Here is a 96,321-nt window from a genome sequence, read left to right as displayed (position 1 = left end):
TTCCCGAGGATGCGCGCGGGCGTGTGCTCGGCCGGTTCGTCCGCCTGGAGGAGGCGCGTTCCCTGCCGGGCTTCGGTCTCGGGCTCAGTCTCATCAACGCGGTGGTGCGCCTTCACCAGGGCACGCTCGCCCTGGAAGACAATCGGCCGGGACTTCGCGTCGTGATGACCCTCCCGGCCTGAGACTGTTCGCAAAACTCTCGGTGACGGCCCGTTCCCGCTCACGGCACGACGGCGCAGCTGAGACTTTTTGAGAGATACGAAGCAGGCTCGCGTTGGCGAGCCCATGCTCCATCTGTTGGTTGAAATCTGACGGATGGAACCGACGGCCTCGGTCCGCTCCCGACCCCTTGCAGACGTTCAGCCAAGGCTTTACGCGCTAGAGTTCCGCCACTATCCGAGATGGACGCCGCAATCCCGGGCTGATCTGGTTGGCGGAGAGGGGAATTTTGTGGACTGGCTGCCAGCGGAAACATTGGCTTTCGCATTCGTACGACATTTTGGACTGATGCTGCTCTGCGCTTGGATGGCGATACGATACGCTTGGCGACGCGAACTATGGACGGCATTACTTTGTGCCGTCGTGGCCCTAGAACTCTTTATATCGGTACCGAACCGACTCGTTCATACGACCTACGAGTTGGACAGCACGGTCCAGCCGATGCGCTAACCTCTTCCCTGTGTTTTATGAATCTTCAAACGAGCGTTCGAGCCATACCATTGCGGAAGGCAAACACCGGTGCCAACCTTGGCACGCTATCCAAATTGCTCTCTTACCCTTAGAGTTGCGAATGCGTGTAACAGGACTTAATTTTAGGGGAGACCTCGCCAAGCTCACGGATGAGGAAATTGAGAAACAATTCGAACAGTTAATCGCCCAACGTCGCGCTCTCGGGGCGATGATTGACAATTTTGATAACGTTGGAAATAGATGGCTATACGATCAAGGACTAGGTGTTCCGTTTGGGCGCGGCCCTGTTCGCTCACCCGCCATATATAGGCTCATTGCCTTTTTCTACGCCTGTTCTTTCAAGAAGGGGCTTGGCCGTCTGTACATGATCGACTGTGAACTCAAAGACATCATGGATGAGTGCAGGAGAAGGATAGCGGCAAGGTCCCGCCATCGGGGCGAAGTCCGCTAATTACCCTTAAACGACGGAAGCCTCCGATAATGTCCATTACCTGATTGTGAACTTACGGTAGAACGGCTTGTTGAGCAAACAGGGTTTGTTCGCGCAACTTGGGAGTAAGCCATTGATCTTCGCCGTAATTGGAGTGTCACTAGCGCTTACTATGACATTAACTACTAAGCGCTTTTTGCTTTTATCTGCGGTCCTGATTGCTCTCATAGATGCGCTGGCGATATTAATATTGTTTGGATTAAATCCGATAAACTTTCTTATCGTTTACCCCCTGATTGCTGTTTTGGTGGTAAGTATTGGAGCGCTTTTCGGAATTGGTGCAAAAACTATTAGTATTAAGCTTTCATTGTCGCGAAAGCACCCGCTCAATTACATTCTTCTAGTAGTGGCCGCTTTTTCTGCAGCTTGCATGTTAGTATGGCTTGTAACTAAAATGTACTAGCTTGGTCGTTGGTGGAGTTGCGCCATAAGGCAGTAGGTCGGCTATCCACCCATCGCGGACGCTCAAGGCGGGTACCATCCGTCAGATTTCCACCACGAGCTTGGGCTTTTGAGGTGTCGAGCGTTTTCTGACGTAAAACCAGTGCCCGCTTTTGCTGAACCCGTTGAGCCGGGAAAGGACTACCCGTGACCGAGGAAGCGCCCTTGACCCAGCGCCTGACGAGGGCGCCCGTCCTGATGGATCCCGAGCGTGCGGCGGCGCGGCTCGAGGAGGTCGAGGCCTCGTTCGCCCATCTCGACGAGGCGGGACGAGCGCTGCTTCTCGGCCTCGCCGACCATTCCCCCTTCCTGTGGCGCTGCGTGGTGCGAAACCCCGAGCGCGTCGCCACGATGCTGGAGAGCCCGCCCGAACGCGTGGTGGCCGACCTCATCGCCCGGCAACGATCCGCCGCACGCGAGGAATCCGGAGAGGTCCGCGATCTCGATGCCGTCGCCGTGGAGTTGCGACGCAACCGCGGTGACCATGCCCTTCTCGTGGCCCTGGCCGATATCGGCGGGTTGTGGCCCCTGGCGACGGTGACCAAGGCGCTCTCCGACTTCGCCGATGCCTCCGTCCATGCCGCGGCGGACGCCCTGTTGCTGCAGGCGGCCGAGGCCGGGCGGTTCTACCCCCGGGACGCCGCCGATCCGCAGGTCGGATCCGGCCTCGTCATCCTCGGTCTCGGCAAGCTCGGGGCCGGAGAACTCAACTATTCGAGCGATATCGACCTCGTCGTGTTCTTCGATCCCGATATCGCCAAGCTGAAGGAGGGGCTGGCTCCGACGCCGTTCTTCTCCAAGCTCGCGCAGGGGATCGCCAAGCTGCTGCAGGAGCGCACCGCCGATGGCTATGTGCACCGCGTCGATTACCGCCTGCGCCCCGATCCCGGATCGACGCCGACGGCCATCTCGCTGAATTCCGCCTATCTCTATTACGAGAATCTCGGCCAGAACTGGGAGCGCGCCGCCTATATCAAGGCGCGCGCGATCGCCGGGGACATCGCGGCGGGCGAGCAGTTCCTGGCGGGCTTGCGGCCCTTCGTCTGGCGCAAGTATTTCGACTTCGCCTCCATCGCCGATGTCCATGCCATGAAGCGCCAGATTCATGCCGTTCGTGGACACGACACGATCGCCGTCGCCGGTCACGACATCAAGCTCGGGCGTGGCGGCATCCGGGAGATCGAGTTCTTCGTCCAGACCCAGCAGCTCGTCTTCGGCGGGAGACGGCCGGACCTGCGCGGCCGCCGCACCATCGAGATGCTGGCAGCTCTGACCCAGGAAGGCTGGATCGACGGCACCGCGCGCGACGAACTGGGGCAGGCCTACGATTTCCTGCGCACCATCGAGCATCGCCTGCAGATGGTGAACGACGAGCAGACCCAGCGCCTGCCGATGGACGCGGCCGGGATCGCGGCGTTCGCGCGCTTTGCCGGTTTTGCCGATGCGGAGGCGTTCGAGGCGGACCTGATGCGCCACGCCCGGCGGGTGCAGGCGCATTACGCGCTGCTGTTCGAGGCCGAACCGGACCTGTCCTCATCGGTGGGGAATCTCGTCTTCAGCGGGACGGACGACGATCCCGCGACCCTCGCCACCCTGCGGACCCTGGGCTTTGCCGATCCCGAGCGCGTGGCCGAGACGGTGCGCGGCTGGCATTTCGGACGTCGCCCGGCCGTCCGCACGGCGCGGGCCCGCGAAGTTCTCACCGAACTCGTCCCGGCCCTGATGCAGGCGCTCGGCGGAACACCGAACCCGGATGTGGCCCTGGACACCCTCGACCGGGCCTTCGCTCGGATGCCGGCGGCGGTGGAACTCCTCACCATCCTGCGTTCGAACGACCGGCTGCGCCTGCTCTTCGCCGACTTGCTCGGGAGCGCGCCGCGCCTGGCCGAGACCGTCGCCTTCAGCCCCCATGTCCTCGATACGGTGATCGACCCCGCCTTCGTGGCACCGACGGTGGATGCCGCCGATATCGCCGCGCAATATCGTGGGCTGGTCGGCAAGCCGGCAGCCTACGAGGATTTCCTCGACCGCAGCCGGGATGCGGCGCGGCAGTTGCGCTTCGTCACCGGCGCGCGACTGCTCACGGGTATCCTGTCGCCGCAGGCGGCGGGGCAGGCCTATGCCGGCATCGCCGATGCCGTGGTGGAGGCAAGCCTCGACGCGGTGTCGCGCCAGTTCTTCATCGAGCATGGGGAGGTGCCCGGGGGGCGTTGTGTCGTCCTCGGCCTCGGTCGGCTCGGCGCCAACCAGATGACGGCGGAATCCGACATCGACCTCGTGGTGCTCTACGATTTCGATTCGGAAAACCGGACGAGTCTCGGGCCGAAGGCCATCGACGCGGTCATGGCTTACAACCGCCTGACTCAACGCCTCGTGGCGGCGCTGACGGCGCTGACCCGGCGCGGCGGTCTCTACGAGGTCGACCTGCGCCTTCGGCCGGGCGGCGGGCAGGGGCCCGTGGCGGTGCAGGTGCGGAGTTTCCTTCCCTATCAGCAGGAGGAGGCCGATCTGTGGGAGCACATGGCGCTCACCCGTGCCCGGGTCATCGCCGGGGATCGGAGTCTCGGCGACGACGTGATGGCGCAGATCCGGACCATCGTCGGTTTGAAGCGCGACACGGCGGAGGTCTACCGCGCGGTGCGCGAGATGCGCCAGGTCGTGGCCGGCGAGAAAGGGTTTGCGGGACCGCTCGATCTCAAGCTGGCCCCGGGCGGATTGCTCGATCTCGACTTCATGGCCCAGGCCCTGACCCTGGCCCATGCCGAACGCCATCCCGGTCTCGTCGGTCTGGATGCATCGTCCGTCTTCGCCGAGGCCGGCGATCTGGGCCTTCTACCGGTGAACGAGGCCCGTCGACTCGGCGAGGCCTATCGCATTGTCGACGACGCGCTCCATTGGCAGCGGCTGATGGGCGAGGCGGAGTCGAAGGCCGGCGAGTCGGTGGCGCTGACGCGACTCGCCATAGCCATGGGCCTGCCGGATGCCGCGACCCTGGCGGCGGAACTCGACGAACGCCGCGCCGAAGTCAGATTGCTGTTCGAGCGCCTGCTCGGCTGAGGATCGCTGGCCCACTCTCGCGGGTCCGCCGTACCGGAATCGGACCCATCCGCCGCTTCGTCGGAAATTGTGGCCGATGGCGGTCGAACGGGGGGTGCGATGGCGGTGATTTCAGAGAAGATCACGCGCCTTGGCCAGGGCCACGAGGTCGTGCTGCGGCCGGGCGCCGATATGCTGGATCACCTCCGCCGCCGCCAGGGCGCCGAGCCGGGCGCTCGACACATAATCGAGTCCGCGAGCGTGGCCGGCGAGGAAACCCGCCGCGAACAGATCGCCGGCGCCGGTCGTATCCACCACCTCGTTCACCGGCGCGGCCTCGATGGAGCGGATCTCACCGCCCTTCACCACCATCGCGCCCTCGGCGGACCGGGTGACGAGGCCGAGGAGATGCATGCCGCGCTGGTTGCGCTCGTCGCGCAGGGCCTTGATCGCGGCCTCGTCGTCCTCCGTCTCGTAGAGGCTCTTCAACTCACTGATATTGGCGAACAAAATGTCGATGCTGCCGTCACGGATGAGGCCGAGAAATTCCTCGCGGTAGCGGCCGACGCAGAACGCGTCGGACAGGGTGAGCGCGACGGCGTTGCCGGCATTGTGGGCGATCTTGGCGGCCTTGCGGAAGGCATCCTTGGCCGCCGGCGGGTCCCAGAGGTAGCCCTCGAGATAGACGGTGCGGGCGCTTGCCACGGTGGCCTCGTCGACATCGGCCGGCGACAGGCCCTGGCAGGCGCCGAGATAGGTGTTCATGGTGCGCTCGCCGTCCGGCGTCACCAGGATGAAGCAGCGGGCCGTGGCCGGTCCTTCCGATGCGGCCGGTACAGCGAAGGAGACGCCGGTCGCCTTGAGATCGTGAGCGAAAAGACCGCCGAGCTCGTCGTCGCGGACCTTGCCGATGAAGCCGGTCTTCGCGCCGAGGAGAGCCGCGCCCACCGCGGTGTTCGCACCCGAGCCGCCGGAAACGATGGTGGCCGGTCCCATCACCGAGAACAGGCTCTCCGCCCGGTCCTCGTCGATGAGCTGCATGGCGCCCTTGGGGACGCCCTGCTGTTCGAGAAACCTCTCATCCGTCCGCGCGATCAGGTCGACAATGGCATTGCCGAGGACGAGAAGGTCGAGGGGAGCGGTCATCGGGCATCCTGTCTGGCGCTGGCGATGCTGCAGGCTGTGGCATCGCACCCAAGGAGGGTCAAGCGAGGGTCGGGTGGCTTAGGTCCGCGAAGACGGCGCCTATTGCAGCGCCTTCACCTCGCACTGCGCGTAGTCGCTACTCGCCTTCACATAGGCGTTCAGTGCCTTCACATAGGCCTCGGCCAGGGGGCGATAGGCCGCGATCTGCAGGTTGTAGGCCTTCACCGTGTCGTTGAACGTGTAGGCCTCCCAGCCGGGGCATCCGCCCTTGGCGTCGAGGCAGGCCGGCTTGGCGGGAGCGGGCGGCTTCGTCGGGCGCGTCGCCGGGTCCGGCGGCACGGCCTTCGTACATTCCGCCATAGCGAAGGACGGCAGAAGCGCTGTCAGGACGAAAGCCGTTCCGAGAAGCCTGACACGCATCGCTGGAATTCCCTCACGTTCGAGACGCCCGCTCACCAGGACGGCGCTGAGCTTGTGCGTGAGGGATTGGCCTGTCGCAAGCGCTCAGCTCGCCTGGACCGCTTCCTGCGCGGACCGGTGAGGGGCGGGTCTACCCTTTCCGCCGCCATTCATGGCCGGACGCATGATGTTCAGCAGCGGCAGAGCGATGCCGGTGACGAGCACCCACCAGGCCGGACGCAGGCCATCATAGAACTCGAGGTTGGCTCCGAGCACCGCGCTAGCCGGCACGCCGCTCTTGAACCCGTACCACGCCGCTTCCACCAGCGCAGTCACGAGCGCCGCCGCGATGGCGAGGCCGAGCAGGGTGATCGCGTTCATTGGAAGACGGTAGCGCTGCATTGCCCGCCATCCCATCAGCAGAAGGAACAGGCCGGTCCAGTAGACCGGCGCCGACACGTCGATCTTGGCCTGAAGGAAGTAGTGGAACAGGCCGAGCACTGCGATGGCATAGACGGCCTTGTGCAGGCGCGGCCAGGCCTTGCCGAGACGGCGGATCATCCCGTCCGTGGAGGTGATCCCCAACATGGCGAGGCCGACAAGGGCCACGAAGCCGATGGTGAGGTAGAACCGCGAGACGATCTCGCTCACTACCTTCGACAGGATGAAATTCTGGTCGACGATGTAGAGGCCGAGATGGACGACGCCATAGGCGAGGACGGTCAGCCCGAGCATGCGCCGGACCAGGATCAGTTTCGGATAGTTCGCGACCCGGCGCAGCGGCGTCACCGCCAGTGAAAGCAGCAGGAATCGCACGGCCCATTCTCCCGTCCCGTGAATAAGGGCGGTGATCGGCTTCGGCCCGAGGGCGTCGAACCCATAGGCAGCGGCGAGCCAGAGCCCTGGCGCTAGTGCGAACAGGAATGTCGCGAGTTTCAGGCCCGAGACGCGGCCGGCGCGATCGCGCCAGGGTGCGGAGAGAGCAGGTTTGGCCGGCATGAAGATCCGTCAGCGAAAAGTCTTCGCCCTCAGATAGGCGAACGTGGGGAGGATAGGGGGTGGCTCGGTCACACGTTCGCGCGAGACCGCCTCCTCCATTCGCATGCCGTCGACAGAAGGTTACCTCTCCGCCGTGCCGCTGCGGCGCATCCGCGGGGCCTCCCGTCGCCGTGTCCGGATGTGATAAACCCCGCGATGCCCCAGCCAAAGCCGTGAATCGTGTTCATGTCAGCATCCGCCTTGCCCGACCCGATCGATGCCATGAGCGCCGAGGAGGCTCGCGCCGAGCACGCCGCTTTGTCCGAACAGATCGCTGAGGCGGACGGGCTCTATCACGGAGAGGATGCGCCCGAGATCACGGATGCGGAGTACGACGCCCTCCGACGTCGCCTCGAGACCATTGAGACCCGCTTCCCGGATCTCGCCGGCACCGGACAGGCGAGCGCTTCCGTGGGCGCGCAGGCTTCTGAGAAATTCGCCAAGGTCCGGCACGCGGTGCCGATGCTGTCGCTGGGCAATGCCTTCGCAGACGAAGAGGTCCACGATTTCGTGGCCCGGGTCCGTCGCTTCCTCAACCTGCCCGATGAGCCGCTCGCCTTCACCGCCGAGCCGAAGATCGACGGCTTGTCCCTCTCCCTACGCTATGTGGAGGGTAAGCTTGTCACGGCGGCTACGCGCGGCGACGGCGAGGTCGGCGAGGATGTGACCGCCAATGCCCGAACCGTTTCGGGCATCCCGGAGACGCTGGCGGGGACTGACTGGCCGGAGATCTGCGAAGTGCGCGGCGAGGTCTATCTGTCGCACGCGGATTTCGCCGCCATCAACGCCCGTCAGGAAGCCGCGGGAAAGGCGCTCTTCGCCAATCCGCGCAATGCGGCGGCCGGGTCCCTGCGCCAGCTCGATTCCCAGATCACCCGCTCGCGGCCGTTGAAATTCTTTGCCTATGCCTGGGGCGAGATGTCGGCGATGCCGGAGGCGACGCAGCACGGGATGATCGCGGCCTTCGCTTCCTGGGGATTCGCGGTGAATGACCGCACGGTGCTCTGCCCTGACGTTGAGGCCATGCTGACGCATTACCGTACCATTGAGGAGGATCGCAGCGGCCTCGGCTACGACATCGACGGCATAGTCTACAAGGTCGACGATCTGGCACTTCAGCGTCGCCTCGGCTTCGTCTCGCGCAGCCCGCGCTGGGCGCTGGCGCATAAGTTTGCCGCACAGAAGGCCTTCACGATTCTGGAGGCCATCGAGATCAATGTCGGCCGGACCGGGTCGCTGAATCCTTTGGCGCGCTTGAAGCCGGTGACGGTGGGGGGCGTCGTCGTCTCGAACGCAACGCTCCATAATGAGGGCTACGTCCAGGGCGTAGGCGGCGACGGTGAGCCGATCCGTGACGGCCGCGATATTCGCGTCGGTGATACGGTCATCGTCCAGCGCGCTGGCGACGTGATCCCGAAGGTAATGGATGTCGATCTCGCCAGGCGGCTGGCTGATGCGAAACCTTACGTCTTCCCAGAGCGCTGTCCCGCCTGCGGCAGCCGCGCCGTCCGCGAGGTCAATCCGCGTACTGGTCAGCGAGACGCGATACGCCGCTGCACCGGTGGTCTCATTTGCCCCGCGCAGGGGCTAGAGCGCCTGAAACATTTCGTCTCGCGCAACGCCTTCGATCTCGAAGGCTTCGGCCAGACCTACATCGAGGTGTTGTTCGAGGCCGGCCTCATCAAACAGCCCGCCGACCTGTTCCGCCTTGAGTTCGCATCGCTGAAGGAGGCCATCGTCGCTCGCCGCGAAGCGCTTTCGGCCGAGCGCCGCGCCGAGGGTGAACCGCCGCCGAAGAAGGCGAAGAAGAAGGGTGACGACGAGGACAAGGCGATCAAGAACCTCTTGGCCTCCATCGATGAGCGCCGCAGACTGCCCCTCAACCGGTTCCTATTCGCTCTAGGCATCCGCCATATCGGCGAGTCCACCGCCAAGGCACTCGCCAAACGCTTTCTGGATATGCCCGGCCTGATGCAGGCCATCGCCGCCGCTGCTGCCGCTCAGGCTGGACCGGATTGGCTCGAACTCTCGGCGGTGCCGAGGGTCGGACCGACGACTCGGGACCGGTTGCTCGAATGCGGCTTCCCGGGCGAGGCGGAAGGCGGTGAGGCCGCGACGGGCCGGCGTCCGACCACGGCGCAGCGGGTGAACCTGATCGCCCATTACGGCGACGAGGCCGCAGTGGGAGCGGCCGTCGCCCGAGCCCGTAATCAGCGTCCCGGGGATCCCTACCGGGTCTTCGCTGACGATGGCGAGATTGGCCCCGTGGCGACAGATTCTCTCATCGCGTTCTTTGCCGAACCGCACAATGCCGATGCGGTCCATGCGCTCCTCGATGAGGTAAAGACCGAGCCGATGGCAGCGTCTGCCACGGCGACTGCTTTCGCTGGAAAGACCGTGGTCTTCACCGGCTCTCTGGAGCGCATGACCCGTAGCGAGGCCAAGGCAACAGCCGAGCGACTCGGCGCCAAGGTCTCGGGCTCGGTTTCGGCCAAGACCGATCTCGTCGTCGCCGGGCCGGGAGCGGGCTCCAAACTTAAGGATGCCGAGAAGCACGGGGTCAAGGTGGTGAGCGAGGAGGATTGGCTCACCATGGTAGAGACGGCGTGACGACGCTCGCTATCGATTTCGAGACGGCCAACGAGCGGCGCGACAGCGCCTGCGCGGTCGGCCTCGCCTGGATAGAGTGCGGGGCGGTGGTACGGCGTGAATCCCGGTTGATCCGCCCCCGTGAAGTACGCTTCTCGCCCGGCAACATTCGTGTGCACGGCATCCTGCCGGCGGATGTCCGCCAGAAACCAGAATTCCCGGAGGTGATGGCGGAGTTTCTGCCGGATCTCTCGTCCGGGCTGGTTCTCGCTCACAATGCTGGCTTCGACATGGGCGTGCTCCGCGCCTCGCTCCACGCCTATGGCATGACCGTTCCGGCCTTCGCTTCGCTCTGCACCCTCCAGATCGCCCGGAAGGTCTTTCCCGCACCGGAGGGATGCGGCCTTGGCAAGGTCGCCGCCCGGCTTGGCATCCGTTTCGAGCATCACGATGCGGGCGAGGACGCCTACGCTTGCGCGGAGATCGCCCTGGCGGCGGCGAGGGAGCATGGCACGCCCGACATTTCTGCCCTGGCGAGGGCAATCCACCTGCCGATCACGCGGCTGCCGGCCGGTTATGCCGAGCGGGAAACGCGCTCGTTCGAGGCGCCCGGCCCGCAGAGCGCGGCGATGCGGTTTTCCGTACGTGGGAGCCGCGGTAATCTCTACGCAGTGACCGTGGAGGATCACCCGGGCGGCCCGCGCCTTCGCTGCACCTGTATGGCGGGACGCTACGGCGTCGCCTGTCGCCACGCCAAGGCACTTCTCGTCGGCGATATCACCGATCTCGTGTCCGGCAACCACGCGGACGTGGTCGCCCTCAGCCGGATGTTCGACGAGGCCACTATGTTGCGGCCTCGTGCACCCGAGGCGTTTAAATCACCTTGAGCAGGGCGTCGACGCCTGAAATTTCGGTCTTGGCCGGGGATTCCTCGACGTTGAGAACACGTACGACGCCGTCATCCACCAGCATGGAGTAGCGCTTCGAGCGCGGCCCGAGGCCGAAGCCGGCCCCGTCCATGTCCAGGCCGATGGCCTTGGCGAACTCGGCATTGCCGTCGGCGAGAAACTCGATCCCATCAGCGTTGCTGGCCTTCTGCCAGGCTTCGAGCACGAACACGTCGTTGACCGAGGTGACGGCCACGGCATCGACGCCGCGTGCCTTGATCTCTTCCTGCTTCTCGACGAAGCCGGGGAGGTGGTTGCGGTGACAGCTCGGCGTGAACGCGCCGGGCACGCCAATCAGAGCGATGCGGCGCCCCTTGAAGATGTCGTCGGTGGTCTTCGCCTCGGGGCCCCCGGCGCCGCTCACACGAAATGTCACCTGGGGAAGGTGGTCGCCAACCTGGATCGTCATCCGTCGTCGTCTCCTCGGATCGCCTGGAGCCCATGCCCGGTCTTGTGGACCGATTCTGACACCACGTGGTGCGCGAGCCCATGGGCCAACGGCACCATGATGGCCCTTCTATGGGCGAGAAGGGTCTAGCCTGTGCCCATGAGCGTGTCGAGGCGGCCCTCGGGGAGGCCGGCCCCGTCCACATTCCAGCGACGGATCGCGACCGTATCCAACGAGAAGGGGGAGGATACGGCGCACAGCTTCGCCGAGTCGATGTCAGAAGCGGGATGCGAAAAGCCGTTCCAGTTCCTCAAGCCCAGGGAAGGCCGAGAAGGGATGAAGAAGTGAGATGACGTAGTCCGCTCGACGCCGCCGGTTTAGGCTTCGTGGGGACTGTTCCTCGCCGTGTTCACAAAGCGGGGAACGACGATCGTCGGGTCGATGCCAATCCGGAAAGGCATCTGTCACCTGAGTTTCGATTCTGCCCGGCTATCGCTCATCGGGAACCCTGAGCATGCCACAAGGCTAAGGACCACCGGACCCGCTTCGATGCTTGAACCATCGAAACTCAGGAACCTCGGAAGGCCCTGAGAAAAATTCCTCACTTCCCGTCGCCTGAGCGGTGAGAGTAAGGTCGCCGTTCTTATCATCCCGAGGGACCGGATAGCATCCCCGCTGGACAAGCCATTTGGCCCAGGTAGCATGATGCGATGCGATATGATCCGGTTTCCGCCTATCTCGACGGTCAGTTCCTGGTGGCAATGCCCGGCCTCACGGACGAGCGCTTTGCAAGGTCGGTGATCTATCTTTGTGCCCATTCAGCCGATGGGGCGATGGGGATCATCCTGAACAAGCCAGCCAGCGACCTGAACATGCCCGACCTCTTGGTCCAATTGGACATCGCAAGTGAGGACGACGCGATCCGCCTGCGCGAGAAGGTCGGCCACATTCCGGTGCTCATGGGCGGTCCAGTAGATGCCAAGCGCGGCTTCGTGCTTCACACCGACGACTTCCACATCGACCAATCGACACTCATTATCGATGACGGGATCTGCCTGACGGCGACAGTGGAAATTCTGCGAGCCATCGCGAATGGAGCGGGGCCGGCCAGCGCAGTGCTGGCTCTCGGCTATGCCGGATGGCAGGCAGGGCAGCTTGAGAGCGAGATTCTTGCCAATGGCTGGCTCAACTGCCCGGCAGACCCGGAGATGATCTTCAATGCCGCGCTTGAGACGAAATACGAGCGGACCCTGCGCAGCAATGGCATCGACCCGGCGATGCTGTCCTCCAGCGCAGGCCGGGCTTGAACGGCATAGGCTCGGCTCGCATCACTCTCCGAACGGTGAACCGTCGCCGTCAGGGTTCATCCCTTCTACTGCCGGCTTCGCCTTGCGCGGCCTGGGCGTCGTGCTCGCCGTCGGTGTGCTCGTATTGGCACCAAGCCTCGCCGCGAGGGAAAGGGCTCGGGCTTCGGTGAAGCGCACGTTGCAGAAGCCGTGGGCGCCCTCGCGAGCGTAGGTCCGGCAAGTCTGCTCCCGGTCTGAAGAGAAAGCCGCCTGTTCGGTGACGATAGTGCGGACGTCCTGCCCGCGGGCACGCTGGGTCATCACCTTAAAATTGTCGCGCACCGCCTTGTCGGCGACGCCTCGTCCGGAATCGAATTCGGCGGAGCGAGGGATCAGCGTCGCGGCAGCGGGCCCCCACAGGCCGACCGGAGTGGTGGCGCAATCGGCGGCTGCGAAACTGCAGACTCGGTTGCTGCCCAGCGGCGTCACCAGCACGCTGCCTTCCAGGATCTCGAACCGGAGCGGGCATTCACCGCCCGCGATCTCGTAGCGCGCCACGCCCTGAGGGCGTCCCTCTGAGGAAAGGGAGATCGGCGATCCGCCCGAGAGCGGAACCTTGCAGGTCTCGTTCGGCTGCGAAACCTTGGTGCCGGGCAGCGTGATCCGCGCCGTTGCCGCGCCGCCGGCTCTGTCGATCTTGAGGCTGCCGGTCAGGCCGTTCAGCATGAGTTCCTGGCCGAGAATGTTGTCATCGCTCGGCGTCTTGAGAACGACGGGGCGCAGGGGAGCGGGAGCGGCCTTCGGAGCCTCCGATGCCGTTTCTCCCGCCGTGCCCGGCGGCAGCAGTGTCCCCGGCTGAGGCGCCCCGGCTGGAGGTACTCCACGGGGCGGCACAGGAGGCTTGGCCGCCTTGCCGATGCCGAACAGCTCCTCGAAGAAGTTCTGCGCGCTAGCTTCGTTAGCCGGGAGGGCGACGAGGGGTAGTACGAGGAGAGAGGGGAGCAAACGGAAGGCTCGGGATGGACGCATCAGGTCTTTCATGCCTCTGAAGCTCGCAGCACCGGACCGGTAGACGGTAAAGGAGCGACGGGCTCTCGTTCTTGCATCAGCTATTTCGAAACCCGGGGTCACATATGGGGCTGACGCTTACGACGGCAGACCGATTCCGCTCCGCATTGACGGCCCGGAAGCCGGTCTTCCATCATCGAGACTAGCACGCGATCGATGGCGCGGACGTGGCGTCCCTGCAACATTTTTTGGGTCCATGCCGCTAAAAATCGGTCATCCCCTGTACGAACGTCCTGATCCGTAATGGAGATAGGGGGGCGTGGCAGTTCGGAGCGTGTCGCCTTGCGGCCCCGCATCACCCTTCTTATATCCGGCGGGACGCGGGATTAAGACCTGGATGAGCGCGTTTCAGGCGCTTTGGCTGGTTCGAATTCCGCTCTCACAATCTTTCGTTCTTCACCGCCATGGGCCGGGCCGCTTCGGGGCTCGGCGGTCTGCTTGACCAAATGACATGAGAGGGATCCCGCCATGGGTAAAGTAATCGGCATCGATCTGGGCACCACCAATTCCTGCGTGGCCGTCATGGAAGGCACGCAGCCCAAGGTCATCGAAAATGCGGAAGGCGCGCGCACCACGCCGTCCATCGTCGCTTTCCTCGACGACGGCGAGCGTCTCGTCGGCCAGCCGGCCAAGCGCCAGGCGGTCACCAATCCTGAACACACGTTCTTCGCCATCAAGCGTCTCGTGGGCCGCACCTACGACGACCCGATGACGCAGAAGGACAAGGGTCTCGTGCCCTACAAGATCGTTCGCGGCGATAACGGTGATGCCTGGGTCGAGGCCGACGGCAAGAAGTATTCCCCCTCGCAGATTTCGGCCTTCACGCTTCAGAAGATGAAGGAGACCGCTGAGGCGCATCTCGGCCAGCCGGTGACGCAGGCCGTTATCACGGTCCCCGCCTACTTCAACGATGCTCAGCGTCAGGCCACCAAAGACGCTGGCAAGATCGCCGGCCTCGAAGTGCTGCGCATCATCAACGAGCCGACGGCGGCCGCTCTGGCCTACGGCCTCGACAAGAAGAAGACCGGTACGATCGCAGTCTACGATCTCGGCGGCGGCACCTTCGACGTGTCGATATTGGAGATCGGTGACGGCGTCTTTGAGGTGAAGTCCACTAACGGCGACACCTTCCTCGGCGGCGAGGATTTCGACAACCGTGTCGTCGAGTACCTGACCTCCGAGTTCAAGAAGGAGCAGGGCATCGACTTGACTAAGGACAAGCTCGCCCTCCAGCGCCTCAAGGAGGCCGCCGAGAAGGCGAAGATCGAGCTGTCCTCGGCGACGCAGACCGAGATCAACCTGCCCTACATCACGGCCGATGCGACGGGGCCGAAGCACTTGGCGCTGAAGCTCTCTCGCGCCAAGTTCGAGAGCCTCGTGGACGACCTCGTCCAGCGCACCATCGAGCCCTGCCGCAAGGCGCTCAAGGATGCCGGCGTTTCGGCTTCCGAGATCGACGAGGTGGTTCTGGTCGGCGGCATGATCCGCATGCCGAAGATCCAGGAAGTGGTGAAGTCCTTCTTCGGTAAGGAACCCCACAAGGGCGTCAACCCGGATGAGGTCGTGGCCATCGGCGCGGCGGTCCAGGCCGGCGTACTCCAGGGCGACGTGAAAGACGTGCTGCTCCTCGATGTGACCCCGCTCTCGCTCGGTATCGAGACCTTGGGCGGTGTATTCACCCGCCTCATCGACCGCAATACCACCATCCCGACGAAGAAGAGCCAGACCTTCTCGACAGCCGAGGACAACCAGAACGCGGTCACCATCCGGGTCTTCCAGGGTGAGCGTGAAATGGCGGCCGACAACAAGATGCTCGGTCAATTCGACCTGATGGGTATCCCGCCGGCCCCGCGTGGCATGCCGCAGATCGAGGTGACCTTCGACATCGATGCCAACGGCATCGTCAATGTGACGGCCAAGGACAAGGCGACGAACAAGGAGCACCAAATCCGAATCCAGGCCTCGGGTGGCCTCTCGGATGCCGATATCGACCGGATGGTGAAGGATGCCGAGGCCAATGCCGAGGCGGATAAGAAGCGTCGTGAATTAGTCGAGGTAAAGAACCAGGGTGAGAGCCTGATCCACGCCACCGAGAAGTCGGTGAAGGAGTATGGCGACAAGGTCACGGCCGATGACAAGGGCGCGATCGAAACCGCCATGACCGCCCTTCGCACGGCCCTTGAGGGTGACGATGTCGAGGTCATCAAGTCTCGCACCACGGACCTGATGCAGTCGTCGATGAAGCTCGGTGAGGCGATGTATGCCGCCAGCCAGACTTCCGAAGGCGGGGCCGAGGGCGCCGACGGCCAGGAGCCCAAGAAAGACGACGTCATCGACGCCGACTTCCAAGAAGTCGATGACAAGGACCAGAAGAAGCGGGCATAAGGCCCACGCTGCATGCGGGGCTGGAGTGATCCGGCCCCGCATCATGTCTGGTCGGCGACAATGGCGTGATCCCGAGACGATCAGTGCGATCCGCCAGGGACTTTTGAGGACGGGGAATGTCGAAGCGGGACTACTACGAGATTCTTGGGGTCTCAAAGACCGCGACCGACGGCGAGATGAAGGTCGCCTTCCGCAAGCTGGCTATGACTTATCACCCCGATCGCAATCCAGGGAATGCGGAAGCGGAACTCAAGTTCAAGGAAATTAACGAGGCGTACCAGACGCTTACCGATGGGCAGAAGCGTGCGGCTTATGACCGATTCGGCCATGCCGCCTTCCAGCAAGGCGGAGCGGGTGGTCCCGGATTCGGCAACGAGTTCGGTGACTTCATGTCGGACATCTTCGACAATTTTTTCGGTGATGGACGAGGCGGCGCTGCGGCGGGTGGTGCGCGCGGAGGTCGCGGTGGCGCGACTCGCGAGCGCGGCGCCGACCTACGCTACAACCTTGAAATCTCCCTTGAGGATGCGTTCGCTGGCAAGACCGAAACCATCACAATGGCGACCGCAGTCACCTGCGAGGTCTGCTCCGGCAGCGGTGCGAAGGCCGGTTCCAAGCCCAAGCCCTGCCAAACCTGCGGTGGCTACGGCCGCGTGCGGGCGGCGCAAGGTTTCTTTGCCATCGAGCGCACTTGTCCGGCCTGTCACGGACGCGGTGAGATCATCGACAATCCGTGCGGCAATTGCTCCGGCGCGGGTCGTGTGACACGGGAGCGCACGCTCTCCATCAACGTCCCGGCCGGGGTTGATGACGGTCTGCGCATTCGTCTGGCCGGCGAGGGCGAGACGGGCCTGCGCGGCGGCCCTGCCGGCGACCTCTACGTCTTCCTCTCGATCAAGCCGCACACTTTCTTTCAGCGGGATGGTGCCGATCTATTTTGCCGGGTGCCGATCTCAATGGTCACTGCCGCCCTGTCGGGGGAGATCACTGTGCCGGTCATCGATGGGTCGCAGACCGAGGTCCGTATTCCCGCGGGCACGCAGACGGCCAAGCAGTTCCGGATCAAGGGCAAGGGAATGCCGGTCCTACGGTCCCGCGATGTCGGCGATCTCTATATTCAGGTTTTCGTCGAGACACCGCAGAACCTGTCGAAGCGCCAACGCGAACTACTCCAAGAATTTACCAGTACGGCCTCGGACGAGAACCATCCTGAAAGTGCAGGGTTTTTCTCCAAGGTCCGCGATTTTTTTGATGGTTTGAGTGGCGTCGCGCGGTCGTGACGGTTCGTGATGTGAGGGATGGCGGATCGAAACGGCTTGGCCCTCGTCTTGGCTGTGGCGGCGCTGCATCGTCGCCAACAGCACGATGCGCTGGTACCGTCCTCTGCCGAGCTTCGACCTTGACGGGCCCTGGCTTTCGTCGTCTAGCCTTAACTTCCCATGCGTGATCTGAGGACATTGGATCTTGCCGCCGCTCCATCGACCCAGCGCTAAAACCTATGCCGCCACCGGTTCGGTCCGTGAACGGCGGGAGCCGCTGGAAGATGAGGCGCGTTTTCTGCGGTCATGGTTCGAGCGGCCCCTCGTCACGGGCTCGGTAACGCCATCCGGCAAGATGCTTGCCCGCATGATGGCGTCCTACGTCGACCCCCGCGTACCCGGCCCCGTCATCGAGCTCGGTCCCGGTACCGGTCCCGTCACCGAGGCCCTGATACGCCGTGGCATCGAGCAGGAGCGGCTCGTCCTGGTCGAGTACAATCCGGATTTCTGCAAGCTGCTGCAGAAGCGATTTCCACGCGCCACGATCCTGCGCGGCGACGCCTACAATATCCGCGAGACCATTGGCGAACTTCTCACCGAGAAGGCCGCCGCCACCGTTTCCAGCCTGCCTCTATTTACGAAGCCACTGGAACAACGCCTCGATCTCCTGAACGCCACGCATACGCTCATGCATCCGGGCTCCCCCTTCGTGCAGTTCACCTATGCGGTGGTTCCTCCCATCCCCGAGCGCTGCAATGCTGGTAGCTATACGGCCAGTCGATCGAGCCGGGTATGGCTCAACCTCCCGCCGGCGCGGGTCTGGGTCTACCGTCGTCCCTGAGGGACAGCCGAACGTCACCTGAAGACGCGGCTCATCCACGGTTCAGCCCATCGCCCCTACTGTCCGATCACAGCGTCGGGATCGCCCCGGCGTCGCAATCGACGGAGGCTGACATGGCGTTTCGCGCATTCGCACATCGGACGAGAGGGTGGCTCGCAGCCGCGGCACTCGCTTTTGGCGTGATCGGCATCGTGCCGGGTATCGTTCAGGCGGCACCGCTTGCTCCGGCTGTTGCCCTGGCTGATCCGGCGCAGACGGGCATCGTTCCGGTCCAGTACGGCTGGGGCGGTCACCACCACCACCACCATCGCCGGCACCATGGCTGGGGTGGCCACCACCGGCATGGCTGGGGAGGGCACCGGGGGTACGGCTGGGGCGGTCATGGTCATCACGGATGGCGTCCGCGCCATCACGGGTGGGGCCACCACCATCATCATCACGGGCACCGCCACGGCGGCTACTACCGCTTTTAGTCAAAAGGTCCCGGCGGTGTCGTCCGTCGGGGCCTCCTTCTTTGGCCTACCGTCGCAATTCATCCAATGGCTAGCGGTAGAGGGGATCGTCTTCGCATCTGCTCCATGAAAAAAGATCCCTATTCATCCTCGCACCCACGTCACACTCCGCCGATGATGAAGCTCGCATCGGTCAGTGCGGCGGCGAGGACGTCGTGCACGATGATCTTGTGCGTCGGGTCGGTGTCGCCGACGAAGGTGACGAGAACGTTCCCATTGTTCAGGTCGGTGATGGTGATGTCGTCACGGTTCTCGACAAAGTCCGAGACGTCGATCAGGTCGGTCCCGACGGTGAACCGATAGACATTGTCCCGGCCCGAATCCGCCTCGAAGACGAAGGTGTCGATACCGATGCCGCCGAAGAGCTTGTCGCTCCCGGAGCCGCCGAAGATCGAATTGTCGCCCGAACCGGCCACTATCCGGTCGTCCCCTGCACCACCCGCGAGGCCGTCGCTTCCTTTGCCGCCGGATATGCGGTCGGCGTCCTGGCTACCCACGATTAGGATGGAATGACCGACCGTGCTTTGGGAGACGATAACCGAACCCGTCAGGTCTTCGTCGCCGCCCACAGCCGACATGTCGAGGAAGGTGCCGTTGCGGACGTAAGTCTTCTCGATGTCGATGACACTTGCGTCGGAGAGCGCAATGATGCCGCTCTCCTCGCTGCCCTGGACAAAAAGCAGATCGGTTCCCTCCCCGCCGTCGATGTTGCTCGGCGTCGCGCCGATCACGAGGCGGTCGTCGCCACCAAAGCCCATGAGAGCGTCAGCGCCGCCATTGCCGTTAAGGGTGTTGTCGCTGCCGTCGCCTGTCAGGCTATCGTCGAAGGCGCTGCCGAGGAGGTTGACGATGCCGCTGAGTCTGTCGCCCGCCCCATCGCCGAGGGAGCCGAATTGTATCGAATCACCGAGGTCGATCGTCACTCCAGCGCCGGAATGGGCATAGCTCGCCGTGTCGTTGCCGCCCCCACCACTGATGATGTCCGCGCCGGAGCCGCCTTCGATGACGTTGTTGCGGGAATTGCCGGTGATCGTGTCGTCATGGTCCGAACCACGGACATTCTCGATGCCAGAAAAGGATTCGCTTATGGTCGCATCGAGATTGCTAGCTTCGGAACGCGACAAGTTGACCGTTACCGAGTCGTCGCCATGCTCGTAGCTCACGGTATCGACACCAGCGCCCCCGGATATCCAATTGATGCCCTTGCCGCCTTCGAGGAGGTCGTTTCCAGAGCCGCCAAAAAGGTAATCGCCGAAGGCGCCTCCAGTTAGGTTCACCCGGCCCGTATTGTCCGCGAAGTCCGCGTACATGCCGTAACTCGCCGCGGTGATCGGCGCTGGCGTGAGGTCCATGCCGAGACTGCGCTGGGCATCCCGGAACATCGAACCGTCACTGGTAATGCCCCAGCCCTCATTCATAACGAAACGGCCCTCGGCATCAGGCCCCAAGCTATAAATTTTGCTTCGATCTCCGTAAATATCTAAAGGATTATTACTAATAGAAACAGGAAATTCTATATCGTAAAAACTATTAAACGAGAAGCCAACAGCAGTCATCACTCTATATCCTTTAACCGAACGCCCAGTCACGTTCTTGTAGTGCTAGTATCATCGCGTAGGGCTTGTACGTCTTGGCTCAGATTGAGTAGGCTCAACATCACACAAGACTCCTTAAGTTTAGGTGTTCGGCTCGTCTGGACTACGCCTTTTTCCAACAGGTGAGGTGGGTATCGAGCAATCTGCTGCTCCCACGGTTAGCGGTATTTTGCATTGGACACGCGCGTTAATGCCGGTCCCCACCGCAGCATCAGTCGGTGATGCCGGCCGATTCCTGGAATGGACGCGCGGCGTCGTTCCCCTGTGCGTACCGGCTACCGTGCCCGTCAGGCGATCCGCTGGATGATGTCAGGTCGCGGCAGAGGGATGTCGGGCGCGAGCCGGTAGGCGGCCCGCAAGGTCGCTTCGGCGGCATCGGCCTGGCTTTCGGTGCGGGCATGGACGATGCCGAGTAAGTCGGTGGCATCCCCCGGACGGGCCAGAGCCGAGAAACCCACCGCCGGGTCGATGTCGTCCTGGGGGCGGGTACGCCCGCCGCCCAGCGCGATGACGGCGAGCCCGATCGCGCGGGTCTCGATTTGCGATACGACGCCCGTCGTGAGAGATCTCACCGCCCGGATCACCGGTGCGACGGGGCGATACCGGTCGGCCTTCTCGATGAAATCGGCAGGGCCACCCAATGCGGATACCATGCGCCCGAAGATCTCGGCAGCCCGTCCGGAATCGCGGGCGTCTTCGATCCTTCGCGCCGCAGCGGCGATGTCCGCGGCGAGACCGCCCAGCACCAGCATCTCGGCGCAGAGCGCCACGGTGACGGCGTGGAAGGCTGGTTCACCGGAGCGACCGGTGAGGTAATCCACGGCATAGGCCACTTCGAGGGCGTTGCCCGCGGCGGAGGCAAGAGGCGCGTCCATATCGGTGATGAGCGCGACGGTCTTCAGGCCGGCACGGTTGGCAACGGCGACGATGCTCTCAGCCAAAGCCCGCGCCTCGTCGGTCCCCGCCATGAAGGCGCCGGAGCCGGTCTTCACATCCATCACCAGGCCGCCGAGACCGGCCGCGAGCTTCTTCGAGAGGATAGACGCCGTGATCAGGTCGAGGGATTCCACCGTGCCGGTCACGTCGCGGATGGCGTAGAGGCGCCGATCCGCCGGGGCGAGATCGGCCGTCTGTCCGATGATGGCGCAACCGATGGAGCGGGTTACGGTTCGGAAACGGTCGAGACCGGGCGTGGCGTCGTAGCCGGGAATGCTCGCGAGCTTGTCGAGGGTGCCGCCGGTATGGCCGAGGCCCCGGCCGGAGATCATCGGCACGTAACCACCGCAGGCGGCGACCATCGGCGCCAGGGCGAGACTCACCGTATCGCCGACGCCCCCGGTCGAGTGCTTGTCGAGGACGGGGCCGGGCAAATCCCAATCGAGCACCGTTCCCGAATGGGTCATCGCCCGCGTCAGGGCCACGCGCTCGGGCAGCGACATGCCGCGGAAGAACACTGCCATGGCAAAGGCGGCGGCCTGCCCCTCGGTCACCCGCCCGTCGCTTAGTCCGCAAACGAAGTCGGCGATCTCGGCATCCGTAAGGACGCGTCCGTCCCGCTTGGCCCGGATCAGCTCCTGCGGCAGCATCATGCATGACCACCTAGGCTGGCGGTCAGAGCATCGCACAGGCTGCTCGCCCCGATGCGGAAGGTCTTCGGTTCGACCCAGCCCTGTCCCATGATCCTGTCGGCTATAGCGAGATACAGGCCGGCATCGGCCACGGTTCGTAATCCCCCCGAGACCTTGAATCCGACAGGTCGCCCGCTTTCCCGGATGGCGGCGAGCATCGCTTCGGCGGCTTCCGGCGTTGCTGAGACGGCGCTCTTGCCCGTGGAGGTCTTGAGGAAATCCGCTCCCGCTGCGATGGCGAGACGGCTCGCCCGCGTGATTTGGCCCCTCTCCGGCATGGTTCCGGATTCGAGGATCACCTTAAGGATCGCGCGCCCGGCGATCTCCCGCACAGCCTCGATCATCCCTGCCGCGATCCTCGCGTCGCCAGCGAGGAACGCACGATAGGGCATGACGAGGTCGATCTCATGCGCTCCGTCGTCCAAAGCCTCGGCGGTATCTTCGACCGCGCGCTCGATATCCGTGCCGCCGACGGGGAAATTGATCACCGTAGCAATGCGGACGGGACTTCCAGCCAGTAGCTCCGCGCATCGGTGGATATGCTGGGGCCAGACACAGACCGCGGCGACTCGGCTCGCGCGGGCCTTGCCGCAGAGTGTGTCGATAGCCTGATCCGAGCAGGCATCGCCAAGATCGGTGAGATCGAGGAGGGGCAGGGCGCGCCGGGCAATGGCAGTGTCCGGATGATGGGGATCGACGATCATGCCCATGTCCTACAGCCGTGCGACGAACGCGTCGATGAGACGGGTGAGGTCGAACGCGGCAGCAGCGGCTGCACGCTTGGTCTCGCCGTGATGCGGATCGCCGTCTCCGATTCCAGCAGCGAGGTTTGTGACCACCGAGATCGCCGCGACCCTTAGTCCGAAGAACCGCGCCAGGATCACCTCCGGCACTGTCGACATGCCAACGAGGTCGGCGCCAAGGCGCTTCGCCATGCGGATCTCGGCCGGAGTCTCGAAGCTTGGGCCTGAGAACCACGCATAGACGCCCTCATGCAGCGGAATCGCACAAGAGCTCGCGGCCTCGTAGAGAATCCTGCGCGCCACCGCATCGTAGGCTCCGACCATGGGGGCGAAGCGGCCATCGCCCGTTTCGCCGATCAGCGGATTGAGGCCTGAAAGGTTGATGTGGTCGGTAATGGCCACGAGGCTGCCCGGCCCTGCCTGTGGCAGCATCGATCCGGCCGCATTGGTAAGGAGAAGGAGCGGAGCTTCGAGCGCCTTGGCGACGCCCAGGGGCACCTTCATGACGGCCGCGTCGCCGGTCTCGTAGGCGTGAATTCGCCCTTCGAAGACCAGCACCCGCCGCCCGGCGAGTCGCCCATCATGGAGGGTGCCGCCATGACCGGTCACGCCAGGGGAGGGAAAGCCCGGGATTGCGGAGTAAGCAAGGGAGAGGCGGTCTTCGAGCTTTCCGGCGACGAGTCCGAGGCCCGTGCCGGTAACGATCGCGGCATTGTAGGGACCGTCGAAACCACGGCTCCGAACGAATTCGGCGGCGAGGGAAATGGCGGCGTCAAACATCGGCGCACGGATTCTCGCGGTGCAGATTGTCGGGGCCGAAGGACTCGGGGAGCAGCGCCTCCAAGGTGAAACTGCTGCGGATGCCTTCCGGTCCTGCGATGTAGATCGGAGTTCCGGGTTCGGCGAACTCCCTGATGCGCTGGCGGCAGGCGCCGCATGGCGTCACCAGAACTGGGCCGTTGCCGATGATGAGGAGGGTGGCGATGGCGCGTCCGCCGGCTGCGATCATCGCGGCGATGGCGCCTGCCTCGGCGCAGGTGCCGACGGGGTAGGCGGCGTTCTCGACATTGCAGCCGGCGTGCAGGCGGCCGTGCTCGTCCCTCAGGGCGGCGCCGACGGGAAAGTGCGAATAAGGCGCGTAGGCCAGGGACTTAGCCGCGCCGGCCGCCTCGAACAGGGCCGCGAGATCCGCGCTGATCGTGTCCGTCATCGCATCGGTCCGGTGGGAGGATTCGACGACTGTTAGAACAGGAACGCGACCCCCCTGTCGAGCGCCATCGGACGCCCTCTCGAGCACCATCGAACGTCATCGACATGGCGCCGTCACGATCCTAGAACGATCCTCCGATGGTCTGAGTTGGGAAGCGGGCGAGACATGCTGGGTCGGTTCGAACGCAAGGCCTCCGGCGAGGCGACGGTGGAGTATGGCGACGGCACCATGCGCATCGTGAAGCCAGGCAGTTTCGTGCGCTGCGCGGTGACCGGCGAGCCGATCGCCCTCGACAGCCTGCGCTACTGGAGCGCCGAGCGGCAGGAGGCCTACATCACGCCCGAGGCGGTGATGAAGCGTCTGGCCGAACTGGGACGGTCGCCGGGCTGAACGCCTCGCCCGCCCGGCTCAGCTGGGCGAGGAGGCTCCGCTCGTCGTCGAACCGAAGGGTCACGCCAAGTGCCGTAACTCCGGCCGCGAAATCCGCCGGCAGGCGCACCATGTCCTTCTCCGTCGTCACCAGCATCGCGCCCAGGGCATCGGCCCATGCCGCGAGGCCGGCGAGATCCGCTGCACGATAGGGATGGTGATCCGGAAAGGTCCGGGTCTCGATGACGCTCGCTCCGGCTTCAGCCAGGGTCTCGAAGAATTTCTGCGGTCGACCGATCCCGGCGAAAGCCAGCACGGGCTTTCCCGCGACGGCTGTCGGCGCTGTCGGAACCAGCCTGCCCCAATGGACCGGCAGCCCCCGCGACGCCGCCTCCACCGCCAATGCTTCGCCCTGGGCGCCCTCGCCGATGACGACGAGGCCGTGGACGTGGCGCCATTGCCGCGCGAGCGGTGCCCGCAGAGGGCCGGCCGGGAAGGCCAGGCCGTTGCCGCTGCCGCTGCCGGCATCGACCACCGCGAGGGACAGATCCTTGGCGAGGCTCGGGTTCTGGAGCCCGTCATCCATCACCACCACATCGGCACCGAGAGCCCGGCACAGCCTCGCCCCTTCGGGCCGGTCGCGGGCGAGGATCGTGCGGGCGCCGCGTGCGAGGAGGAGCGGTTCGTCGCCCACGTCCAGGGACGTGTGCCGGGTTGGATCCACCGCCACAGGGCCGGACAGACGCCCGCCATAGCCACGGGTCAGGAAGGCGGGCTCCGCTCCGATCCTCCTCAGCAACGCCGCCACCGCGAGGGCGGTGGGGGTCTTGCCCGCCCCACCGAGGGTGAAGTTGCCGATGCAGACGACGGGGCATGCCGCCCGCTCGCCCGCGCGGTCCATGCGGGCGGCGACGCGCGAGCCATAGAGATGCCCGAGGGGCGCCAGAAACCGACCCAGGGAATGACCGGGGATATCCCAGAACGCCGGGGGGCGCATCAGGAGCCGGCCATGGCCGTGAGCTTCATCTGGGCGATGAAGGGGTCGAGGATCGCGAGGGTGCGCTCCACCGCCCCTTCGAACGGCCGCAGGGCGGCGTTGCCGGCAGCGGCCATGGCGCGGGATCGCGGGTTATCGAGGAGGAGGTCGCCCACGGCGGCTGCCAGTTCCCCGGCATCCGCCACCATCATTGCCCCACCGGCCTCGTCGAGGGCGCGATAGACCTGGGCGAAGTTCTGGACGTTCGGCCCGTGCAGGATCGCCGCGTCGAGGCGGGTGGGCTCGATGGGGTTCTGGCCCCCGCGCCGCGTCATCGAGCCCCCGAGGAACACCAGCGGCGCGAGGCGGTAGAACAGGCCCAGTTCCCCGAGCGTATCGGCGACGTAGAGATCGACGCCGCCATGGGGGCGGCCGCCGCGCGAGCGCAGGGCGCTCCGCAGGCCGACGGCGGCGGCGCATTCCGCGACCTCCCCGCCGCGCTGGGGATGGCGCGGCACCACCACGGTCAGGAGGTTCGGCAGTCTCACCTTCAGCGTCGCGTGGGCCTCGGCCACCATGGCATCCTCGCCCGGATGCGTGCTGGCAGCGACCCAGACCGGACGGCCGCCGACGACGTCGCGCAGATATGCGAGCTGCTGGTCGTCCGCCGGGGGGACGGCCGAATCGTATTTCAGGTTTCCTGCGACGCTCACGCGGGGCGCGCCGAGCCGTTCGAAGCGCTCGGCATCGTCCTTGGTCTGCGCGAGGCAGATGGCGATGCGCGAGAGCAGGGCCTCGGCCGTGCGCGGCGAGCGCGCCCAGCCCTTGAACGAGCGTTCCGACATCCGGCCGTTGACGAGGAGGAGGGGGATGCCGCGCTGATGCAGGGCGATGACCGTGTTCGGCCAGATCTCGGATTCCGCCACCAGCGCCAGATCCGGCTGCCAATGGTCGATGAAGCGCTCGATCCAGCGCGGCGCGTCGAGGGGCATGTATTGATGCACCGCGCCCGCCGGCAGGCGCTGGCCGATCAGTTCGGCGGCGCTGCGTGTCCCCGTGGTGACGAGGACGCTGAAACCCCGGGCGATCATCCCGTCGATCAATCCGACGAGGGAGAGCACCTCGCCGACGCTGGCGCCGTGCATCCAGGCCAGGGGACCGATGGGGCGAGCCCGCCCGGGAAGGCCGCGGCGCTCGGGCAGGCGGCCGGGGTCTTCCTTGCCCTTGCGCGAACGCCAGGCCAGGAGGCCGGCCACCGCCGGCTCACCCACATAGAGCCCGTAGCGATAGGCCTGGAGGGCGAGGGTGAGGGGGGGAGTCTTCACGCGAACGGCCCGAGGGCGAGGGAGCCGGCCACCGGATCGACGACCCGGTCGAGGCGCCCGACGAGGGTGTAGGCGCGATCGTGGACCCGGTTCATCTCGTGCTCCAGCCGCTGGCGCAAACGCTCCAGTTCCTCGGGTTCGACGTCGCGCGGGACGAGGACCGGCTCGCCGAAGACCATGGCGCCCCTGCCAAAGGGTAGCCCGAAACAGGCCTTGTCCCAGCTGTTGAAGCGCAGGTGGCGGCTCGTCACCACAGCGACGGGAATGATCGGTCGGCCGGAGAAGCGCGCCAGGGTGAGGATGCCGACATCGCATCGGCGCGACACCTTGGGCACATCGGCGCTGAAGGCGACGCTCTCGCCGTCCTTCAGGGCGCGGATCATGGCGCGCAGGCCTTCCGCCCCGCCCTTCGCCCGGATGTCCCGCACGGCGCGGCCACGAGCGCCGGAGGCCCGGATGACGCGAACCCCCATCCGGGTGAGGGCGATGGTGTTGATGTTGCCGTCCGCCGAGCGCGAGATGATCGTGGCGATCCGATCCTGCGGCCGGCGCATGAACGAGATCATCGTATGCTGGCCGTGCCACATCCCGGCGATGAATGGCGACAGCCCGTCGAGCCACCGGTGTGGCCCGGCCGGTTCCACCGTGAAGCGGTTCGTGGCGCGCACGAGGCGCAGGTAGTGATAGGCGGCAAAGCCGAGGCTGTTCTGAACCGGTGGAGACCGGCCGACGCGTTTGAGAAGGCTCATTCACTCAATTCCACGGGCCGCCGAATCGGCCGTCCGTTCAGTGCCCGAGACGTCAACGCCTGGTTGCTTCGTCGGCGCCTCCGCCGGCCGTCGCCCCCTCGGGAGCCATGCCGGTCCCGCTGGGTCTAACGCCGTTCGAATTGCCCGCGCAACCATGCCGGGACCGCTTCGCCCCGTCCAATCCGGTCGCCCGATGGTCACATACGTGAGAGCGTCGCGGCGGGAGCGACGGCGCTTCAAGCAGAGCGAGTCCCTCTTCCCACGAGGGCTACGGCATTCATACATCTGGCGGGCGGCACGGGTCCCCTCTCCTGGAAGGAGAGGGAGCACGTCGCGCCTTTTGTCGAACCCGTTTGGATTGAGCGAACAGGATTCGAGCAGATTTGTGAATCCAGTAGCTTGTGGGGAGGAGGGCAGGGCGGTGCATCCTGCGAGACGTGTGAACATCGTAGGGAATGACGGCGTGAGTGTCGAAACCGGCGTGAACGGTCCCGCAGATCAGATGGCATCAACCCGAATTCGAAGTCTCGCCGGAAAAGTATCGAGGCTTGACGGGGCAGCCGGGAGTGACGAAGGCGGGCTCCTGTTTCGAAACGGAGACCGATGTTCCGCCTCGCTCACCTCACCGATCCCCATGTCGGCCCCATCGCCCGTCCGCGCCTGCGCCAGCTTCTGAGCAAGCGGGCCACCGGCTACGTGAACTGGCGGCGCGGGCGCAGCCGGCACCACGACATGGAGATCCTCGCGGCGCTGGTGGCCGATCTGCGGACGCAGCCGCACGATCACGTCGCCTGCACGGGGGACCTGTGCAACATCGGCCTGCCGAGCGAGTGGTCGACGGCCAAGGTGTTCCTCGAAGCGCTCGGCTCCCCAGACGCGGTGAGCTTCGTTCCGGGCAATCACGACGCCTATGTGCGCGGTTCGCTCGAAGGTCTGTTGAAGGCCTGCCATGCATGGACCTCGGGAGACGACGGCACCGATGGGGTGTTCCCATATCTCAGGCGGCGCGGTCCGCTCGCGCTCATCGGAGTGTCGTCGGCCATTCCGACGAAGCCCTTCGTCGCGAGCGGCCGGCTCGGCCCCCCTCAGATCGAGACCGTCGAGGCAATTCTGACAGGCTTGGGCCGCGAGCCCGAACCGCCGTTTCGCGTGATCATGATCCACCATCCACCCCAGCCCGGGGGCGCGTCGCCTGGGCGCGAATTGAAGGATGCGGACAAGTTCACGGCGATGATCGGTCGCGCCGGCGCGGACCTGATCCTGCACGGACACAACCATGTGGGAAGCATCAGCTTCGTCGAGGGGCCGGGAGACACCAGCGTCCCGGTGGTCGGCGCTCCCTCGGCCTCGGCGGTGTCGCATGGCGGCGCGTTGCACCGCCGTGCGAGCTATCATGTCTATGGGGTGACCAGAGCGGACGACCGTTATGTCATCGAGGCCAAGGAACGCGGCCTGACGGAGGCCGGGACGATCGCCGACCTCCGGGTGTTGAGGTTGACGCGGCGATGATCCCTCATCCGCGGGTCGCGCCGGATCAGGCCGTCAAGGCCACGTGGGGGCGCTGCGCCTGACGGGTGATGCTGGCCTGATACAGTTCGGCCTGAAGCCGGGTGAGGCCGCTCACGAGGGCCGTCGGCCCGCGATAGACCGTGTAGGTGCCGTCATGGGTCGGTTTGACGTGAATCGTCTGGGACATGGCGTGTCTCCCGGCCTCAACGAATCAGTCGATTCGTTCTTTCGGAGTAGGTAGTGTTAATCGGGCGTTCATCAGCCGCAAGGGCAGCGGCTGCTTGTCCCGCCAACATTCGTCATTGCGCCGCACGTCGACCATATGAGCCGGCCCGAGACGTCCGTCCTGAAAACCGCGCCCGTTCAAAGGGTAACCGACCGGCGCGTGCGGCGCACAACGATCCATCGGACGTTTCCTCGCGAGGAGCCTCGGGCGGGCCGGCGACGCTCTTTCGAATGAGGAGCCATGCCGGTGCCTGCCGACACGCGACACGCGGCGCCGATGTCGACGGCGACGGTACCCCGAGAGTCCACCGAAGGATCGCTGACTTTTAAGGAAGTGGAAGCGCCTCCTGACGCCATCATGCCGAAACAGAGGGTCTGCGACGGAGAGCCGAGGACGGCGTTCAGGGCATGACCGGAGCGACCAGGGCGGACCATGATGGCAGGCCACGAGCGATCGCCTGAGCGACCGGGGAGGCTCCTCGAACTCGACGCCTTGCGAGGGATCGCCGCCGTCCTCGTCGTCGTCTTCCACTTCACGGCCGCTTACGGCAATGAAATCGGGTGGATTGGCACTCAGCCTCTGTTCCGATTCACATCGGGCCAAGCTGGGGTGGCGCTGTTCTTCGTCATCAGCGGATTCGTGATCGCGATGACGCTCGAGCGGTCGCGGACGGCCCTCGATTTTATCGTCAGCCGCTTCGCCAGGCTTTATCCGGCCTTCTGGTTCAGCGCCCTGCTCACCACCGGTCTGATCGTCGCCACCGGGTTCAACCCGTTCCATCTGACGATCCAGGGCTTCCTGGCTTCGCTGACCATGGCGAACGGCCTGACCGACATGCCCTTCATCGATCCGGCCTATTGGACGCTGACGCGGGAAATCCTGTTCTACGCTTTCTTCGCCGCTGCCTATTTCGGGCTCGGGGCCCGTCACACCACGCGCGTGCTCCTGGCGTGGATCGTCGTGACCTCGCTCTACAACGTGTTCGTGGCCGATACGAACGTATATGCGTGCCGGACGGCGGCGAGCTGCGGCGCCATCCTCCTCAACGCCACCTTCGCCCATCTGTTTGCCGCCGGCGCTCTCGGCTACAAGCTCCATCGCGGCGAGCGCACGCCCCTGGTCCTGGCGAGCCTGTTCCTGGCGATCGCGGCGGCAAGCGTCTCCTTCTGGCCGGAGTACGGGTTCCAGCCGGCATCGTCACTGAAGGCGGCGTTCTTCGTCGGCCTCGTGATGGCCGCCGCGGCGGGATATCTGACGATCCTGCGGTCCCCGGTGCTGATCTTCCTCGGAGCGATCTCCTACTCGCTCTACCTCCTGCATCAGGTGATCGGCTATTTCCTCATCGGTGGGCTCGTCCGGTGGGGGCTCAGCGCCGATCTGGCGATCCTGACGGCGTTCTGTCTCGTCACGATCCTGGGGAGCGCCGTCTGCTACGGTGTCGAGCGTCCCTCGCAGCGCGCCATTCTCCGGCTCTATGCGCCGTATCGGGAGCGGCGGCGCGTCGATACCGTCCCCTCGGTCTGACGTCACATCGGGTCAACGCCTCATCAACTGACGGATGCGCGCGTCGATGGCGCCCCCGAGAATGGCGTAGCCCAGGCTCGTCGGGTGAAGTCGATCGGCCATGACCTGGGGTGAGAGATGGCCCGCTGCATCGACCATGGCGCGTCCGGGATCGAGGTAGATCACGCGCTTGTCGTCGTGGCAGCGGCGGATGAGCTCGTTCACCCGCGCATTCACCACGCGCTCCGGCGCCGTGGCGTCCTCGCCCCGTGGCAGGATGCCGAGGAGAAGGATCCGGGTGTCCGGCGAGCGTGCTTGGAGGACGCGGATGATCTCCGCGATGCCCAGGGCCGTGTCTTCGGGCCGGCTGCCCGTGCCGGCATTGTTGGTGCCGATCAGGAGCACCACGAGATCGGGCTTCAGGGATGGCGGCCATTGTCCGTGGTCGAGGCGCCAGAGCACATCCTGCGTGCGATCGCCCCAGAGCCCCAGATTGAGCGGCGACCATTCCCCCCAGAACATGCCCCAGAGGCCGGGGTCCCACCCTTGCGTGATGGAATCCCCCAGAAAGACGAGGCGGTTCGCGCTGAGATCCTGTCCGCTCACCTGCGCGGAAAGCGGAGCGCTGCGCTCGCGCAGTTCGGCCACGGATACCGACTGGGGGATTGCCTCGAGCGGCATCGGCTGACGCGGCGCAAGCGCCGGACAGCCGGGCGAAGCGATCCCCGGTCCTGCAGCGCAGAGGAGGGCGAGACCGAAGATTGAATGGAGAAGGGTGCGGTACATCACCGGCCTCGAGCCGATCCGGGGGAAGGGGCGAGGCTGTTTCGTCAGGATGACTGACTTGAAAGAACCGCTGGCGCTCCCAAGGGGAATCGAACCCCTGTTTTCGCCGTGAGAGGGCGACGTCCTAGACCGCTAGACGATGGGAGCTTTCCGGCCGGTTGGCGATCGTATAGCGACGGTCGGGCGGGGGAGCAAGACCTCCCGCGCGCTTAAATTCCATCGGCATCGAAAGTGATCACATCGTGCAAGAACCGCAGGACCGCCGCGTCGTCCTCGACCTGGACGCGCAGGCGGAGCGCATCGACAGGGCGCTCGCCCGCGCGCTGCCGGACGTGTCGCGCTCGCGGCTGCAGGAGCTGATCCGCACCGGTCAGGTGAGCAAGGACGGGATCGTCGTCCTCGACCTGTCGCTGAAGGTCGGTGCGGGTGCCGTCCTCGACGTGATCATTCCCGCACCGGTGGATGCGACGCCGCTGGCGGAGACCCTCGATCTCGTCATCGTTCACGAGGACGACGACCTGATCGTCATCGACAAGCCGGCGGGGCTGGTGGTCCACCCGGCACCCGGACACGATGCCGGAACCCTGGTGAACGGCCTCATCGCCCATTGCGGGGAGAGTTTGTCGGGCATCGGTGGCGTGCGGAGACCGGGGATCGTGCATCGGCTCGACAAGGACACGAGCGGTCTCCTCGTCGTCGCCAAGAACGATCTCGCCCATAAGGGGCTCACCGCGCAGTTCGCCGACCATGGCCGCAATGGACCCCTGGAGCGTGCCTATCTCGCCCTGACCTGGGGAGCGCCGGAGCCGCGGCTCGGCACGATCGACGTCGAGCTCGCGCGCAGCCAGCGCAACCGCGAGAAGATCGCCGTCACGCGTCCCGGCGAGGGGCGCACGGCGATCACGCATTATGTCGTCGAGGATATCCTGGATGCCGGGGTCGAGGTCGCCCTGGTCCGGTGCCGGCTCGAAACCGGGCGGACCCACCAGATCCGCGTCCATCTGAGCCATCGCGGCCACCCGCTTCTCGGCGATGCGGTCTATGGCAACGCCTTCAAGACCAAGGCCGCACGCCTCGGATCGGCGGCGCGGGCCAAGCTGGAAGCCTTGGGCCGGCAGGCCCTCCATGCCGCCATTCTCGGGTTCGAACATCCCCGCACCGGCGAGGTCCTGCGCTTCGAGAGTCCGATCCCGCCGGACATGGCTTCCCTCATTGCCGCGCTGAGGGCGAACGATCGATCCTGAGGAAGCGGGAGCGCGCGTGGTCGCGGCCCTGTGACCGGGCGGGGGGAACCCTCGACCCCCGGTCCTGTTGCACGGGGGTCGCTGTCAAGGGTCGCCGGCAAACAGGTGTGCCGGCGCACCCCGGGCCGCGGCCTTTCGTGTCACCTTCGGTCGATCGACTCGCTGGCGCGTTGATGGCGATGGTCGAGTCACGGACCGCTACCGCACCGTTTCCTTTCCGAGTAAGCTCGGGGAGTGGGGCGGTCGGCTCGAAGAGCGGCGGTTCGTTTCTGGTCTGCCCGTTCGGGGGACCTTTCAAGGAGAGATGACTATGGCAGGCGCACTACCCGTGCTCGCCACCGAGGGTGGCCTTTCGCGCTACCTCGATGAAATCCGCAAGTTTCCGATGCTCGAGCCGAACGAGGAGTTCACGCTGGCCAAGAGTTGGCGTGAGCAGGGCGACCGCGATGCAGCGCACCGGCTCGTCACCTCGCATCTGCGGCTCGTGGCGAAGATCGCCATGGGCTACCGTGGCTATGGCCTGCCGATCGGCGAGGTCGTGTCCGAGGGCAATGTCGGCCTGATGCAGGCCGTCAAGCGCTTCGAGCCCGATAAAGGCTTTCGGCTTGCCACCTACGCCATGTGGTGGATCAAGGCCGCGATCCAGGAATACATCCTGCGCTCGTGGTCGCTGGTGAAGATGGGCACCACCGCCAACCAGAAGAAGCTGTTTTTCAATCTCCGGAAGGCCAAGGGCAAGATTTCCGCCCTCGACGAGGGTGACCTCAAGCCGGATCAGGTGGCTCAGATCGCGGTCAAGCTCGGCGTGCCCGAGCAGGACGTGATCGACATGAACCGCCGTCTCTCGGGCGATACCTCCCTCAACGCTCCACTGCGTGAGGAAGGGGAGGGCGAGTGGCAGGATTGGCTGGTGGACAACAGCCCGAGCCAAGAAACCGTGCTTGCTCGCGAAGAAGAGGGCCAGAACCGTCTGACCGCCCTGCGCGATGCGCTGTCGGTCCTCAATCCACGCGAGCGTCGCATCTTCGAGGCGCGCCGTCTCGCCGATGACCCGATCACCCTCGAAGACCTCTCGGGTGAGTTCGGGGTGTCGCGCGAGCGCGTCCGCCAGATCGAGGTTCGGGCGTTCGAGAAGATCCAGGAAGCGGTCAAGCGCAACCTCGCCACCCGTGAGGCACCACGGGCCGCCGCGCACGCCTGAGACGCTTCGTCGGGGGCAGATGATGGATGAGCCGGTTCCGCTGATGCGGCACCGGCTTTCTTTTTGTCGCCCCTATCGACGCCACTGCTCGAAGGCGGAGCGGATGACCTGATTGCCCGACGAGCCTTTCTCGAAGGTCAGCACGCCGCGAGGCCCGGCGGCGAACTTCATCGGCAGGTCGAACCAGTTGCGGTGCTCCAAGAGGTCGGTGTTGCGGTCCACGTCGGCCTGCAGCGACGACAGGCCGATCAGGAACAGGTTCTCTTTTACGCGCACCGGCAGGCCCGACACCGGCGACCCGCGGCCTCCCTCTTCATCCTTCGCACTCAGCAGGCCGACATCCTGCACGGAATGCGTGTCTCCGGCCGGACTCGTCGTGGTGAAGGCCAGTTCGATGGTGTGGGAGGCAGGGAAGGTCGGGTCGAGATTCCGCCGGATGGTCATGACCAGCGACAGGCCGGCCTCGGCAAAGGTCAGACGTCCCCGGATGACGGTTTCCAGCGGCTGGCCCTGTTCGCCATTCATCGCCTCCAGGCGCCACACCACCATACCCTGGAAGGTGATCGGCTGGGCGTTTCCTCCCGCCGTGTTTTCCTCGAAGAGAACGGCGCGCTGCGCAACCGCCACATCGGGTTGGGCCGGCGGCTTCGTCGGATCGGCCGGCGCCGTGGCTGGCTGCCGGGCGGGCGCTTGGCGGGCGGAGGGATCGCGGCGTTCCGAGGAGGCGGGCGCCTCCCCGCCGATCCGGTCGGCATATTTCGAGGCCCCGGAATCGGTGGCTTCCCCCTGAGCTTCCGTGTTGCTGGGCTGGAGGTCCGAAGGTTTGTCGCGCAGCATGAAGGCCGCTACCGCGATCAGCCCGACGACAATGAGCAGGACGCTTCCCACGAAGATGTTACGGATCAGGCGAGGACGGCCCTTGCGCGGGGCGACCACGTCGATGCGCGGGCGATTGCGCGCATTGGCGCCATCCGCCGCGGCGGGCATCGTCTCGCGTTCGGTAAGGAGCGGCTCGGGCGTCGGCTCGGCGGCCGGTTCCGGCTCGGTGGCTTCGCTCGCGGCCTCGCCGTTCGATGCCTTCCGCGCGGCTTCCCGGGCGGCTTTCCTGTCGGCAACCCTGTCCGCGGATTTCGCCTTGCGGGGCTTGATCGGCAGGACCGGCGCGGGCTCCTGGGAGACCGGAGCCGGTCCGTCCCCCACCGGCGGCAGCGGCTCGGGCCCCGACGCATCGGGCAGCCCGCCAGGCTGGCGATCCGGCCGGGAAGGGCGGATCCCGAGATTCGGCTCCGGGGCCGGCGGCAGGCCGGGCTCGGTAATGCGACCTCTGGCGGTGTCGGCGGATCGGTCGGGCGCCTCCGCTTCCGGCAGCGCGTCGCGCTCCTCCGGCACGGCGAAGACCGGTGGTGCGACATCGTTGGCAACGGCGGCGGGCGGCCCGCCATGCTCACTCTCGACCCTGCTGATCGCGGTTTCGAGGGCTTTGCTCTCGAGGTCGATATCGGCTTCGGACAGGGGTGGTTCGAGCGAGCGAAGCTGCCCGATCAGGGCACCGCGGGCCCGGTCGTAGACCGCCTTGCGCAAGGCCGGAGAACGATCCGGCATCGCTTGGAGCGCTCGTGCCAGCAAGGGGTAATAGTCGGCCATCGAACCTCGGTCCGCCCTATACGGGCCGGCCGGCAGGCCGCCCTCTTCTCACTGCAGGGATGGAACACCCTTGGGCGAGGCACGTCGGCATCATCCGCGATGTCCGCCCTTCGGACGAGGCATCATCCACCCGCACGGCGCTTCATCCCCTGTCATTCGTCCACCGGTTGCCCTGGAGGAACCGGTGGGCATCGCCTTGGCCGGACGCTCAATCCTCGAAGGGATTGTGCATCAGGATGGTGTCGTTGCGCTCCGGTGACGTGGAGAGCAGCACCACCGGCGCTCCGATCAGTTCCTCGATCCGGCGCACGTACTTGATCGCCTGAGCGGGAAGGTCGGCCCAGGAGCGTGCTCCGGCGGTGGTGCCGGACCAGCCCTCGATGGTCTCGTAGATCGGCTCGACCTTGGCCTGGGCGGCCTGATTGGCGGGGAGGTGATCGAGCACCTGTCCGTCGAGCCGGTAGCCGGTGCAGACCTTGATCTCGTCGAACCCGTCGAGGATGTCGAGCTTGGTCAGGGCGATCCCGTCGATACCGGAGGTCCGAACGGTCTGGCGCACCAGCACGGCGTCGAACCAGCCGCAGCGGCGCTTGCGCCCGGTATTGACGCCGAACTCGCGCCCCTTGGCGCCGATCGTCTCGCCGATCTCGTCGAAGAGCTCCGTGGGGAACGGACCCTCGCCGACGCGGGTCGTATAGGCCTTGGCGATGCCGAGGACGTAACCGATCGCCGACGGCCCCATGCCGGAGCCGGTGGCGGCCTGGGCGGCCACAATGTTCGAGGAGGTCACGAACGGGTAGGTGCCGTGATCGACGTCGAGAAGGGCGCCCTGCGCGCCCTCGAACAAGATGCGCTTGCCCGCCCGGCGCTCGTCGTCGAGGAGCTTCCACACGGTGGTGGCGTAGGGGAGGATCGTCGGCGCGATCGCCTTCAACTCCGCGAGCAGCGCGCCGGCATCGACTTCGTCGATCCCGAGGCCCCGGCGCAGGGCGTTGTGGTGGGTGAGCACCCGCTCGATCTTCGATTCCAGCGTGCTCTCGTCGGCCAGATCCACCACACGGATGGCGCGGCGGCCGACCTTGTCCTCGTAGGCGGGGCCGATGCCGCGCTTCGTCGTGCCGATCTTGAGACCGGCATTGGAGGTTTCTCGGAAATGGTCGAGTTCGCGGTGAAGCGGCAAGATCAGCGTCGCGTTGTCGGCGATGCGGAGGCTCTTGGGCGAAATCTCGACGCCCTGCGCCTGAAGCCGGGCAATCTCGTCCACGAGGTGCCACGGATCGACGACGACGCCGTTGCCGATCACCGACAGCTTTCCGCCTCGGACGACGCCGGAAGGGAGCAGAGCCAGCTTGTAGGTCACGCCATCGATGACCAGCGTATGCCCGGCATTGTGGCCGCCCTGGAAGCGGACAACCACGTCGGCCTGCTCGGAGAGCCAGTCGACGATCTTACCCTTGCCTTCGTCGCCCCATTGGGCGCCTACGACGACGACGTTCGCCATTCACTTCAACCTGTCCGGTGCCCGCGTGGAAACGCCCCGCCGCAAGGGCGGGCCGACACGCATCTCCGGGGTCTTTCCGCGATCCCTCGCAGGAAATCAAGCAAACCGGGCTCGAACGGTTGGGAGCATCCGAGCCTTACCGTGCTTCGGTTCCCGGTTCGCGGCCCGGCAACTGGCCCGGATTGATCACCGGCATGCCGCTGTTCCCGGTCTCTGGAGGCTTGACCACCATGCCCGGGGCGGAATTGCCCGGCGGCGTGATGACGCCGTCGTTCTTCTCGAGTTTGTCACTCAGGGTCGAGCCTCCGGTTCCATCCTCGGACGGGCGGACCTTCTCCGGCACCGTCTCAGTCGAAGGCGGGATGTTCGGGGAGGTGTCGCGCCCTTTCAGCGGAGCATCGGGCGACTGGGCATAGGCACCCGACGCTGTCAGAGCGAAAGCGAGCAGTGCGGCGTGACGAAACGGTGTCGGCATCGATGTCCCCCGGGAAGTTGGGAGACAAACCGTTCCGGCGGCGATGCAGTTCCTATCGTGCTACCGGATGGCCGGTTGTTTCGGACTGCCCCCGAGGCAGGTTTTGGGACGCAAAACCGGTGACCACTTTTGCTAAACCTGCTTAGGCCCCGGCCATCTCCAGGTACAGCGCACGCAGACGCTTCGTCAGCGCCCCCGGCTTGCCATCGCCCAGTTCGTGCCCATCGATGTCGATCACGGGCATCACGAAGGCGGAAGCGCTCGTGTAGAAGGCCTCCTCCGCCGCGAGCGCCTCTTCCACGGAGAACAGCCGCTCCTCGATTGTCAGTCCGGCTTCCTCGGCAAGGCGCATGACGGCGAGGCGCGTGATGCCGGGCAGCAGGGCAGTCGAGAGTGGGCGGGTGACCACCTTTCCGCCGGCGATGATGAAGGCGGTCGAGGAGGAGCCTTCGGTGACGAAACCGTCCTCCACCATCCAGGCCTCCGCGACGCCGGCCTTGGCCGCTTCCTGCTTGGCCAGAACCTGGGCGAGGAGCGCCACCGACTTGATGTCGCGTCGCTTCCAGCGGATGTCGGGAACGGTGATGACCTTGGCGCCGCGCTCCGCCAGCGGGTTCCTGGCCACGGTCTTGGCCTGCGTGAACATCACCACGGTGGGTTCGGTCTCGGCCGGCGGGAAGGCGAAGTCCCGCTCGTAGGCGCCCCGCGTCACCTGCATGTAGACGAGGCCCTCGTCGACGCTGTTGCGGCGGACCAACTCGGTTTCGAGCCGGATCCAGTCTTCGGTCGGGTAGGGATTGCGGATGCCGATCTCGCCCAGCGACCGGTCGAGTCGGGCCAGATGCGCCTCGTTGTCCACGAGACGGCCGCCGAGGACGGCCGACACCTCGTAGATGCCGTCCGCGAACAGGAAGCCCCGATCCATGATCGACACGGTCGCGGCCTCGAAAGGCACGAAGGCGCCGTTGACGTAGACGATGCGCGACATCGAACTTCCTCTTCTCCGAATAGAAACGGCGGCCTCGCCGCTACGCGATCCGCGAAGCACGAAGCGTGATCCGCGGATCGCCGCGTCGGGTACGATCTATGATCAGGCCGTACCGAAGACGCGCGAAAAAATCGTGTCCACGTGCTTGAAATGATAGCTGAGATCGAAGCACTCCTCGATCTGCTCCGGGCTCAGGGACGCGGTGACGTCCGCATCGGCCTTCAGCAGCGTGAGGAAGTCGCCTTCGCCACGCCAGACCGGCATGGCGTTGCGCTGGACCAGGCGATAAGCGTCCTCGCGGGACACGCCCGCCTGCGTCAGGGCCAGAAGCACCCGCTGCGAGTGGACGAGGCCGCCGAGCTTGTCGAGGTTGCGCTGCATCTGCTCGGGATAGATCAGCAGCTTGTCGATCACCCCGGTCAGCCGCGCCAGGGCGAAGTCGAGGGTCACCGTCGCGTCGGGGCCGATCATGCGCTCCACCGAGGAATGCGAGATGTCGCGTTCGTGCCAGAGTGCCACGTTCTCCATGGCGGGCAGCGCAAAGGAGCGCACCATGCGGGCGAGGCCGGTGAGGTTCTCGGTGAGGACGGGATTGCGCTTGTGCGGCATGGCCGACGAGCCCTTCTGGCCCTCGGAGAAGAACTCTTCCGCTTCCAGCACCTCCGTGCGCTGCAGGTGGCGCACCTCGATGGAGAGACGCTCCACCGAGCTGGCGACGACACCCAGGGTGGCGAAGAACATGGCGTGGCGGTCGCGGGGAATGACCTGCGTCGAGACCGGCTCGGGCGTGAGGCCCATCGCCTTGGCGACATACTCTTCCACACGCGGGTCGATATTGGCGAAGGTGCCGACGGCGCCCGAGATCGCGCAGGTGGCGACTTCCTCGCGGGCGGCGACGAGACGGGCGCGGGCGCGCTCGAACTCGGCATAGGCCTGGGCGAGCTTCAGGCCGAAGGTCACCGGCTCGGCATGGATGCCGTGCGAGCGGCCGATCGTCGGGGTCAGCTTGTGCTCGAACGCCCGGCGCTTGATCGCGGCGAGCAACGCATCGACATCCTTGATCAGGATGTCGGCGGCCCGGACGAGCTGGACGTTGAAGCAGGTGTCGAGGACGTCCGACGAGGTCATACCCTGGTGCACGAACCGCGCGTCGGGGCCGACGATCTCGGCGAGATGCGTCAGGAAGGCGATGACGTCGTGCTTGGTGACCGCCTCGATGGCGTCGATGCGGGCGACGTCGAACACCGCGTCGCGGCCCTTCTCCCAGATCGTGGCGGCGGCCTCCTTGGGCACCACGCCGATCTCGGCGAGCGCCGTGGTGGCGTGGGCCTCGATCTCGAACCAGATGCGGAAGCGGCTTTCGGGAGACCAGATCGCCGTCATCTCGGGGCGGCTATAGCGGGCAATCATACGGGCGCCTCGGGTCGGACGGATCGGGACAATGAGGCTGGCGCCTAGCATGGGCGGGGCCTGCGCTCAACGCGGGGGCCCAGGGGGACTCTGTGCGAAGTGATACATTTGTGCATCGCTCTGGCGAAACCAGAGGTGCTCGTCTCGCAGCGCTACTTCGCAGGCGAGGAGTTTTCTACCGCGCGTTCCGTTGCTTAGTCGGTATCTTGGAACACTTATTAAATGACCTATAAAATTGGAGTGTTGTCAATCCGACTATGGCAGGTTGCCGATCAAATATGCGTGTCTATTAGACGAATGTGGTCTGCAGATAAGCGTGATATTTTTCCCCTTATGCAGAATAGTACCAATAGAATTGAGACGCGCCGATGCATCCCTTCGCCCGTATACGTCTGATCACGGTTCTTTCGGCGGTGCCTTTCCTATCGGACGTGCAGGTCGCGGAAGCACAGGCCGTTGCGGCGGATCCCGGCAACCACACCGAAGTGACCCTGGATCAGCTCAGTGTCGACGGAGCGGGGGGTAATACCGTGGGCTACCGCGCCAACCGCAGCCGGAGCGCGACGAAGACGGACACCCAGTTGATCGACACCCCGCAGTCGGTGACGGTGGTGACGCGGGAGCAGGTCCAGGATCAGGGTTTCCAGGGCGTCACCGAAGCTTTGCGCTACGTGCCCGGCGTGTTCCTGCACCAGGGCGCCGCCAACCGGGACGAGGTCGTGATCCGCGGGCAGCAATCCAGCGCCGACTTCTACGTCAACGGCATTCGCGACGACGCCATGTACTACCGCGATCTCTACAACGTCGAACGGATCGAAGTGCTCAAGGGGCCGAACGCGATGATCTTCGGTCGCGGTGGAGGCGGTGGCGTCGTCAATCGTGTGCTGAAGGACGCCACCGGAGCTCCGGTGCGCGAAATCATCCTGCAGGGCGGGCAGTACTTCAACAAACGGGTTGCCGTGGATGTCGGCGACCGGGTCTCGGACAGCGTCTTCTTCCGCCTCAACGGCATGGTCGAGGATAGCGGCACCTATCGCGATTATGTCGACTTGCGGCGCTGGGGCATCAACCCGACGGCGACGATCCTGCTTGGGCCAGAGACCACGCTGAAACTATCCTACGAGTACTTCCACGACGACCGGACGGCGGATCGCGGCATCCCGTCCCAACAAGGGAGGCCCTATCGCTATCGCGACAACATCAGAACCTTCTTCGGCAATCCCGATCTCAGCTACTCGCGCGTCGACGCGCATATCGCGACGGCGGTGCTCGATCACCGCTTCGCTTCGGGCGTCGAGATGCGGAGCCAGTTCCGCTATGCCGATTACGCCAAGGCCTATCAGGTCGTGTATCCGAGCATCCGCGCCGGCGGCGCGGTGAACGCCGCCGGGACGACCGTCGATCTGAGTGCGTTCAACAACGTCACGCCCAGGACGAACTTCTTCAACCAGAACGATTTCACCTATAAATTCGCCACGGGGCCGCTGGCCCATACGCTGCTCGCGGGTTTCGAACTCGGCAAGCAGGTGGGCATCACCTACCGGGAAGACGGCTTCTTCGCGACGACAGGAACGCAGACGCTGACCGTCAACCCGCTCTCGCCGGTCTCGCGGGTCCCCGTGACTTTCCGCAACCTGGCCTCGGCCGCCAATAGCCGCTACGACCTCGGTCTGGCTGCGGTCTACGTCCAGGATCAGATCGAGATCGGTCCGCATGTCAAGGTGATCGGCGGCCTACGCTACGATCACTTCGATTTCTCCTCGACGGACCGGCGCACCAACGTCACCAACTCCCGCATCGACGATCTGCTGTCACCGAGGATCGGGCTGGTGTTCAAGCCGGTGGACAATCTTGCCTTCTATGGCAATTACAGCGTGTCGTATTTGCCATCCGCCGGCGACCAGTTCAGCGCATTGTCCGAAGGGCTCGCCATCGCCGAGCCGGAGCGGTTCGAGAACCGCGAGGTCGGCGTGAAATGGGACGTCTCCTCGACGCTCCAGCTCACCGGCGCGCTTTACGACCTCGACCGGTTTAACCAGCGCCTCGCCGATCCGAACCGCCCCGGCTTCTTCCTGCTGAGCGGCCAGACCAACGCGAAGGGCGTCGAGATCGGCGCCAACGGCTTCGTCACCGATTGGTGGCAGGTCGCGGGCGGCTATGCCTTCACCGATGCGCGCATCGTCAGCGGGTTCAGTTCTGCGGCCATCGTTCCGGACAACCATGTCGGGTTGGTGCCGTTCAACGCGGTCACCTTGTGGAACAAGTTCGCGGTCACGCCGTCCTTGTCGTTCGGCGTCGGCGCGATCCACCAGACCCATACGTTCGCGGCGGCCGACAACACGGTCAGGCTCCCCGGTTACACCCGCTTCGACCTCGGTTTCTTCTATCAGGTCACGGATCTCGTGCGGGCGCAGGTCAACATCGAGAACGTCTTCGACCGGGGCTACATCGCAACGGCGGACGGGAACAACAACATCAGCCCGGGCGCGCCGAGGATCGTTCGCGCTCAGGTCATCGCCAAATTCTGACGCGTGGCTCGCGTCGACGCCGTTCCGACGGATGATCGGGGCGGCGGATTACTCCACCCGCTGCCAGCCCGGTCCCATCAGGCGCTCCTGAGGCCGGAAGCGGGCCTTGTAGTCCATCTTGCGCGAGCCATCGACCCAATAACCGAGATAGAGATACGGCAGGCCGAGGGAGGCGGCGCGGCGGATATGGTCGAGGATCATGAAGGTCCCGAGCGAACGCTGGGCCTCCGCCGGATCGTAGAACGAATAGACCATCGACAATCCGTCGGAGAGCACGTCCGTCAGGCACAGGGCCACGGTCAGCCCGGTACCCCGGCCGTTGATCGCCGTATCGGGACCACGCCGGCGATAGGCCACGAGATGAGTGTCCACATGGCTGTCCTCGATCATCATGGCGTAGTCGAGTACGGTCATGTCGACCATGCCGCCATCGCCATGGCGCGCATCGAGATAGCGGCGAAACAGGGCATATTGCTCCGAAGCCGGGCGGTTGGGCTCGGGATTGCCGATGAGATCGGCGTTTCGTTGAAGGATGCGGCGATGACTCGCCGAAGGCAGGAAATCCGCCACCACCACCCGCACCGAGATGCAGGCCCGGCAGGTCTCGCAGGCCGGCCGATAGGCGATGGTCTGCGAGCGCCGGAAGCCGCCCTGGGTGAGGATCTCGTTGAGGTCACGGGCGCGCCGCCCCACGAGATGGGTGAACACCTTCCGTTCCTCCTGCCCCGGCAGGTAAGGGCAGGGCGAAGGCGCCGTCAGATAGAATTGCGGTGTGTCGCGGGGATGGCTCGTCACGCTTGCAGCTGACCTCGGGGCCGGCGGGAGCGTTCCCCGCACGAGACGAGTGTACCCGCCCCGTGGCGGGGCTCAAGTGGGTGAGCGTCGTGGCGCCCCATTTTCACGAGGGTGACTGGCATGGCAGGGCTGCTGCCCGTATCAATGCCGCCATGTGGAGGCTGGTCGCGTTTCCGACCCAATTCGGGATGAATGCACCCGTTGTCGCGGGGCGACCATCGATGACGGGCGGAAACACGGTGGCAAAGTTTGCGCGAGCATGGTGCCCGCCGCCCTCCAGTGGTGGGCCGGACACGTGAGGCGGCATCACAGGATCGTCGGTACCCGCCGCTGCCGAGCGGTGACCCGATCTTTCAAGACCGGATAGGGAAATCGTCTCATCAACGCTCTCGAAACATCGATGCCGCGTTCCGACCGGCCGCGTGAAGCCTCGGCCGGTCTCTCGCGGGAGGAAGCCCGACCGGCGGATTATACCCGTCGTGTCGTCGCCGTCCTGATCGCCTCTTTCCTCGTCCGTCTCGTGGTGGTGCGGTTTCTCGACCTCACTTTCATGGAAACCTACGGTGTGGTCGTCGCGAGGCAGCCGTCCCTCTCGTTCTTCGATCAGCCGCCGCTGACATGGTGGACGATCGCGGGCGCGATGCGCCTGTTCGGTTCCGACGACGCCCTGGTCGTGCGCCTGCCGTTCCTTGTCATGTCGGTGATCTCGGGCTGGCTGATCTATCGGATCACGACGCGTCTCTTCGATTCCCGTGCGGGATTCTACGCGGTCTGCGCCTATCTGCTGTCGCCGCTTCTCGGACTTTCGGATGGGAGTCTCGCCCAGACGAACGGGCCGATGACCGTCTTCCTTCTCGCGGCCCTCCTGACCTTCCTTCACATCGACTTCGCCGCTCGGCACATCCGCGACAACGAGATCTGGTACACCTGCGCATTCCTGTTCGGATGCGCCCTCGCGTCCAAGTATCTCGCGATCCTCCTGGTCCCCGGACTGCTCGTCGCCGTGGCGAGCCGGCCCGAGGGAAGGGGCTGGCTCCTGCGTCCTGCCACCTATCTCGGCCTGGTCTTCCTGCTTGTACCGCTTCTCCCGGTCATCATCTGGAACGCCGAGCACGGCTGGGTCTCCTTCCTGTATCAAGGTGCCCGCGCCGGCGGGGACGGCAGCATCAACATGGCGCGGGCGTTCCGCTGGACCCTGACGCAGGTCTTGATCGTCCATCCCCTCGTCTTCGGCCCGGCGCTGTACATGCTGTATCGCGGCCTTCGAAACGGGCCGAGGCAGGAGGGGCCCTGGCTTCTGGCCTGCATGTCCGCGCCGGTCCTCCTCTTCATCTTCGGCGTCATGGTCTGGAGCAGCCACCCGCTGCGTGGCTATCACTGGGCATCCATGGGCTATCTTCCGCTGCTGCCCCTCGTCGGCGCCTGGGCGGGTGGCCTCTCCGCCGACCGGCCCGACGCCGCACGTCGCTGGCTCGCCACCCTGGCCGCGACGACGATCCTGGTGATCGGTCTTCTCATGGCCCACGTCTTCACCGGCTGGGCCGAGCGGGTCGCCCCGGCCAAGGCTTTCCGGTCGCAGGACCCGATCCTCCTGGAACTCTACGATTGGGAGGATCTTCCTGCGGCGCTGACGGCTCGCGGGCTCGATCCCTCGCGCACCTTCATCGCCGCGACCCGCTGGGAGGATTGCGCCAAGGCCTTCTACGCCGTGAGGGACAGGTTCCGCGGGCTGTGCCTCGCAGGCGACAACATCCACTTCACTTATCTCGCCGATGCCGCGAAATTCCGCGGCATGGATGCCGTCATCATCGACAGGTATGCCAATCTCGATGCGGTGAGATATAATCTCGATGGGCATTTCGAGACATTCTCGGAAGATGCGCCCATCCGCCTGAATTTCCACGGGCGCAAGATGCACGATCTGCGGATCGTCCGGGCGACCCATTTCGATGGGACCTGGCCGAAGCCCAGGATCGGCGCGAAAGGCCGCCAGTGACGCTTCCCCCTACCCAGGCACCGTCCGAGCCCGAAGCGGATCGGCCCCTCCTCACGATCGTCATCCCCACATTCAACGAGCGGGACAACATCGCCGTCATCTGCGGCCGGATCGCCACCGCGCTCGCGCCGCACCGTTTCGAGGTGATCGTCGTCGACGACGACTCGCCCGATGGAACATCTGCCGTCGTCGAAGATCTGGCGCAGAGCGATCCACGGATCAGGATCATCACCCGGACCGGCCGGCGGGGGCTCGCTGGAGCCTGTATCGAAGGGATGCTGGCGGCGCGTTCCGAACTCGTCGCCGTGATGGATGCGGACCTGCAGCACGAACCGACGACGCTGACGCCGATGCTCGATCTGATGATGTCCACCGAGTGCGACGTCGTCATCGCCAGCCGCTACCTGGACGATCCCGACGTGGCGGCCTTCTCGTCCGTCCGGAAAGCCCTGAGCAATGCCGGAAACCGGCTGGTGCGAGCCCTTCTCCGGGTTCAGACCAGCGATCCCATGAGCGGTTTCTTCCTCATGCGCCGGAGCATTCTGGTGAAGGCTGCGCCTCGCCTGAGCCGCGATGGCTTCAAGCTCCTCGCGGATATTCTGGCGCAGGGCGGTCGGTCGCTGAAGATCGGAGAAGTCCCCTATGTCTTCGGCCCGCGACTGACCGGGCAAAGCAAGCTCGACGAGAGGGTTCTCTTCGATTTCGCGGTCCTTCTCATCGCGAAATCGGCCTTCGGTGTGCTTCCGACCCGGTTCGTCTCTTTCGCCCTCGTCGGAGGCCTCGGTGTCATCGTTCACCTGTCGCTGCTGGGGCTGATGCTGTCCGCTCTGAACGACAACTTTCTGATGTCCCAGACCATCGCCACGCTTGGCGCGATGACGGCCAACTTCTTCCTGAACAACATCCTGACGTATCGGGACCAGCGGATCGTCGGAGTTGACCTCCTGCGCGGACTCGCGGTCTTCTGCCTGTCCTGCTCCTGCGGCGCGTTCAACAATATCCTCGTTGCCCATCTCATCTACACCGGGACCGGCATCTGGTGGCTGGCCACGGGAGCGGGCATTCTGGTGGGCGCCGCCTGCAACTACGTGCTGTCGGCCCTCACCGTATGGCGGCGCTTCGAGAAGCGTCCCGATCGGAAGAAGCAGGCTCACCAGAGCGACGCAGCTCTATCGGGCAGCGGTGGGGAACTCGGCATTCCCCAGCCTCCTTCCCTATCTCGGTAGAGGTGAAGTCCTCCTCGGACTCCGCCCCGGCGGGCTCAGACCCGCACCACCGCGAGGCCGACCAGCACGTCGTGGCCCAGGCGTCGGTCCGACCTCATGAGCCCGAACAGGATATCGACGAACCACAGCAGGAACGTCGAGATGGCGACGTAGAACAGCAGGGCGTGGATGGCGGCGGTGAGGAAATCCACCCGCAGGCCACTGGCCGGAGTCACCACGCGCAGGCCCATCATCCGCATGCCCCAGGTGCTCTGGGCGGCGCCGCCCACCGTCACTGCGCTGTAGAGGATGCCGCTGGCGGGAAGGATCGCGAACAGGGTCCAGCCGAGCCCGAAGGTCAGCACCCCGAGCACCGTGATCGCCAGGGTGAGCAGCGCCGTGAAGCCGAGGATGAAGAGGATGTCGAGGAGATAAGCGACGAATCGCGCCCCGAGGCTCGCCCGGACGAAGGGGACCGGGAGGGCGTTCGGGAGCTCAGTCCCGTAGCGCTCGGCATAGCCGGCGGGGTCGTAGCCGGGAGGCGTGTTGAGCATGGCCGGTAGCCTTTGAGAGGGGAGACGATTCTCCTTCATGAGAAGACATGGGAGGGCCCATGCCTTCGCTCAAGGTCACACGGGCTTCACTGGTTCAAGCTCAGGCGGTTTGCTCGATCACGCCGCGCCAGCCGAGCCCGCGATACGTTTCGTAGCCCGGCGTTTCGTGGAAGGCGACGAGGCGCCCCGCGGCATCGATGTAGCTTCCCTGACTTCGTCCGTCGGTTCGGAGGGGATAGCGCTCGGTGAGGAGGCCATTGCCCTTGGAACAGGCGATGACGCGGTTCTGGGCATCGAGCAGCATGACACGGCTATGGGCCCGTTCCGCCGGCGCGAGGCGGACACCCTCGACGATGGTGCGTGCCTGCGACTCCCAGTCGAAATGGATCGCGAGAAAACCGATCGGCTTACCGTTCGTCTCGCCGCCCTCCCGCACCGAGGCGACATAAGTGGCGCTCTGCGACCCGTTGAGCGCGGCGACCCGCGCCACGTTGGCCACGGCGAATTCATCGCCGGAGGCCAGCGGCTTGGCGCGGGCAAACCACGGCTCCTGGGTTACATCCTGGCCGACGACATTGAACCGGTCGGGCCGGCCATTGGCGATGACCTTGCCGTCGAGGCTGCACAACCAGAGATCGAGATAGACCGTGTAGGCGGAGAGGATGACCCCGAGCCGGTGCGAGGCGTGGGTCCTGGCTGCGTCGGTCGGATCGATGGCGCATGCGACGACGGCGGCGTCGGTCGCCCACCACCTGACGTCGCAGGTCCGCTCGTAGAGGTTCCGATCGATGATCTCCACGGCGTTCAGGGCGAGATCGATGCAGCGGGCCGAGCGAGTCTCGCTGGCTAGGTGCTCCACGGCCTGGGTCAGGCTGTCGACGCCCTCGCCCAGGGCGTTGCCGAGGCCCGAGACGAGGCCCTCGATCTCGCTGGCAACGCTGCGGACCTCATTGGCGACGACGGAGAAGCCGGCGCCGCGCTCGCCCGCATGCGCCGCCTCGATGAGGGCGTTCAGGGCCAGCAGATTCATGCGGCGTGTGATGGACTTGATCGATCCGACGCTGCGGTGAGTGAGAGCCTTCAACTGCTCGGTCGATGTCTCGACGAGCAGCGAGAGACTGTCGGCCGGATGATCTACCTCGTTCATTTTCGTCGACATCGCATCCTCGGAATGAACAGGCCAAGCTCGATGCTTGGTATTATTTACATCGAATCAATGTGGAGGCTTGCTGTCGGATGGCAGTGGAACGATGTGAGGCAGGCCGAGCAGAGACGATTCGGTCGCCTGCCCAAGCAACCCGATGCAATGAGAATGCCAAGGCTGCGCGAATGCCTAGCGCACCGGCACGGGATCGTTAGCTTCGGAATCAATTGTCTCGAGATAGTATTTCTTAAGCATGAAAAGCGCCCCGCCCGACATCGCCTTGTGGTCCAGGCGGATGCCGATGAGTCCCGCGCCGCCGTCGAACAGGCAGTCGATGCGGTGCTGGCGTTGGCTCAAAGCGTAATCGACGCGCACGCTGTCGGGCGCCGATCCACGCCCGACATGGAGCAGGCGGGGGGAGAGGTCGGATGCGACCAGCGCAGGAAGCGTCCGCCTGCAGGTGGTGATCCGCAGCCGGTCGACGGAGCTGTCGCAGCCCGCGAGCAATGAGACGACGACGATCAGCAGGAGCGCACCGGGGGCCCGAGCCGCCCGCGGGCGCATCTCAGATGCCGTCGCGGAGACGTTCGGCCACCCGTAGCGCGTAGTAGGTCAGGATGCCGTCGGCGCCGGCGCGCTTGAAGGCGAGGAGGCTTTCCGTCATGGCGCGGGTGCCGTCGAGCCAGCCGTTGAGGGCGGCGGCCTCGATCATCGCGTATTCCCCGGAGACCTGGTAGGCGAAGGTCGGCACTCCGAACTCGTCCTTCACCCGGCGGATGATGTCGAGATAGGGCAGGCCGGGTTTCACCATCACCGAATCCGCGCCCTCCTCGAGATCGAGGGCGACTTCCCTGAGGGCTTCGTCCGAATTGCCCGGATCCATCTGGTAGGTCCGCTTGTCGCCCACCAGGGCGGCCGAGGTGCCGATGGCGTCGCGGAACGGGCCATAGAAGGCGCTCGCATACTTCGCCGCGTAGGCCATGATCTGGACGTCGCGGAATCCCGCCTTATCGAGGCCGGTGCGGATCGCGCCGACGCGGCCGTCCATCATGTCGGAGGGGGCGATGATGTCGGTGCCCGCCTCGGCCTGGATCAGGCTCTGTTCCACGAGGAGAGCCACGGTCTCGTCGTTGAGGATCGCCCCGTCCTCGATCAGGCCGTCATGGCCATGGCTGGTATAGGGGTCGAGGGCCACGTCGGTCATCACGCCGATCTCCGGCACCGCCTTCTTCACCGCCCGCACGGCGCGGCAGACGAGGTTGTTCGAGTTGAGGGACTCCGATCCGGTCGGGTCACGCAGAGACGCTTCGGTATAGGGAAAGAACGAGATGGCCGGGATGCCGAGCCGGGCCGCGCGCTCCGCATCGCGGACGATCTCGTCCACGCTGAGGCGCTCTACCCCCGGCATCGAGGCGATGGGCTCGCGCCGGCCGGTCCCCTCGATGACGAAGAGCGGCCAGATAAGGTCATCCACCGTCAGGGTATTTTCGCGCACGAGGCGGCGCGACCACTCCGCCTTGCGGTTGCGCCGCGGGCGCTGCGTAATGCTCAGAGATGCGGCGGAACTCGCCTTGGCGCTCTCGATGGCGAGGGGCCGCGGGGTCGGGGTCGCTTCGGTCATGGTCATTACGTCTCGAATGCCCGTCGCGGGCGCGTCGGGGCCGGCCTAACACATCCCCAAAACTCTTCGAAACCCGGGCCGATCGCCGCCCCCCGATTGACGGGTCCTGACAGAGTTCGTCTAAGCGACCGTGCGAGCACGGGGTTTCCCGGCGCGTGCACGTGCGGAAACCCGCGCGCCCCCGAGGGTGAGGAAGCCCCCAATCGGAGACGATGGATGACAGGCGCAGACGAGCCGGAGATCCTGTTCGAGCGGCGCGGGAACGCCGGCCTGATTACCCTGAACCGGCCTAAATCCTTGAACGCGCTCACGGTCTCCATGTCGACGGCGATGTATCGCGCCCTGGTCGAGTGGGAGCGCGACGACACGATCACCCGCGTGGTCGTCCGCGGCCGGGGCGGTCGGGCGTTCTGCGCCGGCGGCGACATCCGCCAGATCCACGACCTCGCCCGCCGGGGGCTGGACGACGAGGTGCGACGGTTCTGGCTCGCGGAGTACCACCTCAACGCCTATGTGAAGCGCTACACGAAACCCTACATCGCCCTGATCGAGGGGATCGTGATGGGCGGCGGGGTCGGGCTGTCCCTGCACGGGAGCCATCGGGTCTCCTCGGAGCGCTACGCCTTGGCGATGCCGGAAGTGGGAATTGGGTTTTTTCCCGATGTGGGAATGACCCATTCGCTGCCGCGCCTGGCCGGCCGCGCCGGGGTCTATCTGGCCCTGACCGGCGCCCGGATCGGTGCCGGCGATGCCCTGGCTCTGGGGCTCGCCACCCACCATTCGGCGGCCGAGAATTTCGACGCCATCACGGATGACCTCGCCGGAGGTGGCGCCATCGAACGGGCTTTCGACCGCCACGCGACGGCCTTTCCCGAGGTCGGGCCGATCACGGCGCATGGCGCCACGATCGAAGCCTGTTTCTCCGCCGAGAGCGTCCCCGGGATCCTCGCGAGGCTCGATGCGGACGGGTCGCCCTTCGCCACCGAGACCGCCGCGCTGATGCGCACGCGCTCCCCGCATTCCCTGTGCATCGCCCATGAGCAGATGAAGCGGGGCGTCGCGATGAGTTTCGCCGAGGCGATGCAGGCGGAGTATCGCCTCGCCAAGCGCGCCATGCACTGGCACGACTTCCACGAAGGGGTCCGCGCCGTGCTGGTGGACAAGGACAACCGCCCGGACTGGCGACCCGCAACCCTGGCCGATGTGGACCCGGCCGGGATCGCCGAGGCCTTCACCGACCTGCCCGACGGCGACGCGCCGAGATTCGATGGATCAGAAAGGATCTCGTCATGAGGGGACTGACCAAGGTCGGCGCGACGCGGGACGGGCGCGGGCGCGCCAGCGACGTGGCTGGCGACCGCATCGAGCGGTCGCCGCGTGTGCAGCAGACGGGGTGGGACGTGGTCCTGGTCTGGTTCATGCGCGTCACGGCGATGGTCTGGCTGGTAAAAGGCGTCTCGACCTGGGCGACGATCCTCGATGTCTTTCCCGGAGCACGCCCGTTCGAAGCCGAATCGCTCGGTCGCCAGACCGTCATCGTCTACTTCGCCGTGATCGACTTCATGGCCGCGATCGGGATGTGGCTCACCAGCGCCTGGGGCGGTGTGGTCTGGTTGTTGGCCGCCACGAGTGCCGTCACCCTGGCGATCCTCACGCCGCATCTGTTGCCGATGTCGATCCCGGTGCTGGGAATTCTCTGCGGTATTATTGTGATCTATTTCACTTTGTCTTGGGCTGCAGCGCGTGAGGTCAGGTAAACAACACCTTACTGAATTACTTTCATTTTGCATTTACCGACAGAGGTAAATCGCAAATTCATCGTATCGCTTAAACCGTCTTTCATCCGTGACTCGTAGATTGGCTTCATAAGCGGTGCCGAACACAACGGCGCCCGACCCAAGAACCCTGACGAGGCATCCCGATGAAGTCCCAGTCCGCCAAGGTGATCGAAAGCAATACTTCCGCCGAGACCGGCCCGGCGCATGGTTCCTACCTCGAAGCGCTGCACCTCGTGGAGCGTCTCCACCGCCGCCTCCTCGACGTGATCAAGGACGAGTTCGAGCGGCGCGGCCGCGAGGACGTCAACAGCGTCCAGGCCCTGCTGCTCTACAACATCGGCGACAAGGAACTGACGGCCAGCGAGTTGCGGACCAAGGGTTACTATCTCGGCTCCAACGTTTCCTACAACGTGAAGAAGCTCGTGGAGGCCGGTTACCTCCACCACGCCCGCTCGAAGACCGACCGGCGCTCGGTGCGCATCAGCCTGACCGACAAGGGCCGCACGATCCACGACATCATCCAGGGCCTCTACGACAAGCACGCCCGCACCATCCAGCCGATCGGCGGCATCTCGGACGACGATTTCGGACGCCTCAACGTCGCCCTCGGCCGCCTCGAGCGCTTCTGGACCGACCAGATCCGTTACCGCCTCTAGGCAGGTTCGCATTGGCAAGCCAACGCTTCTCCTCGCTCAGGTCTTTGAGTGTCGCAGGTTCGAGGACGCAAAACCGGCGACCGCTTTTGCTGAACCTGCTGAGGGCACCGAGGCGCCCAGGGGATTCGCGCGGGGGGGTGGTGCGGGCGGGTCTGGGCGATGGGTCGGAGCGTCCGTGTCCTCCTCGACCCGGCGGGTCCGAGCCGAAGTGTTCGGGAGGGAAGAGGTGTGCCTGCGTCAGGCGCCGAAGATGAACAATTCGCTCGGGCCTGCCTCGATCTGGGCGATGGTGACGTCATGCAGGATGATCTTGTTGGTCCCCTGGACGCCGGTGAACGTGACGATGGTGTCCTGCCCGCCGTGGAACCCTTCGAGCTCTATGTCGGTGGCACTGAGCCCCGCGATGTCGACGGAGACGTGGTCGGTGTCCACGTCGAACCGATAGACGTTGTCGCGACCGAAGCCGGCCTGGAAATGCAAGGTGTCCGCGCCTGCGCCTGCGAAAATCTTGTCGCTGCCCATGCCGCCGTCGATCTGCGCCCCGCCGGCCCCGGCCTGTAGACGGTCGTTGCCCAGGCCACCGTCCAACGTATCGGTCCCTTTCCCGCCCTTGATGGCATCGTTGCCGGACGTACCGATGATCTCCGCGCCATGGCCTGACGTGGATTGAGAACCGATCGTGGCTCCGGTGCTCACCTCGGACATGTGGAGATGCGTGTCGCCGCGAACGTAGACGGCCTCGATGCCCGTGAAGGCGCTCTGGGTGAGGCTTACGGTTCCGCCTCCCGTCACGAACAGGAAGTCTTTTTCGCTGCCGCCGTCGATCATGCTCGGGGTGTCGGTGATCGTCAGCCGGTCGTTTCCACCCATGCCGTAAAGGGCGTCGCCTCCCCCGTTGCCGGTGAGGGTGTTGTCGTCGGTGTTGCCGATGAGGGTATCGGCAAAGGTCGAACCCACCAGTTTCTCCATATCGATGAAGGTGTCGCCGGCCGCGTCGCCGGTTCCGGTGACGGTGCCGCCGAGGTCCGCCGTCACTCCGGCACCGGCGCCACTATAACTCGCGGTGTCGATGCCCGCTCCGCCGTCGAGCGTATCGCCACCGGCACCACCTTCCAGCACGTCATCGCCGCCCTTGCCGTAGAGCGCATCGTCGTTGATGCCCGTCATCACGACGTCGCCATAGACGCCGCCCGAAATGGTCATGACGCCAGTGGCATCTGATGCGTCGAGGAGGAATCCGGCCTGCGTGGATCGGATGAAATCACCGCCTACATCGCGGAAAGTAAAATTAGTAGAAATTTCGGTGTAAAGTACCATTATAGTAGATTCACCGCCGGATATCTGGGGGTCGTTACCAGATCCAACTGCTTGAGATTGAGCAAATATCAACCGGTCAGCCAGATGAGTTCCGTCGTAACTGGAAACGTCGACCGAGCTTGCCGAGTTGTAGCCTCCGCCCACCGTATACCGAAACGTCGTCATGTGATTCTTTCAATTCGAACGTACTATCCGATGCTTTTAAGCAGACTTGATGAAGAGATTCACACCGGAGGCCCGCTCCTCTGCCCCGAGCCAGCTTCTGCACGTTGGGGCGCTCGTCTAGGAGCAGGAGGATGCGGGCGCGCAGGATGTGCTCGAGACGGCGGGATGGTCTCCGGTGATCCCGGCTTGCCGTGACGTCGGCGCATCATCGCGAAGGACACGGACGGTCTGAACCATCACCCGGACTGGTATGCATCACGCCCCTCGTGAATCGTCGGTCCGCGTGAGCGCACGACGACGGCGTTTCGGCGGTCCGTTTCCGATGACGAATGTGCAGGAGGTGGACGCGTCGGGTCGCGCTTCTCCGGGGCCGCAGATGTCGGCTATGATCGCGGGATGACCGCGTACCGCTCGGCAAAGCCCTCCACCGGCCCCATCATCCTGTTCGATGCCGAATGCATCTTGTGCTCGGCCAACGCCCGGTTCGTCCTGACACGAGACCGCAGAGCCGTGTTTCGTCTTGCCTCCATGCAGGGCGAGATCGGGCAATCCCTCTACCGCAGACACGGGATGGATCCGGGCGATCCGGCCAGCCTCCTCGTCGTGGAGGGAGACCGGATGCGCCGAGACAGCGACGCCGTCCTCAGCATCTACGAAACGCTCGGCTTTCCCTGGGCGCTCGTCCGGGTGTTCCGGCTCGTACCAGTCGCGATCCGCGACCCGATCTACCGCTTCGTCGCCCGTCACCGGTATCGTGTGTTTGGCCGACGGGACACATGTTGGGTGGCCCCGAGGCAGTACAGGGACCGCATCCTGTGAGACGTTCGACACCCGGTGTCATCCAGGTCTTTCCGGGCGGGAACTCCCGTCGATGCGAGAACTCCCGTCGATGAAGGTCCTGATCCTGGGCGGCTACGGCGTCTTCGGCGGGCGTCTGGTCGAGCTACTCAGCGATATGAGCGGTTTGGAACTGCTCATCTCGGGGCGCAGTTTGACGCGTGCCCAGGCCTTTTGCAGGGCGTATCGCGGTGTCGCTCGTGTCGAACCCCTCGCCCTCGACAGGGCGAACGTATCGGAGGCGTTGCGCGTCGAGAAGCCGAACCTCGTGGTGGACGCGTCAGGTCCCTTTCAGGATTATGGTTCCGACCCCTATCACGTGATCGAGTGCTGCATAGCGGACGGGGTCGACTATCTCGATTTCGCCGACGGGGCGGATTTCGTCTTCGGCGTATCGGCCTTCGATGAGAGAGCGAAGGCGGCGGGCGTCGTCGTCCTGTCCGGCGTCAGCAGCTTTCCCGTATTGACGGCCGCCGTCCTGCGCATAATGGCGTCGACCATGGACATTCTCAGCGTCGAGGGGGGCATCGCTCCATCTCCCTATGCCGGGATCGGCCTCAACGTCATGCGGGCGGTCGTGGGATACGCTGGCGGACCTGTGAAGTTGCGGCGCGATGCCAAGCCCAGCATCGCTTTCGGCCTGACGGAAAGCCGTCGGTTCACGGTGGCGGTGCCGGGGCGCCTGCCACTGCGAAACCTCCGTTTTTCGCTGGTCGACGTGCCGGATCTTCAGGTGATTCCGCCGGAGTATCCGTCCATGACCGATATCTGGATGGGGGCCGGACCCCTGCCCGAATTCTTGCACCGGATACTCAACGTTCTGGCCAAGACAAGGGCCCGGTACGGGCTACCGGCTCTCACGCCGTTCTCGAAACTGTTCTACGCATTTCTGAATCGACTGCGCTTCGGCGAGCATCGCGGGGGAATGTTCGTGTCCGCGCGAGGCCGCGCCGGCGGGCGCGACATCGTCCGCAGCTGGCATCTTCTGGCCGAAGGAGACGACGGCCCCCTCATCCCGTCCATGGCGATCGAGGCGCTCGTTCGAAAGATGATGCGCGGCGAGCGACCGGAAAGCGGAGCTCGCTCGGCGGTCCGCGCACTGGAACTGGACGACTACGAGACCTTGTTCGAACGCCGCATGATCGTCTCCGGGTTTCGGGACGAGGATGACGGCGGCACGATCTATCGCAGGATTCTAGGCCCCGCACTCGATGAGCTGCCCGCTCGCGTTCTCGACGTGCACTCGGCCTCTGCAGAGCGATGCTGGACCGGATCGGCGAGTGTTCGAAGGGGAGCCGGGATACTTGCTCGCCTCCTTTGTACGGCTTTCGGATTCCCGGAAACGGCCGAGGAGGTTCCGGCAAGGGTTACGTTCTCACCGGAGCGGGAAGGCGAGCGGTGGACGCGAACCATCGGTGGGTCGACGTTTCAATCGAATCAATCCGTCGGGACGGGACGAGATCGATACCTCTTGATCGAGCAGTTCGGGATGGCCCGCTTTTCGATTGCCTTGGTTTGTGACGGGAATCGCCTCCTCTTTGTCCCTCGACGGTGGTCGGTCTGGAAGATTCCGATGCCCGCGCGGTTGTTGCCGACGGGCGAAAGCTTCGAGACCGAGATCGACGGACGGTTTGCCTTTGACGTCACGATCAAAGCGCCGCTCGTTGGACTGATCGTCGCCTATCACGGTCGGCTGGGGCCGGTCGTGTCCCCTGGCGCGGTGTAGCGCCGAGCGAGATACCACGATCACCGGTTCGGGCCGGAGCGGACAGCCTGCCATGGCCAACCCGATGAAGGAGGTTGCCGAGCCCTGCCGCCAACCCCCTCGTCATCGGCGTTCAGGAACAACCCTGATCCGTTTCGGGCCATCCCTCGTGTCGGCCCAGCCTTACGAGGGCTGCTCCTCGCCGACATGCTCTTCCTCCTCGGTGAGAGGGGGCGTTTCGTCGGCATCGTCTCCGATCAGCTCATCGAGTTCGTCGATGAGGTCGTTCACCTGATCTTCCGTGGCGAGGACACGGAAGATCTCGCCATCCACGGTTTCGATGGTCAGGCGATAGCCTCCGTCCGTCTCGTCGGTCAGGACGCGGGCCAGCTTCTTCGTCGGCGTCATGCGGATTTCCTATCGTGCGAACGGATTCGGTTAAGGGTCAGATCAGGTCGGAGAAGACGCGATGCGACCAGGCCGTGGATGAAGCGGGACGCGACGGGGCATGCCCCGGTTCGGCGCGCGCCGGCTTTGTGCCCCTCGGACCGGGCGTCGTTTTTGCCTGCCGCTGGGGTTTGTGAGGGCCGCCCACCGCGTCGTGTTCGAAGAGGAGGCAGGCTCCGTCCTCGTCCGAGATCCAGCCTCGGTCCGCCCAGCCGATGAAGCGGCCATCGTAGGCATAGACCTTGTCGTCATGGATGAAGGCCGCGGCCTTGCCGCTCCACAGGTAGAGGGAGCGTCCGTCGTGGCAGTACGCCGCTTCGCTGCCGTGTCTGTCGAAGAACTCGATCATGGACGGCTCAAGCTCCGATGTGGCTGTTGTGCAGCGTGCGGAGCTCGACGTAGCTCATGGTCTCGCTGCTCCAGGTCGGTCCGTCACAATCGTGCAGCCTCTTGGGCAGCGGCTTGTGCTTGTCGCCCTGATAGAACCCCATGATGACAGTCTGGCCATCGGTATCGTCGCACTCGATCCGGTAGGCCGGCTGGACGGCCGATCCGAGCCGGCTGAGGCGAACGCGCAGGGTCGGATTGCGGGTCTGGTCGGGGACCATGTTGAGGTAGACGCCCCTCAGATATTCGAGGCGGTCCGCGCTCCGTCCGGCGAGATCCGCGATCGAGACGTTCTCGGCGAGCATGTCGGGTTTGTTCATGATGGATCTGCTTTCTGAGGGATGTGAAGGGATGTGGGCCAACTGCATAGACAGGGCGCACCGCGCTGCGATGTTCCATGCGGCGGCCGAAGCTTCGGCGATCGTGACCTGGACTTTCGTCGGCGTGAGGGGGCACGGCAATACCGCCATCCACGCCACGACATCGCCCTGTGCGTGGGCTACGATGTCCACATATCTGTTCTTTCAGGCAGGACGCGTCCCTCCCCCCCTTGTGGGGAAAGGGTAGAAGTGGGGGTGGCGCCGCTGGCCTCCGCCCCTCCAGGGGCATCCAACCACCCCCACCTCCAACTCCTCGCCAAGAGGGGGGAGGACAGGCGCACGGCCCGCGACGTGTGTGAAAACGGTAGCCTTCCAGAAGAAGGAGCCCGCCGCGTCTTTCTTCGAACCCGCTTGGATGGAGCGAACAGCCTTCGAGCGGATATGTGAAACCAGCAGGTGCGTCGGGCGGCGGAGGGCCGTTGTCGGGGTGTATCAGTGCAAGGTCGGTGGCGGTTCGAGGAACGCGCGCATGCCGTCACCCTCCTCGATGGCCTCGATGAAGGCGTCGAGGGCGTCTTCGTCGGAGGCGAAGGTAGTACCCCAGACGGTCGACCACCCTGTCTGATCGATGACCTCGAGCGTCCACGGATCCTGCGTGCCTGCGAAACGATAGACGTTCACGGTCACCGTGATGCCGTTCTGGGTCGCCCGTCCGGTCAGGTCCGAGAATTCCATATGGGGCATCTCGTGGGTCATGGGGTGTTTCTCTCGAAGGACGAGTTCACCGCAGGGACCCGAACGTGTCCCTATCTCATGAGCCGAAGTGTCGGTTCTAGCAGAGTTCTTGCGGGAAAGGTTCCGGAAAGTTCGAACTTGCCGTGAGACCAATGCCTCCGAGATGTCGGACAACGATATCCTGACGACTGACGAGACTGTTTTCGTCAACGATGGTTCGTGCCGATCCTTGGTCCCGAGCGAGCACGAAAAAGGCGGCATCCCTGCTGGAATGCCGCCCCGTCTAACCGCTCCTGGGAGCGACCGACTTAGTTGAAGGTGTCGATCTCAGCCGACTCGTAGCTGGTGACTTCCATGCCGACGCACACTTCCTGAACGATGGGGGCAGACCACGTCATGACGTTTCTCCTGGTTGGTGATGATGGGCTTGGTGACACGGGCCCGTGAGGGCGCCGATCCCTCAGTTGAAGGGATCGATTTCCGCCGACTCGTAGCTGGTGACTTCCATGCCGACGCAAACTTCCTGAACAACGGGGGCAGACCAACTCATGGCAAATCTCCTTCGTGTCCGACGCCCTGAAGATAGGCGATGCATTGGGCGCAATACAAGCGGGCACGAGACTTATATTTTTCATATGAATGGCCGGAGCGGCGGGAATTTCCTGCGAAATCGAAAAAATTCCTTTCATTCCAGCATTATGATGCGCTTTTTCGCGTCTCCGGGGCTTGATCCTCGCCGCGTCACCGTCGGCGTCGAAGGTCGAAACGGATGCCCTGACGGACGGCCCGCACGGCGCGCCGTAGGGTGCGGGGGATGGGATGAAATTCGCCTTGACGCGTCTCCCCGTGGAGCGCATGGGGGCGCCGCCGACGACTTCGCCTCGGTGCTCCGCATGTGCGGATCACAGGTGGGAGCCTTGGAGCCCGAATTCCCCATTCATGCCCAGCGACAGTCCCACCGAACCAGCCCGCCCGGCCGCTATCGCTCCGACCGCCTGAGGCCCTGACGGGTTCACACGCGGCTCACCGCGATCCGGCCGAACACGGCCCGATCGCAACCCTCCGCTCGAGGTGAGCCCATGAACCAGATCGCCCACTTCCCGACCACGATCGATCCCTCCGTTCTGGCCGCCCGCCTGTCGGACGAACGGGCGCCCGACATCGTCGAGGCGCTGAACGAGGAGGCGCCCGAGGTCGCCGCCGCGATCCTGCTCGGGCTCCCCCACGACCGGGCGGTGGAGGTGCTCGACCAGCCCGAGCTCGATCTTGCCGCAGACATCATCGAGATGCTGCCGCGCGACCGGGTGGCCTCCTACCTGTCGGGCATGTCGGCGGACCGGGTGACGGACGTGTTCCGCGAGATCGAGGAGCCCGGCCGCTCCGATCTCAGGGCACGGCTCGATGCGGAGACGCGCGGCACGATCGACCGGCTCAGCGCCTATGGCGAGGAGAGCGTGGGCTCGCTGATGACCACGGAATTCGTCACCGTGCCGGGCAACTGGACGGTGCAGCAGACCCTCGACCACGTCCGCACGGTGGAGAAGACCCGCGAGACCATCTACGCGATCTTCGTCCTCGACCCGCGCACGCAGGCGCTGACGAAGGCCGTGCCCCTGCGCCGGCTGATCTCCGGCAATCCCGACGACAACGTCCTCAGCGTCGCCGCCGGCCGGCGGCCGCTCGCCGTCTCGCCCACCGCCAGCCGCGAGGAGGCCGCGCGGCTGATCTCGAAATACGACCTGCTCGCCCTGCCGGTGGTGGATGCGGTGGGCCACCTCATCGGCATCGTCACGGTGGACGACATGATCGACGCCATGGTGGAGAAGCAGACGCAGGACGTGCAGCGCTTCGGCGGCATGGAAGCCCTGCCCGAGCCCTATATGGATATCGGTTTCGGCACGATGATCCGGAAGCGGGCCGGCTGGCTCTGCGCCCTGTTCCTCGGCGAGATGATGACCGCCACGGCGATGCAGGGATTCGAGGGGCAGCTGGAGAAGGCCATCGTCCTCACCCTGTTCATCCCGCTCATCATGAGTTCGGGCGGCAATTCGGGCAGCCAGGCGACCTCGCTCCTCATCCGCGCCCTCGCGCTCCACGAGGTCCGCCTGCGCGACTGGTGGCGCGTGGCCCTGCGCGAGGTGCCCACCGGGTTGCTGCTCGGCACCATCCTCGGGGCCATCGGCATCGTCCGCATCGTCGTCTGGCAGAAAGCGGGTCTCTACGATTACGGCGAGCATTGGATGCTGGTGGCGGCGACGGTGGGGGCCGCCCTGGTGGGGATCGTGACCTTCGGTTCGCTGACGGGGTCGATGCTGCCCTTCGTGCTCCAGCGCCTCGGCTTCGATCCGGCGACGGCCTCGGCGCCGTTCGTCGCCACCCTCGTCGATGTGACCGGCCTCGTCATCTACTTCTCGGTGGCGATGCTGATCCTGCGCGGCACATTGCTCTGATCCTCATCGATCCTCCCGGGCGGCGTGCGTCCGGGAGGAGGCGACGCGTCAGGCCGGCACGCGGCCGTCGGGGGTGTATCGGTCGATGGCCTGCGGCAATTCCCGCGACAGGCGGGACAGCAATTCCTCGCGGGTCAGTCCCGTCTGCTGCGCGAGGGTCGCCAGGATGTCGGGGCCGATGGCCTTTTCGAGGTTCTGCGGCGCGATCTCCTGGTTGGGGCCCTGGTTGACCCAGGACGAGGCCGTCTCGCCGTGGCCGTTCTGGGTGAAACGCTCCACGAGTTCGCTCAACCCGCCGCCGAGGAGGCCGCCGGCTCCCGCACCGCCGAGTGCGCTTCCCAGCTGCCCGAGGATGCCGCCGAGGCCGCTCTGATTGAGCCCGCCCTGGTTGTCGGTGACGGCTCCGGGTGTGCCCGGAGCTGCGGTCTTGTTCGAAGCACCGCCCAGGAATTCGGCGATCTTGTCCTTGTTCTGGTAGCCCGCCACGGCGAGCAGGCCCAGCAAGGCCGTCATGGACGGATATCCGCGGCTCATGCGCTCTCTCCCTTGAGGTTCGCCGCCGATCTTCGGCAAGGCGAGGCTCACTCAACGTGCATGTGGCCATGCCGGATGCATCGGGCCGCCGGAATGTGCACGACCAGGGCGCCATGGCGCGCCGCACACAAAACTTGTCCGCCCGGCGGTTGTCGACCGCGGCCCGCGCATTACGTCGCAAGCGAAGCTGTGCGGTGAGGGAACCAGACCATCCCGGATAGCCTTCTCACCGCAGGCGGATGCGACTCCGCCGCGAGGTTTCCCGATGAACGAGATGGCGGTCTGATGCGGCGCACACACGACATGAATTTCGGCGCCGCCATCGCGGCGGACGGCGTGCGCTTCGCCATCTGGGCCCCCACGGCCAAGGACGTCGCCCTCGTGGTCGACGGGTCCGAACATCCGATCCCCGAGGCCGGCGAAGGCTGGCGCCGTACCACCGTGCCGAACGTCCGCCCCGGCGCCCGCTACGGTTTCCGCATCGACGGGGACCTCGTCGTGCCCGATCCGGCCTCGCGCTTCCAGCCGGACGACGTCTCGGGTCTGAGCGAGGTCATCGATCCGAAGGCGTTCGACTGGAGCGACGGCGAATGGAAGGGCCGCCCCTGGGAAGAGGCGGTGCTCTACGAGCTGCATGTGGGCACCGCCACGACTGAGGGCACCTATGCGGCCCTGGAAGCCAAGCTCGAAGACCTGACCCATCTCGGGGTCACGGCCATCGAGCTCCTGCCGCTGGCCGACTTCAAGGGCACCCGCAACTGGGGCTATGACGGCGTGCTGCCCTACGCGCCCGATGCCGCCTACGGACGGCCGGACGAGCTCAAGCACCTGATCGACAAGGCGCATTCGCTCGGGCTGATGGTCTTCCTCGACGCGGTCTACAACCATTTCGGCCCTGCCGGGAATTACCTCCACGCCTATGCCAAGACCTTCTTCACCGAGCGTCATCAGACGCCCTGGGGAGCCGGCATCAACTTCGACGGCGAGACCAGCGGCAAGGTCGTGCGCGACTACTTCATCGAGAACGCGCTCTACTGGCTGGAGGAATACCATTTCGACGGCATCCGCTTCGATGCGGTCCATGCCATCCTCGACGATTCCCCTACGCATTTCATCGGCGAGCTCGCCGAAACGATCCGCGCGCGCCTGCCGGGACGGCACATCCATCTCGTCCTCGAGAACGAGGCCAATCAGGCCCGCTGGCTCGAGCGCGACGACACTGCGCAGCCCGTCCAGCATACGGCGCAATGGGCCGACGACCTCCACCATTGCTGGCACGTGCTGCTGACGGGTGAGGATGCCGGCTACTATGTCAGCTTCGCCGACAAGCCGGTGGATCATCTCGCCCGCTGCCTCGCGGAAGGGTTCGCCTATCAAGGCGAGCCGTTCCCGAGCCTCGACAACCATCCGCGCGGCGAGCCCTCGGCCCATCTGCCGCCCTCGGCCTTCCTCACCTTCCTCCAGAACCACGACCAGGTGGGAAACCGGGCTCTCGGCGAGCGCCTGAGTGCGCTGAGCGACCCGGACAAGCTCAGCCTGGCCCGCGCCGGCCTGCTCCTTGCTCCGCAGATCCCGATGCTGTGGATGGGCGAGGAATGGTCGGCCACGGCGCCGTTCCTGTTCTTCGTCGACTTCGCGCCGGATGAGGAGCTGAACAAGGCGGTGCGAGAGGGGCGCCGGCGTGAGTTCAAGAGTTTCGCCGCCTTCGCCGACGACACGTCGGTCATCCCCGATCCCACGGCGGAGCAGACCTTCCTCGATTCGAAGCTCGACTGGTCGGAGCCGGAGCGCCAGCCGCATCGGGGCGTGTGGGCGGATACCCGCAACCTGCTCCAGATCCGGCACCAATCCGTCGTGCCCCTGACGAAGACCCGCTATCTCGGGGCCGACGTGACCCGGCCGTCCCCGGATTCCCTCGACGTGACGTGGCGCTACGCGGGCGGCACCCTGCGCTTCGTCGCCAATTTCGGCGCGGATCCCCTCGCCGTCGATTCCCTTGGAGGTCAGGTGATCTGGTCGAACGGTCAAACGGGTAGCGAGATCGAGCTTCCCTCCTGGACAGGCATCGTGCTGACGGGAGCCGCCCGATGAGCCGCGACCTCGTACGTCTCTCCGACCTCCTCGGCATCGCATCGGGCTACACCGACGCGTTCGGCCAGCCCGTGGCGACCGACATCGAGACCCGGCGCGGCATGGTCGCCGCCCTGGGGTTCCCGGCCGGCACCGACGACGAGATCGCGAACAGCCTCGCGGAGGTGGAATCCGTCCGGCTCGGGCTCGTCCCGTCGCTGATTCCGGTAGAGGCGCGGCGCGCCTCGACGATCCCCGTTCAGGCCGTGGACGCGCACGGTGCCGTCTCGTGGCGCCTCGTCGACGAGCGAGGGTCGGCGCGGGAGGGGAGGGCGTCGATCACGGGTGCGGGCGAGCCGCATATCGAGCTTCCGCCCCTGACGCCGGGCTACCACCGGCTCACCGTCGCCCTGGGCGAGCGGAAATCGGAATCCTGGATCATCTCCGCGCCGCAGCGCTGCTGGCGCCCGGCCGCCTATGCCGACGAGGGCGCGCGGGATTGGGGCCTCGCGGCGCAGCTCTACGGCCTGCGCTCGCCGCACAACCTCGGCATCGGCAGCTACGCCGATGCGGGCCGCGCCGCGCGGGATGCCGGCATTCGCGGCGCCTCGTTCCTTGGCCTGAGCCCGGTCCATGCGCTGTTCGAATCGGACCGCAGCAAGATCTCGCCCTATTCGCCGTCCTCGCGCCTGTTCCTCGAGACCCTGTTCATCGAACCCGGCGTGTTGCCCGGTTTCGCCGGTTCGCGCGCCGCCGTCCTGTTGGCGGACAAGGCCACGGACATCGCCGCCCTCCAGGCCGCGACCCTCGTGGACCATCCCGGCATCTGGGGCGTGCTGTCCCCGGTGCTGGAAGCGTTCTGGCAGGACTCCCCGGCTCGCGCGGGGCAGGACCCTGCCTTCTCGGCCTTCCGTGAGGAAGGCGGGGCGGACCTCGAAGCCCATGGCACGTTCGAGGCCTTGTCCGCCCATTACAAGGCGCTCGGTGCCTATTGGTCCGGCGACTGGCCGGAGGAGATGCGCCGCGCCGGGACGCAGGCTGTGGAAGCGTTCGCGCTGGCCCATGCGGAGGCCGTCACCTACCATATCTGGCTGCAATACCTGGCCGATCGCCAATTGGCCGACGCGTCGAAGGCCGCCCTCGCGAGCGGCATGCGGCTCGGCCTCTATCGCGATCTCGCGGTGGGCGCCGATCGCGGCGGGTCCGAGGTCTGGTCGCATCCCGAGCGCTTCGCCAACGGCGTCTCCATCGGTGCGCCGCCCGATCTCCTGGCCCCCAAGGGCCAGGATTGGGGCCTGCCGGCGTTCCACCCCCTCGAGATGGAGCGCGACGGCCTCGCGGCGTTCCGCGCCCTGGTTCAGGCGAACATGCGCCATGCCGGCGCGATCCGCATCGACCACGCCTTCCAGCTCGCCCGGCTCTTCCTCATTCCGGTCACCGGCTCGGCCAAGGACGGGGCCTATGTCGCCATGCCGTTCGAGGCGATGCTCGCGGTCCTGCGGCTGGAGAGCCACCGGGCCAAGTGCCTCGTCATCGCCGAGGATCTCGGCACCGCGCCGGAGGGCTTCTCCGACGCGCTGATGCAGGCCGGCATCCTGAGCTACCGCATCCTCGCCTTCGAGCGCGAGCATGATGGCCGGTTCAAGGGCCCCGGCGCCTATCCCCGCGACGCGCTGACCGCCATCACCACCCACGACCTGCCGACCTTCGTCGGTTGGTGGCGCGGCGTCGACACCGACACCCGTCAGGCCCTCGGCCTTTATGATGCCGAGCGGGCGGAATCCGAGCGCCGGGAGCGCGTCACCGAGCGTTTCCGCCTTACCGAGGCTTTGGCCTCCGAGCAGCTGCTGCCAGGCTACGACGTGCCCGAGGTGGCGCCGTTCGAAGCGGCTGCCCGCTACCTCGCACGGGCGCCGTCCATGCTCACGGCGGTGCAGTACGAGGATGTCGTCTCGGAACTGAGCCAGGCCAACGTACCGGGCTCGACGGAAGGCTACCCGAACTGGCGGCGCAAGCTCGACCGCAGCCTGGAAGCCATCGCGGCGCCGGGCGGGCCCCTCGCCAAACTCGCCGCCGCGCTCTCGGCCGAGGAGCGGGGTCCCCGTTCGGGGGCGGCGAGACTCGCTTCACCGCCGCCGCGCGCTACCTACCGGCTGCAATTCCACAAGGACTTCACCTTCGCCGATGCCGAGCGGATCGTGCCCTATCTGGCGAAACTCGGCATCAGCCACGTCTATGCCTCGCCGATCCAGAAGGCGCGGCCCGGCTCGACCCATGGCTACGACATCGTCGACCATTCGACGATCAACCCGGAACTCGGCGGCGAGGAGGGCTTCGTCCGCTTCTCCGACGTGATGCACCGGTACGGGCTGAAACTGCTCCTCGACATCGTGCCCAACCACATGGGCGTCGGCGGCGCGGACAATCCGTGGTGGCTCTCCGTGCTCGAATGGGGTGATCTCTCGCCGCTCGCCCATGCCTTCGACATCGACTGGCAGCGGCAGGGTGCCCGCAACAACCTCGTCATCCCGTTCCTGGGCGACCGCTACGGCGAGGCCCTCGAACACGGCACCCTCGACCTGAAATACGACGCGGCGACCGGCGCCTTCAGCGTCTGGCATTACGAGCATCAGTTCCCCATCTGCCCGTTGCAATATCCGTCGATCCTCAACCGCGCCCTTGCGGCGCACGGCGAGATCGGCGACGACGCGGCGGCCGAGGTTCTGTCCGTTTCGGAGCGTCTGCGTCTCATGAGCGAGGAGACGAGCGCGGAGCGGCGCCGGGGCTTCCCGGACGAGGCCGACGGCCTCAAGCGCCGGCTCGCCGACGCGGTGGAGGCCTCGCCCGCCATCGCCAAGGCCATCGACAGGACCCTGACCCTCCTCAACGGTTTCGAGGGAAGGCCCGACAGCTTCGGACCGCTCCATCGGCTCCTCGAGCAGCAATCCTACCGCCTCGCCCATTGGCGGGTGGCGGCGAGCGACATCAATTACCGCCGGTTCTTCGACGTGAACGGCCTCGCGGGCCTGCGCGTGGAGAAGTCCGACATCTTCCATCGCTCGCACGAGACGGTGTTCCGTCTCATTGCCGAGGGGCGGATCGACGGGCTGCGCATCGACCATATCGATGGTCTGGCCGACCCGCAGGGCTATGCCCGCGCCCTGCAGAGCGCGGTGGGTCCGGGCTTCTACGTGGTGGTCGAGAAGATCCTCGAACCCGGCGAGAAGCTGCGGCCCTGGCCCGTCGCCGGCACCACCGGATACGACGTGCTCAACCAGCTCGACGGCATCCTGGTGGATCAGGAGAAGCACACCAGGATCACCCGGTTCTATCGCTGGGCCACCGGCATGGACGAGCCCTACAAGGCGCAGCTCCGGGCGGCCAAGGCGGAGATCCTCGAGATCAGCTTCGCCAGCGAGCTCGAAGTGCTCACCGCCGACCTGAAGCGCATCGCCGATGCCGACCGTCGCACGCGCGACTTCTCGGTGAACGCCATCCGCCGCGCGCTGATCGAGATCATCGCGCGCTTTCCCACCTACCGCTCCTACCTGCCGGGCGATCTCGACGAGAGCGACGTCGAGGGCGAGGACATCCGCCTCATCGAGGGCGCGGTGGCCAAGGCCAAGCGCTGGAGCGCCCTGCCGGACAGGTCGGTCCACGATTTCGCCTCGCAGGCCCTCCTCGGCAGGATCGATTCCGGAGGGCCGGGTCGTCCCGATCCCGCCGTCATCCTGCGGTTCCGCCGCCGATTCCAGCAGCTCACCGGTCCGGTCATGGCGAAAAGCCTGGAAGACACGCTGTTTTACCGGTTCTCGGAACTCCTCGCCCTCAACGAGGTCGGCGGCGATCCGGGGGAATACGGCATCGATCTGGAGCATTTCCACGCGCTCCAGGCGGCGCGGGCCCGCGACTGGCCGAACGCCATGATCACCACGGCGACCCACGATACCAAGCGCGGCGAGGACGCCCGCTCGCGCCTTCTCGCCCTGTCCGAGATCCCGGAGGTCTGGGCCGAGGCCTGGACCATCCTCGGACAGTCGGCCCGCACTCATCTCACCGCCATGGAGGAGGGCCCCGCGCCCGACGCCAACGACCAGTGGATGTTCCTGCAGGCCATCCTCGGCGCCTGGCCGCTCGAATTGCTGGACGGGGACGACGAGGCCGCCATCGCGGAATTCCGCGACCGTCTCGACGCCTATTCCGAAAAGGCCCTGCGCGAGGGCAAGCGCCGGTCGAGCTGGGTCAATGTGGACGAGCGGTACGAGGCGGCGGTCAAGCGGCTGTTCGCCGGCCTGATCGCGCCGGGCGCGAAGTTCATGACGCTCATGCGTCCGATCGCGCGGCGGCTCGCCCATCTCGGCATGATCGCCGGCCTCGGCCGGACGGTGCTGAAGGCGACCCTGCCGGGTCTCCCCGACGTCTACCAGGGCACCGAGTTCTGGGACTTCTCCTTCGTCGATCCCGACAACCGCCGCCCGGTGGATTACGCGGCGCGGGAAGAGGCCCTGAGCGACACGGCCGATCTTCCCGCCTTGCTCGATCACTGGCCGGACGGGCGGGTCAAGCAGGCGACGCTGGCACGTCTCCTCGCCGACAGGGCGGAGCGCTCCAGCTTCTATGCCGATGCGGACCATATCGCGGTCACGGCCGAGGGCAGGCTGGGCGACCATGTCATCGCATTCACACGGTCGGATGCCACAAGCGGGGAGGGCGACCTCCTCGTGGCGGTGCCGCGCCTCGTCTCCGGCCTCGTCGGCGACGCGACGTGGTCGGGGGAGGCCTTTGCCGGCACCACCCTGCCGGTGGCGGCGGAGAGCCGCTGGATCGACCTGATGACGGGCGGCGACGTCCGGCCGGAGGGAACTTCGATCGATTTCGGCCGGTTGTTCGCGCGTTTGCCCTACGCGGTGCTGAAGCGGATCGCCTGAGTCCCGGATTCGAGACGGCAACCGAACCCTAGAGGGTGGTCCTCGCCGAGGGCCGCCCATCCCCACCCCACCCGCCGCCGCGCGGGAGGCTCCTGCGGGAGACGGGGATACGTCTTTACGAGAACGGAGTACGCATGAACGCGCCGAGCCCAGCCAAGATCTCCGCCGCGCGGACCGAAGCCGGAACCGTGGCGCTGCCTGCGGGACTCGCCCCCCGCGCCGAGGGGCCGCGCATCTACAACCTGTTCCCCCTCCTCGTCGGACGGGTCTCGGCCTGGACGGCGGAGCTTCCCCGCATCGCCGGGATGGGATTCGACTGGATCTACCTCAACCCGTTCCACCAGACCGGCGGTTCGCGCAGCCTCTATGCTGTCTCCGACCCGGATAGGCTCGACGAACGGTTCCGCGACGATGACGGCACTTCGGACGACGAGCAGATCCGGCGCTTCTGCGCCGCTGCCGCCGCGCACGGCATCGGCGTGATGACCGACCTCGTCATCAACCACACCGCCAAGGACGGCCCCCTGGCGCGGGACCGGCCGGACCTGTTCCTGCGCGACGAGGCCGGCAACATCGAGAGCCCGGCGGCCGTCGACCCGGACGATCCGTCGATCCGCACGGTCTGGGGTGACCTCGCCGAATTGAACTACCATTCGGCCGATGCCAGGGAGGAGCTTACCCGGCTCTGGGCCGGCTACATCAACCGGATGCAGGATCTCGGCGTCGGCGGGTTCCGCTGCGACGCCGCCTACAAGGTGCCGCCGGATGTCTGGCGCGGCCTGATCGGTGCCGCCAAGGCGCTGGAGCCCGATTGCCTGTTCGCCGCCGAGACCCTCGGCTGCACCTTCGAGGAGGCACAGGCCACGGCGGGTGCGGGCTTCGACTACCTGTTCAATTCCTTCGCCTGGTGGGACCTGAAGGCGCCGTGGGCGCTCGAGCAGTACGACCGCCTGCGCGTGATCGCCCCCTCCATCGCCTTCCCCGAGAACCACGACATGCCCCGCCTCGCCGCCACTCTCGGCGGTGGTGCGGAGGCGGTCGCACGGCACCTGAAGGCACGCTATGCCCTGGCCGCGTTCTTCTCGGCCGGCGTGCTCCTGCCCATCGGCTACGAATGGGGCTACCGCCGTGCCCTGCACGTGGTCGAGACCACGCCGGATTCCCGTGAAACCGACACCGGCATCGACATTTCCCGCTATGTCACCGCCATCAACGCCCTGAAGGCCAGCCTCGCCTCCGCCAATGTCGAGGGCGCACAGTCCCGCATTTCGGCGCCGGATGCGGATTACGTGGCGCTCCTCAAGTTCGACACCGGGCACGGCGCCTCGGCGCGCCACGCCACCCTCGTCCTGTTCAATCCCGGCCCCGTGGCGGTGGCGGTGGATGCCGGGCCGCTGGTGGCCCGGACGGGCGGGATGCTCGACCGCTTCAAGGATGTCACTCCCGAGGCGGAGCCGATCGACTTCCTCCCCGGCACGAGCCTCGACCTCGCCCCCGGCGAGATCCGCATCCTCGCCGCCGAACGGCGGGTGGTGGCAAAGCCGCCGGCACCCTCCACGCCGTCGGGCGAAGGCCGCGTCGTCATCGAGGCGGTCTCGCCCGAGATCGACGGGGGCCGCTCCCCAATCAAGCGCGTGGTCGGCGAGCAGGTGGCGGTCTCTGCCGACATCTTCAGCGACGGCCACGAGATCATCGACGCCGCGATCCTGTCGCGCGTCGTCGGCGAGGAAGCATGGCGCCGAGACCGCATGGTGTTCGTGGACAACGACCGCTGGAGCGGCTCCTTCCCCCTCGAACACAATGCCCGCTACGAATTCACCATCGAGGCCTGGCGTGACGCCTTCTCGTCCTGGATCCGCGACACGCTGAAGAAGCGCGATGCGGGCGTGGACGTGCACCTGGAGACCATCGAGGGCGTCACCTTCGTGCAGGGGGCGGCCGACCTCGCCACCGGGCCGGACCAGGCCCGGCTCCAGGCAATCGTGTCGGCTCTCGCGGCCGAGAAGACCGGATCGGCGGCGCAGCTCGACCTCATCCTCGCGCCGGAGACCGCGTCCCTGATTCGCAGGCATGCCGAGCGGGTCAACCGCTCGCGCTATCCTGTGAACGTGCCCGTCATCGCCGACCGCCTCGCCGCCCGGTTCTCGGCCTGGTACGAGATCTTCCCGCGTTCGCAATCCATGGACGTGAACCGCCACGGCACGTTCGACGACGTGATCCGGCGCCTGCCGGAGATCCGCGAACTCGGCTTCGACGTGCTCTACTTCACGCCGATCCACCCGATCGGGAAGACCAACCGCAAGGGCAAGAACAACACCCTCACGGCGTTGGAAGGCGATGTCGGCTCGGTCTACGCGGTCGGCTCCGAGGCGGGCGGGCACGAGGCGGTTCATCCCGAACTCGGAACCCTCGAAGATTTCCGCCGGCTGGTTGCCGCGAGCCACGCTTACGGCATGGAGATCGCCCTCGATTTCGCGATCCAGTGCTCACCCGACCATCCCTGGATCAAGAACCACCCGGAATGGTTCGAGTGGCGCCCCGACGGCACGCTGAAATTCGCCGAGAACCCGCCGAAGAAGTACGAGGACATCTCCAACGTCCACTTCTACGGCGGCGCGCTGCCCTCCCTCTGGATCGAGCTGCGCGACATCGTCATGGGCTGGGCCGAGCTCGGCGCCCGCATCTTCCGCGTGGACAACCCGCACACCAAGCCGATCCCGTTCTGGGAATGGATGATCGGGCAGGTGAATGCCCGCTATCCCGACGTGATCTTCCTCGCCGAGGCTTTCACCCGGCCGAAGATGATGAAGAAGCTCGCCAAGGCCGGCTACCAGCAGAGCTACACCTACTTCACCTGGCGCAACACGAAGCAGGAGCTCATCGAGTATTCCACCGAGCTCGCCGGCGATATGGGGGAGTATTACCGGCCGAATTTCTTCGCGAACACGCCGGATATCAACCCGGTCTATCTCCAGACCAGCGGTCGCGCCGGTTTCATCGTGCGGGCGACGCTCGCGGCCACCCTGTCCTCGGTCTACGGGATCTATAACGGCTTCGAGATGTGCGAGGCCGCCCCGTATCCGGGCAAGGAAGAGTATCTCAACTCCGAGAAATACGAGCTGAAGGCCTGGGACTACCATGCGCCGGGCAACATCCGCGCGCACATCATCAAGCTCAACCGCATCCGGCAGGAGAACCCGGCGCTCTGGGATTTCCGCAACGTCACCTTCACGGGGGCCTATAACGACCAGATCGTCGCCTATGCCAAGACGACGCCCGAGGGTGACAATTGCATCTTCGTGATGGTCAACCTCGATCCGAAGAACCGCCAGGAATGCACCTACGAGGTGCCGCTCTGGCTCCTCGGACAGCCCGATGACGGCGCCGTCGAGGTGGAGGATCTGCTGCTCGGATACACGTTCGAGCTCCGCGGCAAGTCCCACCGCATCGCTCTCGATCCGGCGGAGCGGTCCGTGGTGATCTGGCGTCTGCGCGCACCCCGCCGGGTTGCGGAGTAGCGGCCCGCGTGTCAGCACAAAACTTCGAGTTTTCAGCCGTCCGTCGCGTTGTCGCCCAGAAGAAGGCGCCAAAGCTGCGGACGACGCGGCCGGCACCGTTCGTATCCGCGAACGGTGCCGCTGTGACGCCGAACACGCCCCTGAACCCGACGCATGAGGCAACGACGCGATGATCGATCGTAGCGATCCGCAATGGTACCGTGACGCCATCATCTATCAGATCCACGTCAAGTCGTTCTTCGACTCGAACAACGATGGGATCGGCGATTTCGAGGGCCTGACGCAGAAACTGGATTACGTGCGGGACCTCGGGGTCACCGCCATCTGGCTGATGCCGTTCTATCCCTCGCCGCTGCGCGACGATGGCTACGATATCGGCGACTATCGCGACGTGAACCCCTCCTACGGGACGATGGAGGAGTTCCGGAAGTTCGTGGAGGCGGCGCATGATCGTGGCCTGCGCGTCATCACCGAGCTCGTCATCAACCACACGTCGGACCAGCATCCCTGGTTCCAGCGCGCCCGCGAGGCGCTGGCCGGTTCGCCTGAACGGGATTTCTACGTCTGGTCGGACACCGACACGCCGTATTCCGACACGCGCATCATCTTCCTCGATACCGAGACCTCGAACTGGACTTGGGACCCGGTCGCCAAGCAATATTTCTGGCACCGGTTCTACAGCCACCAGCCCGACCTGAACTTCGACAACCCCGCCGTGCTGGAGGGTGTGATCGAGGTCATGCGCTACTGGCTCGACATGGGCGTCGACGGCCTGCGTCTCGACGCGATCCCCTACCTGATCGAGCGCGACGGCACGAATTGCGAGAACCTGCCGGAGACCCACACGGTCATCAAGGCGATCCGCGCGGCGCTGGACGCGAGCTATCCGGACCGGATGCTGCTGGCGGAGGCCAACCAGTGGCCGGAGGAGACCGCGCAGTATTTCGGCGACGGCGACGAATGCCACATGGCGTTCCACTTCCCGCTGATGCCGCGCATGTACATGGCGATCGCCCGCGAGGACCGGCACCCGATCACAGACATCATGCGCCAGACCCCGGAGATCCCCGAGGGGTGCCAGTGGGCCATCTTCCTGCGCAACCACGACGAGCTCACCCTCGAAATGGTGACGGCCGAAGAACGTGACTACCTCTGGTCGTTCTACGCCGCCGAGCGCCGCGCCCGCATCAATCTCGGCATCCGCCGCCGTCTGGCTCCGCTCCTGGAGAACGACCGCCGCAAGATCGAGCTGATGAAGTCCCTCGTCCTGTCGATGCCCGGCACGCCGGTGCTGTATTACGGCGACGAGATCGGCATGGGCGACAACATCTATCTCGGTGACCGCGACGGCGTGCGGACCCCGATGCAATGGTCGCCCGACCGCAACGGCGGCTTCTCCCGCGCCAATCCTGCCAAGCTGTTCCTGCCCTCGGTACAGGACCCGATCTACGGCTTCGACGCCATCAACGTCGAGGCGCAGACCCAGTCGCAGACGAGCCTGCTGAACTGGACGCGCCGCATGATCGCGATCCGCAACAACTCCGTCGCCCTCGGGCGCGGCGGCATGCAGTTCCTGTATCCGACGAACCGCAAGGTCCTGGCCTGGATCCGCGAGTTCGAGGGCGAGCGCGTGCTCTGCGTCGCCAACCTCTCCCGCGCGCCGCAGGCGGTGCAGCTCGACCTCTCCGAGTTCCGCAGCGCCGTGCCGATCGAGCTCACCGGCGGATCGGAATTCCCGGCCATCGGCGAGTTGCCCTACCTGCTGACGCTCCCGTCCTACGGGTTCTACTGGTTCTCCCTGAACGCCGCGAATGCCGGACAGATCGGCCCGCAGCCGGAAACACCCGAACTGTTCACCCTCGTCCTCACCGGCGGGGTCGAGACCCTCATGGCCGGGCGCGAGCGCACCGCCTTCGAGCGTACCGTGGCGCCGCGCTTCATCGGCACCCGCCGCTGGTTCGGCGCCAAGGGCACCCGCATCAAGTCGGTCTCGGTGATCGACAGCGCCACCCTGAAGGATGCCGGCGGCGCAACCCGCTTCCTGCTGCCGCGCGTGGCGGTGCATCTCGCCAACGGCGAGCGCCAGGATTATTTCGTGCCCCTCGGGGTCGATGAGGGCCGCGAGGACGAGACGCTGCTGTCGCACGCGGTCGCCCGCGTCCGTCGCGGACCGCGCACGGGCCTTCTGTTCGGGGCCTCCGCCTCGCCCGCCTTCTCGGTCGCCCTCATCGATGGGATGCGCAACGGCGTCGAGCTGCCGACGGAGACCGGCAAGCTCGTCTTCTCCCATACCTCGGCCTTCGACCGCGATGTGGCCGTGGACTTGGCGGAAGTCCGCAGCCTCAACGCGGAGCAGAGCAACACCTCGATCGCCATCGGCTCGAAGATGATGCTCAAGCTCCTGCGCCGCATGCAGACGGGCGTCCATCCCGAGATCGAGGTCGGCCGGTTCCTCACCGAGCAGGCGGGCTTCGCCAACACCCCGGCCCTGCTCGGCGTCGTCGAGCATGTGGCCGAGGACGGGACGCGGACGGCATTGGCCGTGCTCCAGGCCTTCGTGCCCAACCAGGGCGATGCCTGGACCCTGATGCTGGAAGGTCTGCGCCGCGACTTCGACACCGTCGTGCTCGCACCCGAGAGCGAGGCGCCGGCGCCCACGGAAGCGTTCGCTCCGCACCTGCGCTGGGCCGAGCTCCTCGGCCGTCGCACCGCCGAGCTCCATAATGCTTTCGCCATCGACACCGACGACCCGGCCTTCGCGCCCGAACCGTTCACGCATGACGATCTGCGCGACCTCGGGGAGGATGCGCGCCGCCAGGGCGAGAGAGCCTTCCGCGCCCTCGACGCTCTCGCGGGACGCACCTCCAGCACGGCGATCACCGAGCTGGCCGGCCGCCGCCGCGAAGTCGAGCTCTTAATCGAGGACATGACGGCGCGCCCGCCGGTGGGGGCGACCAAGACCCGCATCCACGGGGACTTCCACCTCGGTCAGGTCCTCGCCTCCGAGAGCGATCTCATCATCATCGACTTCGAGGGCGAGCCCGCCCGCCCCGCCGACGAGCGCCGCGCAAAGTCGACGCCGCTGCGCGACGTCGCAGGGATGCTGCGGTCCTTCGCCTACGGTGCCGAGACCGTCACCCGCGAGATCGCGGGCCGGTTCGCGGATTCGGAAGGTCGCGCCCGCAGCGCGTCGATCGCCTGGCGCGGCATGATCGATGCTGCGTTCCTCGACGCCTACCGTGCCGTGGCCTCCACCAGCCGCGCCGCGGTGACGGACCCGGAGACGGAGGCGCGGCTGCTGTCGCTCGCCCTCCTGGCGAAGGCTCTCTACGAAGTCGATTACGAGGCCAATAACCGGCCGGATTGGATCGAAATCCCAGCCCGTGGGGTTCTCACCATTCTGGACGATACCAAGAAAGGTGCTTGAATGACGGATATCGACGAGAGGCTGGCGAAGACGTCCGAGCGCGAGCCGACGCCGTCCGAGAGGACGGCGAAGCGGCCGGCCGCGTCAGGAGATTCTCGCCAGGCCGATGCCGGTTCGTCGACCGTCCAAGGTGTCCATCCGGACGCGGTGGCCGCCGTGATGCGGGCAGATCACGGTGACCCGTTCTCCGTGCTCGGCCCCCATCAGATCGGCCACGGCTTGTGGGAAGTGCGGGTCATCCTGCCCGAGGCGAAGTCGGCGACCCTCCTCACTGCCGGTAAGCGCATTCCGCTCGAGCGGCGCCATCAGGACGGGTTCTACGTCGCCCGTGTGCAGAGCGAGGGCCGTCCCCTCTACGAACTCGCGGTGGAGGGCTGGGACGGCACCGAGCGCCCGCGCCACGACCCCTACAGCTTCGGTTCGTCCCTGCATCAGCAGGACATCGACAACCTGCGCGAGATCGGCAGCGACGTCACCTACCGGGTGCTCGGGGCCCAATCCATGGTCCTCGACGGGATCGACGGGTTCCGTTTCGCGGTCTGGGCGCCGAATGCCCGCCGGGTGAGCATCGTCGGCGATTTCAACGAGTGGGACGGCCGCCGCCACCCCATGCGGCTCTGGCAGACCGGCGGTATCTGGGAGCTGTTCGTTCCGGGCCTGCGCGCCGGCGTTCACTACAAGTTCGAGATACGCGGACCCGACGGCGCACTGCTGCCGCTGAAGGCCGACCCCGTCGCCTTCGCGGCGCAGAAGCCCCCCGAGACGGCCTCCGTGCTCCAGGGTACGAACGAGCCGGTCTGGAGCGACGCCAAATGGATGGCGACGCGCGGCGAGAAGGACCCGCGCCATACCGCCATCTCGATCTACGAGGTGCATCTCGGCTCCTGGGCGCGGGTCGCCGAGGAAGGCAACCGCTACCTGACCTATAAGGAACTGGGCGAGCGCCTGATTCCCTACGTCAAGGAGATGGGCTTCACCCATATCGAGATGCTGCCGATCACGGAGTATCCGTTCGACGGGTCATGGGGCTACCAGCCGGTCTCGCTGTTCGCGCCGACCAGCCGCTTCGGCACGCCGGACGATTTCGCGGCCTTCGTCGACACGGCCCATGAGGCCGGAATTGGCGTGATGCTGGACTGGGTGCCGGGCCACTTCCCCCTCGATGCCCACGGTCTCGGCCAGTTCGACGGGACGCATCTCTACGAACACGCCGACCCGCGTCAGGGATTCCACCAGGATTGGGGGACCTACATCTACAATTTCGGCCGCACGGAAGTGTCGAGCTTCCTCGCCGCCAATGCCCGGTTCTGGCTCGAGCGCTATCACCTCGACGGTCTGCGCGTGGATGCCGTCGCCTCCATGCTCTACCTCGACTATTCGCGTCGTCAGGGCGAGTGGATCCCCAACCAATACGGGGGCAACGAGAATCTCGATGCCATCAACTTCCTGCGCAAGACCAACGAGGCGACCTACAGCCACGCGCCGGGGACGATGACCATCGCCGAGGAATCCACCTCCTGGCCGGGCGTGTCCCACCCGACCTATACGGGCGGTCTCGGCTTCGGCTTCAAGTGGAACATGGGGTGGATGCACGACACCCTTGAGTTCATGTCGAAGCAGACGATCCATCGCCGGTATCACCACCACGACCTGACCTTCGGCCTGCTCTACGCCTTCTCGGAGAACTTCATCCTGCCGCTCTCGCACGATGAAGTCGTCCATGGAAAAGGCTCGCTGCTGGACAAGATGCCGGGCGACCGCTGGCAGAAATTCGCGAATCTGCGCGCCTATTTCGGCTACATGTGGGGCCATCCGGGCAAGAAGCTGCTCTTCATGGGCGGCGAGTTCGGCCAGCAGAAAGAGTGGAACCACAACCAGAGCCTCGACTGGCATCTGCTCGACGACCCTCTGCATCGCGGGGTCAAGGATCTCGTCCGCGACCTGAACCGCCTCTACACGTCGACACCCGCCCTCCACGTGAGGGATTGCGAGGCCGCCGGCTTCCAGTGGCTGGTCTCCGACGACCAGGACAACAGCGTCATCGCCTGGGCGCGCAAGGGCACGTCACCGGGGGAGGTCGCCGTCGTCGTCTCCAACTTCACGCCGATCCCGCGAGACGGATATCGGATCGGCGTGCCGGAGGCGGGGTTCTACCGCGAGGCGATCAACTCGGATTCCGAGCGCTATGGCGGCTCCAATGTCGGCAACATGGGCGGCGTCCAGGCGGAGCCCGTGGAGAGCCACGGCCAGCCCTATTCGCTGGTGCTTGCCGCGCCGCCGCTCGGGACGATGATCTTCGTGCGCGAGGGCTGAGATCGAGCTGGTTTTCCAGCTGATGTGAGAAAGGGCGCCGGTTCGATGAACCGGCGCCCTTTCTTTTGTTGGAGAATGTTTGATCGGATTTCTCAGCGAGTACTCTCGCTGAAGTAGGGCGTCCCAGCAGACCACCTCAGGATGAGGTAACGCCTCAGGTAAACACCGCAAACAGTTGGGGCAGATTGGTCCGGCGCGCGCGCTCAGACCGTGCGGGCGCGAAGCCCGCCGCCATTGCCCAGCGCACGCGCGTAGAGCGCCGAGTAATCCATGGCCGCGCCGTCCCAGGTGAAGGAACGGGCCATGGCGCGGCGGCGCATGGCGTTGAGGCGCTTCTTCTCGCCGAACGTGTCGAGAGCCCGGCGGACAGCGCCGAGGAAGCCCTTCTGCGAGGCTTCGCCGAAGGTGAAGCCGGTCACGCCGTCCTCTACCGTATCGGCGAGGCCACCGGTGCGGCGCACGATCGGCAGCGATCCGAATCGCTGGGCGTACATCTGCGCGAGGCCGCAGGGTTCGAAGCGGGACGGCATCAGTAGGAAGTCGCTTCCGGCGAACATCCGCCGCGCTTCCTTTTCCTCGAACCCCACCTGGACCCCGACGGAATCAGGATGGCGGCGGGCGAGATCGCTCAACGCGGTCTCGAAGCGGCGCTCGCCCTCGCCAATCACGACGATCTGACCGCCCTCGGCCACGATGGTCTCGGCCGCGCTGAGGCTGAGGTCGATGCCCTTCTGGTGGACGAGGCGCGAGACGATGGCGAAGAGCGGGCCGCGCGACACGGCGAGGCCGAACTTCCGGCGCACCGTCTCGGCATTGGCGCGCTTGCCCTTCCAATCGTCGGCCTCGAACCGCGTGGCGAGGTGGGGATCGGTGCGCGGGTCCCAGCTCTCGTCGATCCCGTTGAGGATGCCGGCCAGCCGCCCCTGGGCGGCGCGGGTGCGCAGCAGGCCGTCGAGGCCGCATCCGGATTCCGGCATCATGATCTCGCGGGCATAGGTCTCGCTCACCGTGGTGACGTGCGAGGCGTAATAGATGCCGGCCTTGAGGAAGGAGAGGTGACCGTAGAACTCGCAGCCATCCATCTGGAAGGCCCCGTCCGGGATGCCGAGGCGCCCGAGGGAATCGCTCGGGAACAGGCCCTGATAGGCGAGGTTGTGGATCGTCAGGACGCTGGGGACGCGCTGTCCGGTCCATTCGAGATAGGCGGGGGCGAGCGCCGTCTGCCAGTCGTTGAGGTGAAGGAGATCCGCCGACCAGGACGGGTCGACCCCGCCGGTCAGCTCCGCCGCCGCGAGGCTGAGGCGCGCGAAGCGCAGGTCGTTGTCGCGGAAGTCTCCCTGCGCGTCGCCATAGGGCGTGCCGTCGCGCTGATAGAGGTCCGCGCTGAGGATGATGTAGACCTTGAGGCCGTCGCCCGTCTCGATGAGCCCGAGATCGCAGGGCGGTATGCCGGCATGCCCCCGCAGATGGGCGACGACGGGGATGTGATCGAACCGGTCCACCACCTGGCGATAGCCGGGAATGAGCACGCGGACGTCGTAATGGCGGCGGAGCGACCGGGGCAGGGCGCCGGCGACTTCGCCCAGACCGCCGGTCTTGACGAAATCCGCCATCTCCGGGGTCGCATAGAGGATGCGCGGCTGGAGCGAGAGGCTCCGGATCACCTCGGCGTCGGCACCGCCGGAGGCGAAAAACGGCGAGGCGAGGTCGGCACTGGAGGTGGTCGTCGCCGGCATATGATGGAGACCTCTAGGGCAGATCGTGCTCTTCGCGATGCACAACTCAAGCCATTGGGTCGGTTAATACAACGTTCAGTTTGCTGCGGCGCGGGAAAAATGTCGCGCCGCGATAGATTTTTTCGTGGCCCCTCGGCGTGCCGGGTGTCAATCGGGATGTTTGAGCAGGATCACGCCCTCGTCTCCGGCCATGTCGAGCACCTCCGAGGCGCCGATATCGGCCCGCCCGGGATGGGTAGAGAGGAGGACGCTCCAGCCTGATTCGCCGGCGAGGGAGAACCGGATCGGAATCGACGAGAAGTTCAGCACGATCCGCACGGTTTCGCCAGCCTCCACCCTCTCATAGGCGAGAAGATGGTCGAGCCCGTCCGTATCGAGCCGTCGGTAGCTTCCCACCGCCAGGGCGGGATAGGCGCGGCGCAGGTGCAGGAGCCGTCGGTAGAGGGTGAGGATCGAGGTGGAATCGTCGCGCAGGCCCTCCACGTGCCGCCTGTCCCGGTCGGCGCTCAGGGGCAGCCAGGGTTCGGCCTCGCTGAATCCGGCATGGACGGTGTCGTCCCACTGCATCGGCGTCCGCTCCGGGTCGCGGCCATGGCCCGGCTCGTTGAAGCCCCAGGGGTCGCGCATCCGCTCTTGCGGGATCTCCACATGGGCGAGGCCGATCTCGTCGCCGTAATAGACCGTGGGCGTGCCGCGTAAGGTGAGGAGAAGGATCGCCGCGATCCGCGCCTGCGCCTCGCCGATCCGTGCGGCGATGCGGGGCTGGTCGTGGTTGCCCAGCACCCAGTTCGGCCAGCCGCCGGGGGGCAACGCCTCTTCGTACTCGTCCACCAGGGCCGCCACGGCATCGGCCTGCCAGGGGGTCTGGATCAGCTGGAAGTTGAACGGCAGGTCGACCCCGGACAGGCCGGGGCCGTAATAGGCCACCAGCCGCTCGATCGGCAGGTAGATCTCGCCGATCAACACCCGGTCGTTATAAGCATCGAGCACGCGGCGCATCCCGGCGATGATGTCGAACACTTCCGGGCGGTCGGCGGAATAGACCTGCTCGAAGCGGTTGATCTCCGGCTGTTCGGGATGGAAGGCGGGGTTCGCCGGATTGTCGCGAAACCCCTCGTCCTTCATCAGGTGCCAGATCACGTCGACGCGGAACCCGTCGATTCCCCGGTCGAGCCAGAAGCGCAGCACATCGTGCATCGCCTCCCGCACGGCCGGGTTGCGCCAGTTCAGGTCCGGCTGATCGGCCAGGAACGCGTGGTAGTAATATTGGCCGCTGGCCTCGTCGAAGGTCCAGGCCGGGCCGCCGAAATTGCTCAGCCAGTTGTTGGGCGGTCCTCCATCCGGCGCCGGGTCGCGCCAGATGTACCAGTCCCGCCGCGGATTCTCGCGCGAGGTGCGGCTCTCCGTGAACCAGGGATGCGCGATGGAGGAGTGGTTGGGTACGAAGTCGAGGATGACCTTGAGCCGGCGGGCATGGGCCTCCGCGATCAGCGCGTCGAGGTCGGACAGGCTGCCGAAGAGCGGGTCGACGCCGCAATAATCGGCGATGTCGTAGCCGTAGTCGGCCATGGGCGACGGATAGATCGGCGAGATCCAGACGGCGTCGACGCCGAGCCAGGCGAGATAGTCGAGGCGGCGCGTGATGCCGGGGAGATCGCCCACACCGTCGCCGTCGGTGTCCTGAAACGAACGCGGATAGACCTGATAGACAGTCCCCCGCTTCCACCAGACGGCTTTCGCCGGATCCGGAACAATCGCCTCGCCTGACGTCATCCGTCCCCCGATTCATGCCCGGATTCCCGCCATAGCCTAGCCTGTGCGGGAGCGCCAAGCGACCCCGCCGGGCGTGTCCGCATGTTGCCGCGCCAGCGCCCTGCTGCCGCATTCATGAAACCTTCAGCGCTAAATGGTCTCATTCCCGCACGGTTTGGATGGCAGACAGGCGAATCGCGGGGATCGGTCACCGCCAGCGGGATCGGTCGATCCCGGAAGGCCGACCTGTCCATAGCGACGCCGCCGCACGGTCACCGCCGGAAGAAGCGGGTGACAAACAACGCTCTGCGGCAGCGACACTGAGGGGGAATGAGACCATGCTGAACGAAATCCTGGCCGGCTCCGCTCGGGGTGACGAGACCGGCACGCGCACCGCCGCCGTGGAAGCGCCGGCCCGGCCGAGCTGGACCGCTCCCGCCAAGCCCGCCTCCGGCGATCCCGTGGCCGACCTGCGCGAGGCGATCCTCGCCAAGCTCGCCTATGCCATCGGCAAGACCCCCGAGACGGCGCGCGAGCGCGACTGGTTCGCCGCCACCGCCCTGGCCCTGCGCGACCGGATCGTCGATGCCTGCATGGACGGCAGGTCCACCAGCATTCCCAACAAGCGCGTCTATTACCTCTCCCTCGAATTCCTCATCGGCCGGCTCCTGTCGGACGCCATGAACAATCTCGGCCTCGTCGACACGACCCGCCGGGCCTTGCGCGACCTCGGCATCGACCTCGGCGACGTCGAGGCGGCCGAGCCGGACGCCGCGCTGGGCAATGGCGGCCTCGGCCGTCTCGCCGCCTGTTTCATGGAGAGCATGGCGAGCCTGTCGATCCCCGCCATCGGCTACGGCATCCGCTACGATCACGGGCTGTTCAAGCAATCCCTCGAGGATGGCTGGCAGAAGGAGGCGCCGGAGACCTGGCTCGCGGAAGGAAATCCCTGGGAGTTCGTCCGGCCGGAGACGACCTATGCGATCGGGTTCGGCGGCCATGTCACCATGTCGGCGATCTCGGACGGGGTGATCCGCCGGCACTGGCACCCGGCGGAGACGGTGCGGGCCGTGGCCCACGACGTCCCCGTGGTCGGCTGGCGGGGCAGGCACGTCAACACGTTGCGGCTCTGGAAGGCGGAGGCGGACTCGCCCATCGACCTCGCGCAGTTCAACGGCGGCGACCATGTGGGCGCGGTGGCGGCCCGCTCCAAGGTCGAGGCGATCTCGCGGGTGCTCTATCCGAGCGATTCCTCGGAGGCCGGACAGGAACTCCGCCTGCGCCAGGAATACTTCTTCACCTCGGCTTCGCTGCAGGACCTCGTCTCCCGTCACGTGGCCGAGCGCGGCGACCTGCGCTCTCTGCCGGACCATGCCGCGATCCAGCTCAACGACACCCACCCGGCCATCGCGGTGCCCGAGCTGATGCGCATCCTCCTCGAGGATCATGGCCTCGCCTGGGAGGACGCCTGGCACATCACCACCCATACCCTGAGCTACACCAACCACACCCTCCTGCCCGAGGCGCTGGAGACCTGGCCGGTGGAGCTGATGGAGCGGCTGCTGCCGCGCCACATGCAGATCATCTACCTCATCAACTGGATGCATCTCGAAGAGCAGGGCCGGCACGGCAGGGCTGACGCGGCGCAGCTCGCCTCGGTCTCCCTCATCGACGAGGCCAACGGCAAGCGCGTGCGGATGGGCCATCTCGCCTTCCTCGGCGCCCGCCGGGTGAACGGCGTCTCGGCGCTCCACACCGACCTGATGCGCTCCACCGTGTTCAAGGACCTCCACGCCCTCGACACCGACAAGATCGTCAACAAGACCAACGGCATCACCTTCCGGCGCTGGTTCCACAACTGCAATCCGGAGCTGACGAAGCTCGCGGTGGAGGTGGTGGGCGAGCGCGTCCTCGACGATCCCGAGGCGCTGCTGGGGCTGGCCGATTACGCGACGGATAGCGGTTTCCAGGCCCGCTACGCCGCCATGCGCAAGTCCCGCAAGGAGGCGCTGGCCAAGGTGGTGGCCGACACGACCGGCATCGTCGTCGATCCCTCGGCTTTGTTCGATACCCAGATCAAGCGCATCCACGAATACAAGCGCCAGCTCCTCAACGTCATCGAGACCGTGGCGCTCTATCAGGCGATCAAGGCCGAGCCGAACAAGGACTGGACGCCCCGCGTCAAGATCTTCGGCGGAAAGGCGGCGCCGAGCTACGTCCAGGCCAAGCTCATCATCAAGCTCGCCTGCGATGTGGCCAGGCTCGTCAACAACGACCCGGACGTCGCCGGCCGCCTCAAGGTGGTGTTCCTGCCGAATTACCGCGTCAGCCTCGCCGAGGCGATCATCCCGGCCTCCGACCTGTCGGAGCAGATCTCCACGGCCGGCATGGAGGCGTCGGGCACCGGTAACATGAAGCTGGCGCTCAACGGCGCCCTCACCGTCGGCACGCTGGACGGCGCCAATATCGAGATCCGCGACCATGTGGGGGCGGACAACATCTTCATCTTCGGCCTCGACGCGGCCGGGGTCCAGAAGCGGGCGGCCGAGCCGGATTACGCCGCCAGGGCCATCGCTGCCTCGCCGCGCCTTTCCGCCGCCCTCGACTTCATCGAGGCGGGGGGCTTCTCCCCTGAGGAGCGCGGCCGCTTCCAGCCGATCGTGGACGACCTGCGCCACAACGACCGCTACCTCCTCACCGTCGATTTCGACGATTACTGGCGCGTCCAGCGCGAGATCGACGCCGCCTGGATCGACAAGGCCAGCTGGTGGAGGAAGGCCATCCTCAACACAGCCCGGATGGCCTGGTTCTCCTCCGACCGCTCCATGCGCGAATACGCCGACGACATCTGGCGGGTGAAGGTGGGGTGAGCCGAGAGGCCCTTCCTTTTCTTCCGCAAGGCGGTCGAAAACCGACGATCCGGCTCTCCCTTCCGGCGCATCAGGGATGGGGAGCGGTGGTTCTGCGAACGACGGTTGCGCGTTCGCAGACGGACTGGACTCGGCTCCAGGCTCGACCGCCGTTATCTCGTGCCGCCCCTTTCCGGAGAGACTCGATGTTCACGCACGTCATGATCGGCAGCAACGATCTGGACCGGGCTCGGGCCTTCTACGATTCGACTTTCGCCGCATTGGGGGCCGAGCCCGGCGAGATGGATGCCAGAGGCAGGCTGATCTATTTCCATGAAGGCGGTCGACTGATGGTCACGAAGCCCATCGACGGCAAGCCGGCAACCGCGGCCAACGGCGGAACGATCGGTATCGCCGCGGCAAGCCGCGACCATGTTCTCGCGTGGCATCAGGCCGGTACGCAGCATGGGGGCACCGCGATCGAGAGCCCGCCCGCAGAACGTCCGAACGGGGCGTTCGTCGCCTACCTTCGTGATCCCGATGGCAACAAGCTCACCGCACGGACCCTGCCGGCGAAGTGAGGACAATCGCGGCCGCGTGGGCGTGGGCGGGGGCTTATGCCGGGCGTCGACGCGTGGGCGGTCACGACCGTGCGCGACGGGTATCGGGCGCGTCAGGCCCGGCCCACCTGTGGGCCCGACGTCCGGATCAGATCCGGCAGGCGCCTTCGAGCGCCGTGTTCTCGGCCTCGGTGAAGATCCGCGAGCGAATGAGGAAGCGCCTGTCGCGGCCGTTCTCCAGGGAGAACATGCCGCCGCGGCCGGGCACCACGTCGAGGATCAGGTGGGTGTGCTTCCAGACCTGGAATTGCGGGCGGCTGATCCAGAAATCGGCTCCTGCCACCTGGCCGAGATGGACATCGCTGTCGCCGGTGAGGAAATCGCCCACCGGGTAGCACATGGGCGACGAGCCGTCGCAGCATCCGCCCGATTGGTGGAACATCACCGGCCCGTGCTCGGCCCGCAATTCCTCGATCAGGGCGATGGCGGCCGGTGTCGCCGTGACCCGCAGGGGCGTTCCGTCCGCGCCGACCTGTTCGGCGGTGGTCGCTTCGATCGTGCTCATGGAACGCTCCCTCCTGTCGTATGGCCCCGGCCGGGGGATGTCCCGAGCCGGGGTGTTCGATCACGCCGCCTTCTTGGCCGCGGCGTCGCCGTAGAAAGTGCCGCCGGCCTCCGCCATGCGCAGGAGGTTGTCCGGCACTGCGAACCGCGCGCCGTGCCTCGCCTCCAGGCCCTGGGCCAGGGCGACGAACGCCTTCGCGCCCATGAAGTCGATGTAGGACAGGGCGCCGCCGGTGAAAGGGGCGAAGCCGAAGCCGAGGATGGAGCCCACATCCGCCTCGCGCGGGTCCGTGATCACGCCTTCGCCCACGGTGCGGGCGGCCTCCAGGGCCTGGACCACCAGGAGCCGCTGCTTCAACTCGGTGAAATCGACGTCGTCGGGATCGATTCGCGTCGTCTGCAGCTCCGCCAGTCCGGGCCAGAGCTTCTTCGAGGCGCCTTCCGGATAGTCGTAGAAGCCTTTCCGGTTTTTGCGCCCGAGCCGGCCCTCGCCCTCCACCAGGCTGGTGAGCAGCGCCTTCTGGGCGGGGTCGATCGCCTCGGCGCCGAGCTGCGCCTCGGTGGCCTTGACGATCTTGAGGGCGAGGTCGACGGCGACCTCGTCGGTGAGGGAGAGGGGGCCCACCGGCATGCCCGCCTGGCGCCCGGCATTCTCGATCATGGCGGCGGGAACGCCCTCAATGAGCATCTTGTGGCCCTCGTAGAGATAGGCGCCGACGCAGCGGTTGGCGAAGAAGCCCCGGCTGTCATTGACGACGATGGGCGTCTTCTTGATCGCGCGGACATAGTCGAGGGCGGTGGCGAGCGCCGCGTCCCCGGTCTCCTCGCCCTTGATGATCTCCACGAGCATCATCTTCTCCACCGGCGAGAAGAAGTGGATGCCCACGAAGTTTTCCGGTCGCCGTGACGCCTTGGCGAGGCCCGAGATCGGCAGGGTGGAGGTGTTGGAGGCGAAGATCACGTCCTCGCCGATCACGGCCTCGACCTTGGCGATGACCTCGGCCTTCACCTTCGGGTCCTCGAACACCGCTTCGATCACGAGATCACAGGACGACAGGTCGGCGTAATCGGCGCTGGTGGTGATGCGCGCCAGCAGCGCTTCGCGGTCGGCGGTCTTGGCGCGGCCCTTGTTGATCTGGTCGGTGACGAGCTTGTGGGCGTAGGCCTTGCCTTTCTCGGCCGCTTCCGTGGACTGGTCGAGGAGGACGACCTCCATCCCGGCATTGGCGCTGACGTAGGCGACCCCGGCCCCCATGAAACCGGCGCCAACGACGCCCACCCGCTTCACGCTGGTCTTGGCGATCTCCTTCGGCCGGCGCGCGCCCTTGTTCAACTCGCCCATTGAGATGAACAACGTGCGGATCATCGCCGCCGCCTCCGTCGAGCGCAGGATCTTGGCGAAATACCGGCTCTCGACCCGGAGGGCGAGATCCATCGGCAGCTGCAGGCCCTCGTAGACCGAGGCGAGGATGGCCTTGGCGGCGGGATAATTGTCGTGGGTCTCGCGCCGGTAGATCGCGTTGGCCGGGGGCCAGATCATCATGCCGGCGGGCGAATAGACCTTGCCCGAGGGGGCCTTGAACTTCGGCTGGTCCCAGGGGGCCACGGGCGAGCCGCCGGCCCTGATCCAGGCCTTGGCCTTCTCGACGATCTCGTCCTTGCCCGCCACCTCGTGGACGAGGCCCATGTTCTTGGCCATGAGCGGACGGATCTGCTCGCCCTTGAACAGCATCTGCAGGGCGTCGCCCGTCTGCATCAGGCGGGGGACGCGCTGGGTCCCGCCGGCGCCGGGGAACAGCCCGACCTTGATCTCGGGCAGGCCGACGCGGGTCTTCGGATCGTCGGACAGTACCCGGTGGTGACAGGAGAGCGAGAGCTCGAAGGCGCCGCCGAGGCAGATGCCGTTCACCGCCGCCGCGAAGGGTTTGCCGCAGGTCTCCAGCTTGCGGAAGACCAGGGTGAGCTTGCGCGATTCCTCGAAGAAGTGGCGCATGGCCTCCTCCTCGCCCTTTTCGGATTTCAGCTTCTCGTAAGCCTGACCGAGGCCCTGGAGCATGGTCAGGTCGGCGCCGCCGGAGAAGTTGTCCTTGCCCGAGGTGATGACGCAGCCCTTCACGGCGGGGTCGGCCACGACGGCGTCGATGACCTGATGCAGGTCGCTCATCACCCTTTCGGTGAAGACGTTCATCGAACGGCCGGGCATGTCCCAGGTCGCGAGCGCGATACCGTCGGAATCGACCTCGAAGCTGAAGTTCGTGAGATTCATGTCTGATCCTTTTGGGGTCGGCTTGAGGCGTGAGGCTATTAAGACGTTTTAAAAATTTGGCCTGGATAAGGAATGCCAGGATCGAAAAGGTGGATCAGGGAAACTTATCGAATGTTGGCGCGAAACGTCTGCCAGGGATGCCGCGACGGCGCCGATCTCGACTTTACGTTTACCATGGCGTTCCAACCCATCCTCGATCTCGACGCTCAGCGCGTATGGGGATACGAGGCGTTGGTGCGTGGTCCCGAAGGCCAGTCCGCCGGCTCGATCCTCGATCGCGTCACCGAGACGACGGTCTATCGCTTCGATCAGGCCGCGCGGGTGCGTGCCATCGAGCTGGCCGGGCGCCTGTTCCCCGTGGACGACGAGACCAAGCTGTCCATCAATTTCATGCCCAATGCGGTCTACGAGCCGGCGGCCTGCATCCGCTCCTCGCTGGAGGCGGCGCGCAGGGCCGGATTCGCCCATGACCGGATCATGTTCGAGTTCACCGAGAACGAGAAGTTCCGGGACATCGACCATGTGAAGCGCATCGTCGCCGAGTATCGCAAGCAGGGCTTCCTCACCGCTCTGGACGATTTCGGCGCGGGCTTCGCCGGCCTCAACCTCCTGGCGAACTTCCGTCCCGACCTGATCAAGATCGACATGGAGCTCCTGCGCGGCATCGACACGGACAAGGGCCGTCAGATCATCACGGCGGGGATCATCTCCATCGCGCGCCAGCTCGGCGTCTCGGTCATCGCGGAGGGTGTCGAAACGCGGGGCGAACTCGAGACCCTGCGCGGGCTCGGGGCGACGCTGTTCCAAGGCTATCATTTCGCCCGCCCCCAACTCGAAGCCCTCCCGAGTGTCGCCGGATTCGAGGCACGGGAGCCGCGCCTCGCCGCCTTGGCGTCGTAGCGCTCTCCACGCAACGCCCGCCGCGCCGCCTTGGCTGGACGCTCTGCGCCATCATTCTCATGCAGGGCCACCGGACGGTGGCGGCCCTGCAATCGGTCTCTCCGCAGGAGTTACCCCAATCGGCTTCGACTTCCCGGCCGGGTTCTACTTGGCCGGCGCCGTTCCCGGCAGCGGCGGTGCGCCCGCCGGCCTGTCGCCGGCCGAGGCGATGGCCAGCATGTTCAGGATCTTGGTGACGGCGCCCTGCGAGATCACCGTGACGGTCGAGGCCGGGTCCGAATTGATAGCCTGGAACTTCTGGTAGATCTTGTCGTCGTAGATGCCGCTGAGATGCTTGAGCTCGTCGAGATTGAACTTCTCGGCATAGGCCTTCGACAATCCCTCGATCATGACCTCGCGCTGCTTGTCGAACTCGGCGCGAACCTCCTTGCGGATGGCCTCGGCCTTGTCCTCGGGCATCGGCTGCACGGTCTTTTCCAGAGCGCCGGTGAACCCGGTTTCGAGGTTCTTGATCAGGGTCTTCTGAACCAGATCCTTGGCGACCGCGATGCGGTCGGCGGCGTCGTCCGCGCGGGCGGCGAAGGGTACGCAGAGCGCGGTCGTCAGCATCAGGGTCGCGAGAAGGCGTGTCATCGTGGCGTGTCTCCCGGTGTTTATAATTGCGCCGCCGGCATCGGCGGCGGGAGTGCGCCGTTTAGCAGCGTTTCGAAGGGTTTGGGAGGGACGGCGCCCCATCACACCCGCTCGATGATCGTGGCGGTGCCCATGCCGGCGCCGATGCAGAGGGTGACGAGGGCGCGCTCCTTGCCGGTGCGCTCCAACTCGTCGAGCACCGTGCCGAGGATCATCGCGCCGGTGGCGCCCAGCGGATGGCCCATGGCGATGGCGCCGCCGTTGACGTTTACTTCGGACGGGTTGAGCTCGAAGGCCTGGCAGAAGCGCAGGACCACGGCGGCGAAGGCTTCGTTGACCTCGAACAGGTCGATATCGGCGATGGTCATGCCGGCGCGGGCCAGCACCTTCTTCGTCACGTCCACCGGGCCGGTGAGCATCAGCGCCGGGTCCGAGCCGATATTGGCGAAGGCGCGGATGCGGGCGCGCGGCTTGAGGCCGGCCTTCTCGCCAGCTTCCCTGGAGCCCACCAGCACGGCGGCGGCGCCGTCGACGATGCCCGAGGAATTACCGGCATGGTGGACGTGATTGACCGCCTCCACGTCGGGATGTGCGTCGATCGCCACGGCGTCGAACCCGCCCATCTGCCCCATCTGGACGAAGGAGGCCTTCAGCCCGGCGAGCGACTGCATGTCGGTGGAGGGGCGCATGTGCTCGTCGGTGTCGAGCAGGGTGATGCCGTTGACGTCGCGCACCGGGACGACGGAATCCCTGAACCGCCCGTCGGCCCAGGACTTGGCCGAACGCTTCTGCGACTCGACCGCGTAGGCGTCGCAATCGTCGCGGGAGAAGCCGTATTTCGTGGCGATGAGGTCGGCCGAGACGCCCTGGGGCATGAACCACGACTTGATCGCGATCGCCGGGTCCACCGGCCAGGCGCCGCCCGAGGCGCCGAGGCCGACGCGGCTCATGGATTCGACGCCGCCGCCGATGGTGAGGTCGTGCTGGCCCGCCATCACCTGCGCGGCGGCGAAGTTCACCGCGTCGAGCCCGGAGGCGCAGAACCGGTTGATCTGCACGCCGGGAACGTGGTCGCCGTAATCGGCCACCAGGGCCGCCGCGCGGGCGATGTCGCCGCCGGCCTCGCCCACGGGATCGACGCAGCCGAGGATGACGTCGTCCACCTGGCGCGTGTCGAGCCCGTTGCGCTCCCTGAGGGCGCGCAGGGCCGTCTCGGCGAGGCGCAGGGCCGTCACCTCGTGCAGGGCGCCGTCCGGCTTGCCGCGGCCGCGCGGCGTGCGGACGTGATCGAAGATGAAGGCCTCGGGCATATGCGCTTCCTTGTTTCCTGACCCTGGCGGCTCGGGCTCGGACCCGCCCCGTGTGACCGCCGGATTCAAAAGTTTCGCGGGTCCCCTCTCCTGGAAGGAGAGGGACAGGGTGAGGTGTGTGACCTATCCGGCGATGGACCACACCTCACCCCAACCCTCTCCTTCCAGGAGAGGGGGCTCCACAGTGCTTCGAGGCCGACCGAGCAGTTGTCGATGTCCCGACGAGGGTGGCGTCCCCATCGGCACTTGTGAACAGGACGACCCTCGCGGAAGCGGGGGGACATTCGTTGCATCGCTCTAAAACGCCTCGGCGCCGAGCGCCATGGTCGTCTCGGCCCCGGCCTTGATCCGCGCGAGCCGCAGGGCGGTCTCGGGCAGCGTCCGCTCCATGTAGAAGCGGCCGGTGACGAGCTTGTCGTCCATGTCCTGCGCACGACCGTCCGCGATCCGCGAGAGCGCCGCCTTGGCGATCCGGGCCCACATGTAGCCCATGGCGACGAGGCCGAGGAGGTGCATGTAGTCGGTGGCGCCGGCCCCCGCATTGTCGGGCTTGGAGAACGCATTCTGCATGAACCACATGGTGGCGCCCTGCAGGTCGTTCAGGCCGGCCTGGAGCGGCGCGGTGAACGGCGCCATGCCCTCCACCTCGGCATGGTCCTTGATGAAGGCCTGGACCTCGCCGAGGAAGCCCATCATCGCCCGGCCGCCGTCCTTGGGCAGCTTGCGGCCGATCAGGTCCATGGCCTGGATGCCGTTGGCGCCCTCGTAGATCATGGCGATGCGGGCATCGCGCACGAATTGCGACATGCCCCATTCCTCGATGTAGCCGTGGCCGCCGAAGAGCTGCTGGGCCGCCACCGCGTTGTCGAACCCCTTGTCCGTGAGCACGCCCTTCACCACCGGGGTCATCAGGCCCATGTGATCCTCGGCCTTCTGGCGCTCGGCCGCATCGTCGGAGCGGTGTCCGATATCGGCCTGGAGCGCGGTCCACAGCACAAGGGCGCGGGCGGCCTCGTTGAAGGCGCGGATCCCCATCAGGGTCCGGCGCACGTCCGGGTGGACGATGATCGGGTCGGCGGCCTTGTCGGGGGCCTTCGCCCCCGTCAGCGAGCGGCCTTGGAGCCGGTCTTTCGCGTAGGCCACCGCGTTCTGGTAGGCGACCTCCGACTGGGCGAGACCCTGGACGCCCACCGCGAGGCGCGCCTCGTTCATCATCACGAACATCGCGTTGAGGCCGCGATTCTCCTGGCCGACGAGCCAGCCCCTGGCGCCGTCGTAGTTCATGACGCAGGTGGAATTGCCGTGGATGCCCATCTTGTGTTCGAGGGAGCCGCAGGAAACGCCGTTCCGCTCGCCCACCGAGCCATCCGCATCGACGAGGAATTTCGGCACCACGAACAGGGAGATGCCCTTCGTGCCGGCCGGCGCGCCCTCGATCCGGGCGATGACGAGATGGACGATGTTCTCCGACAGGTCGTGCTCGCCGGCCGAGATGAAGATCTTGGTGCCGGTGAGGCTGTAGGAGCCGTCGCCGTTCGGCACCGCCTTGGTCTTGAGGAGCCCGAGATCCGTGCCGCAATGAGGCTCGGTGAGGTTCATGGTGCCGGTCCAGGCGCCTTCCACCATCCTGGGCAGGTAGGTCGCCTTCTGCTCCTGAGACCCGTGGACGAGAAGGGCGGCCATCGCTCCCTGCGTCAGGCCCGGATACATCGTCAGCGCCAGATTGGCCGACGAGGCGAATTCCGAGATCGCGGTGTTGATCGTGTGCGGCAGGCCCTGGCCACCGTACTCCTCCGGCACGGCAATGCCCATCCAGCCGCCCGCGGCATAGGCGTCGTAGCCGGCCTTGAACCCGTCCGGCGTGGAGACGCTGCCGTCGGCGTGCCGGGTGCAGCCCTGCCTATCGCCGATGGCATTGAGGGGGCTAAGCACCTCCTCCGCGAGCTTGGCACCCTCGGTGAGGACGGCCTGGATCAGGTCGGGCGACGCATCGGAAAACCCGCGCAGGTTGTTGCGGCCGTGGAAAGCGAAGACGTCGTCGAGGAGAAACTGAACGTTCTCCACCGGTGCCCGGTAACTCGGCATCTCGTCGGTCCTCCGCCTGTCCCACCGCGTGCTCGATTCGGCTCGGAAGCCACGGCGCGCTTGATGGTTCATATATAAACTATCGTGGTGGGCAGGGAAAGGGGGCCTCTTCCTGCGTCGCCATGAGGAGATATGGCCAGTTTGGCACAGGACTTAACCGGCTGTTTACCAAGAGTATCAAATGTCGTGGGCAATCGATCCGTTTGCCTGCCGCTGCGACACTTCCACGTTGCACAACGACACGTCGGATTGGGTCACGGACCTCGCTGCCCCGGGTTTGACGATGAAACGCAACGCCACGCTCAACCTGGACGAGTTCGACCCGGAAGTCCTCGACGCCGCGCGCGACGTGGCGCGCCGCGCCGGCGTGCCGGTGGAGGCCTGGATCGCGTCGATCGTGTCGCCGGATCAGAAGCCCAAGGCGCGCCGTTCCCGCACCTCCTCGTCCATACAGCATCCGGTCCGGCCCCGCCCGGAAGGTCAGGCCACGTCGCCGGTGACATCCGTCCCGGTGGAGATCGCCGCCGTTCCCGAACCCTCATCCGACGTCGGGCCCGCTCCGGGATCCTCCCCGAAGGCCGAGCCCGCCGCCGAAATCGCTGCCGCCACCGAAGTCGCTTCCTTTGCTGAAGTCGCTTCCCCCGCCGAAGTCGCTTCCCCCGCCGAAGTTGCCGCCGCCGCGCCGGATCCGACCGAGCCGTTCACCACCTCCATCGCCGAGATGATGCGGCGTCTCGACCAGATCGACCACAAGATCGGTCAGGACCAGCAGGCCTCGCAGGAGACGGCGACGAGGGCGATCGAGGAGATCGAGGCCCGGATCAGCACCGTTCTCGATGCCGGCCTGTCCCCGGCGGCACAGATGGCCGAACGCCTGGGTCAGATCGAGCGCCGCATGGTCGAACTCGGTGAGCAGCTGGCGTCCCCGCGGCCGATCGGTCGGCGCGGCCGCCCGGCGGAGGCGGAGGTCCGCGATGCCGTCGCCGAGATCCGTCAGCGTCAGCGCGAACTCGATTCCGACGGGGCGCCCGCCCAAGGCAAGGCGAGCGGCACCGCTCTCCGGATGCCGTCGCCCGCCATTTCCGAATTGCAGGCCGAGACGAGCCGACTGCGCGAATCGATCGGCGGCCTCGCCACGGGTCGCGACGTCGGTGCCCTCGAACAGGCCATGCGCTCCCTCGTCACCGGGGTCCAGCGCGCTCAGGAGCCGGCCGACCTCGCCGCCATCGCGGCCCCGATCGAGTTGATCCGCGTGCAGGTCACCCGTCTCGCCGACGATGTGGCCGAGAACGTCCATGCCCGCGTCGCCAGCGACGTGGAGCGCCTCGCAGCGAAGGTCGACGGCGCGCTCAACAACAGCACGCCGGGCTTCGCCGACCGCGACGAGCTCGGCAACCTGTTCCGCGAGCTCGACGAGATCCGCCGCCTGATCGCCGCCCTGGCCGGGCCGGAGCGGATCCAGAGCCTCGCGCAGGGCCTCCAGGCCATCAGCGCCCAGATCACCGAGCTGCAGGGCGGCGACGGGACCAACATGGCCGAGCTGCGGCCCCTCCTCGAAGAGATCCGCACCGGATTGCGGACTCCTCAATCGGGGGGGATCGAGGAACAGATCCAGGCGATGGGCGCCAAGCTCGACGCCCTGCGGGAAGGCGCCTCCGGCGGCGGCGGCAACTCGGACGCGATCATCGTGCGCATCGACGCCCTGGCCGACAAGGTCGAGCGGGCCAGCGTCAATCCCGTCGGCGACCTGATCGGCCGTCTCGAAGACCTCGGCGAGACCCTGCGCCGGCCGGTCATTCCCGGCGGCGACCTCGCCTCGATCCACGGCATGCTCCACGACCTCGCCGAGAAGCTCGACCGTGTGGGCGGACCCGTCGGGCCGCGCGCCGAGGGGCTGGATGCCCTGGAGAAGCAGGTCCTGGCGCTCGCCAGCCGCATCGACACGCGGGACGCCGACCCGGCCCTCGCCGGGCTCGAGCGGACGATGTCCGATCTTTTGGCCCAGGTCTCGGCGCTGCGCGACGAGGCGCCGATCGAGGCCGCCGTCGAGCGTGCGGCACGCAACGCCGTCGCCGGGAGCATCGGCACCACCGGCGATACCGGGGAACTCGAACTGCTCAAGGCCAGCCTCGCCGACCTTCGCACGCAGCAGGCCGCCTCCGAGCAGCGGATGCAGGCGACCCTCGACGGCGTCCACTCGACCCTCCACAAGCTCGTCGGGCAACTCGGCGCCCTGGCGGATGGCGGAGCGCTCTCCGCCAGCCGCTCCCTATCGACCCATGACCTCGCCGAGCGCCTCGCGGTCGCCACCGGCCGTCTGGACGAGCGTGCGCCGATGCAGACCGGCGCCGGGCTTCGGCGTCCCGAGGCCCTGCGGGTCAGCCCTCCGACGCAATCCTTGGAACTCGGCCATGTGACGGACGAGCCCCTCGAGCCCGGCACCCGGCGCCCGAACTCGGGCCGGTCTGCTGCAGATGCCGTCGCGCCGAGCGAGAGCGACATCAAGACGAGCTTCATCGCCGCCGCCCGGCGCGCGGCGCAGGCGGCGCAGAACGAGGCGGCAGAGGCCGCCCGGTCGCCCGAGATGCGCGGCCGTTCCTCCTCCGACGCCGCCGCCGAAACCCCCGTCCCCGGGCGGGGTGCGCGGCTGCGCGCCGAACTCGACAAGCGCCGCAAGCCGCTGCTGCTGGGTCTCGCCGCCATCGTCCTGGCGCTGGGCGCGCTGCAGGCCATCAACACCCGCCGCACCGAAGCGAACGCGTCCGCCCCTCAGGTCGCCGCGACGACGGCCGCTCCGGCCGAGCCGTCCGAGAGCCCGGACAAGACCCCCACCGCCACGGTCGGCACGTCCACGGCAGGCACGTCCACGGCAGGCACGTCCACGGCAGGCACATCGGCGGCAGGCACCTCGAACGTCAGCACGGAAACGGCCGCCCGGCCGGACCCGGAGACCACCCAGTCGATTTCCGAAGCCGCCCCGCCGTCGGCCGTCCCGGTCACCGCTCCGGCCGAATCCGTGGCTCAACCGCTTCAGCGCTCCGTGCCCAAGGTCGCCGCGCTGCACAGCCTGGCAGGCGATCTCGCGGCCGTGCCCACCGGACTTGCGCAGCTTCGCAAGGCCGCTCTCGACGGCGACGGCGCCTCCGTCTACGACCTCGCCGCCCGCGCCCTCGAAGGCCGCGGCATGCCCCGTGATTTCGCCGTGGCGGCAAAGCTTTTCGAGGCTCTGGCCGATGCCGGCTACGCCCCGGCGCAGTACAAGCTCGGCGGCCTCTACGAGAAGGGTTCGGGGGTGGTGCGCGACCTCTCCCAGGCCAAGCTCTGGTACGGGCGCGCGGCGGAGCAGGGCCATGCCCGCTCGATGCACAACCTCGCCGTGGTCTATGCCGAGAACCCCGCCGCGAACGGCAAGCCGGACTATACCACGGCCTCGCAATGGTTCCGGCGCGGCGCCGAATACGGCATGCGCGACAGCCAGTACAACCTCGCCGTCCTGTACGCGCGCGGCCTCGGTGTGCAGCAGGATCTCGTCCAGTCCTACCTCTGGTTCTCCGCCGCGGCGGCCCAGGGCGACGACGATGCGGGCCGGAAGCGCGACGACGTCGCCGCGAAGCTCCCGCCGAAGGATCTCGTCGTGGCCCAGAAGCTGAGCACCGCCTTCAAACCAAAGGCGTCGGTCCCGGCCGTGAACGAGCCTCCCGCGCCGACCGGCACCGGGGTGGACGGGTCGATGAGCCTGATCGGCGCTCCGCCCCCCGCCGCGCCGGTGCCCGCGCCGCGCCGCAGCACGGGCGCATGACATCGGCCGCGCGTGATAGCGACGCGCATGGTCGGGAAGGACGCCGCGCCAGGGCGAAATGGCGTTTTAAATGAAAGCCTTATCCGGTTTTCGGAGGGGCGGCCGCGCGTCGGCGGCGTGGCGTCGGGTCGTCGTTTCGGGCGGTCGCAACCGTGTATATGATCGAAGCCGATGCGGTCCTGCCTCCCGGGTCGCGGATAACGGAGCCGGAGATTCGATGGCGCGTGTGACGCCCATACCGACGTCAGCCCTCGTTCTCGGCGTCGCCGGCCTCATTCCCTTTCTGGGTTTCGCAGTTCTCTCCCTCAGCGGCAGCGATGGCGGTCTCGGCAATGTCGGGCTGGCCCCGCGCACCATCCTCTCCACCTATGGCGCGGTCATCGCCTCGTTCCTCGGCGGCATCCGCTGGGGCGCGGCCGCGTCGGGCGACGCGGGCGGGCGCGACTACGTCATCGCCATCCTGCCCTCTCTCATCGCCTGGGCGGCGCTCGCCTGTCCCGTGCCGTGGGACCTGCGCGTGCTGGGGCTGCTCGTCCTCGGCTGGGGCTTCATCGATCTCGACCTCGTCCGGCGCTGCCTCGTTCCGAGCTGGCTCGGGCGCCTCCGCCTCATCCTGTCGGTGGTGGCCGGCTGCGCCCTGCTGATCGCGGCGTGAGGATTCAGGGCCGGTCGGGGCTCAGCCGCGCGAGATAGCCTTCGGCCTCGTCCCAGGACTCGGCCGTGCCGGAAAAGCCGACATAGCCGTCGGGCCGGACGAGGATCAGCCGGTCGCCGTCGGGCGGGCGTCGCGGCGTCGGCTCGACGAGGGCGGGAAACTCCGCGGTGAACGTGGCGCCCCGT

Annotated in this window: 74 protein-coding genes and 1 tRNA gene (2 of these 75 cut by a window edge); 33 read left to right on the top strand and 42 right to left on the bottom strand. The window is 66.1% G+C overall.

The window, feature by feature from the left end:
• Nucleotides 1-182: the 3' portion of a HAMP domain-containing sensor histidine kinase gene (locus tag K368_RS0100960; RefSeq protein WP_027170756.1), read on the top strand. It extends 1,207 nt beyond the left edge of the window; 182 of the gene's 1,389 nt are visible here — the last part of the coding sequence; its start codon lies off the left edge, out of view; the stop codon is at nt 180-182.
• Between the two features lie 1,637 nt (nt 183-1,819).
• Entirely contained in the window at nt 1,820-4,678 is a 2,859-nt protein-coding gene (locus K368_RS0100955; protein WP_051439985.1) for a bifunctional [glutamine synthetase] adenylyltransferase/[glutamine synthetase]-adenylyl-L-tyrosine phosphorylase, read from the top strand.
• A gap of 111 nt (nt 4,679-4,789) precedes the next feature.
• Here the strand turns inward: K368_RS0100955 and K368_RS0100950 are convergent, their stop codons facing one another.
• The 3 genes from K368_RS0100950 to K368_RS0100940 form a co-directional block, all read right to left on the bottom strand.
• A complete protein-coding gene (locus tag K368_RS0100950; protein ID WP_027170754.1) occupies nt 4,790-5,803 on the bottom strand; it encodes an adenosine kinase in 1,014 nt (337 codons plus the stop codon).
• Nucleotides 5,804-5,902: 99 nt separating this feature from the next.
• A complete protein-coding gene (locus tag K368_RS0100945) occupies nt 5,903-6,163 on the bottom strand; it encodes a hypothetical protein (RefSeq protein WP_245259653.1) in 261 nt (86 codons plus the stop codon).
• Nucleotides 6,164-6,307: 144 nt separating this feature from the next.
• A complete protein-coding gene (locus K368_RS0100940) occupies nt 6,308-7,201 on the bottom strand; it encodes a protein-methionine-sulfoxide reductase heme-binding subunit MsrQ (protein WP_027170752.1) in 894 nt (297 codons plus the stop codon).
• Between the two features lie 225 nt (nt 7,202-7,426).
• On the opposite strand from K368_RS0100940, the gene ligA reads away from it, so the two are divergent.
• Nucleotides 7,427-9,850 carry an NAD-dependent DNA ligase LigA gene (gene ligA / locus K368_RS0100935; RefSeq protein ID WP_027170751.1) on the top strand — a complete coding sequence of 808 codons (2,424 nt, stop codon included), beginning with the start codon at nt 7,427-7,429 and terminating at the stop codon, nt 9,848-9,850.
• Nucleotides 9,847-10,716, top strand: a complete 870-nt coding sequence (locus K368_RS0100930; protein ID WP_027170750.1) for a 3'-5' exonuclease — start codon at nt 9,847-9,849, stop codon at nt 10,714-10,716. Before ligA ends, K368_RS0100930 begins: the two co-directional genes overlap by 4 nt.
• Here the strand turns inward: K368_RS0100930 and K368_RS0100925 are convergent.
• Entirely contained in the window at nt 10,703-11,185 is a 483-nt protein-coding gene (locus tag K368_RS0100925) for a peroxiredoxin (protein ID WP_027170749.1), read from the bottom strand. The two genes, K368_RS0100930 and K368_RS0100925, sit on opposite strands and share 14 nt — an antisense overlap.
• Nucleotides 11,186-11,874: 689 nt before the next feature.
• On the opposite strand from K368_RS0100925, the gene K368_RS0100915 reads away from it, so the two are divergent.
• Nucleotides 11,875-12,471, top strand: coding sequence for a YqgE/AlgH family protein (locus K368_RS0100915; protein ID WP_027170747.1), 597 nt, complete (start codon nt 11,875-11,877; stop codon nt 12,469-12,471).
• 21 nt (nt 12,472-12,492) lie between these two features.
• On the opposite strand, the gene K368_RS0100910 is transcribed toward K368_RS0100915, so the two are convergent.
• Nucleotides 12,493-13,479, bottom strand: coding sequence for a hypothetical protein (locus tag K368_RS0100910; protein WP_027170746.1), 987 nt, complete (start codon nt 13,477-13,479; stop codon nt 12,493-12,495).
• A gap of 507 nt (nt 13,480-13,986) precedes the next feature.
• On the opposite strand from K368_RS0100910, the gene dnaK reads away from it, so the two are divergent.
• The 4 genes from dnaK (at nt 13,987) to K368_RS0100890 (ending at nt 18,476) form a co-directional block, all read left to right on the top strand.
• On the top strand, nt 13,987-15,903 hold the full coding sequence (gene dnaK / locus K368_RS0100905; RefSeq protein WP_027170745.1) for a molecular chaperone DnaK: 1,917 nt from the start codon (nt 13,987-13,989) through the stop codon (nt 15,901-15,903).
• 116 nt (nt 15,904-16,019) lie between these two features.
• Complete coding sequence (gene dnaJ, locus K368_RS0100900; protein WP_027170744.1) at nt 16,020-17,183, top strand: molecular chaperone DnaJ; 1,164 nt, start codon at nt 16,020-16,022, stop codon at nt 17,181-17,183.
• Nucleotides 17,184-17,367: 184 nt separating this feature from the next.
• Nucleotides 17,368-18,003: an rRNA adenine N-6-methyltransferase family protein gene (locus K368_RS0100895; RefSeq protein ID WP_027170743.1), complete on the top strand. Its 636-nt coding sequence runs from the start codon at nt 17,368-17,370 to the stop codon at nt 18,001-18,003.
• 113 nt (nt 18,004-18,116) lie between these two features.
• Nucleotides 18,117-18,476: a hypothetical protein gene (locus K368_RS0100890; RefSeq protein WP_081739472.1), complete on the top strand. Its 360-nt coding sequence runs from the start codon at nt 18,117-18,119 to the stop codon at nt 18,474-18,476.
• A gap of 140 nt (nt 18,477-18,616) precedes the next feature.
• Here K368_RS0100890 and K368_RS0100885 read toward each other — a convergent pair whose 3' ends face one another.
• The 5 genes from K368_RS0100885 to cdd all read right to left on the bottom strand — a co-directional run bounded on the left by K368_RS0100885 (nt 18,617) and on the right by cdd (nt 23,691).
• Nucleotides 18,617-20,071, bottom strand: a complete 1,455-nt coding sequence (locus K368_RS0100885; protein WP_155934964.1) for a calcium-binding protein — start codon at nt 20,069-20,071, stop codon at nt 18,617-18,619.
• A 326-nt stretch (nt 20,072-20,397) separates the two neighbouring features.
• Entirely contained in the window at nt 20,398-21,699 is a 1,302-nt protein-coding gene (gene deoA, locus K368_RS0100880; RefSeq protein WP_027170740.1) for a thymidine phosphorylase, read from the bottom strand.
• Nucleotides 21,696-22,442, bottom strand: coding sequence for a deoxyribose-phosphate aldolase (deoC, locus tag K368_RS0100875; RefSeq protein ID WP_027170739.1), 747 nt, complete (start codon nt 22,440-22,442; stop codon nt 21,696-21,698). The genes deoA and deoC overlap by 4 nt, the downstream gene beginning before the upstream one ends.
• Before the next feature lie 9 nt (nt 22,443-22,451).
• Nucleotides 22,452-23,261, bottom strand: coding sequence for a purine-nucleoside phosphorylase (locus tag K368_RS0100870; RefSeq protein ID WP_027170738.1), 810 nt, complete (start codon nt 23,259-23,261; stop codon nt 22,452-22,454).
• A complete protein-coding gene (gene cdd, locus K368_RS0100865; protein ID WP_027170737.1) occupies nt 23,254-23,691 on the bottom strand; it encodes a cytidine deaminase in 438 nt (145 codons plus the stop codon). Before cdd ends, K368_RS0100870 begins: the two co-directional genes overlap by 8 nt.
• Nucleotides 23,692-23,856: 165 nt before the next feature.
• Here cdd and K368_RS0100860 point away from each other — a divergent pair, with 165 nt between their 5' ends.
• On the top strand, nt 23,857-24,081 hold the full coding sequence (locus K368_RS0100860) for a DUF2093 domain-containing protein (protein WP_027170736.1): 225 nt from the start codon (nt 23,857-23,859) through the stop codon (nt 24,079-24,081).
• Here the strand turns inward: K368_RS0100860 and lpxK are convergent.
• The 3 genes from lpxK to K368_RS0100845 are packed head-to-tail and all read right to left on the bottom strand — an operon-like array spanning nt 24,026 to nt 27,110.
• On the bottom strand, nt 24,026-25,057 hold the full coding sequence (gene lpxK / locus K368_RS0100855; protein WP_027170735.1) for a tetraacyldisaccharide 4'-kinase: 1,032 nt from the start codon (nt 25,055-25,057) through the stop codon (nt 24,026-24,028). The two genes, K368_RS0100860 and lpxK, sit on opposite strands and share 56 nt — an antisense overlap.
• Nucleotides 25,057-26,361, bottom strand: coding sequence for a 3-deoxy-D-manno-octulosonic acid transferase (locus tag K368_RS0100850; RefSeq protein ID WP_027170734.1), 1,305 nt, complete (start codon nt 26,359-26,361; stop codon nt 25,057-25,059). The genes lpxK and K368_RS0100850 overlap by 1 nt, the downstream gene beginning before the upstream one ends.
• Nucleotides 26,358-27,110 carry a lysophospholipid acyltransferase family protein gene (locus K368_RS0100845; RefSeq protein ID WP_027170733.1) on the bottom strand — a complete coding sequence of 251 codons (753 nt, stop codon included), beginning with the start codon at nt 27,108-27,110 and terminating at the stop codon, nt 26,358-26,360. The genes K368_RS0100850 and K368_RS0100845 overlap by 4 nt, the downstream gene beginning before the upstream one ends.
• A gap of 603 nt (nt 27,111-27,713) precedes the next feature.
• Between K368_RS0100845 and K368_RS0100840 the strand changes: the two genes are divergently transcribed.
• A complete protein-coding gene (locus tag K368_RS0100840; RefSeq protein WP_027170732.1) occupies nt 27,714-28,619 on the top strand; it encodes a metallophosphoesterase in 906 nt (301 codons plus the stop codon).
• A 25-nt stretch (nt 28,620-28,644) separates the two neighbouring features.
• Here the strand turns inward: K368_RS0100840 and K368_RS26945 are convergent, their stop codons facing one another.
• Nucleotides 28,645-28,806 carry a hypothetical protein gene (locus K368_RS26945; RefSeq protein WP_197030962.1) on the bottom strand — a complete coding sequence of 54 codons (162 nt, stop codon included), beginning with the start codon at nt 28,804-28,806 and terminating at the stop codon, nt 28,645-28,647.
• Between the two features lie 471 nt (nt 28,807-29,277).
• On the opposite strand from K368_RS26945, the gene K368_RS0100830 reads away from it, so the two are divergent.
• The gene (locus K368_RS0100830; protein WP_081739471.1) at nt 29,278-30,369 is read left to right on the top strand and encodes an acyltransferase; all 1,092 of its coding nucleotides are present in this window, start codon (nt 29,278-29,280) and stop codon (nt 30,367-30,369) included.
• Nucleotides 30,370-30,381: 12 nt separating this feature from the next.
• Here the strand turns inward: K368_RS0100830 and K368_RS0100825 are convergent, their stop codons facing one another.
• Nucleotides 30,382-31,134: a GDSL-type esterase/lipase family protein gene (locus tag K368_RS0100825; protein WP_051439710.1), complete on the bottom strand. Its 753-nt coding sequence runs from the start codon at nt 31,132-31,134 to the stop codon at nt 30,382-30,384.
• A 71-nt stretch (nt 31,135-31,205) separates the two neighbouring features.
• Nucleotides 31,206-31,281: transfer RNA gene (locus tag K368_RS0100820), tRNA-Glu, on the bottom strand.
• A gap of 95 nt (nt 31,282-31,376) precedes the next feature.
• On the opposite strand from K368_RS0100820, the gene K368_RS0100815 reads away from it, so the two are divergent.
• Both K368_RS0100815 and rpoH read left to right on the top strand, forming a co-directional pair.
• Nucleotides 31,377-32,378, top strand: a complete 1,002-nt coding sequence (locus K368_RS0100815; protein WP_051439709.1) for an RluA family pseudouridine synthase — start codon at nt 31,377-31,379, stop codon at nt 32,376-32,378.
• Nucleotides 32,379-32,688: 310 nt separating this feature from the next.
• Nucleotides 32,689-33,579 (top strand): RNA polymerase sigma factor RpoH, encoded by an 891-nt coding sequence (rpoH, locus tag K368_RS0100810; RefSeq protein WP_026175648.1) that lies wholly within the window; start codon nt 32,689-32,691, stop codon nt 33,577-33,579.
• Between the two features lie 72 nt (nt 33,580-33,651).
• Here rpoH and K368_RS0100805 read toward each other — a convergent pair whose 3' ends face one another.
• The 5 genes from K368_RS0100805 to purB all read right to left on the bottom strand — a co-directional run bounded on the left by K368_RS0100805 (nt 33,652) and on the right by purB (nt 39,597).
• Nucleotides 33,652-35,223, bottom strand: a complete 1,572-nt coding sequence (locus tag K368_RS0100805; RefSeq protein WP_027170728.1) for a hypothetical protein — start codon at nt 35,221-35,223, stop codon at nt 33,652-33,654.
• Nucleotides 35,224-35,431: 208 nt separating this feature from the next.
• Nucleotides 35,432-36,724 (bottom strand): adenylosuccinate synthase, encoded by a 1,293-nt coding sequence (locus K368_RS0100800; RefSeq protein ID WP_027170727.1) that lies wholly within the window; start codon nt 36,722-36,724, stop codon nt 35,432-35,434.
• Nucleotides 36,725-36,860: 136 nt separating this feature from the next.
• Nucleotides 36,861-37,199, bottom strand: coding sequence for a hypothetical protein (locus K368_RS0100795; protein WP_027170726.1), 339 nt, complete (start codon nt 37,197-37,199; stop codon nt 36,861-36,863).
• A 142-nt stretch (nt 37,200-37,341) separates the two neighbouring features.
• Nucleotides 37,342-38,187 (bottom strand): D-amino-acid transaminase, encoded by an 846-nt coding sequence (locus K368_RS0100790; RefSeq protein WP_027170725.1) that lies wholly within the window; start codon nt 38,185-38,187, stop codon nt 37,342-37,344.
• A gap of 102 nt (nt 38,188-38,289) precedes the next feature.
• A complete protein-coding gene (gene purB, locus K368_RS0100785; RefSeq protein ID WP_027170724.1) occupies nt 38,290-39,597 on the bottom strand; it encodes an adenylosuccinate lyase in 1,308 nt (435 codons plus the stop codon).
• Between the two features lie 368 nt (nt 39,598-39,965).
• Between purB and K368_RS0100780 the strand changes: the two genes are divergently transcribed.
• Nucleotides 39,966-42,125 (top strand): TonB-dependent siderophore receptor, encoded by a 2,160-nt coding sequence (locus K368_RS0100780; RefSeq protein ID WP_027170723.1) that lies wholly within the window; start codon nt 39,966-39,968, stop codon nt 42,123-42,125.
• Between the two features lie 48 nt (nt 42,126-42,173).
• Here the strand turns inward: K368_RS0100780 and K368_RS0100775 are convergent, their stop codons facing one another.
• On the bottom strand, nt 42,174-42,920 hold the full coding sequence (locus K368_RS0100775) for an arginyltransferase (protein WP_027170722.1): 747 nt from the start codon (nt 42,918-42,920) through the stop codon (nt 42,174-42,176).
• A 400-nt stretch (nt 42,921-43,320) separates the two neighbouring features.
• Here K368_RS0100775 and K368_RS0100770 point away from each other — a divergent pair, with 400 nt between their 5' ends.
• Nucleotides 43,321-44,916, top strand: a complete 1,596-nt coding sequence (locus K368_RS0100770) for a glycosyltransferase family 39 protein (protein WP_027170721.1) — start codon at nt 43,321-43,323, stop codon at nt 44,914-44,916.
• Complete coding sequence (locus tag K368_RS23655; protein WP_051439708.1) at nt 44,913-46,142, top strand: glycosyltransferase family 2 protein; 1,230 nt, start codon at nt 44,913-44,915, stop codon at nt 46,140-46,142. Before K368_RS0100770 ends, K368_RS23655 begins: the two co-directional genes overlap by 4 nt.
• Nucleotides 46,143-46,177: 35 nt before the next feature.
• Here the strand turns inward: K368_RS23655 and K368_RS0100760 are convergent, their stop codons facing one another.
• The 4 genes from K368_RS0100760 to hemB all read right to left on the bottom strand — a co-directional run bounded on the left by K368_RS0100760 (nt 46,178) and on the right by hemB (nt 49,440).
• Nucleotides 46,178-46,675, bottom strand: coding sequence for an RDD family protein (locus K368_RS0100760; RefSeq protein WP_027170720.1), 498 nt, complete (start codon nt 46,673-46,675; stop codon nt 46,178-46,180).
• 100 nt (nt 46,676-46,775) lie between these two features.
• A complete protein-coding gene (locus tag K368_RS27540; protein WP_027170719.1) occupies nt 46,776-47,822 on the bottom strand; it encodes a methyl-accepting chemotaxis protein in 1,047 nt (348 codons plus the stop codon).
• Between the two features lie 186 nt (nt 47,823-48,008).
• Nucleotides 48,009-48,383: a hypothetical protein gene (locus tag K368_RS0100750; protein ID WP_027170718.1), complete on the bottom strand. Its 375-nt coding sequence runs from the start codon at nt 48,381-48,383 to the stop codon at nt 48,009-48,011.
• A gap of 1 nt (nt 48,384) precedes the next feature.
• A complete protein-coding gene (hemB, locus tag K368_RS0100745; protein WP_027170717.1) occupies nt 48,385-49,440 on the bottom strand; it encodes a porphobilinogen synthase in 1,056 nt (351 codons plus the stop codon).
• Nucleotides 49,441-49,656: 216 nt separating this feature from the next.
• On the opposite strand from hemB, the gene K368_RS0100740 reads away from it, so the two are divergent.
• The 3 genes from K368_RS0100740 to K368_RS0100730 all read left to right on the top strand — a co-directional run bounded on the left by K368_RS0100740 (nt 49,657) and on the right by K368_RS0100730 (nt 51,874).
• On the top strand, nt 49,657-50,733 hold the full coding sequence (locus K368_RS0100740) for an enoyl-CoA hydratase/isomerase family protein (protein ID WP_027170716.1): 1,077 nt from the start codon (nt 49,657-49,659) through the stop codon (nt 50,731-50,733).
• Nucleotides 50,730-51,197 (top strand): DUF6163 family protein, encoded by a 468-nt coding sequence (locus K368_RS0100735; RefSeq protein ID WP_027170715.1) that lies wholly within the window; start codon nt 50,730-50,732, stop codon nt 51,195-51,197. The genes K368_RS0100740 and K368_RS0100735 overlap by 4 nt, the downstream gene beginning before the upstream one ends.
• A 164-nt stretch (nt 51,198-51,361) precedes the next feature.
• Complete coding sequence (locus K368_RS0100730) at nt 51,362-51,874, top strand: winged helix DNA-binding protein (RefSeq protein WP_027170714.1); 513 nt, start codon at nt 51,362-51,364, stop codon at nt 51,872-51,874.
• Nucleotides 51,875-52,111: 237 nt separating this feature from the next.
• On the opposite strand, the gene K368_RS0100725 is transcribed toward K368_RS0100730, so the two are convergent.
• On the bottom strand, nt 52,112-53,335 hold the full coding sequence (locus tag K368_RS0100725; RefSeq protein ID WP_245259465.1) for a calcium-binding protein: 1,224 nt from the start codon (nt 53,333-53,335) through the stop codon (nt 52,112-52,114).
• 417 nt (nt 53,336-53,752) lie between these two features.
• Here K368_RS0100725 and K368_RS0100720 point away from each other — a divergent pair, with 417 nt between their 5' ends.
• Nucleotides 53,753-54,175: a DCC1-like thiol-disulfide oxidoreductase family protein gene (locus K368_RS0100720; protein WP_027170712.1), complete on the top strand. Its 423-nt coding sequence runs from the start codon at nt 53,753-53,755 to the stop codon at nt 54,173-54,175.
• Nucleotides 54,176-54,245: 70 nt separating this feature from the next.
• Nucleotides 54,246-55,919, top strand: a complete 1,674-nt coding sequence (locus K368_RS0100715) for a DUF4166 domain-containing protein (protein WP_027170711.1) — start codon at nt 54,246-54,248, stop codon at nt 55,917-55,919.
• A gap of 162 nt (nt 55,920-56,081) precedes the next feature.
• Here the strand turns inward: K368_RS0100715 and K368_RS0100710 are convergent, their stop codons facing one another.
• From K368_RS0100710 to pqqA (K368_RS25740), 6 genes are all read right to left on the bottom strand, one after another.
• Nucleotides 56,082-56,306 (bottom strand): hypothetical protein, encoded by a 225-nt coding sequence (locus K368_RS0100710; protein ID WP_027170710.1) that lies wholly within the window; start codon nt 56,304-56,306, stop codon nt 56,082-56,084.
• 37 nt (nt 56,307-56,343) lie between these two features.
• Nucleotides 56,344-56,694: a 4-fold beta flower protein gene (locus K368_RS0100705; protein WP_027170709.1), complete on the bottom strand. Its 351-nt coding sequence runs from the start codon at nt 56,692-56,694 to the stop codon at nt 56,344-56,346.
• A gap of 7 nt (nt 56,695-56,701) precedes the next feature.
• Complete coding sequence (locus tag K368_RS0100700; protein ID WP_036265840.1) at nt 56,702-57,052, bottom strand: hypothetical protein; 351 nt, start codon at nt 57,050-57,052, stop codon at nt 56,702-56,704.
• A 492-nt stretch (nt 57,053-57,544) separates the two neighbouring features.
• Entirely contained in the window at nt 57,545-57,808 is a 264-nt protein-coding gene (locus K368_RS0100690) for a hypothetical protein (protein WP_027170706.1), read from the bottom strand.
• Nucleotides 57,809-58,095: 287 nt separating this feature from the next.
• Nucleotides 58,096-58,185, bottom strand: coding sequence for a pyrroloquinoline quinone precursor peptide PqqA (gene pqqA / locus K368_RS23650; RefSeq protein ID WP_018042171.1), 90 nt, complete (start codon nt 58,183-58,185; stop codon nt 58,096-58,098).
• A gap of 62 nt (nt 58,186-58,247) precedes the next feature.
• Complete coding sequence (pqqA, locus tag K368_RS25740; protein WP_081612606.1) at nt 58,248-58,337, bottom strand: pyrroloquinoline quinone precursor peptide PqqA; 90 nt, start codon at nt 58,335-58,337, stop codon at nt 58,248-58,250.
• A 529-nt stretch (nt 58,338-58,866) separates the two neighbouring features.
• On the opposite strand from pqqA (K368_RS25740), the gene mgtE reads away from it, so the two are divergent.
• Complete coding sequence (gene mgtE / locus K368_RS0100675) at nt 58,867-60,237, top strand: magnesium transporter (protein WP_027170705.1); 1,371 nt, start codon at nt 58,867-58,869, stop codon at nt 60,235-60,237.
• Between the two features lie 48 nt (nt 60,238-60,285).
• Here mgtE and K368_RS0100670 read toward each other — a convergent pair whose 3' ends face one another.
• Nucleotides 60,286-60,771 (bottom strand): YidB family protein, encoded by a 486-nt coding sequence (locus K368_RS0100670; RefSeq protein WP_027170704.1) that lies wholly within the window; start codon nt 60,769-60,771, stop codon nt 60,286-60,288.
• A gap of 285 nt (nt 60,772-61,056) precedes the next feature.
• Here K368_RS0100670 and treZ point away from each other — a divergent pair, with 285 nt between their 5' ends.
• The 5 genes from treZ to glgB all read left to right on the top strand — a co-directional run bounded on the left by treZ (nt 61,057) and on the right by glgB (nt 77,027).
• Nucleotides 61,057-62,862, top strand: a complete 1,806-nt coding sequence (gene treZ / locus K368_RS0100665) for a malto-oligosyltrehalose trehalohydrolase (RefSeq protein WP_027170703.1) — start codon at nt 61,057-61,059, stop codon at nt 62,860-62,862.
• Complete coding sequence (locus K368_RS0100660) at nt 62,859-67,769, top strand: malto-oligosyltrehalose synthase (RefSeq protein WP_027170702.1); 4,911 nt, start codon at nt 62,859-62,861, stop codon at nt 67,767-67,769. Before treZ ends, K368_RS0100660 begins: the two co-directional genes overlap by 4 nt.
• 134 nt (nt 67,770-67,903) lie before the next feature.
• On the top strand, nt 67,904-71,287 hold the full coding sequence (locus K368_RS0100655) for a maltotransferase domain-containing protein (RefSeq protein WP_027170701.1): 3,384 nt from the start codon (nt 67,904-67,906) through the stop codon (nt 71,285-71,287).
• 169 nt (nt 71,288-71,456) lie between these two features.
• Nucleotides 71,457-74,714, top strand: a complete 3,258-nt coding sequence (treS, locus tag K368_RS0100650) for a maltose alpha-D-glucosyltransferase (RefSeq protein WP_027170700.1) — start codon at nt 71,457-71,459, stop codon at nt 74,712-74,714.
• The gene (gene glgB, locus K368_RS0100645; protein ID WP_027170699.1) at nt 74,715-77,027 is read left to right on the top strand and encodes a 1,4-alpha-glucan branching protein GlgB; all 2,313 of its coding nucleotides are present in this window, start codon (nt 74,715-74,717) and stop codon (nt 77,025-77,027) included.
• A 203-nt stretch (nt 77,028-77,230) separates the two neighbouring features.
• On the opposite strand, the gene glgA is transcribed toward glgB, so the two are convergent.
• Entirely contained in the window at nt 77,231-78,763 is a 1,533-nt protein-coding gene (gene glgA, locus K368_RS0100640; RefSeq protein ID WP_027170698.1) for a glycogen synthase GlgA, read from the bottom strand.
• Nucleotides 78,764-78,910: 147 nt separating this feature from the next.
• A complete protein-coding gene (locus K368_RS0100635; RefSeq protein WP_036265834.1) occupies nt 78,911-80,536 on the bottom strand; it encodes an alpha-amylase family glycosyl hydrolase in 1,626 nt (541 codons plus the stop codon).
• Between the two features lie 317 nt (nt 80,537-80,853).
• Here K368_RS0100635 and K368_RS0100630 point away from each other — a divergent pair, with 317 nt between their 5' ends.
• Nucleotides 80,854-83,385 carry a glycogen/starch/alpha-glucan phosphorylase gene (locus K368_RS0100630; RefSeq protein WP_027170696.1) on the top strand — a complete coding sequence of 844 codons (2,532 nt, stop codon included), beginning with the start codon at nt 80,854-80,856 and terminating at the stop codon, nt 83,383-83,385.
• Between the two features lie 185 nt (nt 83,386-83,570).
• Entirely contained in the window at nt 83,571-83,945 is a 375-nt protein-coding gene (locus K368_RS0100625; RefSeq protein ID WP_027170695.1) for a VOC family protein, read from the top strand.
• 127 nt (nt 83,946-84,072) lie between these two features.
• Here the strand turns inward: K368_RS0100625 and K368_RS0100620 are convergent, their stop codons facing one another.
• A complete protein-coding gene (locus K368_RS0100620; protein WP_027170694.1) occupies nt 84,073-84,489 on the bottom strand; it encodes a DUF779 domain-containing protein in 417 nt (138 codons plus the stop codon).
• Nucleotides 84,490-84,549: 60 nt separating this feature from the next.
• Complete coding sequence (locus K368_RS0100615) at nt 84,550-86,754, bottom strand: 3-hydroxyacyl-CoA dehydrogenase NAD-binding domain-containing protein (RefSeq protein WP_027170693.1); 2,205 nt, start codon at nt 86,752-86,754, stop codon at nt 84,550-84,552.
• Nucleotides 86,755-86,865: 111 nt separating this feature from the next.
• On the opposite strand from K368_RS0100615, the gene K368_RS0100610 reads away from it, so the two are divergent.
• Nucleotides 86,866-87,654, top strand: a complete 789-nt coding sequence (locus K368_RS0100610; protein WP_027170692.1) for an EAL domain-containing protein — start codon at nt 86,866-86,868, stop codon at nt 87,652-87,654.
• A gap of 144 nt (nt 87,655-87,798) precedes the next feature.
• Here the strand turns inward: K368_RS0100610 and K368_RS0100605 are convergent, their stop codons facing one another.
• From K368_RS0100605 to K368_RS0100595, 3 genes are all read right to left on the bottom strand, one after another.
• Nucleotides 87,799-88,287, bottom strand: a complete 489-nt coding sequence (locus tag K368_RS0100605; RefSeq protein WP_027170691.1) for a hypothetical protein — start codon at nt 88,285-88,287, stop codon at nt 87,799-87,801.
• Between the two features lie 101 nt (nt 88,288-88,388).
• Nucleotides 88,389-89,597 carry an acetyl-CoA C-acetyltransferase gene (locus K368_RS0100600; protein ID WP_027170690.1) on the bottom strand — a complete coding sequence of 403 codons (1,209 nt, stop codon included), beginning with the start codon at nt 89,595-89,597 and terminating at the stop codon, nt 88,389-88,391.
• Between the two features lie 297 nt (nt 89,598-89,894).
• Nucleotides 89,895-91,682, bottom strand: a complete 1,788-nt coding sequence (locus K368_RS0100595) for an acyl-CoA dehydrogenase C-terminal domain-containing protein (RefSeq protein WP_027170689.1) — start codon at nt 91,680-91,682, stop codon at nt 89,895-89,897.
• Between the two features lie 283 nt (nt 91,683-91,965).
• On the opposite strand from K368_RS0100595, the gene K368_RS0100590 reads away from it, so the two are divergent.
• Together K368_RS0100590 and K368_RS0100585 are read left to right on the top strand one after the other, a co-directional pair.
• Nucleotides 91,966-95,481, top strand: coding sequence for an SEL1-like repeat protein (locus K368_RS0100590; RefSeq protein ID WP_027170688.1), 3,516 nt, complete (start codon nt 91,966-91,968; stop codon nt 95,479-95,481).
• A gap of 217 nt (nt 95,482-95,698) precedes the next feature.
• Nucleotides 95,699-96,136: a DUF3429 domain-containing protein gene (locus K368_RS0100585; RefSeq protein ID WP_027170687.1), complete on the top strand. Its 438-nt coding sequence runs from the start codon at nt 95,699-95,701 to the stop codon at nt 96,134-96,136.
• Nucleotides 96,137-96,140: 4 nt separating this feature from the next.
• Here the strand turns inward: K368_RS0100585 and K368_RS0100580 are convergent, their stop codons facing one another.
• Nucleotides 96,141-96,321 carry the 3' portion of an FAD-dependent monooxygenase gene (locus K368_RS0100580; protein ID WP_027170686.1) on the bottom strand. The gene runs 1,286 nt beyond the window's last position, so only the last 181 of its 1,467 coding nucleotides appear in the window; its start codon lies beyond the right edge, outside the window — the gene reads right to left on this strand; its stop codon occupies nt 96,141-96,143.

The organism is Methylobacterium sp. 10, assembly GCF_000519085.1.
Taxonomy (GTDB): domain Bacteria; phylum Pseudomonadota; class Alphaproteobacteria; order Rhizobiales; family Beijerinckiaceae; genus Methylobacterium.
The sequence above is the reverse complement of the archived record's forward strand: the minus strand, read 5'-3'. Positions and strand labels throughout refer to the sequence as shown.

Bases quoted from the DNA above. Each gene is read 5' to 3' on its own strand.
- K368_RS0100740 (WP_027170716.1), top strand. From the start codon at position 49,657: ATGACAGGCGCAGACGAGCCGGAGATCCTGTTCGAGCGGCGCGGGAAC.
- pqqA (WP_018042171.1), bottom strand. From the start codon at position 58,185: ATGACGTGGTCTGCCCCCATCGTTCAGGAAGTGTGCGTCGGCATGGAA.
- K368_RS0100805 (WP_027170728.1), bottom strand. From the start codon at position 35,223: ATGGCCGACTATTACCCCTTGCTGGCACGAGCGCTCCAAGCGATGCCG.
- K368_RS0100845 (WP_027170733.1), bottom strand. From the start codon at position 27,110: ATGAGCCTTCTCAAACGCGTCGGCCGGTCTCCACCGGTTCAGAACAGC.
- K368_RS0100600 (WP_027170690.1), bottom strand. From the start codon at position 89,597: ATGCCCGAGGCCTTCATCTTCGATCACGTCCGCACGCCGCGCGGCCGC.
- K368_RS0100590 (WP_027170688.1), top strand. From the start codon at position 91,966: ATGAAACGCAACGCCACGCTCAACCTGGACGAGTTCGACCCGGAAGTC.
- K368_RS26945 (WP_197030962.1), bottom strand. From the start codon at position 28,806: ATGTCCCAGACGATTCACGTCAAACCGACCCATGACGGCACCTACACG.
- treS (WP_027170700.1), top strand. From the start codon at position 71,457: ATGATCGATCGTAGCGATCCGCAATGGTACCGTGACGCCATCATCTAT.
- K368_RS0100595 (WP_027170689.1), bottom strand. From the start codon at position 91,682: ATGCCGAGTTACCGGGCACCGGTGGAGAACGTTCAGTTTCTCCTCGAC.
- deoA (WP_027170740.1), bottom strand. From the start codon at position 21,699: ATGATGCTGCCGCAGGAGCTGATCCGGGCCAAGCGGGACGGACGCGTC.
- K368_RS0100790 (WP_027170725.1), bottom strand. From the start codon at position 38,187: ATGTCGCGCATCGTCTACGTCAACGGCGCCTTCGTGCCTTTCGAGGCC.
- K368_RS0100840 (WP_027170732.1), top strand. From the start codon at position 27,714: ATGTTCCGCCTCGCTCACCTCACCGATCCCCATGTCGGCCCCATCGCC.
- K368_RS0100885 (WP_155934964.1), bottom strand. From the start codon at position 20,071: ATGACTGCTGTTGGCTTCTCGTTTAATAGTTTTTACGATATAGAATTT.
- glgA (WP_027170698.1), bottom strand. From the start codon at position 78,763: ATGCCGGCGACGACCACCTCCAGTGCCGACCTCGCCTCGCCGTTTTTC.
- K368_RS0100620 (WP_027170694.1), bottom strand. From the start codon at position 84,489: ATGAGCACGATCGAAGCGACCACCGCCGAACAGGTCGGCGCGGACGGA.
- K368_RS0100635 (WP_036265834.1), bottom strand. From the start codon at position 80,536: ATGACGTCAGGCGAGGCGATTGTTCCGGATCCGGCGAAAGCCGTCTGG.
- K368_RS0100630 (WP_027170696.1), top strand. From the start codon at position 80,854: ATGCTGAACGAAATCCTGGCCGGCTCCGCTCGGGGTGACGAGACCGGC.
- K368_RS0100705 (WP_027170709.1), bottom strand. From the start codon at position 56,694: ATGATCGAGTTCTTCGACAGACACGGCAGCGAAGCGGCGTACTGCCAC.
- K368_RS0100605 (WP_027170691.1), bottom strand. From the start codon at position 88,287: ATGACACGCCTTCTCGCGACCCTGATGCTGACGACCGCGCTCTGCGTA.
- K368_RS0100585 (WP_027170687.1), top strand. From the start codon at position 95,699: ATGGCGCGTGTGACGCCCATACCGACGTCAGCCCTCGTTCTCGGCGTC.
- K368_RS0100625 (WP_027170695.1), top strand. From the start codon at position 83,571: ATGTTCACGCACGTCATGATCGGCAGCAACGATCTGGACCGGGCTCGG.
- K368_RS0100720 (WP_027170712.1), top strand. From the start codon at position 53,753: ATGACCGCGTACCGCTCGGCAAAGCCCTCCACCGGCCCCATCATCCTG.
- K368_RS0100615 (WP_027170693.1), bottom strand. From the start codon at position 86,754: ATGAATCTCACGAACTTCAGCTTCGAGGTCGATTCCGACGGTATCGCG.
- K368_RS0100940 (WP_027170752.1), bottom strand. From the start codon at position 7,201: ATGCCGGCCAAACCTGCTCTCTCCGCACCCTGGCGCGATCGCGCCGGC.
- K368_RS0100915 (WP_027170747.1), top strand. From the start codon at position 11,875: ATGCGATATGATCCGGTTTCCGCCTATCTCGACGGTCAGTTCCTGGTG.
- K368_RS0100730 (WP_027170714.1), top strand. From the start codon at position 51,362: ATGAAGTCCCAGTCCGCCAAGGTGATCGAAAGCAATACTTCCGCCGAG.
- K368_RS0100715 (WP_027170711.1), top strand. From the start codon at position 54,246: ATGAAGGTCCTGATCCTGGGCGGCTACGGCGTCTTCGGCGGGCGTCTG.
- K368_RS0100870 (WP_027170738.1), bottom strand. From the start codon at position 23,261: ATGTTTGACGCCGCCATTTCCCTCGCCGCCGAATTCGTTCGGAGCCGT.
- K368_RS0100945 (WP_245259653.1), bottom strand. From the start codon at position 6,163: ATGGCGGAATGTACGAAGGCCGTGCCGCCGGACCCGGCGACGCGCCCG.
- K368_RS0100780 (WP_027170723.1), top strand. From the start codon at position 39,966: ATGCATCCCTTCGCCCGTATACGTCTGATCACGGTTCTTTCGGCGGTG.
- K368_RS0100910 (WP_027170746.1), bottom strand. From the start codon at position 13,479: ATGCGTCCATCCCGAGCCTTCCGTTTGCTCCCCTCTCTCCTCGTACTA.
- K368_RS0100830 (WP_081739471.1), top strand. From the start codon at position 29,278: ATGATGGCAGGCCACGAGCGATCGCCTGAGCGACCGGGGAGGCTCCTC.
- lpxK (WP_027170735.1), bottom strand. From the start codon at position 25,057: ATGCGCCCCCCGGCGTTCTGGGATATCCCCGGTCATTCCCTGGGTCGG.
- K368_RS0100825 (WP_051439710.1), bottom strand. From the start codon at position 31,134: ATGTACCGCACCCTTCTCCATTCAATCTTCGGTCTCGCCCTCCTCTGC.
- pqqA (WP_081612606.1), bottom strand. From the start codon at position 58,337: ATGAGTTGGTCTGCCCCCGTTGTTCAGGAAGTTTGCGTCGGCATGGAA.
- treZ (WP_027170703.1), top strand. From the start codon at position 61,057: ATGCGGCGCACACACGACATGAATTTCGGCGCCGCCATCGCGGCGGAC.
- cdd (WP_027170737.1), bottom strand. From the start codon at position 23,691: ATGACGGACACGATCAGCGCGGATCTCGCGGCCCTGTTCGAGGCGGCC.
- K368_RS0100770 (WP_027170721.1), top strand. From the start codon at position 43,321: ATGCCGCGTTCCGACCGGCCGCGTGAAGCCTCGGCCGGTCTCTCGCGG.
- K368_RS0100955 (WP_051439985.1), top strand. From the start codon at position 1,820: ATGGATCCCGAGCGTGCGGCGGCGCGGCTCGAGGAGGTCGAGGCCTCG.
- K368_RS0100890 (WP_081739472.1), top strand. From the start codon at position 18,117: ATGGCGTTTCGCGCATTCGCACATCGGACGAGAGGGTGGCTCGCAGCC.
- K368_RS0100670 (WP_027170704.1), bottom strand. From the start codon at position 60,771: ATGAGCCGCGGATATCCGTCCATGACGGCCTTGCTGGGCCTGCTCGCC.
- K368_RS0100760 (WP_027170720.1), bottom strand. From the start codon at position 46,675: ATGCTCAACACGCCTCCCGGCTACGACCCCGCCGGCTATGCCGAGCGC.
- mgtE (WP_027170705.1), top strand. From the start codon at position 58,867: ATGAACCAGATCGCCCACTTCCCGACCACGATCGATCCCTCCGTTCTG.
- K368_RS0100800 (WP_027170727.1), bottom strand. From the start codon at position 36,724: ATGGCGAACGTCGTCGTCGTAGGCGCCCAATGGGGCGACGAAGGCAAG.
- hemB (WP_027170717.1), bottom strand. From the start codon at position 49,440: ATGACCGAAGCGACCCCGACCCCGCGGCCCCTCGCCATCGAGAGCGCC.
- K368_RS0100690 (WP_027170706.1), bottom strand. From the start codon at position 57,808: ATGACCCACGAGATGCCCCATATGGAATTCTCGGACCTGACCGGACGG.
- deoC (WP_027170739.1), bottom strand. From the start codon at position 22,442: ATGATCGTCGATCCCCATCATCCGGACACTGCCATTGCCCGGCGCGCC.
- dnaJ (WP_027170744.1), top strand. From the start codon at position 16,020: ATGTCGAAGCGGGACTACTACGAGATTCTTGGGGTCTCAAAGACCGCG.
- K368_RS0100925 (WP_027170749.1), bottom strand. From the start codon at position 11,185: ATGACGATCCAGGTTGGCGACCACCTTCCCCAGGTGACATTTCGTGTG.
- K368_RS27540 (WP_027170719.1), bottom strand. From the start codon at position 47,822: ATGAACGAGGTAGATCATCCGGCCGACAGTCTCTCGCTGCTCGTCGAG.
- K368_RS0100610 (WP_027170692.1), top strand. From the start codon at position 86,866: ATGTTGGCGCGAAACGTCTGCCAGGGATGCCGCGACGGCGCCGATCTC.
- K368_RS0100860 (WP_027170736.1), top strand. From the start codon at position 23,857: ATGCTGGGTCGGTTCGAACGCAAGGCCTCCGGCGAGGCGACGGTGGAG.
- K368_RS0100655 (WP_027170701.1), top strand. From the start codon at position 67,904: ATGAACGCGCCGAGCCCAGCCAAGATCTCCGCCGCGCGGACCGAAGCC.
- K368_RS0100700 (WP_036265840.1), bottom strand. From the start codon at position 57,052: ATGAACAAACCCGACATGCTCGCCGAGAACGTCTCGATCGCGGATCTC.
- K368_RS0100660 (WP_027170702.1), top strand. From the start codon at position 62,859: ATGAGCCGCGACCTCGTACGTCTCTCCGACCTCCTCGGCATCGCATCG.
- purB (WP_027170724.1), bottom strand. From the start codon at position 39,597: ATGATTGCCCGCTATAGCCGCCCCGAGATGACGGCGATCTGGTCTCCC.
- glgB (WP_027170699.1), top strand. From the start codon at position 74,715: ATGACGGATATCGACGAGAGGCTGGCGAAGACGTCCGAGCGCGAGCCG.
- K368_RS0100735 (WP_027170715.1), top strand. From the start codon at position 50,730: ATGAGGGGACTGACCAAGGTCGGCGCGACGCGGGACGGGCGCGGGCGC.
- dnaK (WP_027170745.1), top strand. From the start codon at position 13,987: ATGGGTAAAGTAATCGGCATCGATCTGGGCACCACCAATTCCTGCGTG.
- K368_RS0100950 (WP_027170754.1), bottom strand. From the start codon at position 5,803: ATGACCGCTCCCCTCGACCTTCTCGTCCTCGGCAATGCCATTGTCGAC.
- K368_RS0100750 (WP_027170718.1), bottom strand. From the start codon at position 48,383: ATGCGCCCGCGGGCGGCTCGGGCCCCCGGTGCGCTCCTGCTGATCGTC.
- rpoH (WP_026175648.1), top strand. From the start codon at position 32,689: ATGGCAGGCGCACTACCCGTGCTCGCCACCGAGGGTGGCCTTTCGCGC.
- ligA (WP_027170751.1), top strand. From the start codon at position 7,427: ATGTCAGCATCCGCCTTGCCCGACCCGATCGATGCCATGAGCGCCGAG.
- K368_RS0100795 (WP_027170726.1), bottom strand. From the start codon at position 37,199: ATGCCGACACCGTTTCGTCACGCCGCACTGCTCGCTTTCGCTCTGACA.
- K368_RS0100710 (WP_027170710.1), bottom strand. From the start codon at position 56,306: ATGACGCCGACGAAGAAGCTGGCCCGCGTCCTGACCGACGAGACGGAC.